At 71.5% G+C, this 108,256-nt stretch carries 114 protein-coding genes, 3 tRNA genes and 1 pseudogene (2 of these 118 cut by a window edge); 59 read left to right on the forward strand and 59 right to left on the reverse strand.

The features are described 5' to 3' along the window. A protein-coding gene (locus EXE50_RS03500; protein WP_137704383.1) for an MATE family efflux transporter crosses the window boundary here: on the forward strand, window positions 1-1,469 show its 3' portion. 157 nt of this gene lie to the left of the window's left edge; 1,469 of the gene's 1,626 nt are visible here — the last part of the coding sequence; its start codon lies off the left edge, out of view; the stop codon is at window positions 1,467-1,469. Between the two features lie 28 nt (window positions 1,470-1,497). Here the strand turns inward: EXE50_RS03500 and EXE50_RS03505 are convergent, their stop codons facing one another. The 5 genes from EXE50_RS03505 to EXE50_RS03525 form a co-directional block, all read right to left on the reverse strand. Beyond that, window positions 1,498-1,725, reverse strand: coding sequence for a hypothetical protein (locus EXE50_RS03505; RefSeq protein WP_053772616.1), 228 nt, complete (start codon window positions 1,723-1,725; stop codon window positions 1,498-1,500). A gap of 98 nt (window positions 1,726-1,823) precedes the next feature. Next, window positions 1,824-3,026 carry a DUF418 domain-containing protein gene (locus EXE50_RS03510; protein WP_053772617.1) on the reverse strand — a complete coding sequence of 401 codons (1,203 nt, stop codon included), beginning with the start codon at window positions 3,024-3,026 and terminating at the stop codon, window positions 1,824-1,826. 90 nt (window positions 3,027-3,116) lie between these two features. Beyond that, a complete protein-coding gene (locus EXE50_RS03515; RefSeq protein WP_137704384.1) occupies window positions 3,117-4,181 on the reverse strand; it encodes a Gfo/Idh/MocA family protein in 1,065 nt (354 codons plus the stop codon). Window positions 4,182-4,291: 110 nt separating this feature from the next. Then, the gene (locus tag EXE50_RS03520; protein ID WP_137704385.1) at window positions 4,292-4,825 is read right to left on the reverse strand and encodes a hypothetical protein; all 534 of its coding nucleotides are present in this window, start codon (window positions 4,823-4,825) and stop codon (window positions 4,292-4,294) included. Window positions 4,826-4,897: 72 nt separating this feature from the next. Further along, a complete protein-coding gene (locus tag EXE50_RS03525) occupies window positions 4,898-6,628 on the reverse strand; it encodes a thiamine pyrophosphate-binding protein (protein ID WP_137704386.1) in 1,731 nt (576 codons plus the stop codon). A 160-nt stretch (window positions 6,629-6,788) separates the two neighbouring features. On the opposite strand from EXE50_RS03525, the gene EXE50_RS03530 reads away from it, so the two are divergent. After that, entirely contained in the window at window positions 6,789-7,073 is a 285-nt protein-coding gene (locus tag EXE50_RS03530; protein WP_053772621.1) for a DUF5789 family protein, read from the forward strand. Beyond that, on the forward strand, window positions 7,073-7,627 hold the full coding sequence (locus EXE50_RS03535; protein WP_121600632.1) for an adenylate kinase: 555 nt from the start codon (window positions 7,073-7,075) through the stop codon (window positions 7,625-7,627). The genes EXE50_RS03530 and EXE50_RS03535 overlap by 1 nt, the downstream gene beginning before the upstream one ends. Window positions 7,628-7,679: 52 nt before the next feature. Here EXE50_RS03535 and EXE50_RS03540 read toward each other — a convergent pair whose 3' ends face one another. Next, the gene (locus EXE50_RS03540; RefSeq protein WP_137704387.1) at window positions 7,680-9,566 is read right to left on the reverse strand and encodes a DEAD/DEAH box helicase; all 1,887 of its coding nucleotides are present in this window, start codon (window positions 9,564-9,566) and stop codon (window positions 7,680-7,682) included. Window positions 9,567-9,680: 114 nt separating this feature from the next. Between EXE50_RS03540 and EXE50_RS17305 the strand changes: the two genes are divergently transcribed. Continuing rightward, the gene (locus tag EXE50_RS17305; protein WP_167551923.1) at window positions 9,681-9,824 is read left to right on the forward strand and encodes a hypothetical protein; all 144 of its coding nucleotides are present in this window, start codon (window positions 9,681-9,683) and stop codon (window positions 9,822-9,824) included. A gap of 294 nt (window positions 9,825-10,118) precedes the next feature. Here the strand turns inward: EXE50_RS17305 and EXE50_RS03545 are convergent, their stop codons facing one another. Both EXE50_RS03545 and EXE50_RS03550 read right to left on the reverse strand, forming a co-directional pair. Next, window positions 10,119-10,868, reverse strand: a complete 750-nt coding sequence (locus EXE50_RS03545) for a hypothetical protein (protein ID WP_053772624.1) — start codon at window positions 10,866-10,868, stop codon at window positions 10,119-10,121. A 33-nt stretch (window positions 10,869-10,901) separates the two neighbouring features. Beyond that, window positions 10,902-11,606 carry a thermonuclease family protein gene (locus EXE50_RS03550; protein ID WP_137704388.1) on the reverse strand — a complete coding sequence of 235 codons (705 nt, stop codon included), beginning with the start codon at window positions 11,604-11,606 and terminating at the stop codon, window positions 10,902-10,904. 713 nt (window positions 11,607-12,319) lie between these two features. Between EXE50_RS03550 and EXE50_RS03560 the strand changes: the two genes are divergently transcribed. Beyond that, window positions 12,320-12,886 (forward strand): MarR family transcriptional regulator, encoded by a 567-nt coding sequence (locus EXE50_RS03560; RefSeq protein WP_137704390.1) that lies wholly within the window; start codon window positions 12,320-12,322, stop codon window positions 12,884-12,886. A gap of 8 nt (window positions 12,887-12,894) precedes the next feature. On the opposite strand, the gene EXE50_RS03565 is transcribed toward EXE50_RS03560, so the two are convergent. Together EXE50_RS03565 and EXE50_RS03570 are read right to left on the reverse strand one after the other, a co-directional pair. Next, on the reverse strand, window positions 12,895-13,089 hold the full coding sequence (locus EXE50_RS03565) for a hypothetical protein (protein ID WP_137704391.1): 195 nt from the start codon (window positions 13,087-13,089) through the stop codon (window positions 12,895-12,897). 214 nt (window positions 13,090-13,303) lie between these two features. Next, a tRNA-Tyr gene (locus tag EXE50_RS03570) sits at window positions 13,304-13,377 on the reverse strand. A 162-nt stretch (window positions 13,378-13,539) separates the two neighbouring features. Between EXE50_RS03570 and EXE50_RS03575 the strand changes: the two genes are divergently transcribed. After that, a complete protein-coding gene (locus EXE50_RS03575) occupies window positions 13,540-14,430 on the forward strand; it encodes a hypothetical protein (protein ID WP_121600637.1) in 891 nt (296 codons plus the stop codon). A gap of 111 nt (window positions 14,431-14,541) precedes the next feature. Then, window positions 14,542-15,132 carry an NAD(P)/FAD-dependent oxidoreductase gene (locus tag EXE50_RS03580; protein ID WP_121600638.1) on the forward strand — a complete coding sequence of 197 codons (591 nt, stop codon included), beginning with the start codon at window positions 14,542-14,544 and terminating at the stop codon, window positions 15,130-15,132. 48 nt (window positions 15,133-15,180) lie between these two features. On the opposite strand, the gene EXE50_RS03585 is transcribed toward EXE50_RS03580, so the two are convergent. Both EXE50_RS03585 and EXE50_RS03590 read right to left on the reverse strand, forming a co-directional pair. Then, window positions 15,181-16,806: a succinic semialdehyde dehydrogenase gene (locus tag EXE50_RS03585; protein WP_137704392.1), complete on the reverse strand. Its 1,626-nt coding sequence runs from the start codon at window positions 16,804-16,806 to the stop codon at window positions 15,181-15,183. Between the two features lie 74 nt (window positions 16,807-16,880). Then, window positions 16,881-17,939: an AI-2E family transporter gene (locus EXE50_RS03590; RefSeq protein WP_137704393.1), complete on the reverse strand. Its 1,059-nt coding sequence runs from the start codon at window positions 17,937-17,939 to the stop codon at window positions 16,881-16,883. Window positions 17,940-18,053: 114 nt separating this feature from the next. On the opposite strand from EXE50_RS03590, the gene EXE50_RS03595 reads away from it, so the two are divergent. Further along, complete coding sequence (locus EXE50_RS03595) at window positions 18,054-19,208, forward strand: aminotransferase class I/II-fold pyridoxal phosphate-dependent enzyme (protein WP_137704394.1); 1,155 nt, start codon at window positions 18,054-18,056, stop codon at window positions 19,206-19,208. Beyond that, complete coding sequence (locus EXE50_RS03600; RefSeq protein WP_137704395.1) at window positions 19,208-19,492, forward strand: hypothetical protein; 285 nt, start codon at window positions 19,208-19,210, stop codon at window positions 19,490-19,492. Before EXE50_RS03595 ends, EXE50_RS03600 begins: the two co-directional genes overlap by 1 nt. Before the next feature lie 95 nt (window positions 19,493-19,587). Here EXE50_RS03600 and EXE50_RS03605 read toward each other — a convergent pair whose 3' ends face one another. Further along, window positions 19,588-20,244 carry a hypothetical protein gene (locus EXE50_RS03605; RefSeq protein ID WP_241982621.1) on the reverse strand — a complete coding sequence of 219 codons (657 nt, stop codon included), beginning with the start codon at window positions 20,242-20,244 and terminating at the stop codon, window positions 19,588-19,590. A 158-nt stretch (window positions 20,245-20,402) separates the two neighbouring features. Between EXE50_RS03605 and EXE50_RS03610 the strand changes: the two genes are divergently transcribed. Together EXE50_RS03610 and speB are read left to right on the forward strand one after the other, a co-directional pair. Further along, complete coding sequence (locus EXE50_RS03610) at window positions 20,403-20,780, forward strand: translation initiation factor IF-5A (protein WP_017344606.1); 378 nt, start codon at window positions 20,403-20,405, stop codon at window positions 20,778-20,780. A gap of 5 nt (window positions 20,781-20,785) precedes the next feature. After that, window positions 20,786-21,628, forward strand: coding sequence for an agmatinase (gene speB, locus EXE50_RS03615; RefSeq protein WP_137704396.1), 843 nt, complete (start codon window positions 20,786-20,788; stop codon window positions 21,626-21,628). Between the two features lie 12 nt (window positions 21,629-21,640). Here the strand turns inward: speB and EXE50_RS03620 are convergent, their stop codons facing one another. Next, window positions 21,641-21,892 (reverse strand): hypothetical protein, encoded by a 252-nt coding sequence (locus EXE50_RS03620; RefSeq protein WP_053772633.1) that lies wholly within the window; start codon window positions 21,890-21,892, stop codon window positions 21,641-21,643. 97 nt (window positions 21,893-21,989) lie between these two features. Continuing rightward, the gene (locus tag EXE50_RS03625) at window positions 21,990-23,636 is read right to left on the reverse strand and encodes an amidohydrolase (protein ID WP_137704397.1); all 1,647 of its coding nucleotides are present in this window, start codon (window positions 23,634-23,636) and stop codon (window positions 21,990-21,992) included. Between the two features lie 131 nt (window positions 23,637-23,767). On the opposite strand from EXE50_RS03625, the gene EXE50_RS03630 reads away from it, so the two are divergent. Further along, entirely contained in the window at window positions 23,768-24,217 is a 450-nt protein-coding gene (locus tag EXE50_RS03630) for a universal stress protein (RefSeq protein WP_053772635.1), read from the forward strand. A 51-nt stretch (window positions 24,218-24,268) separates the two neighbouring features. On the opposite strand, the gene EXE50_RS03635 is transcribed toward EXE50_RS03630, so the two are convergent. Beyond that, window positions 24,269-25,222: an alpha/beta hydrolase gene (locus tag EXE50_RS03635; RefSeq protein ID WP_053772636.1), complete on the reverse strand. Its 954-nt coding sequence runs from the start codon at window positions 25,220-25,222 to the stop codon at window positions 24,269-24,271. Between the two features lie 49 nt (window positions 25,223-25,271). Between EXE50_RS03635 and EXE50_RS03640 the strand changes: the two genes are divergently transcribed. Beyond that, the gene (locus tag EXE50_RS03640; protein ID WP_137704398.1) at window positions 25,272-26,654 is read left to right on the forward strand and encodes a DEAD/DEAH box helicase family protein; all 1,383 of its coding nucleotides are present in this window, start codon (window positions 25,272-25,274) and stop codon (window positions 26,652-26,654) included. A gap of 360 nt (window positions 26,655-27,014) precedes the next feature. On the opposite strand, the gene udk is transcribed toward EXE50_RS03640, so the two are convergent. Then, complete coding sequence (gene udk, locus EXE50_RS03645) at window positions 27,015-27,713, reverse strand: uridine kinase (protein WP_053772638.1); 699 nt, start codon at window positions 27,711-27,713, stop codon at window positions 27,015-27,017. 200 nt (window positions 27,714-27,913) lie between these two features. Here udk and EXE50_RS03650 point away from each other — a divergent pair, with 200 nt between their 5' ends. The 4 genes from EXE50_RS03650 (at window position 27,914) to EXE50_RS03665 (ending at window position 29,689) form a co-directional block, all read left to right on the forward strand. Then, window positions 27,914-28,636, forward strand: coding sequence for a cyclic nucleotide-binding/CBS domain-containing protein (locus tag EXE50_RS03650; RefSeq protein WP_137704399.1), 723 nt, complete (start codon window positions 27,914-27,916; stop codon window positions 28,634-28,636). Between the two features lie 66 nt (window positions 28,637-28,702). Continuing rightward, window positions 28,703-29,290: a GNAT family N-acetyltransferase gene (locus tag EXE50_RS03655; protein WP_053772640.1), complete on the forward strand. Its 588-nt coding sequence runs from the start codon at window positions 28,703-28,705 to the stop codon at window positions 29,288-29,290. 61 nt (window positions 29,291-29,351) lie between these two features. Beyond that, window positions 29,352-29,425, forward strand: a tRNA-Thr gene (locus EXE50_RS03660). A gap of 60 nt (window positions 29,426-29,485) precedes the next feature. Next, entirely contained in the window at window positions 29,486-29,689 is a 204-nt protein-coding gene (locus EXE50_RS03665; RefSeq protein ID WP_053772641.1) for a hypothetical protein, read from the forward strand. A 40-nt stretch (window positions 29,690-29,729) separates the two neighbouring features. Here the strand turns inward: EXE50_RS03665 and EXE50_RS03670 are convergent, their stop codons facing one another. Beyond that, the gene (locus tag EXE50_RS03670) at window positions 29,730-30,149 is read right to left on the reverse strand and encodes a universal stress protein (protein WP_053772642.1); all 420 of its coding nucleotides are present in this window, start codon (window positions 30,147-30,149) and stop codon (window positions 29,730-29,732) included. A 72-nt stretch (window positions 30,150-30,221) separates the two neighbouring features. Then, window positions 30,222-30,734: a CinA family protein gene (locus EXE50_RS03675; protein ID WP_121600650.1), complete on the reverse strand. Its 513-nt coding sequence runs from the start codon at window positions 30,732-30,734 to the stop codon at window positions 30,222-30,224. Window positions 30,735-30,794: 60 nt separating this feature from the next. Between EXE50_RS03675 and EXE50_RS03680 the strand changes: the two genes are divergently transcribed. The 4 genes from EXE50_RS03680 (at window position 30,795) to EXE50_RS03695 (ending at window position 33,731) form a co-directional block, all read left to right on the forward strand. Further along, window positions 30,795-31,496, forward strand: a complete 702-nt coding sequence (locus EXE50_RS03680) for a bifunctional 2-polyprenyl-6-hydroxyphenol methylase/3-demethylubiquinol 3-O-methyltransferase UbiG (protein ID WP_053772644.1) — start codon at window positions 30,795-30,797, stop codon at window positions 31,494-31,496. Next, the gene (locus EXE50_RS03685) at window positions 31,493-32,128 is read left to right on the forward strand and encodes a hypothetical protein (protein ID WP_053772645.1); all 636 of its coding nucleotides are present in this window, start codon (window positions 31,493-31,495) and stop codon (window positions 32,126-32,128) included. Before EXE50_RS03680 ends, EXE50_RS03685 begins: the two co-directional genes overlap by 4 nt. A 68-nt stretch (window positions 32,129-32,196) precedes the next feature. Next, complete coding sequence (locus EXE50_RS03690) at window positions 32,197-32,478, forward strand: hypothetical protein (RefSeq protein WP_053772646.1); 282 nt, start codon at window positions 32,197-32,199, stop codon at window positions 32,476-32,478. A 71-nt stretch (window positions 32,479-32,549) separates the two neighbouring features. Further along, window positions 32,550-33,731, forward strand: coding sequence for a PAS domain S-box protein (locus tag EXE50_RS03695; protein WP_053772647.1), 1,182 nt, complete (start codon window positions 32,550-32,552; stop codon window positions 33,729-33,731). Window positions 33,732-33,773: 42 nt separating this feature from the next. On the opposite strand, the gene EXE50_RS03700 is transcribed toward EXE50_RS03695, so the two are convergent. The 4 genes from EXE50_RS03700 to EXE50_RS03720 form a co-directional block, all read right to left on the reverse strand. Further along, window positions 33,774-34,415 (reverse strand): thymidine kinase, encoded by a 642-nt coding sequence (locus tag EXE50_RS03700; RefSeq protein ID WP_053772648.1) that lies wholly within the window; start codon window positions 34,413-34,415, stop codon window positions 33,774-33,776. A 90-nt stretch (window positions 34,416-34,505) separates the two neighbouring features. Beyond that, window positions 34,506-34,961 carry a hypothetical protein gene (locus EXE50_RS03705; RefSeq protein ID WP_053772649.1) on the reverse strand — a complete coding sequence of 152 codons (456 nt, stop codon included), beginning with the start codon at window positions 34,959-34,961 and terminating at the stop codon, window positions 34,506-34,508. A gap of 116 nt (window positions 34,962-35,077) precedes the next feature. Continuing rightward, complete coding sequence (locus tag EXE50_RS03710; protein ID WP_053772650.1) at window positions 35,078-36,142, reverse strand: amidohydrolase family protein; 1,065 nt, start codon at window positions 36,140-36,142, stop codon at window positions 35,078-35,080. A 175-nt stretch (window positions 36,143-36,317) separates the two neighbouring features. After that, complete coding sequence (locus EXE50_RS03720; protein ID WP_053772651.1) at window positions 36,318-37,580, reverse strand: HD domain-containing protein; 1,263 nt, start codon at window positions 37,578-37,580, stop codon at window positions 36,318-36,320. 131 nt (window positions 37,581-37,711) lie between these two features. Here EXE50_RS03720 and EXE50_RS03725 point away from each other — a divergent pair, with 131 nt between their 5' ends. After that, complete coding sequence (locus EXE50_RS03725; protein ID WP_137704400.1) at window positions 37,712-38,116, forward strand: universal stress protein; 405 nt, start codon at window positions 37,712-37,714, stop codon at window positions 38,114-38,116. 52 nt (window positions 38,117-38,168) lie between these two features. On the opposite strand, the gene EXE50_RS03730 is transcribed toward EXE50_RS03725, so the two are convergent. The 3 genes and pseudogenes from EXE50_RS03730 to EXE50_RS17625 form a co-directional block, all read right to left on the reverse strand. Next, window positions 38,169-39,371, reverse strand: a complete 1,203-nt coding sequence (locus EXE50_RS03730; protein WP_053772653.1) for an HD domain-containing protein — start codon at window positions 39,369-39,371, stop codon at window positions 38,169-38,171. Window positions 39,372-39,435: 64 nt separating this feature from the next. Next, window positions 39,436-39,990, reverse strand: coding sequence for a transcriptional regulator (locus tag EXE50_RS03735; protein WP_053772654.1), 555 nt, complete (start codon window positions 39,988-39,990; stop codon window positions 39,436-39,438). Window positions 39,991-40,125: 135 nt separating this feature from the next. After that, a pseudogene (locus EXE50_RS17625) lies at window positions 40,126-40,239 on the reverse strand (phosphoribosylamine-glycine ligase); the annotation flags it as partial. A 159-nt stretch (window positions 40,240-40,398) separates the two neighbouring features. Here EXE50_RS17625 and EXE50_RS03745 point away from each other — a divergent pair. The 9 genes from EXE50_RS03745 to EXE50_RS03785 all read left to right on the forward strand — a co-directional run bounded on the left by EXE50_RS03745 (window position 40,399) and on the right by EXE50_RS03785 (window position 50,445). After that, window positions 40,399-41,205, forward strand: a complete 807-nt coding sequence (locus EXE50_RS03745) for an alpha/beta fold hydrolase (protein WP_241982622.1) — start codon at window positions 40,399-40,401, stop codon at window positions 41,203-41,205. A 1-nt stretch (window position 41,206) separates the two neighbouring features. Beyond that, window positions 41,207-42,805, forward strand: coding sequence for an AMP-binding protein (locus EXE50_RS03750; RefSeq protein ID WP_121600658.1), 1,599 nt, complete (start codon window positions 41,207-41,209; stop codon window positions 42,803-42,805). Between the two features lie 108 nt (window positions 42,806-42,913). Further along, the gene (locus EXE50_RS03755; RefSeq protein WP_137704401.1) at window positions 42,914-43,615 is read left to right on the forward strand and encodes a helix-turn-helix domain-containing protein; all 702 of its coding nucleotides are present in this window, start codon (window positions 42,914-42,916) and stop codon (window positions 43,613-43,615) included. Between the two features lie 166 nt (window positions 43,616-43,781). Continuing rightward, the gene (locus tag EXE50_RS03760) at window positions 43,782-45,215 is read left to right on the forward strand and encodes an ABC transporter substrate-binding protein (protein ID WP_137704402.1); all 1,434 of its coding nucleotides are present in this window, start codon (window positions 43,782-43,784) and stop codon (window positions 45,213-45,215) included. Next, complete coding sequence (locus tag EXE50_RS03765; RefSeq protein ID WP_137704403.1) at window positions 45,215-46,135, forward strand: ABC transporter ATP-binding protein; 921 nt, start codon at window positions 45,215-45,217, stop codon at window positions 46,133-46,135. Before EXE50_RS03760 ends, EXE50_RS03765 begins: the two co-directional genes overlap by 1 nt. After that, window positions 46,132-46,830, forward strand: coding sequence for an ABC transporter ATP-binding protein (locus EXE50_RS03770; RefSeq protein ID WP_053772659.1), 699 nt, complete (start codon window positions 46,132-46,134; stop codon window positions 46,828-46,830). Before EXE50_RS03765 ends, EXE50_RS03770 begins: the two co-directional genes overlap by 4 nt. Continuing rightward, on the forward strand, window positions 46,827-47,879 hold the full coding sequence (locus EXE50_RS03775) for a branched-chain amino acid ABC transporter permease (protein ID WP_053772660.1): 1,053 nt from the start codon (window positions 46,827-46,829) through the stop codon (window positions 47,877-47,879). The genes EXE50_RS03770 and EXE50_RS03775 overlap by 4 nt, the downstream gene beginning before the upstream one ends. Before the next feature lie 154 nt (window positions 47,880-48,033). Further along, window positions 48,034-49,218 carry a branched-chain amino acid ABC transporter permease gene (locus EXE50_RS03780; protein WP_137704404.1) on the forward strand — a complete coding sequence of 395 codons (1,185 nt, stop codon included), beginning with the start codon at window positions 48,034-48,036 and terminating at the stop codon, window positions 49,216-49,218. Between the two features lie 165 nt (window positions 49,219-49,383). Then, the gene (locus EXE50_RS03785) at window positions 49,384-50,445 is read left to right on the forward strand and encodes a 3-oxoacyl-ACP synthase (protein ID WP_053772662.1); all 1,062 of its coding nucleotides are present in this window, start codon (window positions 49,384-49,386) and stop codon (window positions 50,443-50,445) included. 24 nt (window positions 50,446-50,469) lie between these two features. Here EXE50_RS03785 and EXE50_RS03790 read toward each other — a convergent pair whose 3' ends face one another. From EXE50_RS03790 to EXE50_RS17630, 5 genes are all read right to left on the reverse strand, one after another. After that, window positions 50,470-50,877, reverse strand: a complete 408-nt coding sequence (locus EXE50_RS03790; RefSeq protein ID WP_053772663.1) for a MaoC family dehydratase — start codon at window positions 50,875-50,877, stop codon at window positions 50,470-50,472. Window positions 50,878-50,981: 104 nt separating this feature from the next. Beyond that, a complete protein-coding gene (locus EXE50_RS03795) occupies window positions 50,982-52,214 on the reverse strand; it encodes an FAD-dependent oxidoreductase (protein WP_137704405.1) in 1,233 nt (410 codons plus the stop codon). Window positions 52,215-52,392: 178 nt separating this feature from the next. Continuing rightward, the gene (locus EXE50_RS03800) at window positions 52,393-52,626 is read right to left on the reverse strand and encodes a DUF2892 domain-containing protein (protein WP_053772665.1); all 234 of its coding nucleotides are present in this window, start codon (window positions 52,624-52,626) and stop codon (window positions 52,393-52,395) included. A 75-nt stretch (window positions 52,627-52,701) separates the two neighbouring features. Continuing rightward, entirely contained in the window at window positions 52,702-54,309 is a 1,608-nt protein-coding gene (locus EXE50_RS03805; protein WP_137704406.1) for a cryptochrome/deoxyribodipyrimidine photo-lyase family protein, read from the reverse strand. Window positions 54,310-54,392: 83 nt separating this feature from the next. Further along, window positions 54,393-54,554 carry a hypothetical protein gene (locus EXE50_RS17630; RefSeq protein ID WP_240471177.1) on the reverse strand — a complete coding sequence of 54 codons (162 nt, stop codon included), beginning with the start codon at window positions 54,552-54,554 and terminating at the stop codon, window positions 54,393-54,395. A 63-nt stretch (window positions 54,555-54,617) separates the two neighbouring features. Here EXE50_RS17630 and EXE50_RS17635 point away from each other — a divergent pair, with 63 nt between their 5' ends. From EXE50_RS17635 to EXE50_RS03820, 3 genes are all read left to right on the forward strand, one after another. Then, a complete protein-coding gene (locus EXE50_RS17635; protein WP_233561732.1) occupies window positions 54,618-54,764 on the forward strand; it encodes a hypothetical protein in 147 nt (48 codons plus the stop codon). An 83-nt stretch (window positions 54,765-54,847) separates the two neighbouring features. After that, complete coding sequence (locus EXE50_RS03815) at window positions 54,848-56,746, forward strand: prolyl oligopeptidase family serine peptidase (protein ID WP_137704407.1); 1,899 nt, start codon at window positions 54,848-54,850, stop codon at window positions 56,744-56,746. A gap of 95 nt (window positions 56,747-56,841) precedes the next feature. Next, window positions 56,842-58,047, forward strand: coding sequence for an inorganic phosphate transporter (locus tag EXE50_RS03820; protein ID WP_137704537.1), 1,206 nt, complete (start codon window positions 56,842-56,844; stop codon window positions 58,045-58,047). Window positions 58,048-58,053: 6 nt separating this feature from the next. On the opposite strand, the gene EXE50_RS03825 is transcribed toward EXE50_RS03820, so the two are convergent. The 7 genes from EXE50_RS03825 to EXE50_RS03855 all read right to left on the reverse strand — a co-directional run bounded on the left by EXE50_RS03825 (window position 58,054) and on the right by EXE50_RS03855 (window position 64,851). After that, entirely contained in the window at window positions 58,054-58,485 is a 432-nt protein-coding gene (locus EXE50_RS03825; RefSeq protein WP_053772668.1) for a universal stress protein, read from the reverse strand. A gap of 76 nt (window positions 58,486-58,561) precedes the next feature. Next, window positions 58,562-59,434, reverse strand: coding sequence for a sulfurtransferase (locus tag EXE50_RS03830; protein WP_137704408.1), 873 nt, complete (start codon window positions 59,432-59,434; stop codon window positions 58,562-58,564). 138 nt (window positions 59,435-59,572) lie between these two features. Beyond that, complete coding sequence (locus EXE50_RS03835; RefSeq protein ID WP_053772670.1) at window positions 59,573-59,995, reverse strand: universal stress protein; 423 nt, start codon at window positions 59,993-59,995, stop codon at window positions 59,573-59,575. A gap of 69 nt (window positions 59,996-60,064) precedes the next feature. Then, a complete protein-coding gene (locus EXE50_RS03840) occupies window positions 60,065-61,054 on the reverse strand; it encodes a Gfo/Idh/MocA family protein (protein ID WP_137704409.1) in 990 nt (329 codons plus the stop codon). 80 nt (window positions 61,055-61,134) lie between these two features. Next, the gene (locus tag EXE50_RS03845) at window positions 61,135-61,665 is read right to left on the reverse strand and encodes a GNAT family N-acetyltransferase (protein ID WP_053772672.1); all 531 of its coding nucleotides are present in this window, start codon (window positions 61,663-61,665) and stop codon (window positions 61,135-61,137) included. Continuing rightward, window positions 61,662-62,915 carry a TIGR00300 family protein gene (locus EXE50_RS03850; RefSeq protein WP_053772673.1) on the reverse strand — a complete coding sequence of 418 codons (1,254 nt, stop codon included), beginning with the start codon at window positions 62,913-62,915 and terminating at the stop codon, window positions 61,662-61,664. The genes EXE50_RS03845 and EXE50_RS03850 overlap by 4 nt, the downstream gene beginning before the upstream one ends. A 37-nt stretch (window positions 62,916-62,952) precedes the next feature. Next, the gene (locus EXE50_RS03855; RefSeq protein ID WP_137704410.1) at window positions 62,953-64,851 is read right to left on the reverse strand and encodes a site-2 protease family protein; all 1,899 of its coding nucleotides are present in this window, start codon (window positions 64,849-64,851) and stop codon (window positions 62,953-62,955) included. Window positions 64,852-64,945: 94 nt separating this feature from the next. Between EXE50_RS03855 and EXE50_RS03860 the strand changes: the two genes are divergently transcribed. Together EXE50_RS03860 and EXE50_RS03865 are read left to right on the forward strand one after the other, a co-directional pair. Continuing rightward, window positions 64,946-65,407 (forward strand): DoxX family membrane protein, encoded by a 462-nt coding sequence (locus EXE50_RS03860; protein ID WP_053772675.1) that lies wholly within the window; start codon window positions 64,946-64,948, stop codon window positions 65,405-65,407. A 64-nt stretch (window positions 65,408-65,471) separates the two neighbouring features. Next, a complete protein-coding gene (locus EXE50_RS03865) occupies window positions 65,472-65,711 on the forward strand; it encodes a hypothetical protein (RefSeq protein WP_053772676.1) in 240 nt (79 codons plus the stop codon). Between the two features lie 34 nt (window positions 65,712-65,745). On the opposite strand, the gene EXE50_RS03870 is transcribed toward EXE50_RS03865, so the two are convergent. From EXE50_RS03870 to EXE50_RS03880, 3 genes are all read right to left on the reverse strand, one after another. Further along, on the reverse strand, window positions 65,746-67,401 hold the full coding sequence (locus EXE50_RS03870) for a methyl-accepting chemotaxis protein (protein ID WP_137704538.1): 1,656 nt from the start codon (window positions 67,399-67,401) through the stop codon (window positions 65,746-65,748). A gap of 240 nt (window positions 67,402-67,641) precedes the next feature. Beyond that, window positions 67,642-68,625: a 5,10-methylenetetrahydromethanopterin reductase gene (locus tag EXE50_RS03875; protein ID WP_053772677.1), complete on the reverse strand. Its 984-nt coding sequence runs from the start codon at window positions 68,623-68,625 to the stop codon at window positions 67,642-67,644. A 2-nt stretch (window positions 68,626-68,627) separates the two neighbouring features. Next, a complete protein-coding gene (locus EXE50_RS03880; RefSeq protein ID WP_053772678.1) occupies window positions 68,628-69,383 on the reverse strand; it encodes a coenzyme F420-0:L-glutamate ligase in 756 nt (251 codons plus the stop codon). A gap of 471 nt (window positions 69,384-69,854) precedes the next feature. Here EXE50_RS03880 and EXE50_RS03885 point away from each other — a divergent pair, with 471 nt between their 5' ends. Continuing rightward, entirely contained in the window at window positions 69,855-70,358 is a 504-nt protein-coding gene (locus tag EXE50_RS03885; protein ID WP_053772679.1) for a DUF367 family protein, read from the forward strand. A gap of 91 nt (window positions 70,359-70,449) precedes the next feature. Next, a complete protein-coding gene (locus EXE50_RS03890; protein WP_137704411.1) occupies window positions 70,450-70,923 on the forward strand; it encodes a redoxin domain-containing protein in 474 nt (157 codons plus the stop codon). A 393-nt stretch (window positions 70,924-71,316) separates the two neighbouring features. Here the strand turns inward: EXE50_RS03890 and EXE50_RS03895 are convergent, their stop codons facing one another. Next, window positions 71,317-71,679 (reverse strand): DUF5518 domain-containing protein, encoded by a 363-nt coding sequence (locus EXE50_RS03895; RefSeq protein ID WP_053772681.1) that lies wholly within the window; start codon window positions 71,677-71,679, stop codon window positions 71,317-71,319. A 138-nt stretch (window positions 71,680-71,817) separates the two neighbouring features. On the opposite strand from EXE50_RS03895, the gene EXE50_RS03900 reads away from it, so the two are divergent. The 4 genes from EXE50_RS03900 (at window position 71,818) to EXE50_RS17310 (ending at window position 75,992) form a co-directional block, all read left to right on the forward strand. Further along, complete coding sequence (locus EXE50_RS03900; protein WP_137704412.1) at window positions 71,818-74,241, forward strand: cation-translocating P-type ATPase; 2,424 nt, start codon at window positions 71,818-71,820, stop codon at window positions 74,239-74,241. Window positions 74,242-74,320: 79 nt separating this feature from the next. After that, window positions 74,321-75,325, forward strand: a complete 1,005-nt coding sequence (locus tag EXE50_RS03905) for a hypothetical protein (protein ID WP_137704413.1) — start codon at window positions 74,321-74,323, stop codon at window positions 75,323-75,325. 69 nt (window positions 75,326-75,394) lie between these two features. After that, window positions 75,395-75,694: a hypothetical protein gene (locus tag EXE50_RS03910; protein WP_053772684.1), complete on the forward strand. Its 300-nt coding sequence runs from the start codon at window positions 75,395-75,397 to the stop codon at window positions 75,692-75,694. A 121-nt stretch (window positions 75,695-75,815) separates the two neighbouring features. Continuing rightward, a complete protein-coding gene (locus tag EXE50_RS17310) occupies window positions 75,816-75,992 on the forward strand; it encodes a hypothetical protein (protein ID WP_006112147.1) in 177 nt (58 codons plus the stop codon). A gap of 47 nt (window positions 75,993-76,039) precedes the next feature. On the opposite strand, the gene EXE50_RS03915 is transcribed toward EXE50_RS17310, so the two are convergent. Continuing rightward, entirely contained in the window at window positions 76,040-77,107 is a 1,068-nt protein-coding gene (locus EXE50_RS03915; protein ID WP_137704414.1) for a type II glyceraldehyde-3-phosphate dehydrogenase, read from the reverse strand. A 184-nt stretch (window positions 77,108-77,291) separates the two neighbouring features. On the opposite strand from EXE50_RS03915, the gene EXE50_RS03920 reads away from it, so the two are divergent. Further along, on the forward strand, window positions 77,292-78,242 hold the full coding sequence (locus tag EXE50_RS03920; RefSeq protein WP_137704539.1) for an aminopeptidase: 951 nt from the start codon (window positions 77,292-77,294) through the stop codon (window positions 78,240-78,242). 353 nt (window positions 78,243-78,595) lie between these two features. Here the strand turns inward: EXE50_RS03920 and EXE50_RS03925 are convergent, their stop codons facing one another. Continuing rightward, entirely contained in the window at window positions 78,596-79,507 is a 912-nt protein-coding gene (locus EXE50_RS03925) for a hypothetical protein (protein WP_137704415.1), read from the reverse strand. Between the two features lie 187 nt (window positions 79,508-79,694). Between EXE50_RS03925 and EXE50_RS03930 the strand changes: the two genes are divergently transcribed. From EXE50_RS03930 to EXE50_RS03935, 3 genes are all read left to right on the forward strand, one after another. Next, the gene (locus tag EXE50_RS03930) at window positions 79,695-80,678 is read left to right on the forward strand and encodes a nucleoside recognition protein (protein WP_053772690.1); all 984 of its coding nucleotides are present in this window, start codon (window positions 79,695-79,697) and stop codon (window positions 80,676-80,678) included. 121 nt (window positions 80,679-80,799) lie between these two features. Then, window positions 80,800-80,964 carry a hypothetical protein gene (locus EXE50_RS17315; RefSeq protein ID WP_167551924.1) on the forward strand — a complete coding sequence of 55 codons (165 nt, stop codon included), beginning with the start codon at window positions 80,800-80,802 and terminating at the stop codon, window positions 80,962-80,964. Between the two features lie 111 nt (window positions 80,965-81,075). Continuing rightward, the gene (locus tag EXE50_RS03935; RefSeq protein ID WP_137704416.1) at window positions 81,076-82,335 is read left to right on the forward strand and encodes a CaiB/BaiF CoA-transferase family protein; all 1,260 of its coding nucleotides are present in this window, start codon (window positions 81,076-81,078) and stop codon (window positions 82,333-82,335) included. 18 nt (window positions 82,336-82,353) lie between these two features. On the opposite strand, the gene EXE50_RS03940 is transcribed toward EXE50_RS03935, so the two are convergent. The 4 genes from EXE50_RS03940 to EXE50_RS03955 are packed head-to-tail and all read right to left on the reverse strand — an operon-like array spanning window position 82,354 to window position 84,920. Next, window positions 82,354-83,274: a CoA ester lyase gene (locus EXE50_RS03940; protein ID WP_053772692.1), complete on the reverse strand. Its 921-nt coding sequence runs from the start codon at window positions 83,272-83,274 to the stop codon at window positions 82,354-82,356. Continuing rightward, window positions 83,274-84,314 carry an isocitrate lyase gene (aceA, locus tag EXE50_RS03945; protein ID WP_137704417.1) on the reverse strand — a complete coding sequence of 347 codons (1,041 nt, stop codon included), beginning with the start codon at window positions 84,312-84,314 and terminating at the stop codon, window positions 83,274-83,276. Before aceA ends, EXE50_RS03940 begins: the two co-directional genes overlap by 1 nt. Before the next feature lie 4 nt (window positions 84,315-84,318). Further along, the gene (locus EXE50_RS03950) at window positions 84,319-84,582 is read right to left on the reverse strand and encodes a hypothetical protein (protein WP_199241371.1); all 264 of its coding nucleotides are present in this window, start codon (window positions 84,580-84,582) and stop codon (window positions 84,319-84,321) included. Beyond that, entirely contained in the window at window positions 84,579-84,920 is a 342-nt protein-coding gene (locus tag EXE50_RS03955) for a hypothetical protein (RefSeq protein ID WP_053772694.1), read from the reverse strand. Before EXE50_RS03955 ends, EXE50_RS03950 begins: the two co-directional genes overlap by 4 nt. A gap of 305 nt (window positions 84,921-85,225) precedes the next feature. Here EXE50_RS03955 and thiL point away from each other — a divergent pair, with 305 nt between their 5' ends. Beyond that, window positions 85,226-86,134 (forward strand): thiamine-phosphate kinase, encoded by a 909-nt coding sequence (gene thiL / locus EXE50_RS03960; protein WP_137704418.1) that lies wholly within the window; start codon window positions 85,226-85,228, stop codon window positions 86,132-86,134. 288 nt (window positions 86,135-86,422) lie between these two features. Here the strand turns inward: thiL and EXE50_RS03965 are convergent, their stop codons facing one another. Then, a complete protein-coding gene (locus EXE50_RS03965; RefSeq protein WP_053772696.1) occupies window positions 86,423-87,565 on the reverse strand; it encodes a thiolase family protein in 1,143 nt (380 codons plus the stop codon). Window positions 87,566-87,628: 63 nt separating this feature from the next. Then, on the reverse strand, window positions 87,629-89,152 hold the full coding sequence (gene gpmI, locus EXE50_RS03970; RefSeq protein ID WP_137704419.1) for a 2,3-bisphosphoglycerate-independent phosphoglycerate mutase: 1,524 nt from the start codon (window positions 89,150-89,152) through the stop codon (window positions 87,629-87,631). Between the two features lie 149 nt (window positions 89,153-89,301). On the opposite strand from gpmI, the gene EXE50_RS03975 reads away from it, so the two are divergent. The 5 genes from EXE50_RS03975 to EXE50_RS03995 all read left to right on the forward strand — a co-directional run bounded on the left by EXE50_RS03975 (window position 89,302) and on the right by EXE50_RS03995 (window position 93,435). Then, window positions 89,302-89,961 (forward strand): ArsR family transcriptional regulator, encoded by a 660-nt coding sequence (locus EXE50_RS03975; protein WP_053772698.1) that lies wholly within the window; start codon window positions 89,302-89,304, stop codon window positions 89,959-89,961. A gap of 166 nt (window positions 89,962-90,127) precedes the next feature. Continuing rightward, window positions 90,128-91,048: a DMT family transporter gene (locus EXE50_RS03980; protein ID WP_053772699.1), complete on the forward strand. Its 921-nt coding sequence runs from the start codon at window positions 90,128-90,130 to the stop codon at window positions 91,046-91,048. 73 nt (window positions 91,049-91,121) lie between these two features. Then, the gene (locus EXE50_RS03985; RefSeq protein WP_137704420.1) at window positions 91,122-92,054 is read left to right on the forward strand and encodes an alpha/beta hydrolase; all 933 of its coding nucleotides are present in this window, start codon (window positions 91,122-91,124) and stop codon (window positions 92,052-92,054) included. Between the two features lie 71 nt (window positions 92,055-92,125). Further along, a complete protein-coding gene (locus EXE50_RS03990) occupies window positions 92,126-92,719 on the forward strand; it encodes a GNAT family N-acetyltransferase (protein WP_053772701.1) in 594 nt (197 codons plus the stop codon). Window positions 92,720-92,829: 110 nt separating this feature from the next. After that, a complete protein-coding gene (locus tag EXE50_RS03995; protein WP_053772702.1) occupies window positions 92,830-93,435 on the forward strand; it encodes a hypothetical protein in 606 nt (201 codons plus the stop codon). A gap of 21 nt (window positions 93,436-93,456) precedes the next feature. Here EXE50_RS03995 and EXE50_RS04000 read toward each other — a convergent pair whose 3' ends face one another. After that, window positions 93,457-93,909, reverse strand: a complete 453-nt coding sequence (locus EXE50_RS04000; RefSeq protein ID WP_053772703.1) for an RNA-binding domain-containing protein — start codon at window positions 93,907-93,909, stop codon at window positions 93,457-93,459. Beyond that, window positions 93,906-94,520, reverse strand: a complete 615-nt coding sequence (locus tag EXE50_RS04005) for an AAA family ATPase (protein ID WP_053772704.1) — start codon at window positions 94,518-94,520, stop codon at window positions 93,906-93,908. The genes EXE50_RS04000 and EXE50_RS04005 overlap by 4 nt, the downstream gene beginning before the upstream one ends. Window positions 94,521-94,806: 286 nt before the next feature. Here EXE50_RS04005 and EXE50_RS04010 point away from each other — a divergent pair, with 286 nt between their 5' ends. From EXE50_RS04010 to EXE50_RS04025, 5 genes are all read left to right on the forward strand, one after another. Next, the gene (locus tag EXE50_RS04010; protein ID WP_241982623.1) at window positions 94,807-95,799 is read left to right on the forward strand and encodes a DUF1102 domain-containing protein; all 993 of its coding nucleotides are present in this window, start codon (window positions 94,807-94,809) and stop codon (window positions 95,797-95,799) included. Continuing rightward, the gene (locus tag EXE50_RS17640; RefSeq protein WP_241982624.1) at window positions 95,799-96,101 is read left to right on the forward strand and encodes a hypothetical protein; all 303 of its coding nucleotides are present in this window, start codon (window positions 95,799-95,801) and stop codon (window positions 96,099-96,101) included. The genes EXE50_RS04010 and EXE50_RS17640 overlap by 1 nt, the downstream gene beginning before the upstream one ends. Further along, window positions 96,098-98,923, forward strand: coding sequence for a DUF4350 domain-containing protein (locus EXE50_RS04015; RefSeq protein WP_199241370.1), 2,826 nt, complete (start codon window positions 96,098-96,100; stop codon window positions 98,921-98,923). Before EXE50_RS17640 ends, EXE50_RS04015 begins: the two co-directional genes overlap by 4 nt. Window positions 98,924-98,997: 74 nt before the next feature. Then, window positions 98,998-99,072: transfer RNA gene (locus EXE50_RS04020), tRNA-Arg, on the forward strand. 98 nt (window positions 99,073-99,170) lie between these two features. Further along, on the forward strand, window positions 99,171-99,563 hold the full coding sequence (locus EXE50_RS04025) for a DUF1648 domain-containing protein (RefSeq protein ID WP_053772706.1): 393 nt from the start codon (window positions 99,171-99,173) through the stop codon (window positions 99,561-99,563). A gap of 45 nt (window positions 99,564-99,608) precedes the next feature. On the opposite strand, the gene moaA is transcribed toward EXE50_RS04025, so the two are convergent. From moaA to EXE50_RS04060, 7 genes are all read right to left on the reverse strand, one after another. Continuing rightward, complete coding sequence (gene moaA, locus EXE50_RS04030) at window positions 99,609-100,613, reverse strand: GTP 3',8-cyclase MoaA (protein ID WP_053772707.1); 1,005 nt, start codon at window positions 100,611-100,613, stop codon at window positions 99,609-99,611. A 115-nt stretch (window positions 100,614-100,728) separates the two neighbouring features. Continuing rightward, a complete protein-coding gene (locus EXE50_RS04035; protein WP_137704421.1) occupies window positions 100,729-101,496 on the reverse strand; it encodes an MBL fold metallo-hydrolase in 768 nt (255 codons plus the stop codon). An 81-nt stretch (window positions 101,497-101,577) separates the two neighbouring features. Further along, window positions 101,578-102,003 (reverse strand): universal stress protein, encoded by a 426-nt coding sequence (locus EXE50_RS04040; protein ID WP_121563996.1) that lies wholly within the window; start codon window positions 102,001-102,003, stop codon window positions 101,578-101,580. 86 nt (window positions 102,004-102,089) lie between these two features. After that, window positions 102,090-102,647 (reverse strand): diadenylate cyclase, encoded by a 558-nt coding sequence (locus EXE50_RS04045; RefSeq protein ID WP_053772710.1) that lies wholly within the window; start codon window positions 102,645-102,647, stop codon window positions 102,090-102,092. 140 nt (window positions 102,648-102,787) lie between these two features. Beyond that, window positions 102,788-103,678 carry a bisanhydrobacterioruberin hydratase gene (gene cruF, locus EXE50_RS04050; RefSeq protein ID WP_053772711.1) on the reverse strand — a complete coding sequence of 297 codons (891 nt, stop codon included), beginning with the start codon at window positions 103,676-103,678 and terminating at the stop codon, window positions 102,788-102,790. Continuing rightward, complete coding sequence (locus EXE50_RS04055) at window positions 103,675-104,616, reverse strand: prenyltransferase (protein ID WP_121599619.1); 942 nt, start codon at window positions 104,614-104,616, stop codon at window positions 103,675-103,677. The genes cruF and EXE50_RS04055 overlap by 4 nt, the downstream gene beginning before the upstream one ends. Continuing rightward, window positions 104,613-106,115 (reverse strand): NAD(P)/FAD-dependent oxidoreductase, encoded by a 1,503-nt coding sequence (locus EXE50_RS04060; RefSeq protein WP_053772713.1) that lies wholly within the window; start codon window positions 106,113-106,115, stop codon window positions 104,613-104,615. The genes EXE50_RS04055 and EXE50_RS04060 overlap by 4 nt, the downstream gene beginning before the upstream one ends. Window positions 106,116-106,250: 135 nt before the next feature. Between EXE50_RS04060 and EXE50_RS04065 the strand changes: the two genes are divergently transcribed. Together EXE50_RS04065 and EXE50_RS04070 are read left to right on the forward strand one after the other, a co-directional pair. Further along, a complete protein-coding gene (locus tag EXE50_RS04065; RefSeq protein ID WP_137704422.1) occupies window positions 106,251-107,000 on the forward strand; it encodes an SDR family oxidoreductase in 750 nt (249 codons plus the stop codon). A gap of 433 nt (window positions 107,001-107,433) precedes the next feature. Continuing rightward, window positions 107,434-108,256 carry the 5' portion of an NAD(P)-dependent oxidoreductase gene (locus EXE50_RS04070; RefSeq protein WP_053772715.1) on the forward strand. 29 nt of this gene lie beyond the right edge of the window, so the window shows 823 of its 852 coding nt (coding positions 1-823); its start codon is at window positions 107,434-107,436; its stop codon lies off the right edge, out of view.

Raw genomic sequence — 108,256 nt, forward strand, 5'->3', positions numbered from 1 at the left:
TCCTCCGCCCGCTGTTCCGACTGGCGTGGCCGATCGTCGTCATCCAGCTGCTACAGGTCACGTACAACATCGTCGACACCCTCTACCTCGGCCGGCTCTCCGCGGAGGCCGTCGGCGCGATCAGCCTCGCGTTCCCGCTCATCTTCCTGCTGATCGCGGTCGCCGGCGGCTTCACGACCGCGGGCGCGATCCTCGTCGCGCAGTACACTGGCGCCGACGGCGACGGGTCCGCCGGCCTCGTGGCCGGACAGACCATCTTCACCGTCTCGGTGCTGTCCGTGCTCATCGGCATCGGCGGGTACTTCTACACCCGACCGGCCCTGGAGATCCTCCCGAGCGACGCCGACACGGCCGCCACCGTGATCCCGCTCGCGGCCGACTACATGGAGGTGATATTCGCCGGGATTCCCCTGATGTTCGGGTTCTTCGTCTTCTCGGCGCTGATGCGCGGCTACGGCGACACGCGGACGCCGATGGCGGTCATGTTCGCCTCCGTCCTGTTGAACGTCCTGCTGGACCCGTTCTTCATCTTCGGGTTCGACGGGAATCCGCTGTTCCAGTGGCTGGCCGCGGTGCCGGGCGTCGCCGCCCTCGACCCGGTCGCGCTCGAGGCGAGCCTGCTCTCGGCGACCGGGATCACCGGGTTCGGGATCCAGGGCGCCGCCCTCGCGACCATCCTCTCGCGGGGCGTCGCGACCGCCATCGGAATGTGGATCCTGTTCGGGACCGGCTACGGCCCGAACGTGACCGTCAGCCACCTCGCGCCCGACCTCGACTTCATCCGGGACATCTTCCGGCTCGGCCTCCCGTCCAGCGTCGAGCAGACGACGAGCGCCCTCGCGATGATCACGCTGACCGCGATGATCGTCACGTTCTCGCCGCCGGTGGTCGCCGCCTACGGTCTCGGCAACCGCCTCATCTCGCTCGTCTTCCTGCCCGCGATGGGGCTCGGGCGCGCCATCGACACGATGGTCGGGCAGAACCTCGGCGCGGACCGCGCCGACCGCGCCGGCAGGGCGGTGAAGTTCGCCGCCACGACGGGCGCGGGCGTGATGTTCCTCGTCGCCGTCGTCGCCGTGGCGTTCACCGAACCGATCGTCGGGGCGTTCCTCGGCGACGTGCCGGACGCGCCGGCGACCATCGGCCACGCGGTCGACTACGTTCGGATCCGGTCGGTCGAGTTCGCCTTCATCGGCGTCTCGCAGGTAATCTTAGGCGCGTTCCGCGGCGCGGGCAACACGAAGACCGCGATGGTCATCTCCATCGTCACCCTCTGGGTCGGCCGGGTCGCGAGCGTGGCGTACCTCGTGTTCGTGGCCGACTGGGGCGAGACCGGCGTGTGGGTCGGGATGGCGCTCGGGAACGTTCTCGGCGCGGCGGTCGGCGTCGCGTGGTTCTCGCGGGGGACGTGGACCGACCGCTACATCGACGATCCGGACCCCGGCGTCGACCCCGTCGGCGACGACTGACCACGCCGGGACCCGATCCCCCGTGCGCTCAGTGCCTGAACAGGTAGACGGCGTCGTCGTCGCGGAGCAGACAGAACCGCGCGCCGTCGTTCTCGGGGAACGTGGTCCCCGCCTGCCGCGTGACGAAGAGCCGCGAGAAGACGTCGTCGCACACGGGACACGCCATCGCTTCCCTGTTCTCCCAGAGGCTCGTCCGGCCTGAGTCGCGGAGCTGTTTCAGTTCGTGGCGGTGGTCGTGGACGTCGAAGCCGGTCATGGAGGGAGGTTCGGCGGGCGGGTGTTCAACGTGTCCTCGCGAGTCTCAGTTCGGAGAACGCGCGCTTGGCTAGGGGCGCCGAGGGGGCGCGGCGCCGGTCAGCCTTCGAGGCGCATCGGCTGCGCTTCTCCGTAAGTGAGCGTCCGCCACACCCACTCGACCGGGCCGAACCGGAAGTGGCGCAGCCAGAGCACCGAGAGCGGCACCTGAACCGCCCAGATGGCGACGACGATCCCCATCGCCTCGACGCGGCTGACAGAGCCGAACAGCCCGAGGCCGTGGCCGTAGAATATCGTCGTCGCGATCACCGTCTGGAGCAGGTAGTTCGTGAACGCGGTCCGGCCGACCGCGGCGAGCGCGCGGGTCACGAGCCCCTCGCCGCGCCGCCGGACGAACAGCGTGACGAGGCCGACGTAGCCGCCGGCGACGAGGAGGCTCCCGACGTAGTTGAACTGCCGCCAGTACAGCGCGGCGCCCGCGCTCCAGTCGTTCGCCTCGACGTAGGCGACGCCCGCGACGACGATCGCGACGCCGACGACGCCGCCCGCGACGAGCCGCCGGTAGAACGCGGTCGAGCGCTCGGCGGTCAGCACGCCCCGCTTGTACAGCGCCATCCCGAGCAGCATCACGCCACCGACCCGCCAGAAGCTCGACCCGATGAACCCGCTCGTCTGTCGCTGGAGCGAGGAGTCGACGCGGTGGCTCATCTGGTCGATCCACCCGCCGCGGTAGGCGGCCACCTGCTGCCGTATCGCGGCCTCCGAGGGCATCCACTGGCCGGCGATCGCCTCCCCGCCGATCGACACCGCCGCGAACAGTTCGATCGCGGGGACGAAGAGAAGGAAGATCCCCGCGAGGCCGGCGAGCCGGCGCGCGTCGAGGTCGCGGACGAAGAGGAGGAAGATCCCGGTCAGCCCGTACGTGACGAGGATGTCGCCGTACCAGAGCAGGTACGCGTGGAGGAGTCCGATCGCGATCAGCACCGCGGTCCGGCGGAGGTGGAGGCGGACGGCGTCTTGGCCCTTCTCCGCTTTGCTCTCGATGAACAGGAGGACGCCGGCGCCGAACAGCGCCGAGAAGACCGTGATGAACTTCGACTGCGCGAACACGTGGCCGACGAACCACGCCCAGTAGTCGATCCCGGTGAAGTCGCCGTACACGTTGGGGTTCAGCAGGGTCTGCTCCGGCATCGAGAACACGCGGATGTTGATGACGAGGATGCCGAGCAGCGCGAACCCCCTGAGGGCGTCGAGGCTGGTGATCCGTTCGGAGGGCGGCGTCGGGCCGGGGTCGCTGGTCACGAGTTGTCGCCGGGAACGGTCCCCAACACCGAATAGGTTCCCATCGCGGATGCCGTCGCCCGCCGGCCGACCGGTTCGGGCGGGGCGCGGTCAGTCCAGTCGGACCGCCGCGCCGGCCTCCGAGGACCGGTAGATGGCGTCGATGACGCGCTGGACGCGGAGCCCCTCCTCGACGGTGTTGATCGCGGGCGCCTCGCCCGCCGCGACCGCTTCGAGGAACGTCGCCTGCTCGGCCGCGTGAGCGTCCCCCTCGCGCGTCTCCACGCTCGCGTCCGTGAGGTGGTGGCCGCCGCCGACGCCCGCCTCGTGGACGGTGAGGTCGTCGCTGCCGCGGTCGAACGTCGCTCCCGCCTCGGTGCCCCGGACGACGAACTCGTCGGTCGCCGGGCGGTTCGTCGCCCACGCGACCTCCAGCGACACCGTGGAGCCGTCGGCCGCGCGGATGAACGCCGAGGCCGAGTCGTCGACGTCGAACCCCTCCGGCCCGGCGTCGTCGCCCCACATGTGGACGTACGCGTAGTCGTCGCGGCCGCCGAACTCCGAGCGCGTCTCGCCCGACACCTCGACGACCTCGGGGTGATCGAGGAAGTAGAGCGCGAGGTCGACCGCGTGGACGCCGATGTCGATGAGCGCGCCGCCGCCGGCGACGTCGGCGGAGGTGAACCACGACCCGCGCCCGGGGACGCCGCGCCGCCGCACGTAGTTCGCCTCGACGTGCGTGGTCTCCCCGAACCGCCCCTCGTCCTGGTAGTGTTTGATCACCCGGACCGGCTCCGCGAACCGGTTGTTGAACCCGACCATACAGAACCCCTCGGCGTCGCGGGCGGCGTCGGCGATGCGCTCGGCGCTCGCTACCGTGTGCGCCAGCGGCTTCTCCAAGAGCACGTCGAGGCCGGCTCCCAGCGCCGAGGTGGCGTACTCCTCGTGGAAGCGGTTCGGCGTGGTGACCAACACGGCGTCGCACTCCTCGTAGAGGGCCGCCTCGTCCTCGTACGCGGGGCGGCCGAACTCCTCGTGGAACCGCGCGCGGGCGTCGCCGTCGATGTCCATGCCGCCGACCAGATTCGCGCCGCGCTCGACCAGCTTCGTCGCGTGGTGGGATCCGATGCCGCCGAGGCCGACGATGCCGACGGCGATGTCGTTCGGATGCGTCATGGGCGGAATTCACGACGGGTGTTGTTAAGACTCACGTCCGGGTGAACGCGGTGGGACTCGGGGAGTCGGTCGATCGAGTCCCGGTCACAGGGGGTCCGCGAGAGCCGCGGTCACGCCGTCGGGACCGCGACGAGAGCGGTCACCGCGGCGTCGACGAGCGCCGTCGCGGCGTCGGTCACCGATGGCGTGATTCCGAGTGCGGTCGTCACGGCGTCGACCGCCGCGGGCGACATCGAGTCGACGACGTCGAAGAGGCCGCCGAGCGAATCGGCGCTCTCGACCAGACCGTCGCGCGCGTCGAGCAGGGCCCGGAACTGCTCCGGTTCGCGGGCGATCACGAACCGGCCGACGACCGCGGTGGTCCCGAGGAACCCGAGGAGCGCGAGCGCCCGCGAGACCGCGAGCAACTTCAACAGGACCGGGAGCGCCAGCCCGAGGGCGAGCGCGGCGACGACACCCGTGACGAGTTCGCCCAGCGAGCCGCCGTCCGCGAGGTCGACGACGCCGGCCCCGGAGAGGAGGACGAACCCGCCGACGAGGAGGGCCAGCGACCCCCACACGAGCAGCGCCAGCAGGCGGACGGGACCGTCGTATCCGCCGCCAGCGTCGTCCGGCACGTCGTCGTGGACCCACGGGTTACGCATACGCGCAGTCGGGAGCAGACCCAGATATAGTTCGCTTCAGATCTCGGAAACGCTCGCCGTGAAACGGAGCGGCTACTCGCCGGGGCGAGGGCCGGTCATCCACTCGCTCGCCTGCGGTTCGCCCGGGTCGGTGACGACCTCCACGAACGCCGGTCCCTCCCGGATCCGGGCGCGCTTGACGGCGTCGCCGACCGCGTCGCGCTCGCGGACGCGCTCCGCGGGCAGCCCCATCCCGGACGCGACCGCGACGAGGTCGAGGCCGGTCTCCGCCCAGCCGTAGCTCCCGGCCGAGAAGTCGTACGAGCGCTCCGCCTCCTCGCTGATGATCGCGTAGTCGTCGTTGTTGAGCGCGACGACGGTGACGTCGATCCCCTCGCTCGCCAGCGTGTGGAGCTCGTGGACGCACATCATGAGCCCGCCGTCGCCGGTGAGCGCGACGACGTCGCGCTCCGGGTTCGCCAGCTTGGCCCCCATCGCCGAGGGGAGCCCGGTCCCCATCGTCGCCCACGAGCCGGGGTTGACGTACGACCGCGGCCCCGCGGCGGGGAACGAGACGAGCGTCCACAGCCGGAACCCGCCCGCGTCGGCCGTGACGACGGCGTCCTCGGGGACCGCGTCGCGCACCGCGGAGAGCACCTCGACGGAGCGGAGCGGATCGTCGGAACCGCGGTCCTCCGAGAGCGCGGCGAACCGATCGCGGTCGGCCGCGCGGACGGCCTCGGCGCGCGCGGCGCCGGCGCGCTCGCGGCTCGCCGGGGGCTCTCCGTCGAGCGCGCCGTCGAGGTCGCGCAGGAAGCGGTCGGCGTCGGCGACGACGCCGAGGTCGGCGTCGTAGCCGAACCCCACGTCGTCGCCGTCGAGCGTGACGTGGATCAGCGTCTCCGGCATCGAGACGGACCACGAGGCGGTCGCGACCGCGTCGAGGTCGGAGCCGACGACGAGGCCGACGTCCGCGCCCGCGAGCAGGTCGCGGAGGTCCGCGCTCGCGCCGCCACAGAGGACGCCGGCCGACAGCGGGTGGGTCTCGGGCAGCGTCCCCTTCCCTTTGTACGTCGTCACCACGGGAGCGTCCAGGGTCTCGGCGACCGACCGGAGCGCCTCGCTCGCGCCCGATCGCCTGACGCCGCCGCCCACGAGGACGACCGGCGTCGCCGCGTCGGCCAAGCGGTCCGCGGCGTCTCGCACCGCGTCCGGGGGCGCGGTCGGCGGCGGCGAGGGGTCGCGGTCGCCGACGGCCGGCTGCGGCGTGCGGCTCGCGAGCACGTCCTTCGGGATCCCGACGCGGACCGGCCCCTGCGGGTGTTCGCGCGCGGTGCGGATCGCCTCGACGACCGCGGGGACCGCGCCCGCCGGCGAGTCGACGAGGACGTTCTCCTTGACGACTGTGTCGTACGTCTCCGGCGGCGTCTCGTGGATGCCGTCGCCGCCGCGGACCGACCGCTCGGTCTCCACGGCGAGGTGGAGCAGCGGGACGCAGTCGTTGAGGGCGTTCTTCAGCCCGTTCATCGCGTTGGTGTCTCCCGGACCGGGGACGACGCAGGTGGCCGCCATCGCGCCCGGCTCGCTCGTCTCGGCGTACCCCCACGCCTGATGCGGGACGGCCGTCTCGTGGCGGGCGACGACGAACCGCGCGTCGCGGTCGGCGAGCGCCCGGTTCAGCGGGAGCGTCTGCTTGCCGGGGATACCGAAGACGGTGTCGACGCCGCGGTCGAGCATGGCGTCGACGACCGCCTCGGCGACGGTCGGGGGCGGGTCGTCGGGCGCGGTCGGATCCGCCGCGGGCGAGGGCTCGTCAGCGTCCATGTCGCGAAGTCGCCGGAGTGCGTGTTGAAATCTTCGCCCGGCGACGGTATGTGGTCGGGTCCGGGGCGTCGGCGATGACGCGAAGGGAACCCCCGAGGGACGCGACGACGCCCCGCGGTACATACACACTTATCCTCACGTGCGTTGTCATATGGTATGAATGCGCTTACCAGAGACGCGGGACCTGTTCGCGAGGAAGTTAGAGTTTCCGGCGCCCCGGAGTGAGGTACTGGAGACGGTCGGTGACACGACGCTGTCGCCGCCGGACGGGGAGTCAACGACGATCCGGGCGGTCGTCGACCGATCGGACGTCGAGACGTTCGACTCGGCGGACGACCTCTACGACACGCTGATGATGCTCGTCGGCGCCCAGTTCATCGGCCGTCGGTACTACGACGACCGCGGCGGGATGCCGGGCGACGAGGAGAACGAGGTGAGCTTCTGATGTCCGTCACGCTCGTGTCGGGAGTCAACGGCGTCGGCCTCTCCAGCGTCTGTCAGGCGGTTCGACGCGGACTCGGCGACGGGTACAAGCTGATCAACTTCGGCGACGTGATGCTCGAACAGGCGGCGGCAATGGGCATCACGACCGAGCGGGCCCAGCTCGGCACGCTCTCGCAGACGGAGACGCGTCGCCTCCAGCGTCGCGCCGGCGAGTTCGTCGCCGAGGAGGCGGCGACGACGAACGTGATCCTCTCGACGCACCTCGCGGTCGAAACGCAGACCGGCTACGTCCAGGGGCTCCCGGTCGAAGTGCTCGAAGACGTCTCGCCGGACGCGTTCGTCCTCGTGGAGGCGGAGCCGTCGACGATCCTCGAACGGCGGCGGGAGAGCGACCGCGACCTCGACGGGGTCACCGAACGGCAGATCGACTTCGAGCAGGACCTCAACCGCTCCGCGGCGCTCCAGTACGCGAGGGACCAGAACGCGCCCGTGCGGTTCGTCGAGAACGAGGGAGCGATCGGAGCGGCGGCCGAGAGCCTGGCGGACTCGCTCTGACGGGCCGACTCGGGTCTCCCCGGACCCCCGGCGAAAGGGACCGCGCCTCCGGTCACTCCGCGACGTTCGTCTCGCGGACGCGGACGCCCTTCCGGCCGAGGTGGCGCATCTGCCGCTGGGCGAACTCCTCCTCGCTCGACCCGCGCGTCGCGAGGACGTAGACGAGCGCGGAGCCGGTGGGGCGCATCGTCCGGCCGGCGCGCTGCGAGCCCTGTCGCCGGGAGCCACCGAGCCCGCTCGCGACGACCGCGAGTTCCGCGTTCGGGAGGTCGATCCCCTCGTCACCGACGCGGGAGACGGCGAGCACGTCGAGGTCGCCGTCGGCGTCCTCGTCGGTGTCGTCCGTCGCGCGGAACCGGCGGAACAGCTCCGCGCGCTCGCGGTGCGGCGTTTCGCCGCTGACGAACGGGACGCCGAGCGCGTCGGCGATCGCCTCCCCGTGGTCGAGGTACTCGACGAAGACGAGCGCCTTCTTGTCGCGGTGCGCGGCGAGCAGGTAGCGGATCTCCTCGACCTTGGCGGGGTTCTCGGCCGCGAGCCGTCTGCGCTCCCGCCCGTCCGCGGCCGCGTACTCGTTGCGGGCCATCTCCTCGCGCCACGGGACGTACCGGATCTCGACCTCGGGCTCTTGGACGAAGCCGGCCTCGAACAGCGCGTCCCAGTCCGCGCCGATGGGCTGACCGATCAGGGTGTATATCTCCTCCTCGCTGCCGGTCTCGCTGACGGGCGTCGCCGAGAGCCCGAGCCGGTGCTTGCTCTGGAGCTCGGCGGTCCGGGAGTAGACGGGGGCGCTGACGTGGTGTGCCTCGTCGAAGCAGATCAGCCCCCACTCGCGGGAGTCGAAGAGGCTCCGGTGGCGGTCCATCCCCGCGATCTGGTAGGTCGCGATCGTGACGGGGCTGATGTCCTTCGTCCCGCCGTGATACAGCCCGATGTCCGCCTGGTCGACCGTCGAGTGGTCGAGCAGCTCCTCGCGCCACTGCTCGGCGAGTTCGCGGGAGGGGACCAAGATGAGCGTCTCGCCCCCGACCGCGGCGATCGTCGCGATCGCGGCGACGGTCTTGCCGGAGCCCGGCGGGCCGACGTACACCCCGGACTTGCGGTCGAGGAACGTCTCCACCCACGTGGCCTGGTAGTCGCGGAGGTCGGTCGTGAGTTCGATCTCGACGGGGTCGCCCGTCTCTAAGTCGCGGTCGTCCTCGACGGGGTAGCCGGCGTCGTAGAGCGCGCGCTTGACCGCCGCGACCGCCGCCTCGTTGACCCACGCCTCCGTGTCCGAGATGGGCGCGCGGAGGTGGTCGTCGTCGAGGTGCTGGTCGGCGACGTTCCCCATCAGGTTCTCCGAGGCGGCTTCGAGGACGACGTAATCGTCCTCGTGGGTGTACAGCCGGAACCGGTGCGCGCGCCGCCACTGGTCGCGCACCCAGTCTTCGAGGTGGTCGTACCGGCGGGGCAGCACCGAGCGGAGCGCGCCGACGAGCCCGTCGTCGTCGTCGAACGGCGCGGCCCACACGTCCTCCTGCCGGATCCGATAGAGGTAACCGCGGGTCCCCGGCTCGGTGCCGGTGGTGTCGACGAGGTTCGCGAACTGCGAGAGCCGCGCGCGGGTGTACTGGGTAGGTCGGTCGACGACGATCTCGCGGCGCTTCGGGAAGACCACGACGCGCTCGCGGCTCGCCAACGCCCCCCAGTCGCGGGGGTAGAACACCACGGGGTCGGCCTCGACGTCGAGCCGGTCCACGTCGCCGCGGTCGACGAGCGCGGCGAGCGCGTCTCGGGCCGCGGCCTGCGAGGTTCCGAGTCTGCGCGCGACCTCGCTCGCGGTCGTGACCGGCCGCTCCTCGGCTTCGAGCGCCTCGTGAAAGCGGTCGAGTGAGATGTCGTCGTCGGATTCGGCGGCATCGTCGCCGGCGGGGCCGTCGCCGGTGTCGTCGGTCATCACCGTCGCTTCGACCGCGAGGCGGAAAGGGGTAGCGTCACCGGGCAGGCGGTCCGAGCGGCGACGGCGCTCGACACAAGGCATATACGAGAGCTTCGAAAAACGCTCGACCGCATGTTAGACGCCGAATTCCAGGTGTGTACCGAGTGCGGTAACCTCCACATGGAAGGCGGTGCGGCCCCGGACTACGTGGAGGAGTGCGCGGCGTGCGGCGGCCATGTGACCGACGTCGAACTCGACGACTTCATCGGATTATAACCGACGCCAGAGAGTCGTCCGAGCCGATTCCGCGTCCGAGACGGCGATCCGGTCGGCTAGTTATCAATAGCTGCTACCGTCGACACGCACACCGCCGAAGCCCCGGTCGCGAGGCGGGGGCACGCTCGTTGCGGTCCTCAGTCGCTCGCTTCGCTCGCTCCTTGCGGTCCTTATCTCGCCTATCCCCGCCTCGCGACTGCCCCTTCGAGTCCCGCCACCGCACCGCAGATTCACGGCCGAGCGGTATTCGTCGCTCGACAGTTGTGTATAAATGGATACGTCGGAGCTCGACCGCTACCGTCCGGGCGACCGCTGTCGACACCGCCGCGACGTGATCCCCTCCTTCGAGCGGAACCGGCAGCCGCACTCCGTACAGCGCACGAACGGCTCGCCGGGCTCGGTTTCGAGTCGATGCTCGCCCACCTCGAACGGGCGGGTAACCGTTCGGGGGCGGATCCGGTCGGGAATCGGCGTCGCGGCCGACTCGCTCAGCGCGGCCCGCACGGCGATGGTGTCGACGTCGACGCCGTCCCACCGCGGGGCCTCTAACGCCGCCTCGCGGTCCGCGACCTCGGTCCAGCCGGTGACGACGACCGGAGAGTCCGTCTCGGTGTCGCTCACGACCACGACGAAGCGGACGCCCCCCTCGACGAGGGCGAACCGCCAGCCGTCGGTGCTGTTCCACCGCAACTGACCCTCCCGGATCGCGTCGCTCACGGTGCGTGTCGACACGTACCGACCGGGCTGTTCGAGCCGCTCGCGGAAGTGGTCGGTCAGCGCGTACAGAGAGGGGTCCCGGACCGGCGGATCCTCCGGCGTCCGGGCGGCGGCCTCCCCGCCGTGCGGCGGGTCGACCGACCGATAGTCCGCGGACCGATCGGTTCGTCCGGCCCGAGCGCGGCGGCACGCCGGCGACTCCGGCGGGGACCGGTGTCGCGCGTCTGCCTGCCGGCTCGCTGCGGCGGTCGTGGAGGCGGTCCGACGCTCCGTCGATCCGGGCCCGAGGGGCTCCGCGTCCCCCGACCCGCCCTGTCGGGATGCCACTACGACACCCTACCGAGCGCGCTCTTAAGTGTGTTACGCCGACACAGAGGCCGCGGTCCCCGCGGCTTCGAGCCGGGAGGGCGGCCGGAGGTCCGCGCCGTCGACCTCGCCCGTCTCGGCGGAGGACTCGGCCTCGTCGAACGCCCAGAGGCCGGCGCCGCGTTCCCTCGCGTCCGCCTCGGCGGCCGCGTACGCGTCGCGTTTCGCGAACTCGGTGTCGTACAGCCGGGCGTACCCCTCGGTCAGCAGGCGCTCGTTGAAGTCCTCGCCGTCGACGTACAGCACCGCGAGCAGGCGCCCGTAGCCGCCTCGGCGGTCGCCCCCGGTCACGACCGTGACCTCCTCGCCGGCGAGTTTCGACTCCGCGAACGCCGACGCCTCGCCGCCCCACGTCGCGAGGTGCGTGCGTCCGGCATCCGTCTCCGGGATGCCCTCGAACTCGGCGGGGGAGGTCGACTCCGCGCTCGTCTCGGGCGTGTCGACGCCGAGGAGCCTGACGGTGTCGACCTCGCCGTTCGGGAACTCGACCTCCATCGTGTCGCCGTCGACGACGCGGACGACGGTGCCCGTCCACGCCGTGTCGGCCGTGTCGTCGGGGTCGACGCCGTCCGGATCGGCGGGCGGCGAGTCGAGGGCGGTGGGCTGCGAGCCGGAGCCCGTGTCCGGGACCGGCGCGCCGGCGCAGCCGGCCAGTAGGACGAGGGTGACGAGGGCGATCGGCCGCCAGCGAACGCTCATAGCGACTTGTAGCCGGGAGCCGTGAAAAGTCGGGTGGTGGCGGCCCTGCCGTCACGCTCGGCCGCGATCGAGCGGTTTCGCTGACCGATACACGCGGGAGTTTCCGTCCCGGTGATCCTGAAGCGTGGGAGGAAGGGATCGAGGAGACCGACGATATGAGCGAGCTAATGACGACCGGCGAGGCGCTACACGCGGCGGTGGTTGACCGAGAGGGCGTCGACGAGGTCGTTAGCGAGCACACCGAGGAGCGGACGCTGGCGTTTGTCTGATCTACTATTCAAAAATTGATTCTTCTCTTTAGTCTAATCCGAGGATTCCCGCAACGATGGTTGCGAGCAAGAGCAACGCAATCACCGCGGCGGAACCGCCGGTAAACGCGGGAGTGGAAGCTAATGCCGACTGAATGTCGACAATACCGGCCACCAGAGGCCCCGCGATAATTATGAGGACAAAACACCCTACTATTAGCCGAGGATCAATCTGACCTCGATCTGTTCCCTGCTGGCTGTTATTTTCTCCACTCAACCCAAGTTCAATTGTCGATCTTTCTTGTCTATCTGACATCGACATATCGAAAAAGGGCACACGGGCCTAAAAATAGAGAACATCTTTTACAGGCCCTCAAACCCCGGTTTATGGCGATAAATGGGGGTGTGGATGGTCATACACACCTGTGTCAATCATTTTTATTCCACGTTTGCTTATACTAGAGTATGCGGAGGCTTCCGGAGGAATTTCACGAAGAGTTTGGTCAGAAGGGAGATACCTTCTTTGAAATAGCAGAATTGCTATACTATCACCCTGACCGTCAGTACACCCAGCCTGAACTTGCCGAGATGATAGGCTGTTCGACCACAGCAATCAGTGGCCATATCAGAGATATGGAAAAGTCTGATTGGCTCTTTCGTCGAGAAAATCAGACAACATTTAGCTGGAATACCGACGTCCGCAATCCTGCTGAAACCGAAGGAACAACAGCGATTAGAAGCTTCTACAGGGATACCTGGGTGTTATTGAAAAAGCACTCTAAAACGGTTCCTGGAGCCTTTGCGTTAATCGGATTCACTATGCTTCTCGGTGGCTTGGTTGTCTTCGCTTTCTACGTCGGGTTTTCATTGAGCATCACACAAGACTCCGGAGTACCACCCGTAATTTACGCTACAATTGCGTTAGGCTCGTTTCTAACGGGGCTTATCGTATCATTCCTGTCGCCTATACAGGCTGTAATTAATAGCTTCGTGTGGCGCTACCTTCCATCCAGCTGGTTTCGAGATGATTAGTTGTCACATCACATTTCGATCCTCAATATAACTGGATAGATAACTCGCTTCCATACTTGATCCAGCGGCGTTGAATATGACGTCATATGCTCGATCACGTCGTCGAGCGCGACCAGTAGGCCGATGAACGCGAAGCCCGCGCCCGTCGCCGGGTAGTACGGCCAGATCGACGCGAAACCGAACAGCGACAGCGCCACGCCCACGTAGCGGTGGTGCGACCCAACACGGCCGAATTAATCTCGCGCCGAGAATATAGGCGTCAACCACTCGCTGTCGCTCACGAGTGTTGAGGTTCAATCCCCCCTCGCCGAGACAGTCCGGGCGTGCGGCTCGCTTCGCTCGCCGTTCCGGGCTGTGACTCGTCTGCTCAATTCGGTCCGTGAGACTTCTGACTGCTCACGTTGTTCGCAACAGAAGTCCGCCCTCCCCGAATTGAACGGGGGACAAGTCGATCTACAGTCGACTGCTCTACCAGGCTGAGCTAAGGGCGGTTACCGAAACATAGCCGCCGGATTCGACTTAAGGGTTCCCTTTCAGAACAGGTGTGATCCGCCGTACCGCAGCGCGGATCGACCGACTCGACGGCCGCCTCGCGCCGCGTTCCCGTCGCGCCGCCGCGCGGCAGTTAAGTCGCTCGCGGCGGGAGCGAGGGCATGGCCGACGGCGACGACAGACAGGCGACGTTCGGGTCGGACGGGAGCCTCGAAACCGAGACGACGCCGGACGCGACGGGCGAGAACGACTTCGGCGAGGAGAAGGAGCCGAACGAGACGGACGGCGGGTACAGCCGGTACGTCGTCTCCAGCCTCCTCCAGAAGGCGGTCCGGCGCTCCGACGAGGAGGTCGCGGCGTGGGCGGCCTGGGAGCTGGCCCGCTCCGGGTACGCCTGGAACCTCTGGGACCGCCTCAACCTCTACGTCGTCGAGGACCTCCGCGCGGGCGACGAGGTCGCGCTCCTGATCGACCGCTACGAGGAGCTCGCCACCGAGCGCTGGGAGCCGGACGCGTGGAAGGGCCGCCTCTGTGCGATTCACGCCGCGCTCGCGGCCGCCCGCGCCCGCTCAACCCGGGAGGCGTCGAACGCGGACGCCTACTTCTCCGCCGTCGCAGAGGTCCGCGCCGAGGCCCGCGAGCGCGGCGAGGAGCCGGCGCACGACTTCCCGGTCGGTGATCTCGAACCGGAGGGCGAGTTCGACGCGGTCTTCGACGGCCACACCGGCGAGGGCTCGAAGCGCGGGCGCGGCACCCGCTTCTTCAAGACCCACGGCGCCCGGGTCGGGCCCGAGGGCGAGGACGACCAGAGCGCGCGCTGGCAGCGCCTCGCGATGATCCTCGACGAGGACACCGAGTACGAGGCCGACGAGCTCGACCGCGCCGTCGAACCGGTCGACCCGAACGACCCGTGGGGTGAGCCCGGCGATGAGAGCGGGGGAGGAGACGGCGACGGGGAAGGCGACAGGAACGACGGCCAGGAGGGTGATCGGAACGTCGGTCAGGAGGGCGACGACGCTCCCGACGGCTCGCTCGACGATTTCGGGGCGTAAATCGCCGGGTCCGTCGTCGGCGCGTCGTCGCCGCAGCCGACTCGTCTCGGCCCGTCCCGTCGATCCCCGCTTCCGTCAACGCTTATGTCCGGGCGCGGTGATATGGCGGCCATGTCAGACGTCGCAATCGTCGGCGGTGGACCGGCCGGACTGAGCGCGGGACTGTTCGCGAGCAAGAACGGCCTCGACACCGTCCTCTTCGACACGGACGGGACGTGGATGCACAAGGCGCACCTGTTCAACTACCTCGGCGTCGGCTCCGTCGGCGGCAGCGAGTTCATGGCGACCGCGCGCCAGCAGGTCGACGACTTCGGCGTCGACCGCCATCAGGGCGAGGAGGTCACCGGCGTCGAGTCGACCGACGACGGCTTCGCCGTGACGACCGAGGAGGACGAGTACGACGCCGACTACGTCGTCCTCGCGACGGGCGCGAACCGCGACCTCGCGGAGGAGCTGGGCTGCGCGTTCGACGACGACGACACCGTCAGCGTCGGCGTCTCGATGGAGACCAGCGTTGAGGGCGCCTACGCGACGGGTGCGATGGCCCGCGCCGAGGAGTGGCAGGCTGTCATCTCCGCGGGCGACGGCGCGGCCGCCGCGCTCAACATCCTCTCGAACGAGAAGGGCGAGCACTACCACGACTTCGACGTTCCGGACACCGCGGCCTCCGTGTTCGGCGACCTGATCGACGACGGGGAGTGAGGCGGCGTCCGGCGCCTCGGTCGCGGGTCGTCGGCTCGACGCGCTCCCTCAGCGGCGCGAGAAGCGCCGTCTGACCGCGCCGACCGCGCGGCTCGCTCGCCGCCCGACCCCCATCGCCGCGAACGCGCCGCGGACGAACCAGTCGGTCGGGATCCGGTCCGGGAACGTCAGCGGGCCGACCCGCGAGACGCCCACCGTCCGCGTCTCCGTGTAGCGCCGGATCCCCTCCGGCCCGTGTCGCCGACCGAGCCCGGAGTCGCCGAACCCCCCCATCGGCGCGTCGTTCGCGCCCCACGTGGCGAGGAACGCGTCGTTGACGTTCACCGTGCCGCAGTCGATCTCGCGGGCGATCTCGGCGCCGCGCTCGCGGTCCGCGGTCCAGACGCTCGCGTTGAGCCCGTAGGGAGAGTCGTTCGCGGCCGCTATCGCCGCGTCGGCGTCCGGGACCGGCGTCACGGCGGCCACGGGCCCGAACGTCTCCTCGCAGGCGACCGTCGCGTCGGGCTCGACGCCGGTCAGTATGGTGGGCTCGTAGCAGGAGGGTCCCACGTCGGGCCGCGCGCGGCCGCCGGTCTCGACGGTCGCGCCGCGCTCGCGGGCGTCCTCGACGTGCGACTCGACCCGGGCCAGCTGGTCGGCGTCGACGAGCGACCCGAGGTCGGCGTCGTAGTCGTACCCCGTGCCGAGCGTCACCGCCTCCGTCTCGCGAACGAACGCGTCGAGGAAGGCGTCGTACGCGGACTCGACGACGTAGATCCGCTCGGCGGAGAGGCAGAGCTGGCCCGCGTTCGAGAAGCAGGCCTGGACCGCGCCGCGGGCGGCCTCCTCGACGTCGGCGTCGCCGAGGACGACGAGCGGGTTGTTGCCGCCGAGCTCCAGCGAACAGCCGATCAGGTTCCGCCCCGCGCGCTCCGCGATCGTCCGCCCGGTCGCCGTGCTGCCGGTGAACGCGACGTAGTCGACCGCGTCGATCAGCGGCGGCCCGACCCGCGGCCCCTCGCCGGTGACCACCTGGAACAGGTCCGCCGGGAGGCCGGCGACCTCCAGCAGTTCGGAGAGCAGGAGGGCCCCGAACGGCGTCTTCTCGTCGGGCTTGAGCACGACCGCGTTGCCGGCGGCCAAGGCGGGGATCGCGTCCGCCATCGAGAGGGTGAGCGGGTAGTTCCACGGCGAGATGACTCCGACGACGCCGACCGGCTCGCGGGTGACCGTCGCGGTCGTGATCCCGGGCGCGACCCCCCGGCGGCGCTCCTCGGCCAGCGCGTCCGGCGCCTCGCTCGCGACGTACGCGCAGCCGGTCGGCACGTCGAACAGCTCCTCGACGGCGGTGCGCCGGGACTTGCCCGTCTCCAACTGCAGGAGGTCGAGCAGCGTCTCGCGACGGTCCGCGACGAGGTCGCCGAACCGGTCGACGACCCGGGCGCGCTCCGCCGCGGGCGTCTCGGCCCACTCGGCCTGCGCGTCTCGCGCGCGCTCGACGGCGGCCGCCACGTCGTCCGCGTCGCAGGCCGGCACGCGTCCGATCCGCTCGCCGGTCGCCGGGGCGAACACGTCGATGGCGTCGTCGCCGTCCGCCGGCCGCGAGCGGGCCACGCGCTCGGGGAGGTCGTCGAGGCGTCGCGAAGCGAGCGTCGGGGCGTCGCCGACCGCGGTGGGGAGATCCGTCGGGGGCATCGGATACCGTGACGACGGTCGGCGGAGGGAAAGCGGTACCGGCGGCGGAGAGGGGGAGGTGGATCGGGCGCCGGTCAGTCCGACGAGTCCTCGCGCCCCTCGACGGGGCCGGCCTCCTGCGCGACGGAGCGGGGTTCGTGCGCGACGGACCCCGTGGCGCCGTGTTCGGTGAGCATGTCGATCACCTCGAGCAGCAGCGAGACGACGAGGGGGCCGACGATGACCCCGACCGCGCCGAGCGTGAGGATGCCGCCGACGAAGCCGACGAAGTACAGCCCCGGGGATATCTTCCCGGTCCAGCCGGCGAGCCGGGTCCGGATCACCGCGTCGGGGACGAAGGCGACGACGACGAGGCCGATCACCAGCACGGCGATCGCTCGCCCGGGCTGACCGACGAGTACGTCGCCGGCGCCGAGAGCGACGATGAGGATGCTCGGGCCGACCACGGGGATGAACTGGAGGACGCCGGCGATCACGGCCAGCAGGACCGGCGAGCCGTAGCCGAGGACGCGGAACACCACGAGCGCGAGGAGGAACGTCGCCGCCGCCGTCGCCGCCTGAAGCACGTAGATCGAGTACAGCGTCCGTCGCGTCCGCTCGTGGAGCCGAGCGGGGACGTCGTGGTATTCCGGCGGCAGGACGCCGAAGACGGCGGCGCCGACCGCTCCCGGCCGGTAGAGGATGCCGTACACGAGGAAGGTGAACACGACGAGCTCCAAGACGAGGACGGGCGCCGCGCCCGCCAGCGCGAGCGCGACGTCGCGGACGAAGGCCTCGGCGGCCGCGACGTACGGCGCGACCTCGATCGCCGTCTCGAAGTCGCCGACGCTGATCGGGACGACGTCTGGAATCCCTTCGAGGATGGCGATCAGCTCCGCCCGGCGCCGGTACAGCGCGTACAGGAGCGGCGCCACGAGGAGCGTGGCGCCGAGGAAGGCGACCGCGGTGGCGACGCCGCAGGCGATCCGGCGTGGGAGTCCCCGGCCGACGAGCCGCTGCCGGAGGGGGTACAGGACGTACGCGACGGTGACCGCGAAGACGACCGTCCGCAGCACCTCCGCCAGCACGGCCGCCGCGAGCGTCGCCAGGGCGACGAACAGGGCGGCCAACAGCCGCTGCCGGTTGAGAACCATGTCACCCCGTCGCGATCGGCGAGGAAAGTCGTTGTGGTGGTCGCGGCCCGCCTCGAACCCGTACCGGGCGCCCGAGACCACAGCACCTAACCTCGCGCCTCCCCGAGGACGCCCATGCGCATCGACCCGTTCGGCCTCGAACGCTGGTTCGCGGAGCACGAACACGAGGCCGACATCATGCTGGCCGAGAGCGGCGTCCGGTCGCTCGACGCGAGTCGGTTCGACCTCGACCCGGGGAAGCTCGGCTACGTCATCCCGACGAACGGCGACCCCGAGTTCCGGGCGTCCGTCGGCGACCGCTACGACCGGTCCGCCGACGAGGTCCTCTTCACGTGCGGCACCCAGGAGGCGAACTTCCTGACGTTCCTCTCGCTGCTCGGCGACGAGACCGCCGTCGACGGGGAGGGCGGGGAGACCGGCGTCGGCTCCGGCACCCACGCCGTCGTCGTCACGCCCACGTACCAGGCGCTCCACGCCGTGCCGGACGCCTTCGGGGACGTGACCCGCGTCGAGTTGGAGCCGCCCGAGTGGGAGCTGGACCCCGGCGCGGTCGCCGACGCGGCCCGCGACGACACCGCCGTGATCGTCGTCAACAACCCGAACAACCCCACCGGACAGTACCACGACGAGGCGGCGATGCGAGCGGTGTACGACGTCGCGGTCGAGCGCGACGCCTACCTGCTCTGCGACGAGGTGTACCGCCTGCTCGCCGACGAGCCGCAGCCGCCGGTCGCGAGCTACGGCGCGCACGGGATCTCGACCACGAGCCTGACGAAAGCGTACGGGCTCGCCGGGCTGCGGTTCGGCTGGATCGCCGGCCCGGAGCCCGTCGTCGAGCGCGCGTGGCAGTGGAAGGACTACACGACCATCTCGCCGAGCCTGTTCGGCCAACACGTCGCGAAGCAGGCGCTCGGCGCGCGCGAGGACCGCATCTTGACCGAGAACCGCGAGCTGGCGGCGGACCACCGCGATCGGGTCGCGGACTGGGTCGACGAGCACGGCCTCGACTGGCTCGACCCGGTCGGCGTCAACGCGTTCGTTACGGTCCCCGACGGGTTCGACGACGCGGAGGCGTTCTGCCGGACGGTCGTCGACGAGGCGAGCGTCGTCCTCGCGCCCGGGAACCTGTTCGGCTTCCCGGGCCGGTTCCGGATCGGGTTCGGGCTCCCCACTGAGGAGTTAGCAGACGGGCTCGACCGCGTGAGCCGCGTGATCGAGGAGCGTGCGGCGGCGTCCGACGCGGCCGCGACGAGCGGAGGTGACGCCTGATGGGCCTGCTCGGCGACCTCAAGGACGACGTGGTCGGGCTCGTCCGCGACCCGACCGACGAGCAGAAGATCCTGGTGACCGCGGCCGTCGCCATCGCGATCGCCGACCGCGCGCTCTACTTCGTCGAATTCCCGTTCGTCGTGCGGACGACGGCCGCGGTCGGCGTCGGCTTCATCGTCATGTTCCTCGTCAGCTACCTGTACACGGGACAGTTCGTCCCGCCGGACGGGAACGTCGACGACGACGAGGAGCCGGAGGAGTACGTCGACGAGCTCGACCCGTAGACCGCTTTTTTCCGCGATCGGGGCGCCCTACGTCGCCGCGGCCGACGCCGCCGCCGCGCCGCCGGCCCCGGCCGACCCGCTTCCGCTCGCGTAGTTCACCGCGTCGCCCCAGTCGACCGGGGGACGCCGGGGTCGCCGTCGTCGCCGGCCTCGACGTCGCTCCGGAGGTCGCGGTGATCGTAGTCCGGGTCGCGGAGCCGCTCCGCGAGGCCGGGCGTCACGGCGACGCGTTTCACCGTCCGGCCGACGTCGCCGATCGACCCGTCGTCGAGGCCGAACTCCACGTCGTAGCCGCGCACGTGGGCGTCGCCGAACTCGTCGTGCAGCGCCGCGGCGGCGCGGGCGGCGTGGCGGTAGACGCCGTCCGTCCCGGGGTCGGCCGTCGCGAGCGGGACCCGGACCACGGGGACGTACACCGGGTCGCCGTCGTCGTGTTCGGCGACCTCGTGAAGGCCGGTGGACGACGGCGCGTCGGCCCCCTCGCGGAGCGGCGCGTCGGTGGGCGCGGGCAGGTCGCCGCCGAGCGCGTCGGCGACGCGGTCGACCCGGTCGTCGGACGAGCGGAGGACGTACGCGACGACGCCGGCGAGGAGCGCGACTCCGGCCGAGATCACCGCGCCGGCGAGCACGAGCCCGTCGCCGCTCAGGGGGATCGCGGCCGGGTCGGCGGAGGCGACGCTCGGGGTCGCGGCGTCGCCGATAGCGGCGGTCGAGGTCGGTGCGTCCGACGAGAGGGGAGCGAACGGGGACACGCCCGGCGATCTAACTCGGCTCCTGTTGAGTGTTTCCCCTCCGCGGGAGCAGCCGGATCGTCCGGTCCGGGCCCTCGGAACGGCCTCGGCCGCCGGACCGATTCCGGCAGCGCCGCGGTTCCAAACCGTTTATACCCGCCCCGCGGGAAATGGCGTTCATGCCGCGAGAGCAGAAGCAGGTTCGCGAACTCCAGGAGGGCAGCTACGTGATGATGGACGACGCGCCCTGTAAGATCAACCACTACAGCACCGCCAAACCCGGAAAACACGGCAGCGCGAAGGCACGCGTCGAGGGGAAGGGCGTCTTCGACGACAAGAAGCGCTCGCTCTCGCAGCCGGTCGACGCGAAGGTGTGGGTCCCGATCATCGAGCGCAAGCAGGGACAGGTCGTCAACGTCAGCGGTGACGAGGTCCAGGTGATGGACTTAGACACCTACGACACGTTCACGATGCGTATCCCCGAGGGCGAGGACTTCACCTCGGACGACAACATCGAGTACCTCGACTACGAGGGCCAACGGAAGATCATCGGGTAGTCGGCATGTTCCCCGGGGCGACGACCGACCGCGAAGCTGCTTCCCACGTGGTCGTCGGCGCTCCGCTCGACGCCACGACCACTTTTCAGCCGGGCGCCCGGTTCGGACCGGACCGGGTCCGGCGATTCGCCGAGACGTACGACGACTACGACCGCCGCACGGACAGCCGCTTCTCCGCGCTGGGCGTCCACGACGCCGGCGACGTGCGTCCCTGGGACGACGTGCCGGCGTACCTCGACCACCTCGCCGCCGAACTGCGGAGCGTCGTCTACGACGGCGCCGTCCCCCTCCTCCTCGGCGGCGAGCACACGGTCACCTACGCCGGCGTCGACGCGGTGGAACCCGACGCCCTCGTCGTCGTCGACGCGCACCTCGACCTCCGCGAGGCGTACGACGGGACCCCGTGGAACCACGCCTGCGTCACGCGCCGCTGTCTCGACGACCTGGGCGTCGACCGCGCGGTGATCGTCGGCGCCCGGACCGGCTCCGAGGCGGAGTGGGACCGCGCGGCCGAGGCCGACGTGGAGGCCGTCGCGCCCGAGGACGCTCGCGACTGGCTCGACGCCCTCGACGGCGACGCCTTCGCGGACGAGTCGGTCTACTGCTCCGTCGACGTCGACGGGCTCGACCCGGGGTACGCCCCCGGAACCGGAACGATGGAGCCGTTCGGACTCGAACCGCGCGAGGTCCGGGACCTCGTGCGCGCCGTCGCGCCCCGGGCCGACGGGTTCGACGTCGTCGAGGTGAACGACCGCGACGACGGGCAGGCGGCGGCGGTCGCGGGCAAACTGCTGCGGGATTTCGTGTTCGCGCGCGCGGCGGCCCGCGAGGACGAGTCGGGCGAGTGACGGACGGGAGCGTTACGAGACCTCCGAGAGGCGTTTCCGCGCGGCCGTCACCGCCTCCATCGCATCGATCCACTCGCGGGGGTCGGTACACCAGATACGGTCGCCTTCGACGCTGACACAGAAGACGGACTCTCCGGAGGGAGCGAGCGTGACGCGGTCGACGTCGGGGCGGTCGCCGAGGTACGCGTCGATGAGCCGTCGGGCGGTCTCCGCCTCCGACCGGAGGCGGTTCCCCTCGGCGTACTCGATGGCTATCTCTGCCATAGTGGCGCGTTAGAACTACACGATTAATAACTACTGTTTTCTGGCAGCGATTGCGGGTTTCCCGGTTCGACGGCCGCCGACCTCCCCTGCCGCCGGCTCACCGGTCGTCGAACACGACCTCGCCGTCGACGACCGTCAGGGCGACGTCGATGTCGTCGATGGCGTCGGACGCCTCCCACGGCGAGTCGTCGAGCGCGACGAGGTCGGCCCGCTTCCCGGGTTCGATCGTCCCGAGTCGGTCCTCTTCGAAGCCGGCGTAGGCGGCGCCGCTCGTGTACGCGCGCAGCGCCTCGGTGACCGTGAGCCGCTGGGGCTCTGCCGGGGCGGTGACCGCGTGGTGGACGCCGACGAGCGGGTCCATCGGCATCCCGTCGGAGCCGAAGGCGAGCTCGACCCCCGCGTCGAGCATGTCGCGGTAGCGGTTCGTCTCGGCGGTGCGCTCGGGTCCCAGTCGCTCCTCGTAGAGGCCACCCTCGCCCGCCCACTTCAGGAAGTTCGGCTGGACGCTCGCGACGACGCCGGTCTCCGCGAGCCGCGCTATCGCGTCGTCGTCGGCCAGTTCGACGTGTTCGATCCGGTGGCGCGCCTCGCCCGCGTCAGTCTCCGAGGCGTCCTCGTAGGCGTCCAGCACGGCGTCGACCGCCTCGTCGCCGATGGCGTGGGCGGTGAACTGGAAGCCCGCCTCGGTCGCGGCCGCGACCGCCTCGTCCAGCTCCTCGGGGTCGACGACCCACTGCCCGGTCTCGTCGGGGGCGTCCGCGTACGGCGCCGAGAGGCGGGCCGTCCGACCGCCGAGGCTCCCGTCCGTGTAGGACTTGATCGCGCCGGTCTCGACGAACTCGCTCCCCGCGTTCGTGGCGAGGCCGACCTCCCGCACCGCGTCGAGGTGGTCGCTCCAGTAGTTGATCCGGACGCGGGCGGTGAGTTCGCCGGCCGCGTCGAGGTCGCGGTAGACCCGCGGGGCGTGCGAGTCGCGGACCATGTCGTGGAAGCCGGTGATCCCGCGCTCGGCGCACTGGTCGAGCGCGGCCTCGACGACGGCGCGCGTCTCCTCGCGGTCCGGCTCGACCGCACGGTAGATCGGATCGATGGCGGCCTCGAGGAGGACCCCGGTCGGCTCGCCGTCCTCGGTCGGCACCGTCCCGTCAGGCGCGTCGGCGAGCACCTCCGCGAAGCGGTCGAGCGCGACGCCGTTGACCGCCGCGACGTGCATGTCCTCGCGGAACGCCGCGACCGGACGCTCGGCCGAGACGCGGTCGAGGTCCGCGCGGGTCAGGTAGCGCGACTCGTCCCAGGTCGACTCGTCGTAGCCGTAGCCCAACACCCACTCGCCGGTCCCGCCGCCGTCGCTCGCCTCGTCGCCCCCGCCGGCCGCCTCGTCGCCCCCGCCGGCCGCCTCGCCGCCGCTCTCCTCCCGTTCCACTTCCGCCGCGCGCTCCGCGAGCAGGTCGACGGCCGCTCCGGGGGAGTCGGCCGCGGAGAGGTCCGCGTGGACGAGGTACCGCCCCACGGTCGTCAGGTGGGTGTGCGCGTCGACGAACCCGGGGAGGAGCACGCGCCCGCCGAGGTCGACCACGTCGGTGTCGACGCCCGCGAGCAGCTCCACGTCGTGGGTCCGCCCGGTCCTGACGACCGCACCGTCGCGCACGGCGACGGCCTCCGCGACCTCGTCGCCGCCGTCGTCCGGGTCCGCGAGCGTGTGTACCTCTCCGTTCACGAAGATCCGGTCCGCGGCCTCTGTCATGGGACTTCGGCGGGCGCACAGCGTGTTAACCGTTCGGGAACCGGTCGGACGGCGGCGCCGGCGGCCGCCGACTGAACCGGCCGCCGGGAACGGGCGACCGATTTATTCGCTCGCCCGTCGAACCGTCGCGTATGTACGACAACGTGCTCCTCCCGACCGACGGCAGCGTCGGCGTCGACCGCGCGACCGACCACGCGATAGACGCCGCCGACCGCTACGACGCGACGCTTCACGTTCTCTACGTGGTCGACAGCGACGTGGTGAACGCCTACTCCGGCGACGAGTTCGTCGACGGCGCCGAGGGCGCCGAGGAGACACTCGAAGAGAGCGGCCGCGAGGCGCTCGACGCGGTCGCGTCCCGCGCGAACGAGGCCGACGTCGAGACCGTCACCGCGCTGCGGTACGGCGTCCCCCACGAGGAGATCCTCCGGTACGTCGACGAGGCGGACGTGGACCTCACGGTGATGGGGTCGAAGACGCGCTCCGGCGGCTACCGACGGATGCTCGGCTCCGTCACCGAGCGCGTCTCCCGGCAGTCGACCGCGCCCGTGAGCATCGTGAAGACGACCGTGGACGCCTGACCGGAGTCGGCGCCCGGGGCTCGGGAGCGGAACCCAGGCCCCGCGGCCGCCTCACAACCGTTCTCGCACGTCCTCGGCGACCGCGGACAGCGCCGCCTCCGCGGTCGGCACGCGGTCGGCGAGGCTACAGAACCCGTGCGCCATCGCCGGGTAGTGACGGTGCTCGACCGCGGTCCCCTCGCGCCCGAACCGCTCCGCGAGCGCGGCGCCGTCGTCGCGCAGGGGGTCGAACCCGGCGGTGACGACCGTCGCGGGGGGCAGGTCGCCGAGGTGGGCCGCCCGGAGCGGCACCGCGTAGGGGTTCGCGGCGTCGACCGGGCTCCGGAGGTACTGCTCGTAGAACCACCGCATGTCCGCGCGGGTGAGGAGGGGGCCGTCGGCGTTCTCCCGGTAGGAGTCCGTCTCGAAGTCGTGGCCGGCGATCGGATAGAGCAGGAACTGGCCGGTGGGGGTCGGCGGCTCGTCGAACTCCCGGGCGCGAAGCGACGCGGCGACCGCGAGCGCGCCGCCCGCGCTGGTGCCAGAGACGCCGAGCCGAGCGGGGTCGACGCCGAGCGCGTCGGCGGCCTCCGCGACCCACCCGACCGCCGCGGCCGCCTCGTCGACCGCGACCGGGAAGGGATGTTCCGGGGCGAGGCGGTAGTCGACGGAGACGACGACGGCGCCGGCGCGGACGGCGAGCTCGCGGCAGATCCCGTCGACCGAGTCGAGCGTCCCGAGCGTCCACCCGCCCCCGTGGAAGTGGACGAGGGCGCGGCCCGGCTCGCCGTCGGCCGCGTCGAGCGCGGTCCCCGGCCGGTACGCCCGCACCGGCACCTCCCCGTGCGGGCCGTCGAACGCCAGGTCGCGGACCTCGGCCACCGGCGGCTCGGGCGGCCCGGAGAACAGGTCGTCCTCGAGGTCGCGGGCGGCCGCGACGGAGAGGTCGCTCCACGCGGGCAGGCCCAGCGACTCGATCTCGTCGATCGCCGCGGCGAGGTCCGGGTCGAGTTCGTCCGCGCGCATACCGGGGCGAGGCGGTGGGCCTTTGTAAGTCGGTCGGCAATTCCGGGCGATGGACGTCCGGCTGACCTACGAGGACGGCACGGTCCGGATCGACGCGGACGCCGACCTCGCGCCCGACGCGCTCCCGCCGCTCCCGGGGGTCGAGACCGACCCCCGGACCGGGACGGGTCGGGCGCCCGCGCACCGCTACGCCGAACTCCGGCGGGCGCTTCAGGTGGCCGGCGTCTCGGTCGACGACCGCGTCCTCGACGCGAGCGACCGCGCGGCGAGCGAGGCGGGGCTGCCGGACGCGCTCGCGACGGACTACGACCTCCGCGAGTACCAGCGCGAGGCGTTGGACGCGTGGCGCGAGGCGGACGACCGCGGCGTGATCGAACTCCCGACCGGGGCGGGCAAGACCGTGATCGCGGTCCGCGCGATGGTCGACCTGGGCGTCCCGACGCTCGTGGTCGTCCCCACCGTCGACCTCCTCGACCAGTGGCAGCGCGAACTCGAACGCGAGTTCGACGCCCCGATCGGTCGGTTCGGCGGCGGCGAGCAGCGCCGGGAGGCGGTCACGGTGTCGACGTACGACTCGGCGTACCTGAAGGCCGACGGCGTCGGCGACGCCTTCGAGTTCGTCGTCTTCGACGAGGTCCACCACTTGGGCGGCGAGGGGTACCGCGACGCCGCCCGCCTCCTCGCCGCGCCCGCGCGGCTCGGCCTCACCGCCACCTTCGAGCGCCCGGACGGGGCTCACGAGGTCGTCGCCGACCTGGTCGGCGAGCGCGTCTACGCGCTCGACGTGGACGACCTGGCGGGCGACCACCTCGCGCCCTACGACATCCGGCGGATCGAGGTGGAGCTGACGGCGGAAGAGCGCGAGCGATACGACGAGAGGCAGGGCACCTTCGTCGAGTACGTGCGCGACGCCGGCATCACGTTCTCGAGCGGCAGCGACTACCAGGAGCTCGTCAAGCGCTCGGGCAACGACCCCGCGGCCCGCGAGGCCCTGCTCGCGAAGCAGGACGCCCGCGAGATCATGATGAACGCCGACCGCAAGGTCGAGCGGCTCGCCGAGATATTGGAGCGCCACCGCGACGACCGCGTCATCGTGTTCACGGCCCACACCGACCTCGTCTACCGCCTCTCCGAGCGCTTCCTCCTGCCCGCGATCACCGCCGAGACGGGCGCCAAGGAGCGCCGCGAGATCTTGGAGCGCTTCCGCGACGGCACCTACAGCCGGGTCGTCGCCGCCAACGTCCTCGACGAGGGAGTCGACGTGCCCGACGCGAACGTGGCGGTCCTGCTCTCCGGCTCGGGCAGCGAGCGCGAGTTCACCCAGCGGCTCGGCCGCGTGCTTCGCCCGAAGGAGGATGGCGGGCGGGCGACGCTGTACGAGCTCGTCAGCGCCGAGACCGCCGAGGAGCGGGTGGCGAGCCGGCGGCGATAAGCCGGAACGGTCGGGAGGGGATATTTAAATTCCTGTGAGCGGCTGGTACAATTTTTATGAAAGACGATGCGGCGGCGCGTGCCGACGAGCGCCCGATAGGGCGCGAGGAGCACGCGCGAGGGACGCGGCGACCGGAGCGAAGCGAAGGGAGCCGCGAGGCTGGGGAGGCGTGAGGTGCGGTTCGGGGGGACTCAAAGGGGCAGTCGCGAGGGCGGCGCAGGCGACGTAAGGACCGCAAGGAGGGAGCGGAGCGACCGACTGAGGACCGCAGCGAGCGTGCGCCGCCCTCGCGACTGGGGCTTTGGAGGTGGTCACCACGACTGCGCCGTCGGGTCCGTAACCTGAGAGAACCGCCCGCGATTAATCGTCGCCGTCGACGTCCAGCGAGCGCTTCTCGCCGAGCTCCTGTTCGAGGCTGCCGCGCTCCCAGCTCCGGACGGCGTCGCCCTCGACCTCGGCGCGGAGCTTCTCCTCTAAGAGGTTCACGGCGACGCTGTTGGCGCCCTCCGGAATGATCACGTCGGCGTGCTTCTTCGAGGGCTCGATGAACTGCTCGTGCATCGGCTTCACCGTCGAGAGGTACTGGTCGATGACGCCCTCTAGGTCGCGGCCGCGCTCGATCACGTCTCGCCGAATCCGACGGAGAATCCGCACGTCGGCGTCGGTCTCGACGAACAGCCGGAGGTCCATCATGTCGTTTATCTCCTCGTCGTACAGCGCTAAGATTCCCTCCAAGACGATCACGTCGGTCGGCTCGACGGTGACGCGCTCGTCTTTGCGGTTGTGGACCTCGAAGTCGTACTGGGGCATCTCGACGGACTGGCCCTCCAAGAGCGCCTCCAAGTGCTCCCTGAGCAGCTCCCACTCGAACGCCGAGGGGTGGTCGTAGTTGACCTCCTGACGCTCCTCGAACTCGAGGTGCGAGAGGTCCTCGTAGTAGTTGTCCAGCGGGATCCGGGTGACGCTGTCGCCGAGGTCGCGGGTGACGAGCCGGGAGACCGTCGTCTTCCCGGCGCCCGTCCCGCCCGCGATCCCGATCACGAACGAGGGAATGGCCATATCGCCGTTCGAACGCCGGAGGGTTTGAACGCTCCCTTTCCTCGCCGCGTGCGGTCCCCGTCACCGCTGCGCACGCACCGGGGGCCGCCGCGCGTCGCACGTCCGGCGACCTGCGTGTGAACCGATCGCAACTGTACGACCGGCGCGGATAAAACGCTACCGGGGGCACCTTTTAGCCGGTCGGAGCGGATCCGGGTCGTATGCGAACAGACACCACGGTTCGTGACGTGATGCACCGCGAGTTCCTCGGCGTCAGCGAGTCGGACTCGCTCCCGGACGCGGCCGCGCTGCTGGTCGACGAGGAGACGAACTGTCTGGTCGTCGTGCGCGGCGGCGAGCCGGTCGGACGCCTGGAGTCCCGCGACGCGCTCGACGCGCTGCTGGACGCGACGACCGCCGGATCGGACGACGGTCCGGCCCCTGCCGACCTCACCGTCGCCGACGTGATGGGCCCGCCGCTGCCGGCGGTGGCGCCCGACGACTCGCTGGCGGCGGTCGAGGAGCGCCTCGTCGCGGAGGGGGCGGACCGCGTCGTCGCGGTGGCGGACGGGGAGGCCGTCGGCGTCGTCACGGACGGCGACGCGCTCGCCGCGGGCGCGCCGCGGACGGGCACCGGCACCGAGGCCTTCGGCGAGGAGCCCGCGGCGGGCGAGCCCGGGCCCGACGGAGCGGTGCTGTCGACCGCGGCCGCCGCGGACACCGACGCGGAGCGGCGCGCCGAGGCGACGATGGACTCCGAGGCGGCGGAGCGTGCGGCGGTCGCGACGCGGGACGAGACCGCCGACACCGACGGCGGCGCCGACGCGACCGGCGGCGCGGACGGGGGATCGACCCAGGGCGTCTGCGAGAACTGCGGCGCGCTCGTCCCCGACCTCGTCACCGCGAACGGGCAGGCCGTCTGCCCGAACTGCCGCGAGATCTGAGCCCGCACCGAGGCGAGCGATCCGCCGGCCGGCAGCCTCAACACGCCGCGAGCCGAAGGCGTGCGCATGGGCGAGTCGGACGCGCGGGTCGAGCCGGCGACCGCCGACGACGTCGACGCCGTCACCGACATGTGGGTCTCGCTCGCGGCCGGCCAGCGGGAGCACGGCGCCACGCTCCGCGCCGAGGCGAACCGCGCGACCGTCCGCGAGTGGGTCGCACAGTCGGTCGTCACGGGCGAGCTGTTCGTCGCTCGCGCTCCGCCTCCCGGGGCGGAGACGGAGGGGGGAGGAGACGGAACATCCGATCCGGTCGGCTTCGTCGGCTTCTCGCTCGAACGCGGCGACTACGAGCGCGACGCCGTCCGCGGGACCGTCAGCAACCTCTACGTGGTCCCGGAGCGCCGCGGGGAGGGGATCGGCGCGGCGCTGCTCGACGCGGCGGAGCGCGAACTCGCCGAGGCGGGCGCCGAACACGTGGCACTGGAGGCGCTCGCCGACAACGACCGCGCCCGGGCGTTCTACGCGGCGCGGGGCTACGACCTCCACCGGGTCGAACTGACGAAGTCGCTGGGCGACGCCGAGGCCGAGTTGCCCGACTCCGAGGCCGAGTCGCATGACGGTGAGGGCGCGGATCCGACCGACGAAAGCGGCTGACCCCGGCCGGGTTCGCGGAAAGCGACACGCACTCATAGGAGGACCGAGTACGACCGCACGCGCCAGGGGAGCATGGGTGGTTCATGCACTCGACTTGTAATCGAGACTTCCGGGGTTCAAATCCCTGCCCTGGCTTCGACCCCGTCACGACCATCCGCGGGCATTTCTTAAGTAGCCCCGACGCACACGTCGGGTATGGACTCGTCGGATCGCGCGCTGCTCGGCGTGGCCGGGATCGTCGGCGCGCTCGTGGTCGCGATCGCGTTCGCGGGCGGCGTCCTCTTCGGCTTCGGGGAGTCGGCCGCGCGCCCGATCCGACTTCTCGCGGTCGAGCCCCTCACGTGGATCGTGATCGCCGCGCTGGTCGTCGCGGTCGTCGGGAACGCGTACATCGACTGACCGCGGGCGGGCGCACGGATCGCGACCGAAGTCCGCTGACTCACCGCACGACCGTGACCGGCACCGGCGACCGCTGGAACACCGTCTTCGCCACGTTGCCGACGAACAGGCGGTCGGCCAGCGACCCGCTGTGGGTGCCCAAGACGACCACGTCGAACTCCTCGGCCCGGTCGATTATCTGACGCGCGGGGCGGCCCGTCTCCACGGCCGTCTCGACGGTCGCGTCGTACTCGGCCGCGATCTCCCGCGCCCGTTCGAACACCGGCGCGGCGGCCTCGCGGACCCCGTCTTCGCCGTCGTCCGACAGCGCGATCCCCGCGGCCTGTCCCATCATCGGCGACGCGCCGCCGACCACTGTCAGCACGGTTATCTCGGCGTCGGGGTGTCCGTCGAGCGCGTACCGGAGCGCGCGCTCGGAGAGGTCTGAGCCGTCCATCGCCACGAGTACGCGCTCGATCATGCCGGCGGTACGCGCCGTCTCCTGATAAACCCAAGTGGTGATACGGGTCGGGCGGGCCGACCGGTCGCATCCTCACCCGTCGACGTCCTCGATGACCCGGACGAGGGCGTCGAGCGCCCGCTCTGCGGCGCCCCGCTTCACCGCGTCGCGGTCGCCGTCGAGGACGGCCCGCTCGGTTCGCACGAACGACTCCCCGGTGCCCCACGGCGCGGCGTGCGCGACGCCGAAGTAAACGAGCCCGACCGGTTTCTCGTCGGTCCCGCCCGTCGGTCCGGCGATGCCGGTCGTCGCGACCGCCCAGTCCGCGTCCGCCCGGTCGCGGGCGCCCGCCGCCATCTCGCGGACCACCGGCTCGCTCACGGCGCCGTGCGCGTCGAGCGACTCGCGTGAGACGCCGAGCAGCTCGCGCTTGGCGTCGTAGGTGTACGTCACGAAGCCGCGGTCGAAGTAGGCGCTCGCGCCCGGGGCGTCCGTCACTCGCGAGCCGACGAGGCCGCCCGTGAGCGACTCCGCGGTCGCGAGCGTCTCGTCGCGGTCGGCGAGGAGCGCGTTCAGGCGCTCGGCGGGGTCCGTCGCGTCGTCCATACGGGCCACTCCGAGCGAGGCGCCCCTGAGGTTTACGCCCCGGCGCGTCGAACGGCGACCGTGACCGACACCGACTGGGACGAGCGCTTCGCGTCGGGGGAGTACCCCCGGGCGCCGGAGCCGTCTCCCGTGCTTCGCGCATACGAGCCGTCGCTGCCCGGCGGTCGCGCGCTCGACGTCGCCGCCGGCACCGGCCGGAACGCGGTGTTCCTCGCGGACCGCGGCTACGACGTCGACGCGCTCGACGCCTCGGCGGCGGGGCTCCGGATCGTCCGCGAGCGCGCCGCCGAACGCGGCGTCGCCGACCGGATCGAGACGATAGCGGCGGACGCGACGACGCACGAACTCCCGGCGGAGGCGTACGACCTCGTCACGATGAGCTACTTCCACACCCTCGACCGCTTCGCCGACCTCGTCGCGTCGCTCTCGCCCGGCGGGTACCTCTTCGTCGAGGGCCACCTCCGCTCGGCGGAGCCGTCGCCGTCGGGGCCGAGCGACGACCGCTACCGCTTCGCGGCGAACGAACTGCTCCGCGCCGGACTCGGGCTGAGCGTGCGCTACTACGACGAGACGACGACGGAGCGCCCCGGCGACCGCCGCCGCGCGACGGCGCGGCTCTTGGCGCGGAAGTCGACCGGCGGCCGGCAGTCGTATCCGCCGCGACCCGACGCGCCCGCCCGATGGCCGGGGGACGAGCGCGACTCGGCGGGCGCAGACGACGCCGCGGGCGACTCCGCGGCCGCGGGCGAGAAGGGCCCGTGAGCGACGGCGACCCCGCGTCGCCCGCGGCCGCCCTCCGGTCGCTCGTGGCGCGCGCCGTCGACGTCGACCCCGAGCGCCTCGACGAGCGAGTCGACACCCTCGAACGCGGACGCGCATCTGCGGACGACGAGGCGACCGAGAGCGGACCGGCCGGCGAGGGCGCGGTCAGCGGCGACATCGGGACCCCCGCCGGGCGACTGGCCGCCCTCGTCGGCGAGTCCGAGAGCGTCGTCGCCGTCGTCCCGCGGTTCGAGGCCGACCTCGCCCGTCGGCTGAACGCGGCGCTGGCGGCGGGAGACGACGGGGGCGACGGCGCGACCGACACCGAACCCGACGCGGTCGCGCCGCGAGAGGCCCGCGTCGTGTTCACCGGCGCCGCGGCCGACCGACTCGCCGGAGCGACGGGGCCGGTAGTCCGGCGCGCGCTCGCCGACCGCGGCGTCGACGCGTACCGACACGACGGCGACTCGCCGGTCGCGGTGGCGCTCGGCGACGACCGCGCCGTCGTCGGACTGGTCGACGACGCGGGGGTCGCCGCGCTACTGTGGACGGACGACCCCGCGGTCCGCGAGTGGGCGGCCGCGACCTGCCGTCGCTACCTCGACGCGGCCGAACGGGTGACCGACGACTGAGCGGTCGGATCACACCGGACGGGTCGGTCCCCCGGTCCGCTTTTCAGGACCGGCGTCGAAGCACCGGCATGAAAGCGCTACTGCTGTTGGTGGCCGGAATCGGCGGACTGCTCGAAGCCGTCGCCCCGCGGCGCGCCGTCGCGCTGTGGACGCGCGCGCTCTACCGGAACGCCGGCGAGGCGGAGCCGCGCGAGTGGGTGTACGCGGCCGCGAAGGTCGAGGGAACGCTGGTGGCGGCCGGCGCGCTCGTGGGGCTGTTCCGCCTCGCGACCGCGGAGGACGACGGTGCGGACGGTGGCGACGACGTGACGGGCGGTGACGCGAACGGCAGCGACGCGGACGAAGCGTGAGCCGGTAGCCCGCCGGCGGCGCGGGTCGGGCTACCCGAACGTATATTTGACCGGTCGCGGTATGAGTTGTCATGTCGAGGCCAGCTTCGGACGCCCGGTCGGCGGACGCGTCGAGCCTCCGCGTGCTCCACGTCGACGACGACCCGGCCTACCTCGACCTGACCGCGACCTACCTCGAACGGATCGACGAGGCGTTCGCGGTGACCTCCGAGACCGACGTGGACGACGCCTTAGCGACGCTCGACCACGAGGCGATCGACTGCGTCGTCTCCGACTACGACATGCCGCAGGCCGACGGCCTGGAGCTCCTCCAGCGGGTCCGAGACCGCGGGATCGAGATCCCCTTCGTGCTGTTCACCGGGAAGGGGAGCGAGGAGATAGCGAGCGAGGCCATCTCGGCCGGCGCGACGGACTACATCCAGAAGCGCGGCGGGAACGACCAGTACGAGGTGCTGGCCAACCGGGTCCGCAACGCGGTCGACCAGCACCGGTCGCGGGTCGCGCTCGCCGAGAGCGAAGAGCGGCTCTCGCGGTTCATCGACCAGTCGCCGCTGGGGACGATCGAGTACGACGCCGACTTCCGGATCGTCCGGGCGAACCCCGCCGCGGAGGAGATCCTCGGCTACGACGAGTCGGAGCTCCTCGGCGGGACGTGGCTCCCGTTCGTCCCCGCGTCCGAGCGCCGACACGTCGCCGCGCTCGAACGCGACCTCCTCTCGGACAAGGGCGGGTACCAGAGCGTCAACGAGAACGTTCGCGGCGACGGCCAGCGGATCCGCTGCGCGTGGCACAACCAGGTGGTGACCGACGCCGACGGGGCGGTGATAGGCGTGTTCTCCCAGTTCGAGGACGTGACCGAGGAGACGGCGCGCAAACGCGAGATCGAACGGACGAACGCCGTGCTGTCGACCGCCCTCGACGCGCTCCCCGTGGGGATGCTCGTCGAGGACGCCGACAGGCGGGTGATACGCGTGAATCAGCGGCTCTTCGACCTGTTCGGCCTCGACGGCGACCCGGAGGACGCCACCGGGCTCGACTGCCGGGAGCTCGCCGCCGACCTGAGCGGGGAGTTCGCCGACCCGGGGGAGTTCGTCGCGCGGATCGAGCGCGTCGTCGACGCCGGGGTCCCGGTGAACGACGAGCGGCTGGCGCTCGCCGACGGGACGGCGCTGATCCGGACGTACCGACCGATCGACCTGCCGGGCGGCGACGGCCACCTCTGGGCCTACCGGCGGGCGAAACGGCCGGAGTGAGACGGCGGGCGGCGTCGGTCGACGCCAGCGTCCGGGCCGGGCTCAGTCGTTCGTGGAGTCGGCCTCGGCGCTCTCGAACGGCCGCTCCTCCTCGGGCCGGTCGCCGGTCAGCAGCACGTGGCAGTCGCGACACCGCGCCTCGTAGGACTCCTCCGCGCCGACGAGGATCGTCGGGTCGTCGGCGTGGGCGGGCTCGCCCTCGATGAGCCGCTGGTTCCGGGAGGCGGGCTCGCCGCAGACCGAGCAGATGGCCTGGAGCTTGTCGACGTACTCGGCGGTCGCCATGAGCTGCGGAACCGGGTCGAACGGCTCGCCGCGGAACGTCTGGTCGGTGCCGGAGACGATCACGCGGCTGCCGCGGTCCGCGAGCGCGTTACAGACCTCGACGAGCGCGTCCGAGAAGAAGTTCGCCTCGTCGATCGCGACGACCTCGGCCGGGTCGTCGTCGAGGATGTCGAGGGGGCCGTCGCCCTCGTTGTCGACGACCGTCGCCTCCCACTGGCGGCCCGTGTGGCTGCCGATCGTCGCCTCGCCGTAGCGGTCGTCAACCGCGGGCGTGTAGACGGCGACCGACTGCCCGGCGATCTCGGAGCGCCGGAGCCGGCGGAGCAGCTCCTCGGTCTTGCCCGAGAACATCGACCCGGAGATGACCTCGATCCAGCCGGATCGAGTGATGGCGTGCATACCGGATCGGGCCGGAGCCAGCGACAAAACCGTTTCTCTCCGGGCGCGCTTTACTCGCGGAGCCGGAGCTGGCCCGCCGTCGACGCGGCGTCAGACCGCGGTCGCGACGCCGACGGCGACGGCGGCGACGAGGACGTACGCCGCCGCGGAAGCGGCCCAGTCGCGCCGGATCGGGCCGAGCCGCTGGCGCGGGAGCCCCGGGGCGCGGGGGAGCGGGACGAGCGCGAAGAAGCCGACCATGAGGGCGAACTGCGCGACGCCGGCGACCGCGAGCGCGACGCCGACTCCGAGGCCGAGCGCCGCCTGAATCGCCGAGACGAGGCCGACGAACAGCAGCCCCGAACCGGCCCCGGCGACGTAGTGGACCCACGTCGCCAAGCGCTCGGGCGCGTCGTCGACGGGCGTGTCGGTGAGCACGCCCGCGGCGACCTTCGGCGCCGTCGTCCCCTCGGGCAGCCGCGCCATCACCGGGTCCATCGCGAGCGTCGCGGCGAGTCCGACTACCGGCCCGAGCGCGAGGCCGGCGAGCAGCGAGAGCGTCGTCATAGGATGGATCACGGGCGGGAACGGTTTCACTCCGTCGGCGAGGGAAGGCGGCGGGGGAAAGCGGCGGTGGAAGGAGGCGGGGAAAGCGGCGGGCGGACGGCGTTCGGGCGGGCGACTCAGTCCCCGCGCGGGACGACCGTCTCGCCGCCGATCACGACCCGCGAGACGTCGGCCTGTCCCGCGCGCCTGACGACGGCGCGGGCGAGGTCGCGCGCGCCGGCGAGGTTGTCCGAGTCGCCGTCGAGAACGAGGAGGTCGGCGTCGGCGCCGGGCTCGACCACGCCGCGGTTCAGCCCGGCTATCTCGGCGCCGTTGACCGTCGCCATCCGCAGCACTTCGCGGGCGGGGAGGTCGGCGAGCTTCGCCGCGAACTCCATCTCGCGGAACATCGACGGCGAGTCGGTCATCACGTTGTCGGTGCCGAGCGCGACGGTGGTGCGCTCCGCCAGCTCGCGGATCGGCGGCACGCCGACGTTCGTCACGAGGTTCGAGCGCGGGCAGACGACGACCGGGGTCCCGCGGTCGGCGAGGCGTTCGAGGTGGATCGGCTCGGCGTGGACCATGTGGACGAGGAAGTCGGGGTCGAGGTCCATCGCGGGGTTGACGTCTGCGGCGTCGCGCTCGCCGGCGTGGATCCCGAAGGGCTTGCCGGCGTCGCGCGCCGCCGCCCGGACCGCGTCGAAGTCGGCGTCGCGGGCGCCCGAGGCGCCGTACCCGTCGGCGACCGAGAGCACGTCGGGGTCGTCGCGGCCGAAGACGACGGCGTCGATCGCGCGGCCGCCGAACGAGACCCCCTCGCCGGCGAGCGCGTCCCGCAGGGCGCGCACGCCCTCGACGCCCCCTTCACGGAACTCCAGGAACGTGCCGGTGCCGGTCGACTCCATGTACCGGAGGGTGCGCGCCATCGCGGCGACCTTCTCCCCGCGGTCGGCCGCGCGGAGGAGCCGGTGTTTCAGCCCGTCCGGCGGCGCGACCAGTTCGTCGAGCGAGAGCCCCTCGCCCGCCTCCTTGGCGATCGAGTCGCCGATGTGGGTGTGGGCGTTGACGAACGCCGGGAGGATCACCGCGTCGCTCTCGACCGACGCCTCCTCGACCCGGACGATCTCGCCGTCGGCGACGACCACTCGGCCCTCTACCGGCTCGAAGTGGGGCCCGACCAGCGCCGTTCCCTCCAAGTGCATACCGGGGGTCGCCAGCCCGGGCATAAAACGTCACGGGTGCGGGTTCAGGGGCGGGTCGGTGTCGGTCTCGGCGTTCAGCAGCGCCTGAAACGGGTCGATCCACTCGTTCCGGGGCCGGCGGTTTTCCCGGTGCGCGTCGGTCACGGCGACACGTCGCCCGGCGGGCGGATACCCCTCACTCGAACTCGTCGAGCGTCGTCGGCATCGCGCCGCGCACCTCGGTCACGAGCCCGTCGGGGTCGAGGGCGAGGACATCAGCGGCCGCGCGACCGACGCGGTCGGTCGCCGGCTCGGGGGCGTACACGCCGAGGCGCCACTGGTTGCGCTGCGCGGTCCGGAGCGCGGAGACGAGCGGCGACTGGCGTTCGAGGCGTCGGATCTCCCCGTTGACGGTGACGCGCGCGGTGGACTCGCGCATCGTCGGCTCCGGGGGCACGTCGAGGATCACGTGGTCGCGGGCGACGCCCGCCTCCGCGGCGATCTCGCGTTCGAGGGCGGTCTCCGCGGCGTGGTCCGCCTCGTGGACGCGGTCGGGGACGTCGTCGTACTCGGCCCACACCGCCAGCTTGTAGAGGTCGCGCTCGTCGTACCGACGCGACAGCTCGGCGGTCGCGCGGCAGTCGCGGATCGCCGCGAGGAAGTCGTGGTCGTCCATCCGACGGAGCTCGGCGGCCGTCGTCGCGGTCGCGTCGAGGAGCTCGCTCGCGGCGCGGCGCAGCATCGCCTTCGAGATGCGCGCGACGTGGTGGGTGTAGACGACCGGGTTCATCAGCGCCCGGGCCAAAAGCAGGCTCTCGGCGGTCTGGACGTTCCCCTCGTCTAAGACGAGCTCCGGCCCGTCGCGGTCGGCCCCGCCCTCGTCGGCGATCTCGTCGCGCTCGACGAACGTCAGCTCGCGGACGAACCGCTCGGTGTCGATGGTGCCGTAGGGGACGCCGGTGTGGTAGGCGTCGCGCACGAGGTAGTCCATCCGGTCCACGTCGAGCTCCCCGGAGACGAGCCCGGCGTACGGCCCCTCGCCGGCGACGATCCCGGCGATCCGGTCCGGGTCGAGATCGTGGTCGCGCAGCACGTCGCCGACCGCGCCGGTCGCGAGCAGCTCGTCGACGTCGTCGTGGTACTTCCCGGTCCGGCGGTGCGTGAGCGATTCGAGGTTGTGGCTGAACGGCCCGTGCCCCACGTCGTGGAGCATCGCCGCTGCCTCGATGCGGTCGGCGCGGGTCCCCTCGATCCCGAGGTGGTCGAGCGCGCGGCTCGCGAGGTGGTAGACGCCGAGGCTGTGCTCGAACCGCGTGTGGTTCGCGGAGGGGTAGACGAGCTGGACCGTCCCGAGCTGTTTGACGTGCCGGAGCCGCTGGACTGCGGGCGTGTCGACGAGGTCCGCGGCGACACCGTCGATCTCGATGTGGTCGTGGACGGTGTCCTTGACCGTGATCATGCGTTCGCCTTCGACGGCCTCCGATAAAAGGCTGTGAGTCTCCGCGACGCCGTCGCGCCCTCGCCGGACCCGGTTTCGGTGGCCGCGAATCCGTGGCGCGATTTATTACCCGACCGCGTGAACCGTCGCGTATGTACGACGTGTTAGTCGCGGTCGGACTCGACGACGAGCAGCGGACGCGCGCACAGGCCGAGGCCATCGTCGGGCTTCCGGGCGCCCCCGACGATGTGACCGCACACCTCTGTCACGTCTTCCAGGACAACCCGGAGGGCGCCTCGGTCCACCAGCTCGGGACCGTGCGACGCGCCCGAGAGACCCTCGAAGCCGCCGGCGTCAACTGCGTCCACTACGAGGCCAGCGGCGACCCGAGCGAGGAGCTCCTCGCGGCCGCGGACGACGTCGACGCCGACCTCATCTGCGTGTCGGGCCGGAAGCGGAGCCCGGCCGGGAAGGCCGTCTTCGGCAGCACGACGCAGGCGCTGGTGTTGAACGCGGACCGGCCGGTGTTGGCGGTCCCGGGCCCGGACGGGGAGTGAGGCCGCGGCGGGCGCCGTCGGGAGGGCGTTCCGGCCGTGGCACGCCCGGCGGTCAGGCGGAGGGCCGTCCAGCGGCCCGGAGCCCGAGCACGTCCCGCGCCGCGTCGGCGACCGGCTCAACGCGCTCGGCCGGGCAGTAGACGCCGAGCGTCCAGCGGCGGCGCTCGGCGGCGCGGAGCCCGGCGACGAGTTCGGAGGCGTCCTCCAGCCGCTGCGGGACGCCGTCGACGACGACGGCGGAGCCGGACTCCTTGAGGGCCGGCCGGGAGGGGATGTCGACTATCACCGCGTCGCGGTCGATCCCGACGGCGTCGGCGATCTCGCGCTCGGCCGCCCGCTCCTCGGCGCGGCCGGCGTCGACCGTCCCCGCGGGCACCTCGTCGATCCCCGCCCAGACAGCGCGCTTGTAGAGGTCGCGGCGCTCGATGCGCTCGCCGAGCGCCGGCACCCGGTCGCGGAGCTCGACGAGGAGGTCGTGGTCCGCCATCCGGCGGAACGCCCCCAACTCGGTACCCGTGCGGTCGAGGTACCGCTCGCAGGCGCGCTCCAGCATCGCGCCGGCGACCCGGGAGACGTGGTGGCGGTAGACGACGGCGTTCATCAGCGACCGCGCGACGAGCAGGCTCTCGGCGGTGGCAACGTTCCCCTCGGCCAAGACGAGGTCGGCGGACTCGCCGGGGCCGTCGCCGCCGATCAGCCGGAGCTCGGTGACGAGCCGCCCGGTGTCGACGGTGCCGTACGGGACCCCTGTGTGGTGGGCGTCGCGCACGAGGTAGTCCATCCGGTCCACGTCGAGCTCCCCGGAAACGAGGGGGCCGAGCGCGCCCTCGCCGTCGATCAGCGCGGCGACGCGCTCGGGGTCGAGCCCGTTCCGTTCGAGGACCCGGCAGACCTCGCGGTCCGCGTCGGTGAGCAGCCACGCGACGTCGTCGTGGTCGCGGCCGGTCGCGCGCCGAATGATGCCCTCGGTCTGGTGGCCGTACGGCCCGTGCCCCACGTCGTGGAGCAGCGCCGCCGCGCGGACGTGCGCCGCGGTGTCGGCGTCGAGGTCGAACCCCTCGACCGCGCGGCGCGCGAGGTGGTAGACGCCGAGGCTGTGCTCGAACCGCGTGTGGTTCGCGGAGGGGTAGACGAGCCGGACCGTGGACAGCTGTTTGATGTGTCGCAGCCGCTGGAACGCCGGCGTGTCCACGAGGTCGGTCGCGAGGTCGCCGAGCCTGACGTGGCCGTGAACGCTGTCCTTGATGGCCTTCATGCCCGTCGCCTCGCGTCCCGCGCGGTCCGCGAGCTCGACCCGGCGCCGGGGGAGACGGCGCGGGTCACTCGTCGACGACGTCGATCCCGAACCGCTCTTCGAGCGCCCGCACGACCGACCCGCCCACGTTGGCGGTCGCGGCGCGCCCGTCCTCGACCGCGAGCAGGTCGTCCTCGTCGACCTCCAGCTCGGCGGCGACCTCCTCGACGGTCAGCCCGGCGTCCTGCCGCGCCTCGGTGACCACGTCGCCGTAGCCGGAGACGAGGTACGGGAGGCGGTCGGACTCGTAGCTCGTCCCCTCCTCCTCCCAGCGCTTCGAGTCGCCGGCGGCGGAGTCGTACATCTTCGCCTGCTTGCGGGCGAGCTCCTTCTTCCGGCTCTCGGTCGCGCCCGAGCCGGAGCCGCCGCCGGCGCCCCCGGGGCTGCCGCCGGCGCTCCCGCCGCGCGACCCGCCGCTGGGCGCGTTCCCGGCGTCGTCGTGGGGGCGGCAGTTCGAACACACGAGCAGCTTCGCGCCGGCGACAGTCGCCTTCCGGAGGTCCGCGGTCTCGCGGCCGCAGAGCTCGCACGCGTCGCCGTCGTCGCCGCCGCCGCCGCCGCCCGTCGAATACTTCGGCATACCCGGTGTAGTGGTCCGGACCGTTAAAAAGTCGTGGAGGGCGAGGGCCGCCGCCGGGCCGTCGGACCGGCGATCGGCGCCAGCGAGTCCGGCGCCGTTCGAGGCTCACGACCCGAGGTACCCCCACGCCTGGAGGCGGTCGCTCTCGGTTTCGACGTAGTACTTCACGCCGTGGCCCTCGGGGTGAACCTGCCGGGGCAGGTCGGTTATGAGCGCCGCGTCGGCCGAGACGAAGAGGAAGTTGGCGGTACCCGTGCGGGGCGGTCGTCCCCGACCGAATTGAGTGTGTGCCCGCGAGCGTTCGGGAGTCCCGAGGCGGCGGCGAGCCGGCGGGAACCGCCCGCTTCGGCGGGGGTGGTTGAAACGTTAACGCCCGGATTGATGGGGGACCGCGTGGTGGTTCCTGCTATGCCAAGCGTGACACGGGACAGCGTGGCGATCGACTACGCCGTCGACGGGGACCCAGACGGACCGACCGTGCTGCTGTTGGAAGGCCTCGGGTACGGCCGGTGGATGTGGCGGTGGCTCGCCGAGGCGTTGGCGGACGACTACGAGGTGCTCCGTCCGGACAACCGCGGCACCGGGGACTCCGACGTGCCCGAGGGACCGTACACGGTCGCCGAGATGGCGGCCGACGCGGCCGCGGTCCTCGACGACCGCGGCGTCGACGCGGCCCACGTCTGCGGCGCGTCGATGGGCGGGATGATCGCGCAGGAGCTGGCGCTCGCCGACGACCGGGTCGCGTCGCTGACGCTGCTGTGCACGTCGCCCGGCGGCGACGAGGCGACGCCGACGCCGCCGGCGGTCCAAGAGCACATCTTCTCGGTGGCCGAGGACGCCGACCCCCGCGAGCGGATTCGCTACCTGATGGAGCCGGCCGTCTCGGACGGATTCTACGATCGCGAGCCCGAGCTCGTCGACCGGATCGTCGACTGGCGGCTCGCGGGCGACGCGACGCCGACGGGCCGGGAGGCGCAGGCGGCCGCGGTGGCGGCGTTCGACGCGAGCGACCGGCTCGGCGACCTGTCCGTGCCGACGCTCGTCCTCCACGGGACCGCGGACCGGGTCCTCCCGGTCGAGAACGCCGACCTCCTGGCGGAGCTGCTCCCGCACGCCGAGGTCGAGCGGTTCGAGGGCGGGCCGCACCTCTTCTTCGTCGAGGAGCGCGAGCGCGTCAACGAGCGAGTCCGGTCGTTCCTCGGTGAGGTCGCCTGAGATGGCGACCGGAGACGACCCGCGGGGCGAGGACCGCGCGGAGGGGACCGGCGCCGACCCGCGACCGCACCCGCACGGCGACCGGGCGTACGAGTGGGTCGGCTCGCTGTCGGCGCGGCGCGCGCGGCTCTCGCCGGACCGCGTCGCCGTCACCGACACGGCCGCGAACGCCGAGTACACGTACGCCGAGCTGGACGAGCGCGCCAACCGCACCGCGCGGTTCCTCCGCGGGGTCGGCGTCGAGGCGGGCGACCGCGTCGCCGTCGTCTCGCGGAACCGCGTCGAGCTGGTCGACCTGTTCTTCGCGACTGGCAAGACCGGCGCCGTCCTCGCGCCGCTCTCGCACCGGCTCGCGGAGCGCGACCTCTCGGCGGTGTTGGGGACGGTCGACCCCGAACTCCTCCTCGTGGAGACGCCGTTCGAGGGCGACGTCATCGACGCCTTGGAGCGCGCCGACGTCGAGCCGACCGTCCGCTCGATACCGACCGACGGCGACGACGCGTGGCGGTCGTACACGCGGGACCTGCCCGTCGACGGCTCTCCCGTCGAGACTGCCGACGTCTCACTCGCGGATCCCCACCTCTTCTTACACACCGGCGGCTCGACCGGGACGCCGAAGGAGACGGTGATCAGCCACGGCGCGATGCGCTGGAACGCGTTCAACACGATCACGGCGTGGGGGCTCCGCGAGGACGACGTTACGCCGATGGTGTTCCCGATGTTCCACACCGGCGGCTGGAACGTGCTCACGGTCCCCTTCTTCCAGATGGGCGGGCGGATCCTGCTGAGTCCGGAGGTCGACCCCGGGCGCGTGCTGCGGGACGTGGAGCGCGAGTCGGCGACGACGCTGGTCGCGGTGCCGGCCGTGTTGCGGATGATGGCCCGCCACGACGAGTTCGGAGACACCGACCTCTCCTCGCTCCGCTTCGTGAAGAGCGGCGGCGGCCCCTGTCGGGAGAGCGTCATCGCGGCGTGGCGCGACCGCGGCGTCGAGATATCGCAGGGGTACGGGCTCACCGAGTGCGGGCCGAACAACTTCGCGATGCCAGACGGGTTCCCGCAGGAGAAGACCGCCAGCGTGGGCGTGCCGGCGCTCGCGGTCGACGCGCGCGTCGTCGACGAGGACGGACCCGTCCCCGACGGGACGGTCGGGGAACTCGAACTGGCCGGTCCGGCCGCGGCCGACCGCTACTGGAACGAGCCCGCGGAGACGGCCGAGACGTTCGGCGACTGGGTGTCGACCGGCGACCTCGCGCGCGTCGACGAGGACGGCTACTACCACATCGAGGGGCGCAAGAAGAACATGTTCGTCTCCGGCGGCGAGAACGTCTATCCGCCCCGCGTTGAGGACGCGCTCACCGACCACCCGGGGATCGAGGAGGCGGTCGTGATCGGCGTCCCGAGCGAGCGGTGGGGGACGGTCGGGAAGGCGATTCTCGTCGGCGACGAGTCGCTCACGCTCGGCGACGTGGAGTCGCACCTCGCCTCGCGCGTCGCCCGGTACGCGGTGCCGAAGGAGCTGGCCTTCGTCGACGAGATGCCGACATCGGGGCCGTCGAAGATCGACCGCGCGGCGCTGAAAGAGCGGTTCGGCGAGTAGGCGAGGCAGAGAGATCGGGTCGGCGCGCAGCTATCGGACGGAGACACCTCCGATCGCCGCGCAACTCACAGGAACAACCATTATATACGCGGGGAATAAGGACGGGGCATGCTCGACGTCACGATGGATATGGAGCAGTTCGACTGCCCGTTCATCGACACCTCCGCCGACCACGACGTCTCCTTCTCGGCCATGCACTGGCAGTTGGACACGGCGGCGGAGCAGTTGGAGACGCGGCTGCTCGTCGAGTCGCCGGACCGCTACGAGCTCGGCGAGGGGCTCTCGGCGCTCCGCGACCACGAGAACATGGCCGAGTACCGCCTGTTCTCGAAGGAGGACGGAACCGCGATCATCCGGACCGTCATCGAGGAGACGAACGCGATGTCGACGATAACGGACCACGGCGGCTACATCACCGGCCCGTTCCTCATCGAGGACGGCTCCGAGCAGTGGCAGGTCGGCTTCGACGACGAGGCGACGACCGAGGCGGCGCTCCACGACTTGGAGAAGGGCAACGAGTTCGTCGTGGAGGACCGCACGGAGCTCTCGATGGAGGCGCTGTTCGACACGATGCGGAACGCGAACGCGGCCTCGACGATGCTGGAGGCGTGTCGGGACCTGACCGACGTCGAGCGCGAGACCATCGAGTCGGCCGCCGACGCCGGCTACTTCGAGTCGCCCCGCGAGGCGACGCTGTCGACGCTCGCCGACGAGTTCGACGTCTCGACCGCGGCCGTCTCGAAGAACATGCGCCGCGGCGAGAAGAAGCTGCTCCGCAGCGTCGTCGCCGCGCTCGACCGACTGGAGTAGCGACCGTAGCGACCCGTCGAGGCGAGCGGTCGGCGGGGGCGACCGTCCGGTCTCCGTTCAAAAACCTCCGTTTCAGTCCGGTTTCCCGGCGTTGCCCGTCGAATCCGAGAGGACTGTTAACATCTTAACTCGGCCCTTGATAATGGTGGTCGTCCTCGGGTAGTGTATGCGAGACGAACACACACGGCGATCGTACCTGCGAGGAACCGGCGCCGCGGTCGGCGCGGCGGGACTGACCGGCCTGGCCGGCTGTTCCGGGGGCGGAGACGGCGGGGACGGGTCGGACGGCGAGGACGGGTCGGACGGCGGGGACGGCTCCGGCGGCAGCGGCGGGGACGGCGCCGGCGGCGGGGACCTCTCCGGCGAGACGGTCCGGATCGGCGCGCTCCAGCCGACCTCCGGCGACCTCCAGTACTACGGGCAGATCAGCCTCCGCGGGTTCTACTCCGGGCTGGCGTACAAGCACGACCTCGACCCGATCCAGGAGGCGACGCCGGGGACGTACACCGTCGATCCCGACGGTGGCCCCACCTACGAGATAATCGTCGAGGACACCGGGTTCAGCCCGGACACGGCCCAGAGCGTCGCGACCGACCTCGTCTTGGACGAAGAGGTCGACATCCTGTTCGGGGGCACCTCCTCCGACAGCGCGCGTCGGCTCATCGACACCGTCGTCGACGAGACGGACGTGCCCTACCTGATCGGGCCCGCGGCCGACGCCGGCATCACCGTGAGCGACGAGTTCTGTCACCCGCTCGCGTTCCGCGCGAGCGAGCACACCGCGATGGACGCGCGGGCCGGGGGGACGTACGTGGCGGAGAACTTCGACATCGACACGGTCGCCGTGTTCGCGTCCGACAACGCGTTTGGGCAGAGCGTCGCGAGCAACTACACGCAGGTCTTGGAGAGCCAAGGGGTCGACGTGCTGGAGCCGCGGTTCGTCGAGGTCGGCTACTCCGAGTTCGACGGCCTCTTCGAGCAGGCGGTCTCGGACGGCGCGTCGGGCGTCGTCGGCGGCTTCACGGCGTCGACGCTGCCGCAGTTCCTCACCTCGGCCATCTCCTACGACGTCCAGGTGTTCGGCGGGTTCGCGGCCCTGCTGACGACGCAACTCATCGGCGGTACCATCGAGTCGGCGCTGGGCGAGGACTTCACCGCGCAGGACGTCAAAGACGCCGGGCTCGGACCGTTCACCAGCCGGTACCACTGGAACCAGTACGACAACTCGATCAACGAGCAGTTCCGGCAGATGCACGTCGACGCGTACGGCATCGTTCCCGACCTGTTCAGCTCCGGCACTTTCACCGCGGCCTCGGCGCTCTCGCAGGCCGTCTCGGAGGCCGGCTCCACCGACGGCGCCGACATCGCCGACGCGCTGCGCGGGATGACCGTCACGGACACGCCGAAGGGCGAGAACGGGTACACGTTCCAGGAGCACAACAACCAGGCGGCCTCGCAGATGACGGTCGCGTGGCCGGTCCCGACCAGCGACGAGTACGCCGGCACCTGGGACGCGCCCATCATGCCGGGCGAGCCGCTCGAACGCCTCGACGCCGAGGACGTGATGGTCCCCGAATCGGACGCCAGCTGCTCGCTGTAATGCTGCTGGAGACCGAGGGGCTCACGAAGCGCTTCGGCGGCATCACCGCCGTCGACGGCGTCGACTTCGCGCTGGAGGCCGGCGAGCTCTGCTCGATCATCGGCCCGAACGGCGCGGGGAAGACGACGTTCTTCAATCTGCTCACGGGCGTGTTGGAGCCCTCCGACGGACGCATCCGCTTCGACCCGCCGGGCGGCGCCGCGGGGACGGACGGAAGCGGTTCGGCGCTCGACATCACCGCGGCCTCGCCGGACGAGACGGCGCTCGCGGGGATCCACCGGTCGTACCAGATCACGAACCTGTTCCCGACGCTGACGGTGTTGGAGAACGTCCGCGTCGCCGCGCAGGCGAGCCGCGGAAACGACTCCTGGAAGCTGTGGCGCAACGTGGCCGACTTCGAGGAACACTACGCCGAGGCGACCGCGATCCTCGAACGGATCGGGCTGGCGGCCGAGGCGGAGACCGTCACGGAGAACCTGAGCCACGGCGAGAAGCGCAGCCTGGAAATCGGCGTCGCGCTCGCCGGCGACCCCGACCTCCTGCTGCTCGACGAGCCGACCGCCGGCGTGTCGAGCGAGGGCGTCGACGAGGTCGTCGGGCTGATCGAGGACGTGGCGGAGGACCACTCGGTGATGCTCATCGAACACAACATGGAGGTGGTGATGGACATCTCCGACCGGATCGCCGTCCTCCACCGCGGCGAGCTCATCGCCGACGGTCCACCCGAAGACGTGCGCGGTGACCCGGCCGTTCAGGAGGCGTACCTCGGCGGGTACGGCCGCGAGGGGGCCGGAGACGACTCGGCGGCCGGCGAGGGGACCGGCGACGACACCGAGGAGAGCGACGGCACCGCCGACCGCGACGGCGACGCCGCGGCCGACGGCGGTCGCCGCGCGAGCGCCGGGGGTGAGCCGCGGTGACGACCCTCGAACTCGACGGCGTCCACACGTACTACGGCGAGAGCCACATCCTCCAGGGGCTCTCGCTGTCGGTCGAGGAGGGCGAGATCGTCGCGCTGGTCGGGCGCAACGGCGTCGGGAAGACGACGACGCTCCGCACCGCGCTCGGGCTGACGCCGCCCCGCGAGGGGACGGTCCGGTTCGACGGAACGGACGTGACGGGGATGGAGCCCCACGAGATCGCCGCCCGGGGAATGGGCTGGGTCCCGGAGGAGCGGCGCGTGTTCTCGCATCTCACTGTCGAGGAGAACCTCCGCGTCGCCGCGCACTCGGCGGCCGACCCGGGCGCTCGGATCGCGGAGGCCTACGAGCTGTTCCCGGCGCTCGACCGCTTCGCCGACAAGGAGGCGGGCGACCTCAGCGGCGGGCAACAGCAGATGCTCGCCATCGCCCGCGGCATGGTCGGCGACAACGATCTGCTGCTCGTCGACGAGCCGAGCGAGGGGCTCGCGCCCCAGATCGTCGAGGACGTCGTCGAGGCGCTCCGCGCGGCTTCCGCCGACACGACGATGGTGCTCGTCGAACAGAACTTCCGGCTGGCGATGGACCTGGCCGACCGGTTCTACCTCGTCGACCACGGCGTCGTCGTCGAGGAGGGCGAGACCGCCGGCGTCACGAGCGACGACGAGCGAATCCGGAGGTACCTCACCGCATGACCCCCGGAACGCTCGCGGCGGCGCTCTCGCAGTTCGCGCCGCTGCTCGACCCGGGCGCGCTGCTCGCGACGGGCGGCGCGGTCGACGGCCTCCAGACGGCCGCCCGCGTGCTCGCCGAGGGGATCGGCAAGGGCGCGGTGTACTTCACCATCGCGGTCGGGCTGACCCTGGTCTTCGGGCTGATGGGCGTCCTCAACTTCGCGCACGGCGCGGTCGCGATGGTCGGCGCGTACCTCGGCGGCCTCGTGCTCGTGCTCGTCGTCGGCGCGAACACCGGGACGCTCGCGACGATACTCGTCTTCTTCGTCGCGCTGGCGCTGGTGTTCGCGGTCACGACCGCCGCCGGCAGCGCGATGGAGGTCGCGCTGATCCGACCGATCTACGACCGCACGCCCACCTACCAGATCCTGTTGACCTTCGGCGTCTCGCTCATCATCGAGGAGCTGGCCCGGATCGTCTTAACGCTCCGCGGGATCCAGCCGGACCCGCAGTGGCAGGCGCCGATGGCCACCGCCCCGGACGTGCTCTTGGGCCGGACCCAGCTGTTCGGCGTCGGCGTCAGGCGGCTGTACCTCTTCGAGATCGCGATCGGCGCGGTCGTCGCGGTCGCGGTGTGGGCGTTCCTGACGAAGACGCTGTACGGGCTCTACATCCGCGCCGGCAGCGAGGACACCGAGATGGTCCAGGCGCTCGGCATCGACGTGCGGCAGGCGTTCACCGTCGTGTTCGGCGTCGGCACCGGGCTCGCCGCGGTCGGCGGCGTGCTGCTGATGTGGGACCCGATCTGGGGCCCCAGCGTCCTCCTGAGCATCGACGTGCTGCTGTACGCGTTCGTCGTCGTCATCATCGGCGGGCTGGGGAGCTTCACGGGGACGCTCGTCGCCGCGGGCATCGTCGGCGTCGCCGACTCGGTGACGACGTGGCTGTTCACCACCGGGATCGTGACCTTCCCCGGCCTCTCCGAGGTGACCATCTTCCTCCTGCTCGTGGTGATGCTCATTATCCGCCCGCAGGGGCTCTACGGCGTCGAGGAGGTGGGGGGCCATTAGCGACCCCGACCCCTCCGCCGACGCGGACGCGCCCGTCGACGCGGACGCACCGACAGAATCGGACGCGCCCGTCGACGAGACGGACCCGATTCCGCCGTCGACCGCGACCGGCGGCCTTCGCGCGTACCTGCGCGACCACGTCGTCCACGCGGCCGTGATCGTCGGGTTCCTGCTGTACCCGCTGGCCTACGAGGCGCTGCTCGCGACGCCGGCGGCCCCGTTCGCCGAGGCGTTCCTCCCCGCGATCACGTTCATGGTCGTGGTGCTGTACATGGGCCTGTTCGCGATGAGCTTCGACTTCGTCAGCGGCTACACCGGTTACCTCTCGTTCGGCCACGCGGCCTTCTACGGCACGGGCGCGTACTTCGTCGTCCTCGCCGCGAACGGACAGGTCCCGGGCGTTCCCGAGGGTACCCCGTTCATGATCACGCTCCTCTTGGGCGCCGCGCTGGCCGGCCTGCTCGCGCTCGTCATCGGGTCGGTGTCGTTCCGGCTCACGGGCGTCTACTTCGCGATGATCACGCTCGGGTTCGCGCAGGTGATCTACGAGCTGATCCGCTCGTGGGGATACGTCTCGACGAACCCGACCGAGGGCGCGACGGTGAGCGGCGACGCGCTCGCGATCGGCGTCCCGTTCGTCGACGCGCTGAGCCTCGACGTGGGGCGGCTCACGGGCGAGAGCTTCGAGAACCTGCTCGGGCTCGGGCTCGACCTCTCGGCGACGGTGGTCTCGTACTACGCGCTCGGGATCGTCGTCGTCGTCTGCTACTTCGCGATGCAGCGGATCCTCCACTCGCCGTTCGGGCGCGTAATGATCGCGATCCGCGAGAACGAGGAGCGGGCCCGCGCCGTCGGCTACGCGACCTATCGGTTCAAGCTGGCCGCGTTCGCCGTCAGCGGCTTCTTCGGGGCTATCGCGGGCGGGATCTTCGCCGCCTACTCGCGGTCGGTCGCGCCCGACGGGACGTTCTACTTCCTCGTCACCGCCGACGCGCTGATCACGACGATCGTCGGCGGGTTCGGCACCCTCGCCGGCCCGGTGTACGGGACCCTGTTCAACCAGGGGTTAGAGGACGTCCTCTCGACCGAGAGCGGCGGGATCGCGACGCTGCTCCGCGAGGGGCTCCCGGAGAGCGTCCTCCAGGCCGACCTCTTCGGGATCAGCCTGGAGCTGTTCGTCAACACCGCGGTCGACGGGCGCGCCCCGCTGTACCTCGGGATCGTCTTCGTGCTGTTCGTGCTGTTCGTCCCGAACGGCATCCTCGGCACCCTGCGCGACCGGCTCGGCGGCACCGTCGGGAAGCGGCTCCCGGACCACCTGCGGCGCTACCTCCGGTAGCGTCGCGGGCCCGCGGCTCCGCGGACGCCGCGGCACGCGCCGACGCGCGCGCTCGCCGCGACCGGCCGCGACTCTCACACGACACATGATCGAACCCACGCGACACGACGGAACGGACCGGACGGAGCGCGACGAGACGGACCGAACGCGGCACGGAGGAGACGCATGACGGTCGGGATCACCGGACTCGGGACCTACGTCCCCGACGAGACCGTTACCGGCGAAGCGATCGCCGCCGAGAGCGGCATCCCGGAGGAGGTCGTCGTCGAGAAGATGGGCGTCCGCGAGAAGCGCGTCTGTCCGCCCGACGGCGACCACGCGACCGACATGTCGGTGAAGGCGGCCGAGGCCGCGCTGGCGGACGCGGGCGTGGACCCGACCGACCTCGACGTCGTCGTCTACCACGGCTCGGAGTACAAGGACCACGTCGTCTGGTCGGCGGCGGCGTCGATCACCGACCGGATCGGGGCGACGAACGCGTACGCGACCGAGAGCTACACGCTGTGTGCGGGCGCACCGATCGCGCTCCGACAGGTGACCGCGCAGCTGGAGGCGGAACCGATCGACGCGGCGCTGCTCGTCGCCGCCAGCCGCGAGGAGGACCTCGTCGACTACGGCAACGAGGACAGCTCCTTCATGTTCAACTTCGGCAGCGGCGCGAGCGCGCTCGTCGTCGAGGCGGGCGACGACGGCGACGGATCCGACGCGGCGACCGACGACGACCCGTTCGGCGGTCGCGCCCGGGCGACCGTCCGCGCCAGCGCGGCCGAGACCGACGGCTCGTTCGCCGACGACGTGGTGATGCCGGCGGGCGGGTCGAAGCGCCCGCCGAGCGAGGAGACCGTCCGCGAGGGGCTCCACGCTCTCGACGTGCCCGACCCCGAGGGCATGAAAGAGCGGCTCGGTCCGGTGTCGCTGCCGGCGTACCTCTCCGTCGCCGACACGGCCCTGGAGCGGTCGGGGTTCGAGCGCGGCGACCTCGATTACGTCGCGCTGACGCACATGAAGCGGTCGTTCCACGAGCGCGTCCTCGACGAGCTCGGGCTCGACCCCGCGAGCGACGGCTACTACCTCGACGAGTACGGCCACGTCCAGAGCGTCGATCAGGCGCTCGCGCTGGAGGCCGGCGTCGAGACGGGCCGGCTCGAACCGGGCGACCTCGTCTGCCTGCTCGCGGCCGGCACCGGCTACACCTGGTCGGCGACCGTGCTCCGGTGGCAGGGGTAACCGACCGGCCGCCGCGGCGGCTCGCTACTCGTCGCTGTGCGGCACCGACAGCACTACCGCCTCCCCGGAGAGGACGCGCTCGTCGCGCTCGGGGACGGTCGCGGTCGTCTCGACCGCGAGGCGGTCGCCGCCGAGGTCGTCGATGACGCTGACGCTCGCCGCGACCGTGTCGCCGGGGAACACCGGCTTCTCGAACGACAGCTCCTGCGAGAGGTAGACGATGTCGCCGGAGAGCCCCGCGAGCGCGCCGGAGACGACTGCGGCCGAGATAATTCCGTGCGCGACGCGGCCGCCGAACATCGTCTCGGCGGCGTACTCGTCGTCGAGGTGGATCGGATTCTCGTCGCCCGAGAGCTCCGCGAACGCCTCGATCGTCTCCTCGGTCACCGTTACCTCGTTGGTCGCCGTCTCGCCGACCGTCGCGACTGGCATACCGATCGGTCTCGCCGGCGGGGCCTCAATCCCGTGGTTCAGCCTCGAACCCCGCGTCGGGCCGGGGACGCGTGGACGTGTCCGCGGTGGATCCCTAGTCCGGCTCAGTCGTCCGTCGGCGCGCCGACCACGTCGGCGTCGGTCGGGTTCGCGCCGCCGTACTCGGCGACCAGCTCGTCCAGCCGCTCGGGGTCGTCGGCGTGCGCGAGCGGCTCGCTGGCGGTCTCGCAGGTTGCGTCGACCCCGAGGCGCTCGCAGACGCGGTCGGCGGTCGTCTCGGCCATCTGCCGGTAGGTGGTCAGCTTGCCTCCGACGACGCTGTAGAGGCCGGCGGCGCCGTCGCGCTCGTGGTCGAGCAGCGTGAACCCGCGGGAGATCCCGCGGCGGTCAGAGCCCGTCTCGTCGGGCGCGTAGAGGGGGCGGACGCCCCACCAGGTCCGAACGGTCGGCGCGTCGGCGACCGCGGGGAGCATCGCGGCGCACTCCTCGACGGAGCGCTCGATTTCCCACTCGGCGGTCTCGTAGTCGTCCGGGTCGGAGACGGGGACGCTCGTCGTCCCCAGCACGACCTCGCCGTCGTGGGGCACGACGATGTCGCCGTCGTCGGGGTCCCGACACCGGTTCAATACGGGATCGAGCCCGTCGTACTCCACGGAAACCATCACGCCGCGGCTCGGCGCCATCCCGACCTCGACGCCGGCCATCTCCGCGATCGAGTCCGCCCACGCGCCGGTGGCGTTGACGACGACCTCGGGCGAGAGCGTCGCGTCGACCGCGCCGCCGACGCGGACCGACTCGACCGCGCCGTCGCTGACCGTCACGTCCTCGACGGGCGCGTTCGGGCGGACGGTCGCCCCGTGCCGCTCGGCGTCGGCGGCGTTGGCGGCAACCAGTCGCGACGGGTAGATGACGCCGTCGGGGACGCGGAACGCCTCCTCGACCGCCCCCGCGAGGCCCGGAACCGCCTCGCGGGCGGCGTCGCCGTCCAGCCGCTCGGTCTCGATACCGATCTCCTCGCAGGCGGCGATTTTCTCTTCCAGATAGTCCGAGTCGTCGCCGGCGAGGCGGACGAACAGGCCGCCGGTGTCGCGGACGCAGGCCCCGGCGATCGACCGGAGCGTCCGGTTCTCCTCGATGCACTCGCGGGCGCCCTCGGCGTCGGCCTCGGCGTACCGGGCCCCGCTGTGGAGGAGGCCGTGCGAGCGCCCGGAGGTGCCGCCGCCGAGCCCGCCGCGGTCGACGAGCGCGGCGTCGACGCCGCGCCCCGCGAGGTCGCGGGCGATCCCCGTCCCCGTCGCGCCGCCGCCGATCACGAGGACCGTCGGATCGTCGCTCACGCGGCGCTCACCCCGTTCGGATCCGCGCCACGGTCCGCCGCGAGACGCCCTCGGCTCGGATGGCTGTCGATCACGATATCGATACGGCTCGCGGCCACTTGAGGCCTCCGCCGAAACGGCGTGATACCGTGCCTACGGGGCCATGCCGCCGAAAAACAGAACGTCGGTCCGCCGCCGCTCAGCGGGAGGCCCGCCCGTCCGCGGGACAGGTGCTGACGCCGAGCAGGGCGTAGAGCCCGCAGGTGCCGGTCGCCGCCGTCGCGAGCATCGCGAGCGCGACGACGCCGAGCACCGGCGCGGCGAGGGCCGGAAGCGGCCCGACGCCCGCGAGCGTCGCTATCGAGGCGGCACCGACGACCGCGCCGACGGCCGTCCTGACGAGCTTGTCCGTCGAACCGACGTTTTGTTCCATACAGCACAATACGACACACGACCGTATCAACCTTTCCACCGTGTCGCGAGCGCGGCCGAGCAGGGGCGCGACCGCTCACTCGAACTCGTCGAGGGCCGCCTGGGCGGAGCCGGTCCCGGGGTCCGCGTCCGGTTCCCCGTGGTCGGCCGCGATGGACTCCGCGGCGTCGATCCCGCCGGAGAGCGACGCTCGCCGGGCTATCGCCTCCTCGCCGAGCCGCTCCGCCGCGGCGGGGTACGCGGCCCCGTAGCGCTCGCGGAACTCGCTGCGGGCCGCCTCGTAGGCGACCACCGGGTACGGGTACGTCTCGCCGATCCTGACGCCGACCTCGCGCTGGACCGCAAGCGGCGTCTTCTCGGGGGCGTCGAGGTGGGCGACCGGGAGCGGTGCGAGCTCCGGGACCCACCGCGAGACGAACTCCCCGTCGGGGTCTTGGTCTCGGATCTGCTTGCGCGGATCGTACAATCGCAGTCCGGGACGGCCGACCAGTCCGCACTGCGACTGCCACTGGGTGTAGTTGATCGCGGGGTCGCCGTCGATCAGGTGCTCGTAGAAGTGGTCGGCGCCGATCCGCCACGGCTGCTGGAGGATGTGGAAGTAGACGGAGGCGCAGAGCGCCCGCATCCGGAAGTTGAGCCACCCGGTCTCGCGCAGGCAGCGCATGCTCGCGTCGACCATCGGGAACCCCGTCTCGCCGTCCTTCCACGCCGCGACGAGGTCGGGGTCGTGTCGGTCGCGGTTGAACTCCTCGTACACGGGGTTGACGGCGCGGTCGAGCCACCCCGGCCAGTCGAGCAGCTTCTGCGTGTAGTGGCGGTTCCAGTACAGCCGAGAGACGAACATCGACTTGCCGCGGCCGTCCGGCGCGCGCTCGTCGACGTGGCGGTGGACCTCGCGGACGGAGAGGCAGCCGAACCGCAGGTAGGGGGAGAGGCCGCTCGTCCCGTCGCGGGCGTCGACCGGCGAGGAGATGGAGCCGGGGTACTCCGCGATCTCCTCCGTGAACGCGTGGAGACGCTCGCGGCCGGCCTCGCGTCCCCCGGTCGGCACGCGCGTCTTCGTCAGCTCGACCCCGTAGGCGTCGGCGACTCGCTCGGGGGTGATCCCCGTCTCGACGCGCTCGACCGCGACGGACCGGGGGTCCCAGTCGAACGGCTCCGCCGCGAGCCACGCCTCGACGCGGTCGCTCCAGTCCGCTCGCGGGCGGTCGGCGTCCCGGACGAGTCCGTCGCCGTCGACGAACTCGACGCCGAGGCGCTCGCGGGCGCGCTCGTCGCGTCGACGTCCGTACCGGCCGGTCGCCGTCGCGCTCGCGACGGCATCCCAGCCGGCGTCGACGAACCGCGAGAGGACCTCGATCGGGTCGCCGTGCGCGTACGTCAGCCCGGCGCCGTCGACGTCGCGGTACTGGCGGTCGAGGTCGCGCAGGCAGTCGTGGAGGAACGCGATCCGCGCGTCGCAGGCCGCGCCGCGCGCGTCGTGGAACCCGGGGTCGAAGACGAACAGCGGGAGGATTCGGTCGGACTCGTCGGCGGCCGCCGCGACCGCCGGATGGTCCGCGATCCGCAGGTCGCTGCGGTGCCAGACGACGGTTCCGGGGTCGGCGTCGTCCGGCCGCGAGAGGGAGCGGACCGCCTCGGCGTCCGGAGCCACGGGAAGCGGAGCGTCCGCGAACGAGCCCATTTCACACGGAGTTCGGCGCGTCCGGACAAGGGTCTGTCGGCGGGTCGTCACCGGTAACCCAACAGAATACATTTAGGAAACACCTACAATAAACGACCGTGAACCGAGCCCTCCGCTACGGTGTCGCCCTGGTCGTCGGACTGGCCGTCGCCGGTCTCGTCGCGCGTTTCTTCCCCGGAGACCCGTTTGTAACCGCGGCGATATTTCCCCTCTACGCGGCGACGACGTCGCTCGTCGTCGCCCATCGGAAGACATGGCGACGAACATCGCGGGGTGACCCGGGTCGATTGGCGCGGTTTCGGGGAGCCATGGGCGGCGGGATCGGAGCGTTCACCGCGAGCGTGATTGCGGAGATCTCCCTTCCGGCCGGCGTCGCGGCGGTCGGCCTCATGGTGTTCGGGATGGCGCTCGGCATCGCCGAGTTAGAGCGCGTCACCGAGTCGGCGCCCGCCTGACGATCCACCGATACCGCCGCGCTGCGCGCGCCCACCGATACCCGGGAAACGTTCAAGACGTTTCCGCCGCCGGTATGATCCGGATGTCAGACTCAGACGAGACCGACGTACTGCGCGAACTCGCCTCGCTGCCAACGATCGCGAGTCCGCGCGTGTCCCCGGACGGAGAGACCGTCGCCCTCTACTACGACGTGACCGGCCGCAACGAGCTTCACCTCTGTGACCCGACAGACGGGTCCTTAGAGCAGCTCAGCGACGGCGACGTGCCCCGGTCCGTCCGCGCCGGCTTCGAGTGGGACCCCAGCGGCGACCGCCTCTTCTACCACCGCGACGAGGCGGGCGACGAGCAGCACGACGTCTGGGCGATGTCGCTCGACGGCGACAGCGAGCCAGTCGTCGAGATGGACGGCCAGATCCGCCTCCACGACGTGGGCGAGGACGGCGAGACCCTCCTGCTCGGCTCCAGCCGCGACGGGCAGATGAACCTCTACCGCCACGACGTGCCGAGCGGCGAGACGGAGAAGGTCACCGACTACGAGCGCGCCGTCGGAGGCGGCGAGCTCTCTCCCGAGGGCGACCGGATCGCTTTCACGACGAACGAGACGGACACCTACGAGAACCTCGACACGTACGTGGCGGCCGCCGACGGGTCGGACGCGCGCAAGCTCGACGTCGGCGAGGTGGGCGCCGAGGCCGCGCCCACCGACTGGGGACCGGACGGCGATCGCCTCCTCATTAGCGACAACAGCGAAGACCTCGGCCGGGCCGGGATCGTCGACCTCTCGGACGGCGTCGACGACGCGGACGTGACCTGGTTCGGCGACGGCGAGTTCGAGGAGTCGCCGAGCCGCTTCCTCGAGGGCGGCGACCGGTTCGTCGCGGGCCGGACGCGCGGCGCCGTGACGGTCCCGGTCGTCTACGACGTCGAGAGCGGCGAGGGCCGCGAGCTAGACTTCCCGGCGGGCGTCGCGAGCGTGGCCGAGGGCCGGCTCGCGGACGACCGCCTGCTCGCGTACCGGACCACGTCGAGCAAGCGGCCGGAACTGGTCGCCTACGACCTCGACGCGGACGCGACGGAGACGCTGTTCGACGCGGAGTACGGCCCGTTCGACCCGGACGACTTCGTCGAGCCGGAGACGGTGACGTTCGCCTCCGACGGCGTCCCCGAGACGCCGGCGCGCGCGGTCGACCACGACCCCTACGAGGAGTTCGAGATCGAGGGGCTGCTGTTCGACTCCGGCCGACGCCCCTCGCCGCTGATCGTCAACCCCCACGGCGGGCCGCGACACCACGACATGCGGCGGTTCAGCTACCGCGTCCAGTTCCTGCTGTCGCGCGGCTACTCGGTCCTCCAGGTGAACTACCGCGGCTCCACGGGACGCGGGCGCGAGTTCGTCCAGGAGCTGTACGGCGACTGGGGCGGCGCCGAGCAGGGCGACGTGGCGACCGGCGCCGAGTACGTCCTCGACGAGTACGACTGGCTCGACGAGGACCGCGTCGCCGTCTACGGCGGCTCCTACGGCGGCTACTCCGCCAACTGGCAGATGGTCCAGTACCCGGACCTGTACGCGGCCGGGATCACGTGGGTCGGCGTCAGCGACCTGTTCGACATGTACGAGAACACCATGCCCCACTTCCGGACGGAGCTCATGGTGAAGAACCTCGGCGAGCCGGACGAGAACGAGGCGATATACCGCGAGCGCAGCCCGGTGAACTACGTCGAGAACGTCGACGCGCCGCTGCTGATCGTCCACGGCGTCAACGACCCGCGGGTGCCGGTCTCGCAGGCGCGCATCCTCCGGGACGCGCTCGACGAGGCCGGCTTCGCGGAGGGCGACGACTACGAGTACGAGGAGCTCGGCGAGGAGGGCCACGGCTCGGGCGACATCGACCAGAAGATCCGCTCGCTGGAGCTGCTCGACGACTTCCTCGACCGCCGGATCGGTGCGGAGCGGACCGCGGTCGCGTCGCTCGACGACTGACGCGGCCGACGCCCGTCCGACGGGGATTATTTAGCCGACGCCGCCGTCGGACCGAGTGACATGGATCGATCCCGCGCGGAGGGAGGCGCGTGAGCGTGGTCGGCGTCGGCTTCTGGGTCCTCGTCGCCCTCGCGACGCTAACCAGCCTCGCTACCGCGTGGGCCCTCGGCGCGAACAGCAACTCGCCGCCGTTCGCCCCGGCGATCGGCGCCAACGCCATCTCGACGATGCGGGCGGCCTTCCTCATCGGGATCCTCGCCGCCCTCGGGGCGCTCACGCAGGGCGGGGCCATCTCCGAGACCGTCGGCGCGGGACTGATCGACGGCGTCCAGATCACCTCGCTGGCGGCGACGGCGGGACTGCTCACCGCCACCGGGTTCATGGCCTTCGGCGTCTACACCGGCTACCCGGTCCCGGCGGCGTTCGCGACGACGGGCGCGATGGTCGGCGTCGGGCTCTCGCTCGGGGGCGACCCCGCCCTCGAAACCTACCGACGCATCGGGCTCTTCTGGGCGCTCGTGCCGCCCGTCTCCGGCGGGCTCGCCTACCTCACCGCAACCCTCCTCCGGCGCGATGACATCCCGGAGACGGTCGGGGTCCCGCTGCTCGCGGCCGTCGTCGGCGGGATCGTCGCCAACGTCCGGCTGGGCGTCATCCCCTCGCCCCCGGAGGCGGCCCAGAGCTCCGTCGCGGGGTTCGTCGCGCGCCAAGTCGGCGCGCCGACGCTCCTCGGCGTCGACCCCGTGGCGGCGCTCGTGACGCTGCTCGCGGCCGCGGGGTGGTTCGTCGCCGTCCGCCGGCGAACGCAGGCGTCGGTCGAGGACGGCATCCGGACGTTCCTCCTCGTCCTCGGGAGCGTCGTCGCCTTCTCCAGCGGCGGCAGTCAGGTCGGCCTGGCGACCGGTCCGCTCGAGAACCTCTACGGCGTCGAGCTCGGACTGCCGGGTATCGTGCTGCTCTCGCTCGGGGCCGCCGGTATCCTCGCGGGGGCGTGGATGGGCGCGCCGAAGCTGCTCCAGGCGACCTCGCGCGAGTACGCGCAGCTCGGCGCTCGGCGGTCGATCGCCGCGCTGGTCCCCGGGTTCATCATCGCGCAGCTGGCCATCGGGCTCGGGATCCCCATCTCGTTCAACAACATCATCATCTCCGGGGTCATCGGCGGCGGGCTCGCCGGGGGGTCAGCGGGCGTCTCACGGCGGAAGATCGGCGTCACGCTCCTCTTCTGGGGAATCACGCTCGTGGCGTCGATCGCGATCGGGTACGGCCTGTACGCGGCCTTCGCCGCGGTGCTGGGCGGGTAAGCGGCTTCAGCGCACGACCGTCACGGTCACGGGGGCCTCGCCGACCACGCTCGTCGCGACGGTGCCGAGCAGCCGCCTCGCGACGCGGCCGCGCTCGCCGCCGTGGCCGCCCATGACGATCCGGTCGACGTCGTGGGCGTCGACGTACTCCAGGATCGCCGCCGCCGGGTCGCCCGTCCGGACCGCCGTCTCGACGCGGCGGTCGCTCTCGGCGGCGCGGTCCGTCGCTCGGTCGACGATGCGGTCGGCCCGGTCGCGCGCGCTCTCGCGGCGGTCCTCGTCGGCGCCGAGGATCCCGCCCTCGCTCATCGGCGCGTCGAGCGGGGTCACCACGTTCAGGACGGTCACTCGACAGTCGAAGAGTTCGAGCGCGTCGTCGAGCGCGTCGGCGGCGAGCGGCGACCCGTCGAGCGGGACGAGGACGTGAGACGGTGCCATGCGACGCCTTACGCCCCCGGACACATATCGCCGGTGATCGGTCGCGCGGGACGGCGCGGGGGACCGACGGCGTCGGTTACTCGCCGGTCTCGATCGGCGCGCCGACGAGGTTGCCCCACTCGGTCCACGAGCCGTCGTAGTTGCGGACGTCGTCGTAGCCGAGCAGCTCGTGGAGGAGGAACCACTCGATCGACGAGCGCTCGCCGACGCGGCAGTAGGTGATCGTCGACTCGTCGCCGTCGACGCCGGCGTCGCTGTACAGCTCGCGGAGCTCGTCCGCGCTCTTGAACGTGCCGTCCTCGTTCAGCGTGGTGCCGATCGGGACGTTGCTCGCGCCGGGGATGTGGCCGCCGCGCTGGGCGGTCTCGTCGAGGCCCTCCGGGGCGATGACCGCGCCGGAGAACTCCTCGGGGGAGCGCACGTCGACCATCGGGATCCCCTCCTCGATCGCCTTGTCGATGTCGTCCTTGTAGGCGCGGACGCTCTCGAAGGGACCGCGGGCCTCGTACTCGCGAGGCGTGAAGTCGGGCGCCTCGGTCGAGAGCGGGTAGTCGTTGTCGACCCAGTAGCCCTTCCCGCCGTCGATCACGCGGATGTCGTCGTGACCGTAGTACTTGTAGATCCAGTAGCCGAACAGCGCGAACCAGTTCGGGACGCGGCCGCCCCCGTACACGACGACCGTCGTGTCGGCATCGATGCCGCCCTCGCCGTTCCGGGCCGCGAAGTCCTCCTTCGAGACGATGTCGCGCTCCGTCTCGTCGGTGAAGACCTCGTCCCACTCGAAGTTCAGCGCCCCGGGGATGTGCCCCTCCTCGTAGGGCGTGTACTCCGACTCGTCGGTGACGGTCGGGTTGTTGATCTCGACGAGCCGCAGGTCCGAGTCGTCGCTCTGGAAGTCGTCCAGGTGCTCTTCCACCCAGTCCGCCGTGACGAGTACGTCGTCTGCCATCACCCCTAGTAAGGCGGAAGGCCGTTTTGAACGTCCGATAATGGCGGTTCTTTCCGGCGCCTGTGACGGCCGGCAGTCGATCGAAACGCCGGATTTCGGACGGTTCGCGGGCCCCTGTTCGTTTCTCTCGGTCGACAGCTACCGGATCACCGTCACGGGCACGTCGGCCTTGTCGACGATGCTCTTCGCGACGCTGCCGACGACCTGTTCGCGCTCCTCCGAGAGCCCGCGGTGGCCGACGTAGATCGCGTCGACCGGCTCCTCGGCCGCGTACTCGGTGATCGCGTCCGCCGGACGGCCCGTGAGGAGCTGCGTCTCCACGGTGATCGGCTCGTCGGCCGCCTCCTCGGCGATGCTCCGGGCGCTCTCTAAGACGCCCTGCCCGGCCTCGACGGCGGCCTCCTCGCCCGGGAGGACGATCGTGCCGTCGACCAGCTCCGAGTCCGGCGTCAGGACGTGGGCGATCTCGAGCGTCTCGTAGAACGCGACCGCCTGCCGCGCCGCGTACCGGACGGCTTCGTCGCTCTCCGTCGACCCGTCGGTCGCAACGAGGTAGCTCATACGTACGGATCGGCCCGAGGGACACATAATTCCTGTCGGGCGTTCCCGGGCCGCGACTCCGCGGGCGACCTACGGCGCGTCGCCGCCCGTCCCCGGGCGAACGCGGTCGCCGTCCGACGCGTGGACCGCGTCGAGGACCTCCTGAACGCGCGTCGCCTCGGCGAACGAGACGAGGTCGCCGCCGTCGCCGTCGACGGCGCCCGCGAACTCCGTCAGGAGCGCGCGCACGGTGTCGCCCCGTTCGTCGACGAGCGTCTCCTCGCCCTCGCGCCCGCGGTCTCGGACGAGCCGATACCACTCCGTCAGCGACAGCGACGCCCCGTCGCCGACGACCGTGACGCTGTTCTCCTCCTCGCCGTCGTGGTCGCAGAGGAGGTCGATCGTCCCCCGAACGCCGTCGGCCCGGAAGGTCCCGACCACGTCGTCCTCGTAGGCGTCCGGGCCCGAGTAGCCCACGTCGGCTGAGACGGTCTCGATCGGGCCGAACAGCTCCTGGACGCCGAACAGGAAGTGGGTCCCGACCTCGCGCAGCGGGCCGCCCTGCTCGCGCGACTTCAGCCAGGCGACGTCCTGCCACTCGCGGGGCCACCGCGGGAACCGGAACCGGAGTTCGACGCGGCGGGGGTCGCCGACCTCGCCCGCGGCGACCGCCTCCCGCAGGCGGACGAAGCCGGGCGTGTAGCGGAACGGGAGGTTCACGGCCGTGACGCGGTCGGTCTCCGCGGCGAGCGAGACGAGTTCGCGCCCCGTCTCCGCGTCGGCCGCGATGGGCTTCTCGCAGATCACGTGCCTACCGGCCGCGAGCGCGTCGGCGACCACCTCGCGGTGCGCGAGCGGCGGCACGCCGACGTACACCGCGTCGAGGCCGTCGGTCTCGACGAGCGCGGCGTGGTCGGTCGTCGTCGCGGTGCGGTCGGTGCCGTGGTCGGCCGCGAGCGACGCCGCGCGGTCGGGGTCGAGGTCGCAGGCGGCCGCCAGTTCGTACCGGTCGTGGTCGTCTATCGCGGCCGCGAGGCGGTTCCCGATCACGCCGCAGCCGACGATCCCGATCTGTATCACGGGCGTCGAAAACGGGCGGGCGCGCTTGTAGCTTCGGGAGTCGGACGGGACGCGGCGGCGGATCCGAACCGGGCCGACCTTCAGGCGTCGTCCAGCGGTCTCGCGACCATCTCCCCCCACGGCTCGAAGCCGCGGCGGTCGTAGAACCCCTTCGCGCGCTCGTTCGCGGGGTCGACGTCGAGGACCAGCCGGTCGAGCGGGAGGTCCTGATCGGCGGCGACCGCGAGCGCGGCGTCCAGCAGGTCGTCGGCGACGCCGGTCCCGCGGTGCTCGGGGGCGACGAACAGCTCGTTCAGCACCGCGGCGTCCCAGACCATCGACAGTCGCTCGGGGAGCACGAAGGCGTAGCCGACGAGGGCGGCGTCGCCCGCCGTCCCGCTCTCGCCCTCCCCCTCGACCGCGACGGTCACGCACCGGTCGTCGTCCGCGACGCAGCGGTCGACCCAGTCGAGCCAGCGCTCGCGGTAGGCGTCCGTGAGTTTCCCCTCGTAGGCGGCCGCCTTCCCGTCGCCGCCGGTGTTCTCGCCCAGGCCGCGCTCGAAGGCGGCCTTCAGTTCGTACAGGCCGTCGGCGTCGCGCTCGTGGTCGTAGGGTCGGATCTCGGTGGTCACGCGTCGTCCCCCTCCAGCACGAACTCCGCGAGCGTCGGGACGAACGTGCCGATGTCGGTGACCATCCCGATCGCCTGCGCCGAGCCGCGGTCGAGCAGTTGGGTGACGGTGGCGGGGTCGATGTCGACGCAGACGGTCTTCGTCGTCGAGGGGAGGCAGTTGCCGACCGCGACGGAGTGGAGCAGCGTGGCGAGCATGATCACGAGGTCGGCCTCGTGGGCCTGCTCGCGGATCGCGTCCTGCGCCTCGACCGCGTCGGTGATTGTATCTGGGAGCGGGCCGTCGTCGCGGACCGACCCCGCGAGGACGGTGTCGACGTCGTTCTCGACGCACTCGTACATCACCCCCTCCGTGACGATTCCCTCCGCCACGGCGGCCTCGATGCCGCCCACCCGGATTATCTCGGAGATGGTCCAGATGTGGTGTTTGTGGCCCTTCCGCGGGTGTTCGAGCGTCTCGACGTTCATCCCGAGCGAGGTGCCGTAGATGGACCGCTCCAGGTCGTGGGTGGCGAACCCGTTGCCGGCCGAGAGCGCGTCCACGTAGCCCGCGGCGACGAGGTCGGCGAGCGCGTCGCCCGCGCCGGAGTGGATCACGGCCGGCCCCGCGACGACCATCACGTCGCCGCCCTCGTCTTTCACCGCGCGCAGTTCCTCGGCGACCTCGCGGATCGTCGACTCCGAGGGGCGCTCCGCGGAGACGCCGCCCTGCATGAACCCGAACGCGCCGCCGCCCCTCCGGGGGCGTTCGGGCGGGTTCACCCGGATCCCGGACTGGTCGGTCGCGACGAGGTCCCCCTCCTTGACGGCGTTGAGGGTCTTGGTGTAGGCGCGCGCGCCCTCGCCGGCGTCCGCCCCCGGCTCGGGGTCGACCACCAGGGCGCAGTCCATCTCGATCCGCTCGACGTCGATCCACTCGCCGTCGTACAGCACCTCCGTCGGGTGGTTCGTCGTCGAGTAGAAGTTCGGCGGGACGACCCTGTCCGCGGGCGCCGCGACGAGCTCCACCTCGGAGGGGTCTTCGAGCACCGCGCCGTTCTGGTGGAGCTCGTGGAGGATGTCCCGCAGCGTCTCGGGGTCGTCCGCGGAGACTGTCAGCCGGCAGTGCGACTCCTCGGTCTCGTGTTTCCCGACGTCGAACCGCTCGACGTCGAAGGAGCCGCCGAGGTCCATCACCGCGCCGAAGCAGCGCTGCATCGTCCCGCTGTCGATGATGTGACCTTCGAGTTCGACGGTCCGCGAGTGGGTCATACGGAGGCGTCGCGCCCGGCGGGGAAACCGGTTTCCCTCAGATCAAGCCGAGCGCGGTGAGGATCTGGTTGCCGAAGATCATCGCGATCAGGCCGCCGAGCATGACGAGCCCGGACGAGACCGTGATCGTCCGCACCGCGGCGTGCCGGTCGCTGATCGGGACCCGGCTGATCACGGCCTCGGCGACCATCCGGAGGATGCGACCGCCGTCGAGCGGGAACGCGGGCAGGCAGTTGAAAAGCGCCAGCTGGATGTTGATCCACCCCGACCAGAAGAGGAGGTTCGCGAGCAGGAAGGTCCCGCCGCCGAGCGCCGCGAGCGGCCCCTCGACGACGAAGAAGTTGGTCAGGTCGCCGGTGAACCCCGCGAAGTTGAACGGGAGCCCGAAGAGGCTGCCGAGCGGGAGGATGAGCGCGACGAACACGAGGCCGAGCGGGGACTGGGTGACCCCGCCGAGCGGGACCCCGTCGGCGGCCTCGCCGCCGTCGCCGCCGAGCAGTTCGAGGTAGGCGCCGGCGGGGTACTCGGTGACGCCCACGTCGTCGAGCGCGAGCCCGCTCGTCCCGGGGAAGACGCTGACGCCGATGAAGCCGCCGTCGCGGCTCGGATGGGGGTCGAGCTCCACGTCGTACGTCGCCTGCTCGCCGTCCGCGTCGTAGACGGTGACCGGGACGGTCTCGCCCGGGTCGCGCTCGCCGAGGACGGCCGAGAGCGCCCCGTTGTCGACGACGCGCTCGCCGTCCACCGAGACGATCGTCAGCGGCTCGCCGAGCGCCGCGCCCGCGTCGTGGATCGGGCCGTCCTCCTGGACGCCGACGACGTACGCGCCGATCGGCACGTCGGGGACGGTGACGGCCCCCTCGCCGTCCGCGGTCTCGACGCCGGAGGCGTTCTCGGCGCCCGGCGCGTCGCGGACCTGGTCGAGGACGCTCGCGTTGCCGGTCACGGTGAGCGTCGCACGCTCGTCGCCGCCGACCGCGTCGTAGAACGCCGACTCGGTCGCGACGGACTCGCCGTTGACGGCTGCGATCGTGACGGGCGATCCCTCGATCATGACGCCCAATGGGTTGCCGCCGGCGGAGCCGACCACCTGTAGCTCGCGGTCGACTGTCACTGTCTCGCGGGCGTCGCCGTCGTCGACGGTGAGCGCGACGGACTCGCCGGCGTCGGCGATCGCGGCCTCGAACTCGGCGCTCGTCTCGACCGGCGCGCCCGCCACCTCGACGATCCGGTCGCCCTGCGAGAGGTCGGCGGCGGCCGCCGGCGAGCCGGGGTTCACCTCGCCGACCGCGTAGCCGGGCGCGGGCGAGATGGCGCCGACGACGGGCCCGAACAGGAGCGCGAAGACGACGATCGTCAGGACCGTGTTCGCGGTGACGCCGGCCGCGAACATCCGGGCGCGGGCGCCGCGGGAGGCCTCCTGCGTCGCCTCCTCGTCCGGCTCGACGAACGCGCCGACCGGGAGCAGCGCGAAGAAGACCAGTCCCATCGACTCGATGTCGATGTCCTCGACCCGGCAGAGGAGCCCGTGCGCGCCCTCGTGGACGACCATCGCGCCGGCGAGCCCGGCGACGATCTCGGGCGCGACGGAGAGGGGGAGGAAGTCGTTGACCCCGGGGATGATGAGGAAGTTCTGCGGCTGCTGGATCGCCGAGGGCTGCGCGTTGGTGAACGCCGACCGAGCCGACGAGAGGATGAGCGCGAACGACGCCACCATCGCCACCAGGGCGCCCCCGAGCCCGAGGTTGGCGACCGCGCGCCAGAACCGCTTCGGCGCGGCCAGTCGGCCGAGGAAGGCGCGCCCGCGGAGCGTCCGGAGGGTCAACACCGGACCGGAGACCCTGAACGCGTCCGGGAGGACACCCTCGTTCCGCAGCCACATCGCGACCGCGGAGTAGGCGAGGACCCCGGTGAGCACCCAGAACAGCGTGTTCATTACGACCCGGTACGGTTCGCCCGTTCGTAAGGGGTTCGGTTCCAGGAACCCCCGGCGGCGAGGACTGATACGCCTCCCGCTCGTGTGTCGCGGTATGACCGACGCAGACCGAACGCGCGCCGAGACCGAACCGGACGCCCCCGTCGAAGCCGAGCGGTCGCTCGCGCCGCTGATGGGCGCGACGTACGTCGTCGCCGGGATCGCGCACTTCCTGATCCCGGAGCGCTTCGCCGAGGCGGTCCCGCCGTCGTTCCCGCGGCCGGTCGGGCTGGTCTACCTCTCCGGGGTCGTCGAGATACTCCTCGGGATCGGCGTCGCGATCCCGCGGACGCGACGCGTCTCGGCGTGGGGGATCGTCGCCCTCCTCGTCGCGGTGTTCCCCGCGAACGTCCACCTCGCCCGGAGCGAGACGCTGAACGACCTCGTCCCGGAGCCGCTCGTCGCGCCGGCCCGGCTCGCGGCGTTGGTCCGGCTGCCGTTTCAGGGCGTGCTGATCGGGTGGGCGCTGCGCTACGCGCGCGCCGACGAGGCCGAGTTGACGGCGGCGGAGGCGTGAGGCGCGCGCGAGAGGCGCCGCCGCGAACTCAACACCCAAGTACCCCCCGGTCCAACCGTGGTCCATGATCGCGCTCATCGACTTCGTCTCGCGGCTGGTCGGCGACGTCGGCCGGTTCGTCGACATCTTCCTGAACGACCTGATCCTCGGCGCGGGCGACCCGTTGTCAGCGCTCCTCGTCCTCGTCGGACAGGTGCTGATCGTCGCCTCCGTCGGCGCGCTCGGATACGCGGCGGCCGGCGCGCTGCTCGGCGAGATCGGCGTCGACCTGCCCTCGCTCGGCGGTCGCGGCCGCTCGGAATAGAAACGAACACACGGTCGGCCCGGCCGGGAATCCGTCAGTCGTCGTCGCCCGGCGCCGACCGAGTCGCGGCGGCGTCCGCCGGAGTCCCGGTCGCGATCCCGCCCTCCCCCGCGCCGTCCGGCACCTCGAACTCGTTCAGCCGCGCGAGCAGCTCGTCGGACTGCTCCGAGAGCGTGTGGACCCGCTCCGTCACCTCCGAAACGGTCGCGGTCTGCTCCTCGGCCGCGGCAGCGACAGTCTCGGCCTCGGTCGCGGTCTGCCGGCTCACGGACGCGACCCCGTCGACCATATCGACGACCTCCTGGGTCGTGCGCGCCTGGTCGTCGGTCGCGTCGCTGATCTCCTGGACCGTCTCGTCGACGGTCGTCACGTCCTCGACGACCCCCTCGAACTCCCGCAGCGTCGACTCGATGGTCTCGACGCCCTCGGCGACCTGCGCCTCCATCGCCTCGGCGTCGGCCGCGGTCTCGGCGGACGCCTCCTGGACCGCCTCGATGCGCCCGGAGATCTCCGCGGCGGACTCCCGGGTCTCCTCGGCGAGCGACTTCACCTCGTCGGCGACGACCGCGAACCCGTCGCCGGAGCCGTCGGCGCGGGCCGCCTCGATCGAGGCGTTCAGCGCGAGCAGGTTGGTTTCCTCCGCGATCTCGTCAATCACGGCCGCGATCTCGTCGATCTCACCGACCCGCTCCGCGAGGTCGGTGACGGCGGCCGCGGTCTCGCCGATCCGGCTCTCCAGGGTCTCGAGCTCGGCGATCGCCTCGGCCGCCTCCTCGCGCCCGGAGCGACCGCGGTCGGCCGCGTCGCGGGCCGTCTCGGCGGCGTCGTCAGCCGAGGCGGCGATCTCCTCGACGGTCGCCGACAGCGTGTTCATCTCGCCCGCGATCGCCTCCAGCTCGTCGGTCTGCTCGGCCGCGCCGTCGGAGATCTCTCCGACCGATCCGGCGACGTCGCCGCTCGCGTCTTCGACCTCGTCCATGCTCGCGCGCACGTCGTCCGCGGTGCCGGCCACGTCCGCGGTGAACGCGCCCACGTCGCCGACCGTCTCGCCGAGCGTCGCGACGAGCCGGTTGTAGTTGTCGACGAGCTCCGCGTACCGGTCCTCGTCGGTCGCCAGCGCGTCCTCGTCGATGGTCGCCGTCAGGTCGCCGTTCTGCGCGCGCTCGGCGGCGTCGGCGAAGGCGTCGACGAGCGCCTCCAGCTCGGTCGTGTAGGCGGCGAGGTTCTCGGCCATCTCGTCGAGCGAGTCGCCGAACGACCCGGGCACGTCCTCGTCGAGCGCCGGGTCGTCGAACTCCTGCGCGGCGAGCGCCTCGGCCTGCGCCGAGACGGTCGCGAGGTAGCCGTGGACCTCGCCGAACGCGGCCACGAGGCTCCCGACCTCGTCGGGCTGGCTCGGGTCGAGGGCGTCCGCGCCGTCCCGGTCGACGCGCTCGACCTCGCCCGCGGCGATCGCCTCGGCCTGACGCTCTAAGCCCCGAATCGGAGCGACGAGGTCCCGGCGGACGATGAGCAGCGTGTTGTAGATGGCGACGACGGACCCGAGGAACAGCGCTCCGGAGACGACGTACGCGACGGTGCCGGAGAGGACGAACTGCGCGAGAAAGATACCGACGGTGACGAGGAACTGGATGCCGACGGCCGCGACCATCTTGCGCTCTATCGATTCCGAGACGCCGAGCCCGTCCATCGTCCGCCAGAGGAGGGCGTCGTACCGCCCGCGTATCCCGGGGCGGCGCTGCCGTGTCGTGGACATGTCCGGACCTCGACGGGACCGGGTTATCAACCTCCCGCCGGCGTTATCACGTTCGATTCTCGATTATCACGGGCCGAGAATCCGCGGACCGGGCGGGCGCCGGTCGAACGGCGGACGGTCGAACGGCGAGCGGGCGCGCCGTCGCGGGGCCTCGGAACAGCCCGTCGCGAGGTCTCAAAAGAGGCCGTCGACCGCCTCGGCCGCGAGGTCGACGGCGGCCTCCAGGTCGGGGCCGAGCGGCGACCCGACGACGAGGCCGTCGGCGTGCTCGGCGACCGCGGCGGCGCGCTCGCGGACGGTCGCGGGCGTGCCCGCCATACAGAACGCGTCGACCATCTCGGGCGTCACGCGCTCGAAGGCGGCCGAGAACTCGCCGGCTGAGACGCGCTCGCCGATCTCGCTCGCCGCGTCCGGGTCGATCCCGTGGCGCTTCAGGACGGGCGGCGCCGCGCCCGCGGCGATGAACGCGACCGGGGGGCGGGCGGCCTCGCGGGCGGCCGCCTCCTCGTCGGCGACCGACACCGCTGCGTACGCGATCAGGTCGAACTCGCCGCGGTGGTCCGGCCTGTCGTCGAGGCCGTCGTCGACCTGGTCGCGAGCCCACGCAAGGTCCTTCGGGTGCGACCCGTTGTACAGCAGTCCGTCGGCGTGTTTCGCGGCCATCCTGCACATGTGCGGCCCCTCGCCGCCGACGTGGACGGGGATGTCAGCGCCCTGCGGCGGCTCGTAGTTGAGGCCCGCGTCCGCGGCGTCGAAGGCGCCCTCGTGGTCGACGCGCTCGCCGGCCCACAGCTTCTGGGCGGTCTTGAACGCCTCCAGGACGGGCCGGAGTCCCCGCTCGTCTTCGAGACCGAGGTTCGAGAGCGTCGAGGGGTCGCCCGGCCCGAGGCCGAAGACGGCGCGGCCCGCGGCGACCTCGTCGAGGGTGGCGACCTTCGAGGCGAGCGTCACAGGGTGGGTCTCGTAGGGGTTGGCGACGCCGGGGCCGAGCCGGACGGACTCGGTGGCGGCCGCGAGCCGCGAGAGGAACGCCCACGGGTCGCGGTTGTTGTAGTGACACGTCGAGTAGACGGCGTCGTAGCCGGCCTCCTCGGCGCGGACGCCGAGGTCGACGAGGCGGGACATCTCGTGTTCGGGGGTGAGTTCGATGCCGAGCATGGTTACTCCTGAAACGTCCACTCCCGCAGGGCCTGGCGGACGAAGTCGCCCTCGACCTCGCGGAAGTGATTGTCCGAGCCGTCGTGGTCGCCGAACTCCCAGTCGCGGACGACGACCACGGGGGTCCCGCCCGCGCCTTCGCCGGCGACGAGGTTGGCGGCCGCGGCGAGCTCGTCGACCACGTTCTGGACGGTGACGCCCATCTCGCGGCCGTCGCGGTCGCACTCGCCGCGCCAGTCGCGGCTGGCGGGCATCCCGGCCCACCCAATCGCGACCCCGCGCTGCCCGTGGCGGAACGGGCGCCCGCAGGTGTCGCTGACGACGACGCGGTCGGCCGCGAGCCTCCGGCGGATCCGCGCCGCGCTCTCGGAGGGGCGCTCCGGGAGAAGCAGCAGGTCGCCGTCGGGGACGTTCGACCGGTCGATGCCGGCGTTGACGCCGACGTGGCCGAAGCGCGTCGCGGTGAGGAGGAACGGCGCCTCCATCACGAGCTCCGTCGACTCCTCGATGACGGCCTGCGCGAACCGCGGGTCCTTCTCCTCGCCGGTGATCTCGGCGAGCCTGTCGGCCACCTCCCTCGCGCGCGGGCTCGCCGGGAAGTCGTCGAGCTCGAAGACGCGGCCCTCCGCCTTGGAGACGACCGTGCTGGCGACGACGACCACGTCGTCCTCGCGGAGGTCGACGCGCTCGCCGACCATGGCCGCCAGGTCGTCCCCCTCCCGGATCTCCGGGAGGTCCGGAACCGCGAACAGCTCCATGTGATCACCTTCGCGGCGACGTGGAAAAACCCCGCCGGTACCGGGCCGGTTTGACGGTATCCGCGGCGTGGTGTGTGAGGATCCCCGGTCACCAATGTCGACGTTCAGACAGAGAAGCAGGCGCTAATGACACGGTACCGCACGTAACGTGGTTTTGTTAAACGTATATTAGGTGATGACAGCGATAACGAGTCATTCAGCCGAACGGTTTTGTACCGTGACTGACGACCCTCGGCCGCGATGTGCGAATCAGCGACTGAAGCCGATCCGGCACCGATCGGTACGCGAACGCGTGTCCCGGCCGACAGCGACGACGACGACCCGTTCGTGACGCGGACCCGCGCCCCGTGAGAGGCGGCGGGCCACGGTCTCGCTGACTTTTCGCCGCAGCCGTTCGCACCCGTCCGCACCTGTCCACACTCGTCCGCCCCCGTCCGCACGGCTTATACGCGACTCCGCCGAACCCGGGGTGTGGACCTCCACGTCCGGTACGAGGGCGACGACGACCCCGACAAGTGTACGGCCCGGAAGCTCTCGCGGTTCGACCTCGCCGAGCTCCACCGTTCGGACCGGGCCACGCCGTACGGGGTCGTGCTCAACCCCCACGCGGAGCGCGCGCTCTCGCCCGCGGACGCCGAGCGGGCCGCAGAGAGCGCGCTCGTCGCGCTCGACTGCTCGTGGGAGTCGGCCGGCGAGAAGATGTTCACCCTCCCCGGCGAGCACCGCGCGCTCCCGTACCTCGTCGCCGCGAACCCCGTGAACTTCGGGCGGCCGATGCGGCTCACGACGGTCGAGGCGTTCGCGGCCGCGCTCGCGATCCTCGGCGAGCGCGACCACGCGGAGCGCGTCCTCGCGAAGTTCACCTGGGGCGAGACGTTCCTCGAACTCAACGCCGAGCCGCTCCGGCGGTACGCCGACTGCGAGGACTCGGCCGCGGTCGTCGCGGTCCAGCAGGAGTACCTCGACCGGGGGTAGCGACCGCTCGCCTCGGAGCCGGCGGTTCCGATACCGGCACCGAACGGGGTCGCGACAAGCCTTTTGCGTGATTCGACCGTACCGATGAGCGATGGTTTCCACGGGCGACGACGCACCGACGTTCACCGCGACGGTCGGCACGAGCGACCACGAGCCGTTCGACCTCGACGAGCGGATCGGCGACGGGCCGGTCGTGCTCGCGTTCTTCCCCGGCGCGTTCACGCCGCCGTGTACGAACGAGATGATCGCGTTCCAGGAGCGCGCCGACGCCTTCGACGACGCGGGCGCGACCCTGTTCGGGATCAGCGCCGACTCGCCGTTCTCGCAGGACGCGTTCCGCGAGGAGCACGGGATCGAGTTCGACCTCGTGAGCGACATGGCCGGCGACGCGATCCGAGCGTACGGGCTGGAGATCGACATCGAGGAGCTGGGTCTCCACGGTATCGCCAACCGCGCGGTGTTCGTGATCGACGACGAGGGGCAGATCGTCTACGACTGGGTCGCCGACGACCCGACGAACGAGCCCGACTACGAGGCGGTCCTCGACGCCGTCGAGAGCGGTTAATAAACGCTCCGTCGCGGAGCAGTCGATTCCGCTACCGTTCCCGCCTTCTATTTATCCGATGTCGAGGCACCCGCAGTGGTGCGTTCTTTTGAATCCACAGCCGCTTATTTTTAAATAGCCACTGCTGAACCGACGGGGAACATCCCCTAAGCCCCAGCCGCGAGGACGTCCCACACCGCAACCGCACCTCACGCCTCCCCAGCCTCGTCGGTCACCGTCGCTTCGCTCGGCGACCGACTCCAGCGAGAATCGGAGATTCTCTGGCAGCCGGCGCTACGCGCTGGCGACCTCGCGCACGCTCCTCGCGCCCTATCGGGCGCTCGGAGGCGCGCGCCGATGAGGTAACTTCCCTTTCCGATCCCATCAAAGCCGAACGGTTTCGAAGAACGCCGATCAGTCGCCGACCACGCCGCCGATGGCGCCCGCGAGCGCCGAGTCGACGGCGAACAGGAACGTGAGGAACAGGCCGACGACCAGCACGCCGGCGCCACCGAGCAGGCTTCCGACCGGGCCGCCCACGAGGCCGACGAGGCCGCCGAACAGGGCGAGCAGCAGCGTGACCGCGACCCCGCTCACCGACCCCGCCAGCAGCCCGTGCCAGAAGCCGGAGAGCAGGCCGCCGCCGGCCAAGTACCCCGCGACGAAGCCGCCGACGAGGCCGGCGGCCGCGTGTCCCACCACGGGGGCGAACGTCGCGAGCAGCCCGGCGATCAGCATCACGACGAACCCGTAGCCCACGGCGCGCCAGTCGGTCATGCGACGGCGTAGCCTACCCGCAGGTAAATACTTCCTCGTCAAATTGCTACTTCCACACGTTTATTTAATAACTCTTGGTAACGGACTCGGTTAGAATGCTAGCTGGATTAATAACCCTGTGAGCGGTAGCGGTCGGTAATGAGCGACTCGCGCGAAGCGGACGGTCCCGACGACGAGCCGGCCGACCGCCCCGCCGGTGCGGCGACGGACGAGCCCGACGAGGCGCGGCTCCGGCTCACGGTGCCGGACATGGACTGCTCATCGTGCGCCGGGAAGGTCGAGGGCGCGCTCGACCGCGAGGGCGTGCTCTCGGTCGACACCCGTCCGACCACGGGCGTCGTCGTCCTCGCGTACGACCCCGACCTGACGGACGTCGAGGCGCTGACGGCCGCGGTCGAGGGCGCCGGCTACGCCGTCGCGGACGCGGAGTCGGACGGCGTCGCCGACGACCTGTTCACGAGCCCCCGAGCGATCGCGACCGCGGTCGGCGGAGCGTTCCTCGCGGTCGGCCTCGTCTTGGAGTGGCTGCTCCCCGGGCTCGACCCGACGTTCGCGACGGTCGGCGGCGTGGGGTTCCTCGGGCCGTGGGCGGTCACCGGCGCGTCCGTCGCGTACCTGCTGGCGGTCGCGGTCGCCGGCCCGCCGATCCTGCGGAACGGATTCTACTCGCTGCGCGGCCTGAGCCTCGACATCGACCTCCTGATGAGCGTCGGGGTCGTCGCCGCGCTGCTCGTCGACCTCCCGTTCGAGGCGGCGACGCTCGCGGTGCTGTTCTCGGTCGCCGAGCTGCTCGAACGCTACTCGATCGACCGGGCGCGCACCTCCCTCCGCGAGCTGATGGAGCTGTCGCCGGACGAGGCGGTCGTGATCCGCGACGGCGACGAGGAGACGGTCCCCGCCGAGCGCGTCGCGACGGGCGAGCGGCTCGCGGTGCGGCCGGGCGAGCGCGTCCCGCTCGACGGCGTCGTCCGCGAGGGCTCCGGCGCGGTCGACGAGTCGCCGATCACCGGCGAGTCCGTGCCCGCGGAGAAGGCGCCCGGCGACGAGGTGTACGCCGGCTCGATCAACGAGGCCGGCTACCTCGAGGTCGAGGCGACGGCGCCCGCGAGCGAGTCGACCATCGCGCGGGTCGTCGAGCTCGTGGAGGCCGCCAACGGCGAGGAGACGCGCGCCGAGCGGTTCGTCGACCGCTTCGCGGCCGTCTACACGCCGATCGTCGTGACCTTCGCGGTCGCGACTGCGGCGCTCGGTCCGGTCCTATTCGGCGGCGGCGCGGAGACGTGGTTCGTCCGCGGGCTCACCCTGCTCGTGGTCGCGTGCCCGTGCGCGTTCGTCATCTCGACGCCCGTCAGCGTCGTCTCCGGCGTGACCGCGGCCGCGCGCAACGGCGTCCTGATCAAGGGCGGCGAGCACCTGGAGGCCGCCGGCGACGTGGACGCCGTCGCGCTCGACAAGACCGGGACGCTCACGCGCGGGGAGCTGTCGGTGACCGACGTGGTGCCCCTCGGCGACCGCGGGGCCGACGACGTGCTGGCGTGCGCGACCGCCGTCGAGCGCCGGAGCGAACACCCGGTCGCGGCGGCGATCGTCGCGCGCGGCGAGGAGGCGGGCGCCGCGCCCGACGGCGAGGACGCGACCGCGGTCACCGGCTTCGAGGCGCTGACCGGCGAGGGCGTGCGCGCCGACCTCGACGGCGAGACCCACTACGCCGGCAAGCCCTCCCTGTTCGAGGAGCTCGGCTTCGACCTGAGCCACGCGCACGTCCGGCCCGACGGCGGAGTCGTCCGCGGACGCGACGCGGACGGCGACGCCCCCGACGGCGCGAGCGCGAGCGTCACCGAGCCCGAGTCCTGCGACCACGGCCAGTACCTCGACCTGGCGAGCGAGACGATCCCCCGGCTCCAGGCGGAGGGGAAGACCGTCGTCCTCGTCGGGACGGAGACGGAGCTGGAGGGGGTCATCGCGGTCGCCGACACCGTCCGCCCGGAGGCGGCGTGGGTCGTCGACCGGCTCCACGAGCTCGGGGTCGACCGCGTCGCGATGCTCACCGGCGACAACGACCGGACCGCGCGTGCCATCGGCGAGCGCGTCGGCGTCGACGAGGTCCGCGCGGAGCTGCTCCCGGACGAGAAGGTCGACGCGGTCCGCGAGCTCGCGGCCGATGCGGAGGGCGGCGCCGCGATGGTCGGCGACGGGATCAACGACGCGCCGGCGCTGGCGGCCGCGGACGTGGGGATCGCGATGGGCGCCGCCGGCACCGACACCGCCATCGAGACCGCCGACGTGGCGCTGATGGCCGACGACCTGACGCGGCTGCCGTACGTCGTCGACCTCTCCTCGCGCGCGAGCTCGACGATCCGGACGAACATCGGCGCCTCCCTCGTCGTGAAGGCGCTCCTGGCGGCCGGCGCCCCGCTGGGCTACGTGAGCGTCGCGATGGCGGTGGTCGTCGGCGACATGGGGATGAGCCTCGGCGTCACCGGCAACGCGCTCCGCCTCGGCAACGTCGAGCCCGCGGAGCCGCCGGCGGCGGACGCGCCCGCCGACGAGTCCGGCGCGTAGCGGAGCGCGCGCCGCCGGTCGGCGGGAGCCGGCGAGATCGGCCTCACGATTTTTATCGGCTCGACGGCAATGCGAGCGCATGCCCTCCGAGAGCGGACCCGCGACCGCGGCCGACGCGGTCGACGCCGTCGAGCCCTCCGAGTCCGTCGGGGACGCCGAGCGCGACGAGGCCGCCGGCCGCGACGACTCGGCCGCGACCGACGGCGCCGACGCGACCGGGGGTCTCGGGCGCGAGGCGATCGAGTGGGGACCGGTCCGGTACGACCGGCTGAGGTCGCTCGCGGCCGGCGCAACGGGCGGGATCGCCGGCGCCGTCCTCGTCGGGATCGGGGCCGTCGTCGCCGCCGTGCTCACCGGGATCGGCGAGTTCGCGCTGCCGAGCGTCGGCCTCGCCGAGGCCGCCGTCGGCGTCGGGTTCCTGTTCGCGCTCGTGGTCGCCACCGTCCCCTCGCTGTACGTCTGGTACCGCGAGACCGCGGTCAGCGAGCTGACCGTCTCCCGGCTGCGCGAGGCCGCGGGCGCGCTGCGGCCCGGCTGGACGCTCGCCGGGCTCGGCGCGGTCGCCGCGGCGGCGGTGGCGCTCCCGTCTGACCTCCTTCCGGCCTTCTGGCCGCTGTTCTGGCTCGTCTGGTTCGTGCCGGCCGTCGTCCAGTCGTCGGGCAAGACCGTCCGACTCGACCCGGCGGCGGCGACGGTCGAGCGGACGTACCCCAGCTACGACCGGACCCGGAGCGACGACCTCGGCTCGGTCGTGCGGACGCGGCGGGTCGACCTCCGGTCGACGACGCTGTTCCTGCTCGCGTACCGCGGGAACGCGTGGTTCCGGTCGACGCCGTGGCTGTTCGTCCCGACCCACCGCGCCGACGAGGTCGAGGCGGCGCTCGACGCGGTGCTGGCGGAGAGCGACGGCCCGGACCGCGCGAGCGTCCCGGAGCGGCTCACCCTCGCGGTCCTGGGATCGTTCTCGCTCGTCGTCGGGCTCCTGATGGCCGTCGCGGCCGGCGAGGGCGCGGGCGGCGTGGCGCTGGCGCTGCTCACGGCCCCGTTCTCCCTGCTGTTTCTCGCGCTGGCCGCGCGCCTGTGAGACGCTCCCGACACCGGACGTGACACCCCCTACCACGCGACTCATATACTCGCGGACCGTAGCACGGACATGGACAGACAGCGTCTGGAACGCGCGCTCGAAGACGAGTTCGGGGGGACCGAGGCGGAGCGGCGCGCCGTCTCGCGGGCGGCCCGCGACCTCGTCGACTCCGGGCGGCCCTCCGAGGACCGCGGTCACGGGCTGACCGTGCCGGGGGTGGTCGGGCACATGGAGGACGCCCCGGACGGCTCCTCGCTCGTCGAGCGCTGGAACTGGTGGATGGGCGCGCTCGACGCCGCATACGGCGGCTACGACTACTTCACGGTGCGGTTCGTCGAGGACGACGAGGCGACCGGCCTCCGTCGGTAGGGGGAGGCGGACCCCGGAGCCGCCGTGCCCGAATCGCCCGCTAGCAGTTCGGAGCTGTCCACTTTCACTTTCACTCCGGGGATGGCTCGGTTATAGGGGCGTTCCGGCCCGAGGGAGAGGTATGAGCGCAGTAACCGCCGACCGACCGCGGTACGCGACGCCGACGCGCGTGGACGTCACCGACTGTCGAACCGACCGGCTCCCGGACCGCGTCCGGGCGAACCGCGTCGACGGCAGCGAGGTCCACCTCGAACGCCGGGGCGGGCGGACGTTCCTCGTCACGCGGCCGACCGAGTGACAGTCGCTTTCGGGCGGCAGTGAAGAAGAACTCAGCGCCCGCTCCCGTCAGTCGTCGGCGGGGAGTTCCGTGCGGGGCAGTTCGCCGTCCCCGTGCCGGCCGTCGAGACCGACGCCGAGCGTCTCGTTCGTCCGCGCGACCGACTCGGCCGCGTCGACGTCGGTCGCGAGCGCGCGGACCGCGTCCACGTTCTCGGGGACCACGTCGGCCTCCTGGTGGACGTTCTGGAACAGGTAGAGGTCCCGGCCGGTGACGCTTATCGACTCCTCCCAGACGCAGTTCTCCCAGAGGTCGCCGCGGGGCCGGCCCGCGTCGGCGGCGTAGTCCTTCAGCGCTCCGGCCCCGTCGATGCCGGCGGCCTCGGGGATGAGGAAGATCCGGCTCTCGCCGGCGAGCAGGTCGCGGACGGCCGCCGGGTCCGGCTCGGTCGCCAGCGTGACGTTGACGCTGTGGGTGTGCATCGCGGTGACCGGCGCCTTCAGCGCCGCGGTGTCGACGGCCACGTCGGGGAGGATCTCGTTCACGTCGGGGCCGTGGTGGGAGGGGACCGTCGCCGGGTCGGGGACGATGTCGTTTATCGGGCCGCGGTCGGTCTCGTTCGGGTCGCCGCCGCGGCGCACGAGCGTGACGCGCGCCTTCTCGACGCCGAAGGTCTCGTCAAGCGGCGCGAGCAGCCGCGAGAGCGCGGTCGTGTTACAGGAGACGACACGGACGGAGTCGGCCCCGCGGGCGGCCTCGAAGCGGCCGCGGGCGTTGAACGAGGCGTCGGCGACGGCCGCGTCCTCGCCGCCCTGAAAGACCGCCGGCGTGTCGTGGGCCTCGTAGACCGGCGCGTTGCGCTCGCCGACGCCGGAGGGGGCGCAGTCGACGATCACGTCGACGGCGTCGAGCAGGTCGCCGAGGGTCCCCGCCAGGTCGACGCCGGCGGCCGCGAACCGGTCGGTGCGGTCCTCGACCGCCGCGTAGAGGTCGTATCCGCGGCGGGACGCGGTCTCGACGCCGTAGTCCGGCGACGCCTTGGTCACGCCGATCAGCTCCATGTCGGCCTGGGCCGCGACGGCGTCCGCGACCCGCTTGCCGATCGTGCCGTAGCCGTTGACGCCCACGCGTATCATGTGCGTCCCTCGCTCGGGGACCGGTATAATCTTTTCGAGGTTCGAAAATTGAAATTAACTACCCCACGAGTAATCGATCGGTTAATTCGACGCCGATCGGCACCGGACGTAAATAATTCAATTACGGAATAGAGTAAAATCGCCGATGACAAGGCCTAACGCCCGGGCGGACGGAGACGCGGGCATGGCTGCCGACCTCTCCGACGCCGCGGCGACCGCGGTCGAACAGTGTCTGAACGTCGCCTCCGACGAGTCCGTCGTCGTCGTCACCGACGACGAGCGCGAGCCGATCGGCGAGGCGCTCTACGCGGCCGCGAGCGCCGTCACCGACGACGCGACGGTCCTCCGGTACCCGCCCGCGGACCAGCACGGGACGGAGCCGCCGGCGCCGGTCGCGGCCGCGATGCGGGAGGCCGACGTCTTCCTCGCACCGACGACAAAGAGCCTGAGTCACACCCGCGCCCGCGGCGCCGCCTGCGACGCCGGCGCGCGCGGCGCGACGCTCCCGGGGATCACCGAAGACGTGTTCACGACCGGGCTCAACGCCGACTACGCCGCCATCGACGCCGCCTGCGACGACGTGCTCGACCAGGTGGCCGACGCCGACGAGGTCCGCGTCACCGCGCCCGCCGGCACGGACATCACGTTCGGGATCGGCGGCCGCGAGTGGCTCGCCGACACGGGCATGGTCCGCGAGCCGGGCGACTTCTCGAACCTCCCCGCCGGCGAGGTGTTCGTCGCGCCCGAGACAGCGACCGGCACGTTCGTCGTCGACGGGACGATGATGCCCCACGGCCTGCTCGACGAGGGGCAGACGCTCGCGTTCGAGGTCGAGGACGGGTTCGTCACCGACATCGACGACGACGCGATCCGCGCCGACGTGGAGTCGGCGGCCGAGGACGTCGGCGACGCGGCGTACAACCTCGCGGAGCTGGGGATCGGCACGAACGGCGGCGTCGAGGCGCTCGTCGGCTCGGTCCTCTTAGACGAGAAGGCGGGCGGCACCGTCCACATCGCGATCGGTGACAACGCCGGGATCGGCGGCGAGATCGACGCGCCGCTCCACCTCGACGGGATCATCCGGGACCCGACCGTCTACGCCGACGGCGAGCCGATCGACCTGCCGAGCACGTAAAACGGCCTCAGGCGGGAATCTAACTAGTTGGTTATAAATAACCGAGGCGGTGGCGCGTGCCGACGAGCGCCCGCAGGGCGCTGGTCGCACGCGCGAGGGAGTTCGGTGGTTCGGAGCGAAGCGGAGAACCGCCGACGAGGCTGGGGAGGGGTGAGGTGCGGGGCTGTGTGGGCGGGACTCGAAGGGGCGGTCGCGAGGCGGGCGCAGGCGACGGAAGCACCGCAGCGAGCGAACGGAGTGAGCAAGCGAGGAGCGCACCGAGCGTGCGCCCGCCTCGCGACCGGGGCTTCGGCGGTCTTCATCGCGCCAGCGGCAGCGGAGGAGCAACCGAACGGTTCCGCATATCGCTCGTCTTATTCCACGACCGCGAGCGCCACGCCTTCCACGTCCCGAACGCCGACCACCTGGTGCCGCCAGCCGTCGCCGGCGTCGACGCAGAGCGTGCCCGCCGCCGTGACCGCGACCGAGAGGCCGGGGCCGTAGCCGAGCGCGACGACCGCCTCGTCCACCGGGAGCTCGGCGGTCTCCCACGCCTCGTCGCCCCACTCGCCGCCCGCGTCGGCGTGAACCAGCAGGTCGCCGTCGACGACCGCCGTGGCGTGGCCGTCGCCGTCGGCCGCGACCGCGTCCGCAGACCCCTCCCGCACCGTCATCCAGCCGTTGCCGAGCCAGTACAGTCCCGCGCCGGTCGCGGCGAGCGGCATCCCGGCGCCGGCCACGTCGCGGGCGTCGTCGAGTCCGACGTCGGTGAGCCCGCCGTCGGCGACGCGGAACACCCCCTCCGCGCCCGCGACGAGCGCCCCGTCGACGGCGCGCGGCGCCGAGACGGTTCCGAGCCGCGCCGTCGCGGCGACCGCCGTCCCGCCCGCCTCGAACGCGACGCGCTCGACCGCGCCGCTCTCGCGGGCGACGAGGAGCGCGCCGTCGCGCGCTCCCGTCGCGTCGCCGCGCCCGCTCGCCGCGCCGACCGCGACCGCCGCGTCGTCGTCGACCGATTCGAACTCCGGATCGTCGTCGACCGCCGCGACCGAGAGCCCGTCGGGCGTCGCCGCGGCGACGAGGTCGGCGGCGCCGTCGCCGCGCGCGAGGACGGCCACGTCGCGGGCCGGGTCGCGCGCGACCATGTCGAACGCGCCGACCTTGTCGGCCGACAGCGAGACGCGGACGATCCCGGACCCCGTCGCGACGTAGGCGTCGGTGCGGCCGGCGCTGCCCGCGTACACGCGCTTTTCGTCGATCGAGATGTCGTCCTCGGCGGGAGCCATCGGCCCCCCGTTCTCCGCGGCGGGACATAAGCCCCGCGCGCCGCTGCTCTTGCTCCGCGCGCCGCCGCTCTTGCTCCGCGCGCCGCCGCTCTCGCTCCCCGCGTCGACGCCGGGTCGCCGTTCCGACGCGGCGGGAACGAGCGCGCGTTCCGACGCCCATTTGAGCGCCCCTCGCGTACGTCGGTCCGTGCAGTCAGTCGCCGCCGACCTCTCGGTCCTGCTCGCGGAGGTGGTCCCACGGCTGGCGCGGATCACGGCGTTCATCGCGGGCGGCGTCTTCGCCGCCAACGTCGCCGTCGCGTTCGGGCTGGTCCGGTACGTCGCCGGGGTCGCGGGGTGGCTCACCCGGCCCGCGAACCTCCCGGACGAGGTCGGCACGGCGATCCTCACGACCGCCGCGTCGACGACCGCGGGCTACGCGACGCTCGCGGAGTACCGCGAGGCGGGCCTGCTCGACGACCGGGCGACGCTCGTCGCCGTGGTGATGAACACGTTCTTCGGGTTCGTCCAGCACGTGTTCACCTACTACGTGCCGGTGTTGATCCCGATCCTGGGCGTCACCACGGGGGCCGTCTACGTCGGCGCGCGCGCCGGCATCGCGCTGCTGATCTCGGTCACGGGCGTCGTCGCGGGCGGGCTCCTCCTCTCGGAGTCGAACGTCGACCGGTCCGCGCTCGGCGAGGTCGACGCGACCGGCCCCGAGGCGGACGACCGGGACGGCCGCGAGCGCGTCCGCGACGCCGCCGAGAAGTCGTGGGGGACGCTCCGCCGGATCGTCCCGCGGCTCGCGGTCGTCTACACGCTCGTCATCTGGATCGTCACCACCTACGACGTACGGGCGCTGACGAGCGTCGCCGAGCCGATCACGGGCGTGCTGGGGCTGCCGGGCGCCGCGGTCCCGGTCATCGCGGTGTTCACGCTCGACACGACCGCGGGCGCGGCGACGCTCGCCGGGACCGAGGCCGGCGTCTTCACCACCCGCACCGCGGTCGCGTCGCTGCTCATCGGGAGCATCCTCTCGTTCGCCGTCTCGACCTTCCGGCGCTCGATCCCCTTCCAGTACGGGATCTGGGGCCCCTCGTTCGGCACGAAGGTGATCGTCGTCAACACCGCCCTCAAGCTCGTCTTCATCTCGGCGACGGTCGCGCTGCTGCTCGCGCCGGTGTGGTGAGGGCGCGGTGAGAGCGTCGTCGCGGGCGGACTCGACGAGGTGCGGACCGCGGCGACCGACCGCGCGCGACGGCGGCGGTCGGATCAGTAGGTTCAACACCGGCCCGGATCGATCGGCGCACATGGCGCTCGAAAAGGACGTGGACTGTCCCGCGTGCGGCGAGACTCGCTCGTTCTACCGGACCGCGGCGATGACGCTCCACCTCGGCGAGAAGACGAAGTGGCGGTGTCCCGACTGCGGCTACGGCTACGTCGAGATCGACGGTATCGACACGCTCGCGGCCTGAGGCGACGCTCGTTTTCCGTCGGCCGCGGCGACGCCGCAACACTCAGTACCCCGGCGGCTGTGCCGGATCGCATGAACCGGACACGGCGGCGGTCGACGGAGGCGAGACCGCGTGGTCGGTGAGGCGCGAGAGCCCGAGGGCGACGCGGGGCCGCTCGACGGGCTCACCGTGTTGGACCTCTCGCGCGTCCTCGTCGGCCCGTTCTGTACGATGCAGCTCGGCGACCTCGGCGCGGAGGTCATCAAGGTCGAGCGGCCGGGCCCGGGCGACCAGACCCGGACGTGGGTCCCCCCGGCGTTCAGCGAGGGGGACGGCGAGAGCGACGAGGGCGCGGAGAGCGCCTACTACGTCAGCGTCAACCGAAACAAGCGGTCGATCCAGCTGGACCTGACGACCGAGGCGGGCCGGGCGGTCGTCCGCGACCTCGCGCGCGAGGCCGACGTGCTCGTCGAGAACTTCCGCGTCGGCAAGACCGCCGAGTGGGGCCTCGACTACGGCGACCTCGTCGAGGAGAACCCGGGGCTCGTCTACTGCGGCATCTCCGGGTACGGCGAGTGGGGGCCGGACCGCGACAAGCCCGCCTACGACATCATGATGCAGGCGCGGGGCGGGTTCATGTCGTTCACTGGCGTCGAGGGCGGCCCGCCGGTCCGGATCGGGGTCGCGCTCGCCGACGTGGGCGCCGGGATGTACGCGACGCAGGCGATCCTCGCTGCGCTGCTCGAACGCGAGCTCGGCGACGGCCGCGGACAGAAGATCGACGTGAGCCTGCTCGACGGGCAGGCCGCCTGGACCAGCTACATGGCGACGAACTACTTCGCCAGCGGCGATCCGCCGGGACGCATGGGGAGCAAGCACCCGAACATCGTCCCCTACCGGGCGTACGAGACGGCGGACGGCTACGTCGTCGTCGCCTGCTCGTCGGACCGGTTCTGGCCGCCGCTGTGCGAGGCGATCGACCGCCCCGACCTGCTCGCCGACGAGCGCTACGAGGAGAACGAGGGGCGCGTCCGGAACCGCGACGAGCTGGAACGCGAGTTAGAGGAGACGTTCGCGGCGATGACGACCGACGAAGCGGTCGAGCGGCTGGAAGCGCACGACGTGCCCGCGAGCCGCGTCCGCGACGTGGGCGAGGTGTTCGACGACCCGCAGATCGAGGCGCGCGGGATGCTCGCCGAGGCGGAGCACCCGACCGCGGGCTTGGTGCGGTTCCCCGGGTCGCCGATGCACTTCTCGCGGACGCCGACGACGGTCCGCCGCCACCCGCCGGCGCTCGGAGAACACACGGAGTCGGTGCTGCGCGAGTACGGCTACGGCGAGGGCGACATCGACGAGCTCCGAGATCTCGGCGCGATCGCGGACGAGGAGTGAGCGGCGCGCGCCGGGGGCTCAGAGGATCCCGGCCTGCTCGGCGCGCGCGACGATACCGCGGGCCATCTTGTCGGTCGCCTCGTCGACCATCTCGCCGTCGACCGAGACGGCGCCTTTCCCCTGTTCCTTCGCCTCGGCGTAGGCGTCGACGATCCGGCGCGCTTTCTCGGCTTCCTCGGGAGAGGGCGCGAACGTCTCGTTCGCGGGCTCGATCTGGCTCGGGTGGATCGCCCACTTGCCGTCACAGCCCAGCTGGCTCGCCCAGCGGCAGGAGTCGCGGAACCCCTCCGCGTCCTCGATCTCGGCGTACGGCCCGTCGATCACCTGGAGCCCCTGCGCCTTCGCCGCGTGGGCGATGCGCGCGAGCTGGTAGTGCCAGTAGTGGCCGGGGTAGCCGCCGCCGGAGCCGATCGTGAGGCCGGCGGCGCCGACGTTGGCGGTGTAGTCGCCGGGACCGAACACGAGCGACTCCAGGCGGTCGCTGGCGCGGGCGATGTCCGCGACCTTCGTCATCGCCTCCGGGGACTCGATCTGCGCCTGGAGCCCGATCTCGCCGACGGGGAGGTCGTTGTTCGCCTCGACCTGCGTCAGGAGGTTGTCGACGGTGGCGACCGTCTCCGGGTTGTTCGCCATCGGCACCATGATCGTGTCGAGGTACTCGCCGGCCCGGCCGACGACCTCGATCACGTCGTCGTAGAACCAGCGGGTGTCGACGCCGTTCATCCGGTAACAGGGCCGGGTGTCGGACCAGTCGTACTCGATCAGGCCCTCGATGACGTTCTCGCGGGCGTCGACCTTCGCCGCGGGCGCGACGGAGTCCTCCAGGTCGAGGAACGCCTCGTCGGCGCCGGAGTCGGGCGCCCGCTCGATCATCTTCGGGTCGGAGCCGGGGGTGGCGAGCTGGCTCCGCCGGAGCGTCACGTCGTCCGGTCCGCCCATCAGTCGTCGCCCTCCGAGGCCGTGATCGGGTCGCTCTCCTCTTCGGTGAAGCCGGCCGACTCCTCCTGGCGCCGCCGGGCCTCGGGGTCGAACTCGGCCTCGACCTCCTGGTACCGCGGGACGAAGGAGAGCTCGTGGTGGCTCTCCGTCTCGTGGCCGATATACCGCTCTTCGAGGTCGAACTGCGCCGCCTCGTCGTTCTCGGCGATGTTCGCGAAGTCCTCGTATGCGGCGTGCGCACCGGAGTGGAGTCCGTACAGCGTGATGAAGATGTACTGGTAGCCCAGGTCGCCCAGCTCCTCGAAGGTGAGCGGATCCTCCTGGGCGCCCCACTCGAACGACGAGGAGTAGTTGAAGGCGAGATCGAGGTCCGGGTGGGTCTCGTGGATCGTCTCGGCGTACTCGACCGCGTCCTCGCGGGACGGGTCGGGCATCTCGGGCCAGATGAGGTCGACGCCGGCGTCGGCGTAGATCCGGCCGCGTTCGAGGTGCTCCTCCCAGTCGCCGTTGGCGGAGCCGTACGCGTCGGTGCGGGCGATGATGACGGTGTCCTCGCTCTGCTTGGCGTCGACCGCGGCCTCGAAGCGCGAACGGGCCTGCTCGCGGGAGACGATCTGCTTGCCGGCGATGTGGCCGCAGCGCTTCGGCGAGGTCTGGTCCTCGATGTGGACGGCGGCGACGCCGGCCTTCTCGTACTCGCGGACCGCGCGGCGGACGTTGTGGACGCCGCCGTAGCCGGTGTCGCAGTCGGCGATGACGGGGAGGTTCGTCGCCTCGACCATGCGCTTTGCGTTCTCGACCATCTCGCTCATCGTGACCATCTCCAGGTCGGGGAAGCCGAACTGGCCGAGGACGGTCGAGTAGCCGCTCATGTAGGCCGCGTCGAGCCCGGCCATCTCCGCGAGGCGGGCGTCGAGGGCGTGGTAGATCCCGGGCGCGAACGTGTACTCCTGCTCGTCGAACAGCTCGCGGAGTCGGCGGCCGGCCGGGTTGTCGATATCTCTGGTGAAGACGTCGTCGTCGAGTTCGTTGGGATTCATCGGGTTACTGCGTGGAGTCGTCGGCTGCGGTGCGGTTCGTCGTCGCCCGTCGCTCGCCGGCGCGGCGGCCGTCGGTCGGGCGTCGGTCGGCGGCGGCGCGTCGGTCGCCGCGGCCCTCGCCGTCGCGGCGAGCGCTCGGCGCGAACGTCGTGGGATCGGGTCGGGGGCCGTCGCCGGTCCCGGTCATCGGGACGGCGCGGCGGAACGAGCCCTCGGCGGGCGATCCGGTCGAGGGGTCGCGGGAGCGACGCGCGGCGTTCGCCGTCATCGCGACCCCCCGTCCGTCCGCGTCCGCGAGGCGGGACGCAGGTCGGGAACGAGCGGCGCGTCGCGCTCGTCGTCGGTCGGCGGGCGGGTCGGCCGGCGGGCCTCGGTCGCCGGGGGCGAGCCGGGAGACCGCGTCTCGGTGGCTCGTCGGGTCGTGATCGTCGGGACCAGCGGCGCGCCGGCCTCCTCGGTGAGCGGGGTGCGACCGGGGATCGTCCGGGGAGAAGGTGTCGTCGTACTCGACTCCGTCCGGCGGTCGGTACGGGTCGTCGAGTCCGCGTCGGTCGTGCTGTCGGTGCGTCGGGTCGTGTCGTCGGGCGTGTCGTTAGGCGTCGTCATCGGGTCGTGTGGGCGGTTGGGGCGGTCGTCTGGTGATCGACTCGGTGCGTCGGGTCGCTGCGTGTCCGCGTACGGATACTGCCATTGCGACTGGAACGACTCGACAGGGCATAATAAACATAATGATTAGTAATGATAATATTCGTTATGTTGTTTTACCCGATTAAATGTTCCATGACAACACGGACCACAGACGCGGCGAACGGCCCGACCGCACGCCCCCCCGGCGTCGGTGCCGAGCGGCGGTCGGCGGTCCCGCCGCCCGGACCGATCGCTTATTGCCCTCGCCGCGCCGAGCGTCGGTAGTGAACGAACGCGACGCCCTCCGGGCCCTCGCGGCCGACCTCCCGCACGCGGGCGACGACGCCGCCGTCGTCGACGGAACGGTCATCACGACGGACATGCTCCACGAGCGGACCGACTTCCCGCCCGGGACGACGCGGTACACCGCCGGCTGGCGCGCCGTCGGCGCGTCGCTGTCGGACGTGGCCGCGACCGGCGCGGCCGCGCGCGCGGCTGTCGCCGTCTACGCCGACGAGGCGTTCGACCGGGACGAGCTCAATTCGTTCGTCGCCGGCGCGGTCGACGTCTGCGAGGCGGTCGACGCCGAGTACGTCGGCGGCGACCTCGACGAGCACACCGAGTTCACGACGGCGACCACCGCGGTCGGCGACGTGACCGAGGCCGGCCCCGTCACCAGGTCGGGGGCGCTGCCGGGCGACGCGCTCTGCGTCACCGGCGAGTGGGGACGGTCCGCGGCCGCGCTGCGCCTGTTCGAAGAGGGGGACGACGCGGCGGTCGAGCGCGCGAACGAGCTGTTCCGGTTCACGCCGCGGGTCGCTGACGGGCTCGCGCTCGCGGGCACCGCGACCGCGATGATGGACTCCTCGGACGGGCTGGCCCGCTCGTGTCACCAGCTCGCGGAGGCGAGCGAGGTCGGGATCGAGATCGAGCGGGACGCGGTGCCGGTCCATCCCGCCGTCGAAGAGGTGGCCGGGGGGTCGGCGGAGCGGTTCGAACTCGCCGCGCACTTCGGCGAGGACTTCGAACTGCTGTGTGCGGTGCCGGACGAGGATTTCGAGATGGCCGCGGAGGCGTGTCCGGCCGGCCTGACGCGGATCGGACGTGTGGTCGAAGAGCCCGAGGAGGCGCCGCGGGTCACGGTCGACGGCGATCCGCTACCCGACCGCGGCTTCACGCACGCCGAGGAGTAAGACACCGAGGTGCCGGCTGCTTTCCTATAAGAAACCGGCTGCCGACTGACGGCGAACGTCTTCGAAGCTCCGTCCGCGTGCCGCGCCTTCGATTCCCGCCGCGCACCGCACCGCGACCACACCTCACGCCTCCCCAGCCTCGTCGCTCGCTGCTCGCGGTTCCACCGCTCGCAATCGAGGTGCTCGCTTCGCTCGCACCGCTCGCGACACCCTCGCGGGCTGGCTCGCGGCCGCCGGGGGCGGCCGCTCGCAGGCGCGCCGCGGCGGAAAATCCGTCTCGCGGGTCGTCTACCGGATGAACTCGATCGCGGCGCCCTGCCCGAAGCCGACGCAGAGCGTCGCGAGGCCGCGCTCGGCGTCGCGCTTCTGCATCTCGTGGAGCAGCGTGACGGGGAGGCGCGCGCCCGAGGCGCCGAGCGGGTGGCCGATGGCGATGGCGCCGCCGTTGACGTTGTACTTGTCCTTGTCGACGCCGAGCTCGCGCCGCGAGTACTCGCACTGCGAGGCGAACGCCTCGTTGAGTTCGACCAGGTCGTAGTCGTCGATGTCCGTGCCGGCGCGTTCGAGCAGGCCGCGGGTGGCGGGGACCGGGCCGATCCCCATCACCGTAGGGTCGACGCCGGCGACCGCGTTGGTGCCGACCTCGGCGAGCACGTCGAGCCCGTGCTCCTCGGCGAAGGCCCTGCTCGTGACGACCGTGAGCGACGCGCCGTCGGAGATCTGCGAGGAGTTCCCGGCGGTGACGCTGCCGTCGCCGGTGAACGCGGGCGGCAGGTCGGCGAGCTTCTCGGCGGTGGTGTCCGGGCGGATCCCCTCGTCCTCCTCGACGAGCCCGTCCTCGGTCTCGACGGGGACGATCTCGTCGTCGAAGCGGCCGGACTCGGTCGCCTCGGCGGCGCGCTGGTGGCTGCGGGCCGCGTACTCGTCTTGCGCCTCGCGGCTCACGTCGTACTCCTCGGCGACCTTCTCGGCGGTCATCCCCATCTGGAGCTGGAAGAGGTTGTACCGCTCCGAGAGCTCGGGGTGGAGGTGCTGGTAGGAATCGCCGTCCATCGGGACGCGGCTCATGTTCTCGACGCCGCCGGCGATGATGCAGTCGCGGTTGCCCGCGGCGATCGCGTCCGACGCCGAGATGACCGCCTGCATCGAGGAGGCGCACCAGCGGTTGATCGTGGTGGCGGGCACCGACTCGCCCAGCTCCGAGAGGAGGGCGATGACGCGCGCGACGTTGTTGTCCTGCTCGGTCCGCTGCTGCGCGACGCCCCACATCAGGTCGTCGACGTGGTCGCTGGTCAGCCCGGTCTCGTCGAGCGCGTGGTCGATCAGCGTCGTCGAGAGGTCCTCGCTGCGGACGTCCTCGTAGACGCCGCCGTCTTTCCCCTGCGGCGTTCGGTAGGCGGCCGCGATCACCGGCGTGGTCTCGTCTGTCATGAAAGATAGCAGGACAGACGCCGTATTAAAACGCCGTGGAACGGGCGGGAATCGCTCCGAAGTTTATCGTTTATTCGCGAGCAGGCTCTCGCCGGTCATCTCCGCGGGTTGGTCGCGGTCCATCAGGTCGAGGAGCGTCGGCGCGATGTCGCAGAGCGAGCCGTCCTCGCGGACTCTGCGTCCCCCGTCGTCGCCGTCGGGCGTCAGGTAGACGAACGGGACCGGGTTGTACGTGTGCGCGGTGTGCGGGTCGTCGGCCGTGCCCATGTCGTCGGCGTTGCCGTGGTCGGCGGTGACGACCGCGTGCGCGCCGGCGTCGTCGACGGCGTCGAGCAGCCGGTCGAGCTGTTCGTCGACGGCCTCGACGGCCTCGACCGCCGCGTCGAAGTCGCCGGTGTGGCCCACCATGTCCGGGTTCGCGTAGTTGAGGACGAGCAGGTCGGGGTCCTCCGAGGCGATGGTCTCGACGGCCTCGTCGGTCACCTCGGGGGCGGACATCTCGGGCTGACGGTCGTAGGTGGGCACGTCCGGGCTCTCGACGATGGTGCGGATCTCGCCGGGGAACTCCACCTCGCGGCCGCCGTTGAGGAAGTAGGTGACGTGGGGATACTTCTCCGACTCCGCGATGCGCAGCTGGGTGCCGCCCGCGTCGGCGACGACCTCGCCGATGGTGTTCTCTGGGATCTGCGGCGGGAACGCGACCGGGAACTCGAACGTCTCGTCGTACTCGGTCATCGTCGTCATGCGGACGTCGGGCTGATCGAGGTCGAACTCCCACGCCGGCCGGGTGCCGGTGAGCATCCGGACCAGCTGCCGCGCGCGGTCCGCGCGGAAATTGAAGAAGATCACTGCGTCCCCGTCTTCGAGGGCGGGCTCGCCGGCGACCAGCGTCGGCTCGACGAACTCGTCCGTCTCGCCGCGGGCGTGGGCCTCCTTCGCGGCCGCGACGGCGCTCTCGGCCTCGTGGGGCGCCGCGCGGGAGACGATGGCGTCGTACGCCTTCCTCGTGCGCTCCCAGTTCTCGTCGCGGTCCATCGCGTGGTACCGCCCCGTCACGGTCGCGACGTGGCCGGTCCCGCGCTCGTCCGCCTTCGCGGTCACGTCGGCGAGGAACCCGTCGGCGATCTCCGGGGCCGTGTCGCGCCCGTCGGTGAACGCGTGGCTCGTCGCCGGCACGCCCGCGTCGGCGGCGGCGTCGATCAGCGCGAGCAGGTGCTCCACGTCGGAGTGGACGCCGCCGTCGGAGACCAGTCCCATGAAGTGGACCCGGCCGCCGGTCGAGTCGGCGTGATCGAGCGCGTCCGCGATCGCGTCGTTGTCCGAGAGCGACCCCTCGGCGAGCGCGTCCGTGATCCGCGTGTACGCCTGCTTCACCACTCGCCCGGCGCCGATGTTGAGGTGGCCCACTTCCGAGTTGCCCATCTGTCCCTCGGGGAGCCCCACGCGGCGCCCGTGGACGACGAGGCGGCCGTCCGCCCCGCGCTCCGTCGCCGCGTCGAACGTCGGCGTGTCGGCCGCCTTCACCGCGTCGCGGCGGTCGTGGTCGCCGAGCCCCCAGCCGTCGAGGATAACGAGTGCCGTCTCCATACTCCCGCGTGCCGCCCGCGGGGTAACTACCCTTCGGTGGGCGGCGTCTCGCCGCGCTCCCGGCGGGGCCGCTCCCTCGGTCGATCCGCGCCCGGCGCGCCCGTCACCGGAAGTCAACCTTTTATCCGCCCGACGCTAACCACACGTTAATGGACTCCGCGGTACTGCTCGATCTCCTCGGTAACGAGAACCGCCGGCGCATCCTCCGGCTTCTCGCCACCAAGCCCTGCTACGTCACGGAGATCTCGGAGTACTTGGACGTGAGCCCGAAGGCGGTGATCGACCACCTGCGGAAGCTGGAGGAGGCCGGCGTCGTCGAGTCGACCACGGACGACCAGCGGCGGAAGTACTTCCGGATCGCGCGCAGCCTCCGCCTGGAGGTGAGCGTCTCGCCGTACGGCTTCGGCGCGAAGAGCGCGTACCCGGCGAAGAACAGCCTCGACATGTCCGGGCGCTGTCCCCACCTCTCGATCGAGGCGCCGGACGGGTCCGGCTCGACCAGCGACCTCGCGGAGCTCGCGGAGGAGTTCGCGCGCCTCCAGGACCTCGACCGCGAGCTCTCGCTCGCCCAGCGGTGGGTCCAGGGACGCGTGGAGGACGCCCTCGCCGAGATCGACGAGCGGCTCGGCGGGCAGGCCGACAGCCGCTTCTTCGCGGCCGTCATCGCCGCGGTCGTCGAGACCGACGGCACCCCCGCGGCGGTGGCCGACGAGGTCGGCGCACGGGAGTCGACGGTCGAGAGCGCCCTCCGACGGCTCTCCGACGTGGGGGTCATCGCCCGCGACGCAGACGGGTACCGAGTGCGCTGACGGTCGGCCGTCCCCCGAACCTCGGCTGCCGCCGCGTCGTGCTCGCCATTTGTCGTCCGAGCCATCGCGTCGCGCTGGCCATTTGTCGTCCGAGCCATTGGTCGTCCGAGCCAGCGAACCGGACCGCTTCCGGAAGCTTTTGGCCCGGTCCGGGAAGAGGGCCGACGTGAGCCGTCTCAGAAACCTCTCGCTGTTCCTCGTCCTCGCCGCCGTTTGGGGCTCGGCGTTCGTCGCGATCAAGGCGGGGTTAGCGTACTTCCCGCCGGTGCTGTTCGCGGCGTTCCGGTACGACGTGGCGGGCGTCGTGATGCTCGCGTACGCCGCGTACGCGGTCGACGACCCCGTCCCACGCGGCCGCGACGCGTGGCTGGAAGTGGTCTCCGGCGCCGTGTTCATCATCGCCGCCTACCACTCCTTCCTGTTCGTCGGCGAGACGGACCCGGCGGTGACGAGCGCCGTCGCGGCCGTCATCGTCAGCCTCTCGCCGCTTTTGACCACCGTCTTCGCCCGCGCCGTCCTGCCCGCGGAGCGGCTGACCGCCGTCGGGGCGCTCGGCCTCGCGATCGGACTCGTCGGCGCGGTCGTCCTCGCGAACCCCGACCCCGCGAACCTGACGAGCGGCGGCACGGTCGCGAAACTGCTCGTCCTGCTCGCGGCCGCCTCCTTCGCGCTCGGCTCGGTGCTCTCCCGGGCCTCCGAGGCCGACATCGCCATCGAGACGATGGAGGCGTGGTCGATGCTGCTCGGCGCGGGACTCACCCACCTCGTCTCGGTCGCGCTCGGCGAGTCGGTCGCCGACGCGGTCTGGACGACGGAGTCGCTGCTCGCGCTCGCGTACCTCTCGGTCGTCGCCAGCGGTATCGGCTTCCTCATCTACTTCCACCTGCTCGACCGGCTCGGGCCGATCGAGATCAACCTCGTCTCCTACGTCGCGCCGGTGTTCGCGGCCCTCGTCGGGTGGCTCGTCCTCGACGAGGGGATCACCGCCACGACGGTCGCCGGCTTCCTCGTCATCTGCGTCGGCTTCGCGCTGGTGAAACGCGACGCGCTCCGCGAGGAGCTGCGGGCCGCCGGCGTGATCGGGTAGGCGGGTCGACGCCCCTGGGATCCCGCCGCCCCCGCCGCAACCGTCTTGTCGACGGCCCGACGACTCCCGCGTCGTGAGCGCCGACCAGATCGATCCCCAGGCGAAGCGCGCGGCGACGCGACAGTCGCGGATCCCCCTCCCGCACGGAGGCTACAAGCTGAAACTGCTCCGGCTCCTGACGGACCCCCTGTCGCGGCTTCAGAACCTGAATCCGCCGAGCGTCGGCGCGACGGAGTCGGTGGCTATCCCCGGCCCCGCCGGCGACCTCGACGCGCGGCTCTACCGCCCGGCGGGCGACCCGCCCTATCCGACCGTCGTCTTCTTCCACGGCGGCGGGTTCGTGCTGGGGAGCGTCGAGACCCACGACTGGCTTTGCCGCCACCTGACACGGGAGAGCGAATGCGCGGTGCTGTCAGTCGAGTACCGGCTCGCGCCCGGGCACCCGTTCCCGGCCGCCGTCGAGGACTCGTACGCGGCCGTCGAGTGGGCCGCCGAGTCGACCGCGGCCCTCGGCGGCACCGGCGACATCGCGGTCGCGGGCGACTCGGCCGGCGGCAACCTGGCCGCCGTGACGGCGCTCATGGCCGCCGAGCGGGACGGGCCCGCGATCGAACGCCAGGTCCTCCTGTACCCCGGGATCGGCGTCGACCCGGAACAGGAGTCGGTCAGCGAACACGCCGGCGTCGTCCTCTCTCGCGAGGACATCGAGTGGTTCTCCGCCGCGTACTACCGGAGCGAGATTCACCGCCGGAACCCGTACGCCGACCCGATCAACGCGGGGGACCTCTCCGGCGTCGCGCCCGCGACCGTCGTCACCGCGGGCTTCGACCCGCTCCGCGACGGCGGGAGGGCGTACGCGGAGCGGCTGGTCGCGGACGGCGTCGCGACGCGGTACGAGAACTACCCGGCGATGGTCCACGGGTTCATGACGATGCGAGACGTCGACCGGGCCCGCGACGCGATCGCGGACGTCGGCGCCGACCTCGCCGACGCGCTCGACGCCTGACGACGGCCGACCGTGACAACCGGTCGCAGGCCGCCGGTGGAGTTTATCCGTTCGCCGCCGTCGGCGTCGGTATGTTCCCCGAGACCATCGAAACCGACCGGCTTCGCTTGGAGGCGCGGCGTCCCGAGGCGGTCGACCTCGACGAGTGCTACCGGATCTGTTCGTCGGACCCCGGCATCGACGAGGTGACCGAGTACGTCACGTGGGACCCCCACGAGACGAAGCGGGAGACGCTGGAGTTCCTCGAACGCGGCCGCGAACGGTTCGAGGACGGCGAGGCCGCGACCTACGTCATCCGCCCGCGCGAGGGCGAAGACGGCGCCGGAGCGATCGCCGGCTTCGGCGGCTTCGACGTCGACTGGGAGAAGCGGACCGCGAACCTCGGCACGTGGCTTCGCAAGCGCTTCTGGGGCCGCGGCTACTCGGGCGAGCGCGCCGCCGCGCTCGTCGAAGTGGCGTTCGACGACCTCGATCTCGACGTGGTCGCTGTCGGCCACCTCCCCGAGAACGAGCAGTCGCAGCGGGCGATCGAGAGGTACGTCGACCGCCTCGGCGGGCGGCGCGAGGGGCTGTTACGCAACCACATCACCTTCGCCGACGGCAGCGTCCACGACGAGGTCCGGTACACGATCTCGCAGGCGGAGTGGCGTGAGGCGACCGCGTGATTCGACCTGAGATTTCGGCGTAAATAACACACAGAACGCGTGAAACGCCGTTTTTCTTCTATCAGCCCGACCCAACAAACACTTACCGCGCCCGAAACGATACCGGGCGCATGTCTTCGGCATCCACCGGCGGAACGAGCGCGACGGGCGGAGAACAGAGCCTCGCACGCGGGGCGGTCTTCGGAGCGGTCGCGGGCGCTGCGGCCTACGTCCTCGGCTACCTGGTCACGTACGTGACGCAGAGCGGGCGGGTCGAGGAAGGACTCTCCGGGATCAACTTCTTCGCCGACCTGTTCGGCGGCGAAACCATCTCCGTCTGGCGCGGCGTCGGCTGGGTGTTCTACAACGCGCACTTCGTCGACGTGGAGGTGCCGTCGCTGATCGGCGCCGCGCAGTCGGTGAACTTCATCGCCGAGAGCGACGGCGGGTTCACGTACCTGTACGTCGTCCCGCCGCTGCTGCTGCTCGTCTCGGGCGTCGCGATTGCGCGCGCCGCGGGCGCGGCGACGCCCGTCGGCGGCGCGCGGTTCGGCGCGCTCGCGACCGCCGGCTACCTCCCGCTGGCGCTGATCGGCGCGTTCCTGTTCCGATACGCCGTCGGCGACGGCGGGAGCGTCGCCCCGACGCTCGTCACGGCGGTGCTGCTCGCGGGGATCGTGTACCCGGCCCTCTTCGGCGCGGTGGGCGGCGCGGCGGCCGGGGCGACGGCCGAGTGAGCCCGGCCCGGAGCCGACCGCTCAGTACGCCTCGTCCTCAGGGTCGAAGCGGTCGCCGTACTCGCGGACGGGGTCGACGGGCTGTCCCTCGTCGGTCTCGGGCGCGACGTAGTCGATGAACGACTCCACGTCCGGCTCGCGGACGCGGACCTCCACGTCGATCTCGCCCAGCTCGTCCGGCTCGCCGACCGCGAAGTTGACGACGCCCTCGAGCGCCGCCTGCTTCTTCAGCGAGAAGGCGAACCCCTCGTCTGTGCGGTTCTGCCGGAAGACGCGGCGGGCCGTGTCGAGGATCTCCTGCTCGTGGAGCACGTCGGAGAACGCGTCGAGGCTGTGCGTCTCGGCGACGAGCCGCCCGTCCTCGTGGGCCGGCTCGGCGTCCGGGAAGACGTTCGCGACCGCGTCCGCGACCCGGTCGGTCACCTCGGTGTCGTGGACCGGCGCCTCGATCCGGACGTCGACGCTGTAGATCACGCGCCGTCACCTCCGGCCTCGGCCGCCTCGGCGCCGCCGTCGGAGCGATCCGACCCCCCGCCGTCGAGGCCCAGCACCTCGCGGACGCGCTCGCGGAACGCCGCGAGGCTGTCGGTGTTGTCGATCTCCACGTCGGCGCGTTCGAGCGTCTCGCCGAGCCCGAGGTCGATCTCGCGGGCGTCGCGCTCGCGCAACGCCGAGAGGTCGGCGTCGGAGTCGTCGCGACCGCGCTCGCCCAGCCGCTCGGCGCGGAGCTCAAACGGCGCTCGGATCGCGACGAGCGTGAAGTCGTCGCCGAACGCCTCGCGGAAGCGGTCGAGTTCGACGGTGGAGCGGAGTCCGTCGACCAGGACCGTCTCGTCGCGGTCACTCTCGGTCGCCGCCTCCCGGATCCGCGGGAGCGTCCGCGCGGCGATCGCGTCGTCGCCCTCCTCCTCGCGGAGCGCCTGCGCGATCCGCCCGTGGTGCTGCGCCGGGTCGAGGTCGCGGCGGCGGCACTCGGCGCGGATCACGTCGCCCATGACGACGACGGGGATGCCGGCCGCCTCGGCCACGTTCGCCGCCTCCCCCTTCCCGCTACCGGGGAGGCCGACGGTTCCGATGACGTTCATTACCGGCGGCTACTCCGCTCGCGGACTTAGGTCTGCTGTTGAGCGACGCCGCCCGAAGAGGGCGCTCCGGAGCGCTCCGGAGCGTCCGGTAGCCTCGGGGATAGTTCCGTTCGAATAGTATAAGATTATTTAAATTAGGCGTCTGAGAGTGCGTTCGTGGCTGACGTGTGACGGTACATTTCGTACTCCCCTTCGCGCTCGCCCTCCGCACTCGGGAATCTCGCGTCTCGCGGGTCCGTTCGGACGGTGGAGAGTCGCGACGGCGCGCGCCGGCCGCGGACGATTCATGCGACGACGCACACTCATCACGGGAGCGGCAGCCGGCGGTATCGGCGGGATAACACTCATCGGGACGGGGGCGTTCGACACGGCGAGCGCCGAGCGGGCGGCGACGGTGAACTTCGCGGACGACGAGGACGCGTACCTCGGCCTGGTCTCGAAGAGCGCGTACGCGACGACGGACGGCGACGGCGAACTCGCGCTCGCGTTCGGCGACGTATCGGGCGCGGGCGACGGGATCGGCCGCAACTCGCAGTTCTTCTTCGACGAGGTGTTCGCGATCGCCAATCAGGGGACCGAGACGGTCTCGATCACCGCGACCAGCGACACCGACGCGTTCGACGGCGAGTTCCGGCTCTACCCCACCGGCGACCGCGACGGGGTCCTGGACGACCCCGACAACGCGGTGGCCTTGGAGACCGGCGAGGAGCAGTCCGTCGGGACATACGTTGAGACGGGCGACGTCGACGTCACCGAGAACCTCGACATCGACATCACCATCGAGGCGGCCTTCGAGGATGGGAACGACGAGCCGGACGACCCCCAACCGGAGCCGCCCGAGACGATCGACGTGACGGAGTTCTTCTCGACGTCGAGCCTCATCGACGCGGACGGCGACGTGCTCGACGACGACTCGGTCGTCGCCGTGCGTGCGGAACCGACCGCCCAGAACGAGAACCCCGAGGGCGACGACGAGTTCGTCTCATATCCCGACGACGTCGAGATCCCGCTGGCGGCGGTCGACGGGACCGTCGTCGGGTTCGGGTCGGGCTCGGTCCGAACGCCAGCGACGTCGACGAAAACCGGACGTTCGTCGCGAACGCGTGGCAGACCACGCTCGACGGGACCGGGACGGTGCTGTACGACGAGACGCACGGGCAGAACCGGACGCTCGCGAGCAACTTCTCCGATCTCGAATCCCTGGCGGAAGGCCGAGGATTCGACGTCCAGGCGCTCGCGAGCGACTTCGCCGGGTCGCTCAGCGACGCCGACGCGGTGATGATCGCCACTACCGACGGCGACGTGGCGGACGCCGGCGGGTTCTCCGGGACGGAGCTGTCGGCGCTCGCCGACTTCGTGGACGACGGCGGCGCGGTGTTCCTCCACGGCACCGCCTCGTTCGAGGGAACCTCGAACGGCGCGTTGAACGCGGTGCTCGACGAACTCGGTGCGGCGTTCAGGTTCAACGTCGATCAGGTGACCGACGAGGAGAACAACGGCTTCGCGCCGTACGTGCCACGGACGAGCAACTTCAACGACGACGAGTTCCCCGATCTCTTTCTCGCGGAGGGGGAACTATGAAGCGCCGCAGCGTCATCGTCGGGCTCGGCGCGACCGCGGCCGGCGGGGGCGCGATCGCGACGGGCGCGTTCGACACGGCGACGGCGGAGCGGGACGCGACGGTGGCGCTCGCGGACGACGCGAGTTCGCTGCTGTCGCTGACGCCGCTCGAGGAGGAGTTCGCGTCCGTCGACGACGCGGGCGAGCTCGCCCTGATCTTCGACGAAGTCGAAGGGGGCGGCACCGGATTCGGCTCGAACACCGTCTACGAGATTGGCGAGGTGTTTCAGGTCAGTAACCAGGGCACAGAGGACCTCGGACTGTTCGCGACGGTCGACGACGGGGCGATCGGCGACGCCGAGTTCGCGCTGACCGTCGACGACGAGGCGCTGGGCCCCGAACCGACGGTCGAGCTCGGCGTCGGCGAGGCGGTCGCGGTCGGCGTCGAGGTCGACGCCGGCGACGACCCGACGAGCGGTGAGGTGACGTTCACCATCGGCGTCGGCGACGGGCCGATCGAGGACCCGGGCGAGGAGCCGGGTGAGGGCCCGACCCAGTTCGTCGACCAGTTGGTGTTCGACTCGACCGCGAGCCTCCTCGCCGAGGACGACGGCTACCTGCCGAGCGAGGCGATCGCGGCCGCCGCGGAGCCGACCGCGCAGTCCGTCGACGAGGACGGCAACGACGACGCCACGACCTACCCGGACGACGAGCCGCTACCGCTGATGGCGGTCGACCAAGACCTCCCCGTGGTCGCGTTCGGCTTCCCGTTCGCGCAGAACGACGTCACGTTCGGCGAGTACGGGAACGAGGAGGTGCTGTTGAACGTCCTCGACGAGTACGCCGACTCGGAGACGGTGCTGTGGGACGAGGGGCACGGGCAGTTCTACGACCTCGCGAGCCACTCCAGCTTTGAGGGGTACGCGGAGGACAACGGCTACGACGTGGCGGCGACGACCGACCTCGAGAGCGACCTGCTCGGGCCCGCCTCGGCGATCGTGATCACGTCGCCGTCGGACTCCTTCAGCGGGAGCGAGATCGACGCGCTCGCCGACTTCGCCGACCAAGGCGGGCTCGTCGTGCTGATGGACCAGTCGGACTTCAACAACTTCGACGCGACGGACAACCTCAACGCGCTGGCGACCGGGATCGACACGCAGATCCGATTCAACGACAACCAGGTGATCGACCCCGAGAACAACGCCGGCGCCCAGTTCGCCCCGGTGACGAGCGACCTCGACACCGGGAACTACCCCGAGCTGTTCGCCGACCGCGAGGGGCTCGGACTCGAACTCGACCCGACCGAGGAGTACGAGGTCGAGGTCGTCAGCGTCGCCGACGGGGACACGGCCGACGTGGCGTTCGACTCCGGGATCGAGGACACGGTGCGGATCCTCGGCATCGACACGCCGGAGACCGGCAGCACGGAGGAGCGTCTTCAGGAGTACGAGGGGATCGACGACGGCTCCGCGCTGCGGGACAAGGCCGACGAGGCGACGAGCTACGCCGAATCCCAGCTCGAAGTCGGCAGCACGGTCACCCTGTCGTTCGACGAGAACGAGGGGCTTCGGGGGAACTTCGGTCGCCTGCTCGGCTTCCTCGAACTCCCGGACGGAAGCGTCTACAACGCGAAGGCGATCGAGGACGGCTGGGCCCGGGTGTACGACTCAGGGTTCGCGGACCACGACGCCTACTGGGACCTCGAACGCGCCGCCCGCGACGCCGGCGACGGGATCTGGGAGATCTCCGACGTGGAGTCGACCCCGGTCGTCGGCGACGAGCCGGTCGACGAGCTGTTCGTCCCGTTCGCCTCCGCGGTCGCGACCGCGGACGGCGCCATCGCGGGCGACCGCGTGCCCGTCGCCGCCGAGGGGGGCGACCCCCTCGTCGGCGTCGACGAGGCGAACAACGTCGCGCTGCTGGGCGGGCCGCTCCCCGCCGAGAGCTTCGAGAGCGACGAGGACGGTCCCGGCACCGAGCCGTACGGGAACTACGTCTTCCTCGCGAACCTGATCGACTCGCTCGCCGCCGACGGCCGCGAGGGAAGCGTCGTCATCGACGGCGGGCACGGCCAGTTCGCGGCCGACTACGCGCTCTCCGCGGAGGACGCCGCCTACTTCCAGCGCTACCTCGAAGGGTTCGCGATCGAGTTCGACGGGAAGAACGACTTCGACGACGACCTCGGGCGCGACCTCGCCGAGGCCCGCGCGGTGATCGTCACCGCGCCCGACGACGAACTCGGGAGCGACGAGGTCGCCGCCATCGAAGACTTTCGCGACGACGGCGGCGCCGTGATCCTCGCGAGCGCCGGCGCCGGCACGGACGACGCGGCCGGCGCGCGCGACAACCTCGACTCGCTCGCCGCCGACCTCGGGTCCGACCTGCGAACCGGCGGCGCGGTGACCGACGGGGAGAACAACCTCGGCGGGCCGGCGAACCCGACGACGACGAACTTCGACACGGACTTCGACCTGTTCGGCGCCTACGGCGACGGAGGGGACGGTGGCGACGGTGGATCGCTGGAGGTCGTCGAGGTCGTCGAAGATGCGTCAGGCGACGATCTCGAGGATCCGCAGGAGAACGTCGTCTTCGAGAACGTCGGCGACGACGCCATCGACCTCACCGGCTACGCCGTCTCGGACGAGACGACGAAGGAGTACTCGTTCCCGGACGGGTTCACGCTCTTGTCGGGAGAAGAGGTAACCCTGTACTCCGGAGAGGGAACGGGTACCGACACGGAACTGTACTGGGGCCGGACCGGAAGCGCCGTCTGGAACAACGGCGGCGACACCGTGTTCGTCACGGATCCGGACGAGAACACCGTCGTCAAGTACAGCTACTGAACGCGGTCGATTCGGGGCAGTTCCCGACGCGAACCGCGGGCGTTTTTTAGACTCGGGGGATCAGCAACAAACGAGGGCACGTAGCTCAGCCAGGATAGAGCGTCGGACTTCTAATCCGATGGTCGTGGGTTCGAATCCCACCGTGCTCGTGACATCGCTGAACGGAATCAAGCGCGCCGAGTGACGGAAGGCGGCGTTCGTTTCGCGCGAATAACGTATTTATTCGGTGCGGTCGTCACCTGTTCACATGAACCCTCCAGCCAGGTTCCTCGCCCGTCAGAAGACTGTCGCCGGCCTCGTCGTCGCCGCGCTGTTGGCGCTCGGGATCGCGCTGTACGGCGCGCTCCCGGACCAGATGGCGATCCACTGGAACGCGGCCGGCAACGCTGACAGCGTCGTCGGGAAGCCGATCGCGATCCTGACGATGCCCGCGGTCGTCGTGTTCATGAGCCTGCTGTTCGAGATCACCGACGCCGACGTCGGGGAGCGGATCGTCGGCTCGCTGGCGATGCTGCTGTTGCTCGCGGTTCAGGTGATGGCGTTCGGCGTGAACCTGGGGTACAACGTCCCGATCGTTCCGATCACCCTCGCGCTCGCCGGCGGGATGGTGGCGGTGGCCGTCTGGTTTGAAATGCGATAGGCCGAAGGACGTGACCGGCCACCGGGCGGAGCGCGGGCTTTCGTCTCAGTCCGCCGCGGGCGGCGTTCCGAGGTACTTCTCGTTCAGCTCGTACTCGCCGTCGTCGCCCTCGATCAGGTACTCACCGTAGTACGGAACCCGATTGGCCACCACCTCCTCGAACGTCTCGGCGATCTCCGCGCGGGTCATCTCGCCCATCGACCGGAGGTCGTCGTTGCGGTTGAGACACCCCTTCAGGTACCCCTCGTGGGTGACGCGGACGCGGCCGCAGTTGGCGCAGAACTCCTCGTTCTCGACGGGGTCGACGATCTCGACCATCCCGCCCGTCGCGTCGTCGCTCGCCTCGCCGACGAAGTAGCGCTTCCGGTCGTGCATCTCGCGGTGCTCGACGCGGTCCGCCTTCCCGGCGAGCCAGTCGTGGACGCGCCCGATGTCGACGTTCCACTCGGGCTTGCCGGTCAGTTCCGGCATGTACTGGATGAGCTGGAGCTGGAGCCCCTCGTTGTCGGCGACGTGCTCGACCATCTCCTCGACGTAGCCCGCGGTGTGCGTGAACACGACCATGTTGAGCTTCACGGGGTCGAGCCCGGCGTCGACGGCGGCCTTGACGCCCTCCAAGACTTTCTCGTAGGCGCCCGACTTCGTCACCTCCGCGAAGTCGTCGGGGTCGAGCGCGTCCTGCGAGACGTTGACGCGGTCGAGCCCGGCGGCCTTCAGGTCCGCCGCGCGCCCGGGGAGGAAGGTGCCGTTCGTCGTCATCGAGACCTCCATCGAGTCGGGCGTTCGCTCGATGATCTCTTCGAGGTCTTGGCGGAGCATCGGCTCGCCGCCGGTGAACTTCACGGCGTCGACGCCGTACCCCTCGACGACCTCCAGGAAGCGGACCACGTCGTCGGCGCTCATCTCCGACTCGCTCGGCTCCATCGGCCCGCGCGTGTCGCCTAACCCCTCGTTGTGACAGTAGACGCAGTCGAAGTTACACCGGTCGGTGAGCGAGATACGGACCCCCGTCACCTCCCGTCCGAAGTCGTCCGCGAGTGGGCCGGCCATGAGGGACGGGAGCCACTACGCGCGCTTAAATATCCGGGTCGAACGTGCGGGTGCGTAACACTCCGCGGTTACGTCGCGCCCGCGACGCCGCCGATCGCCGGTTACGATTCCGGCCTCAAAGCGACACGCGTAGGCCGTCCGCCGCGACCCGCACCTCGCCGTCGAAGCCCGCGTCGCGGACGCCCTCCGCCATCTCGCGCTCGCGGCCGCCGGCGTGCGGGTAGAGGTGCGAGAGGAGGAGCGTCCCGACCGTCGCGCCCGCGAGGGACTCGCCGAGGCTCGTCGGCGTCGGGTGGTTCGACACGTCCACGTCGTCCGGGAACGAGCAGTCGTGGACGAGGCAGTCGGCGCCGTCCGCGAACCGCGCCATCCCCGCGAACGCCTCGGTGTCGCCGGAGAGCGCGAGGGGGCCGTCGCCGGGCGCGGCGTCCGAACTCGGCGGCGAGATGCGGTAGGCGAACCCGTCCATGGAGTGGCGCGTCTCGCGGGCGGTCACGTCGAACCCGCCGGCGGTGAACGACCGCGCCGCGGACACCTCGCGGACGGCGAGGTCGATCCGCCCGTCGAGGTAGTCGTGGACGTCGAGCAGGTCGTCGACGAGCGACTTCGTGCCCGCGGGGCCGACGACTTCGAGGTGCTCCTCGCCGGCGAGCCAGCGCGCCTTCACGAGCGGGAGGAGGTCCGCGACGTGGTCGAGGTGGTGGTGCGTGAGGAGGACCGTCGAGGCGCCCTCGTAACCGGTGTCGGTGCCGGCGAGGCGCCCGAGGACGCCGCTGCCGCAGTCGACGAGCAGCGAGCGGTCGCCGTCGTCGAGGAGGTACCCGGCCTGCGCGCGGTCGGGGACCGGCATCGCGCTGCCGGACCCGAGCACGGTGAGTTCCATGCCGACGGGTCGCGGCGCCACCCACCTAACTGGCTCGGACGGGCGCCGACCGGCCCCGGCCGGTCGCGGTCGGTCGAGGGGTCACTTGATCAGGAACACCGGCACCGACGCGTCGTCGGCCACGCGGTCGGAGACGCTGCCGAGGGACTGGATCCGCTCGCGGGGGGACTTCCCCTCCGGGCTCATCACGATCACGTCGATCCCGGCCTCGTCGGCGTAGTCGACGATCTCCGTGTCCGGCGTCCCGTACGCGACGTGGGTCTCGGCGTCGAGGCCGGCCTCCGCGGCCGCCTCGGCGACCGCGTCGACCGCGGCCTCGCCCTGCGATTCGAGGTCCTCGACCACGTCGTCGTGGAGGTCGCCGGAGTTGGCGGCCGCGATCCGCTGGTCGACGACGTACAGCGCGTGGAGCGTCGCGCCGTGGTCGGTGGCGAGTCGGATCGCGTGGTCGAGCGCGCGGTCGACGGCGTCGCTCCCGTCGGTCGGCACGAGAATGTCGTCGTACATGCGTCGCCGTTCGCCCGGCCGGGGCTTAACGGTGGGGCCTCGGTGTCGCCGTCCGGGATCGCTCCGCGGTCGGGGGCCGGGTCGCGCTACTCGCCGCGCCAGCGGCCGCCGATCTCCTCGCGCCGCATGCTGTTCGCCTCGCCGTCGCGGAACACGCTGACGCGGCCGGTCTCCTCGCTCAGCGTCACGGTCGCGACGACCTCCGGGCGCACGGAGGTCTCGATGGCGCTCATGTGGCGCGACCCCATCCACGGCTCGTAGCTCACGTCGTCGACGAGGTCGGCCTCCTCGTCGCGGGTGCCGAGGTCGCGGAACCGGACCATCTGACTCTCGATGCCGCCGTCGACCGCGACCACCACGCCGCCGTCCTGCGCGACGCTCACCGACTCGGCCGCGGACGTGAGTGCGTCCTCCTCGAAGACGGACGGACAGGTGTCCCGCGGCCAGCGGTTGTCGCCCATCGGGTCCGCGTACGCCCCGTAGTCGCTGTCGCCGATGACGGCGAAGTAGAGCCCCGGCCCCTTCACGTGGGGTTCGTCCCACCCGTCGAAGGCGACGCCGACGTGCTCGGCGCAGTAGGTGAGTCGGTCGACGACCTCGCACACCCGCCCGTGGTCGCCGTAGTCGATGGCGAGGTCGTTCATCGCGTTCGCGCCCCTCGGTTCCGTCGTCCGCCGCTGTTGCCGCCGTCGATCACGCTCGACCAGATGGGACACCGGTATTTAAGCGCAACAGAGTCGGCCCGGGGCGGCTCGCGACCCTGACCCGCGGCGACGCCGGCCGTTCACGACCCGCGCCACTGGGTGAACAGCCGCGTGTCGAACCGGTCGGCGCGGAGGAGGCCGACGCCGAATGCGGCCGCGACCGCCGCCGGCAGGAGGTTCCCGAACCAGAGGTTGATCCCGCCCCAGAGGATCACGAAGCTCACCATGTCGTCGAGCATGAACTCGCAGTCGCGGAGCCGCTCGCGGACGCCGACCGCCGCGAAGGCGCGGTCGAGCGTGACGACGGCGACGACCGCCGACAGCACCCAGCCGGCGTAGTTCGAGAGCGGGACGCCGTAGAACGCGCCGCCGCCGAAGTCCCAGAAGCCGAGCGACACCGCGCCGGGGTCCAAGACCACGTCCATCGCGACGACGACGGGGATCACGGTCGCCAACCGGACCCACACGCTGTCGGCGCGCGGGCCGAGCAGGAGCAGGCAGAGCAGGTAGGCGTTCATCACGAGCGGGATGAAGAAGACGGGGAGCGCGACCGGGACGCCGGCGAGCATCGGCCCGAGGTCGACCGTGTACGCGAACTCCCCGTACGGCCACCCGGTCGCGACGCCGACCGACTCGATGAGGTACGTGTACGCGGTCAGGACGCCGATCCAGCCGAGCGCGCGGCGGTCGACCGTCGGCAGCACGCCGACGACCAGCGGCGAGCGCATCACGATCACGCCGAACAGCACGAACCACGGGTGGAACGCGAACGGCTCTGGCACCCAGCCCTCGGCGCTGCCGACGAGCGCTACCGCCCCCACGAGCGGGAAGACGACCGCGATGGTGAACCGGTTCTCGCGGACGAGACGGTCGAGCAGCGCCTCGGCCTCGCGGCGCGTGTCCGGCGCGCGCTCGCGGAGCGCGTCGAGTCCGGCGGCGGTCGAGGTCCCGCCGGGCGAGCCGTCGGTCACGGCAGCGCCTCCCAGAGCGGGTACACCCGCCAGAGGCCGCCCATCGACAGCAGCGTGCCGACGACGGTGTTCAGCGCCGGGAACCACCAGTAGGCGCGGTCGACGGAGACCGACGAGCGCGCGACCCACGCGACGAAGACGGGGTACACGCCGAGCAGGGCGCCGAGCCTGGCGTCGACGGCCCAGAACCCGGCGGCCGCCGCGGTCCACGCCGCGAAGCAGTAGGCGTACGTGCGCCCCTCGCCGAGCAGCGTCGCGGTCGTGTCGATCCCCGCCGCGCGGTCCGGTTCGATGTCGGGGATGGCGGAGAACGTGTGCATCCCCATCGTCCAGAGCCACGCGCCGGCGAGCGCCGCGAGCGGCGGGTGCGCCCCCGCGACCGTCGCGTACGCCGCCGCGCCCGGGAGCGCGTACAGGCCGTTCGACAGCGAGTCGAGGAACGGCGTCGTCTTGAAGCGGACGGGCGGCGCGCTGTACCCGACGGCCAAGACGAGGAAGCCGAGCAGGTACGGCCACGCGACCCGCGGCGTGACCGCGAGCGTCGCGAGCCCCAGCGCGCCGGACGCGGCGACCGCGGCGACCACGGGCCGACTCCCCTGCCAGCGCGCCTCGCGGCCCTCCTTCTTGGGGTTCAGCTCGTCGATGTCGGCATCGAACACGTCGTTGACGCCGTAGAGGAACACGTTCGCGGGAACGAGGAAGTAGAGGGCGAGCGCGACGGTGACGGGTGTGAACAGCCCGCTCACGGCGTCGATGCCGTAGGTGACGCCGACCGCGACCGGCCCGGCGAGGTACAGCCAGAAGCGCGGCCGGGACAGCACCAGCAGGTAGCGGAGCCCCTCGCCGCCGCCCCCGGCGGCCCGGGACTGCTCGTCCTCGACGGACCGGGGCTGGCCCTCTCCGGCGGATCGGTTCTGGTCGCTCACGGCGGGGATCACACGTCGTCGTCGGCCATCGCTTCCGCGGTCAGCCCCCCGCTGATGAGGCACATCGGGACGCCGATGCCGGGCGTCGTCGTCGACCCCGTGAAGTAGAGCCCGTCGACCGCGTCCGAGACGTGCGACGGGCGCAGCAGCGAGGTCTGCGTGAGGGTGTGCGCCAGGCCGAGCGCGCTGCCCGCGTAGCTGTTGTACCGGTCCGCGAAGTCGTCGACGGAGAACGTCTCCTCGACGACGACGCGCCCGCGCAGGTCCGTGCCGGTGTTCTCCGCGATGTCGTCGATGACGAGGTCGCGGTAGCGGTTGCGGATCTCCGGGGTGTCGGCCAGCCCGGGCGCGATCGGCACGAGCGCGAAGAGGTTGCTGTGCCCCTCGGGCGCGACGGTGTCGTCCGTCTTGGAGGGGACACAGAGGTAGTAGGCGGGGTCGTCGGGCCACTCGGGGTCGTCGAATATCTGCGCGAAGTGCTCGTCCCAGTCGGTCGGCAGGACGAGCGTGTGGTGTTCGAGGTCCGGCACGTCGCCCTCGACGCCGAGGTACAGCAGGAACGCGGAGGGGGCGTACGTCCGCGACTCCCAGTACTCCTCGGTGTACTGCCGCTTGTGCTCCGGGAGCAGCTCCTGCTCGGTGTGCGCGTAGTCGGCGTCGGAGACGACGCGGTCGGCGAGGTAGCGCTCGCCGCCCTCGGTGTCGACCGCGAACGCGCCGTACCGCCCCTCGATCCCCGTCACCTCGGCGTCGGTGACGAACTCGACGCCGAGGTCGTCGGCGAGCTCGACGATGCCGTCGACGACGGCGCCGATCCCGCCGTCGGGGTAATAGACGCCCATGTTGTAGTCGACGTGGCTCATCAGGTTGTACAGCGCCGGCGTGTTCGTCGGCGAGCCGCCGAGGAACACGAGCGTGTACTGCATCAGCTGCTGGAGCTTCGGGTGGTCGAAGTAGTCCTCGACGTGGCCCTGCATCTTGCCCAGCAGCGAGAGTCCCCACGAGTAGCGCATCACGTCCGTGTCCACGTAGTCGCGCAGCCGCGGGCGGTCCTCGTACACGAAGTGCTCCATCCCGATCTCGTAGGTCCGCTCGGACTCGGCCAGGTACTCGTCGAACGCCTCGCCCGCGCCCGGCTCGTACGACTCGAATATCTCCTTGTTCTTCTCGCGGTCCGGGAGCACGTCGACCTTGTCTCCGTCCTTCCAGAACACGCGGTAGTGCGGGTCGAGCCGCTCCAGTTCGTAGAACTCGTCGGGCGACCGGCCGAAGTGGCCGAAGAACCGCTCGAAGACGTCCGGCATCAGGTACCACGACGGCCCCATGTCGAACCGGAAGCCGTCGACTTCGAGCCGGCTGGCCCGGCCGCCGAGCTGCTCGTTCTTCTCCAGCAGCGTGACGTCCGCGCCGGCGTCCGCGAGGTAACAGGCCGTCGAGAGGCCGCCGAATCCGCCGCCGATCACGACGACGGACTCGCCGGCCACGCCGTCGATGTCCGGGACCACGTCCATACGCGATCCTAAGAGCGGCGGGGGTATAAATCCGGCCAGACGCGTCGGGGATCGCACCTCGTCGCGTCGAGACGGGGCGGTCGTCTCGCCCCGAGTGGATACCACTAAGTCGCCGACGCGCGTACCTGTGTTTACATGGATCTGACGGTCGCGATCACCGGAGCAACGAGCGGGATCGGACGAGCCGTCGCCGAGGCGTTCGTCGACGAAGGGGCGTTCGTCGCCGTCTCCGGGCGCGACGGCGAGGCCGTCGATCGGACCGTCGGGGCGCTGAACGGCGGGGGCGGCGACGCGGACGAGAGGACCGAAGCCGACGACGGGAGCGACGACGCCGCCGAGCGCGGCGCCGCGTGGGGCGACCGCGTCGACGTGCGCGACGAGTTCGACCTCGAACGCTTCTTCGAGCGGACGGCCCGCGAGGCCGGCCCGATCGACGTGGTGTTCGCGAACGCCGGCGTGTTCCACGGCGCGCCGGGCGAGCGGCCGACGACGGAGGTCACCTACGCCGACTACGACGACACGATGCGGACGAACGCGCGCGGCGTGTTCGCGACGATATCGGAGGCGGTCCCCCACCTGGCCGACGGCGCGCGCGTCGTCGTCCCGTCGGGCGCGGTCGCGGCCGAGTCCAAGCCCGGGATGGGCGCGTACGCGGTGTCGAAGGCGGCCGCCGAGGCGGTCGCGCGCGGCTTCGCCGCCGACCTCGACGCGACCGTCGGCGTCGTCGACCCCGGCCTCGTCGCCACCGACCTCACGGGCAAGGAGCGCGCCCGCGACCCGGAGAGCGTCGCGCCGCTGTTCGTCTGGGCCGCCACCGAAGCGCCCGCCGAGGACCTGAACGGCGGACGGCTGGGGCTGCGGGAGTGGAAGTCCGCGACGCGATAAGAGTGGATTGTGTCCGGATTGGCGGTCGCGAAGGCCCCAACCGCTCGCTGGTAAATAATCGATAACGGCCCGGTGACAACCACCTCCAAAGCCCCAGCCGCGAGGGCTCGGTGCGCTCGCTGCGCTCCTCACTCAGTCGCTTCGCTCCCTCGTTGCGGTGCTTACGTCACGCGCCGTCGCCCTCGGGACTGCCCCTTTGAGTCCCGCCCCGCACCGCACCTCACGCCTCCCCAGCCTCGTCAGACGCGTCTGACGGGCTCCCTCCGGTCGCCCTCGCCGCGCCTGACTCCCTCGCGCGTGCCGCTTCGCGGCCTGTCGGCCGCTCGCAGGCACGCGCCACCGCATCGTTCGTTTATAAGCAATTGTCGCCGCCGCGCGTCGATTCCGCCAATCGACCACCGAGAATTATCCCCCGGCCGGTCGAACGGGCGGTATGCCACTCGCGGACCCCGACCTCTCGGGCTCGACGGCGTTCATCACCGGAACGACTCGCGGCATCGGCAAGCAGATCGCGCTCGCGCTCGCCGACCGCGGCTGTAACGTCGTCTCGACGGGCAAGACGACCGACGACGACGACTCCGAGCTGGAGGGGTCGATCGAGCAGACGGCCCGCGAGGTGCGGGAGCGCGGGCCGGAGGCGCTCCCGATCGAACTGAACCTCCGCGACGAGGGCCGCGTCGAGGCGGTCGTCGAGGAGGCGATCGACCGCTTCGGCGAGGTCGACATCGTGATCAACAACGCCAGCGCGATCCAGCTGGCGAACGTCGCCGACCTGCCCGCCGACCGCTTCGACCTCCTGACGGACGTGAACGTGCGCGGGACTCACGTCGTCGCGCACGCCTTCGCCGACCACCTCGCGGGGCTCGACGAGGCGTGGCTCCTGACGAACGCGCCGCCGGTCACGACCGACCGCTCGCCGGGCAAGGCGCCGTACGCGTGGTCGAAGCTCGGGATGTCGTTCGTCACCCTCTCGCTCGCAGAGGAGCTCGGGAGCGACGACGTGGGCTGTAACACGTTCTGGCCGGTGACGACCATCGACACCCGCGCGACGCGCTACTTCGGGCTCGGGACCGAGGACGACTGGCGCACCCCCGAGGTCGTCTCCGACGCGGTCCTCGAGATCCTCGCCCGCGACCCGGCCGAGTGTACGGGAAACAGCTTCTACGACGAGGGACTGCTCCGCGACGCGGGCGTCACCGACTTCTCGGCGTACAACCTCACAGAGGGCGACCCGGCGCCGATGTCGGCGCGGCTGT

The sequence above is a fragment of the Halorubrum sp. ARQ200 genome (genome assembly GCF_005435115.1).
GTDB lineage: Archaea > Halobacteriota > Halobacteria > Halobacteriales > Haloferacaceae > Halorubrum > Halorubrum tropicale.

What these genes read in the sequence shown, in the direction of transcription:
- EXE50_RS03505 (WP_053772616.1), bottom strand. Translation starts at nt 1,725, where the DNA reads ATGACCGGCTTCGACGTCCACGACCACCGCCACGAACTGAAACAGCTC.
- EXE50_RS03515 (WP_137704384.1), bottom strand. Translation starts at nt 4,181, where the DNA reads ATGACGCATCCGAACGACATCGCCGTCGGCATCGTCGGCCTCGGCGGC.
- EXE50_RS03520 (WP_137704385.1), bottom strand. Translation starts at nt 4,825, where the DNA reads ATGCGTAACCCGTGGGTCCACGACGACGTGCCGGACGACGCTGGCGGC.
- EXE50_RS03525 (WP_137704386.1), bottom strand. Translation starts at nt 6,628, where the DNA reads ATGGACGCTGACGAGCCCTCGCCCGCGGCGGATCCGACCGCGCCCGAC.
- EXE50_RS03530 (WP_053772621.1), top strand. Translation starts at nt 6,789, where the DNA reads ATGCGCTTACCAGAGACGCGGGACCTGTTCGCGAGGAAGTTAGAGTTT.
- EXE50_RS03535 (WP_121600632.1), top strand. Translation starts at nt 7,073, where the DNA reads ATGTCCGTCACGCTCGTGTCGGGAGTCAACGGCGTCGGCCTCTCCAGC.
- EXE50_RS03540 (WP_137704387.1), bottom strand. Translation starts at nt 9,566, where the DNA reads ATGACCGACGACACCGGCGACGGCCCCGCCGGCGACGATGCCGCCGAA.
- EXE50_RS17305 (WP_167551923.1), top strand. Translation starts at nt 9,681, where the DNA reads ATGTTAGACGCCGAATTCCAGGTGTGTACCGAGTGCGGTAACCTCCAC.
- EXE50_RS03550 (WP_137704388.1), bottom strand. Translation starts at nt 11,606, where the DNA reads ATGAGCGTTCGCTGGCGGCCGATCGCCCTCGTCACCCTCGTCCTACTG.
- EXE50_RS03560 (WP_137704390.1), top strand. Translation starts at nt 12,320, where the DNA reads ATGCGGAGGCTTCCGGAGGAATTTCACGAAGAGTTTGGTCAGAAGGGA.
- EXE50_RS03575 (WP_121600637.1), top strand. Translation starts at nt 13,540, where the DNA reads ATGGCCGACGGCGACGACAGACAGGCGACGTTCGGGTCGGACGGGAGC.
- EXE50_RS03580 (WP_121600638.1), top strand. Translation starts at nt 14,542, where the DNA reads ATGTCAGACGTCGCAATCGTCGGCGGTGGACCGGCCGGACTGAGCGCG.
- EXE50_RS03585 (WP_137704392.1), bottom strand. Translation starts at nt 16,806, where the DNA reads ATGCCCCCGACGGATCTCCCCACCGCGGTCGGCGACGCCCCGACGCTC.
- EXE50_RS03590 (WP_137704393.1), bottom strand. Translation starts at nt 17,939, where the DNA reads ATGGTTCTCAACCGGCAGCGGCTGTTGGCCGCCCTGTTCGTCGCCCTG.
- EXE50_RS03595 (WP_137704394.1), top strand. Translation starts at nt 18,054, where the DNA reads ATGCGCATCGACCCGTTCGGCCTCGAACGCTGGTTCGCGGAGCACGAA.
- EXE50_RS03600 (WP_137704395.1), top strand. Translation starts at nt 19,208, where the DNA reads ATGGGCCTGCTCGGCGACCTCAAGGACGACGTGGTCGGGCTCGTCCGC.
- EXE50_RS03610 (WP_017344606.1), top strand. Translation starts at nt 20,403, where the DNA reads ATGCCGCGAGAGCAGAAGCAGGTTCGCGAACTCCAGGAGGGCAGCTAC.
- speB (WP_137704396.1), top strand. Translation starts at nt 20,786, where the DNA reads ATGTTCCCCGGGGCGACGACCGACCGCGAAGCTGCTTCCCACGTGGTC.
- EXE50_RS03620 (WP_053772633.1), bottom strand. Translation starts at nt 21,892, where the DNA reads ATGGCAGAGATAGCCATCGAGTACGCCGAGGGGAACCGCCTCCGGTCG.
- EXE50_RS03625 (WP_137704397.1), bottom strand. Translation starts at nt 23,636, where the DNA reads ATGACAGAGGCCGCGGACCGGATCTTCGTGAACGGAGAGGTACACACG.
- EXE50_RS03630 (WP_053772635.1), top strand. Translation starts at nt 23,768, where the DNA reads ATGTACGACAACGTGCTCCTCCCGACCGACGGCAGCGTCGGCGTCGAC.
- EXE50_RS03635 (WP_053772636.1), bottom strand. Translation starts at nt 25,222, where the DNA reads ATGCGCGCGGACGAACTCGACCCGGACCTCGCCGCGGCGATCGACGAG.
- EXE50_RS03640 (WP_137704398.1), top strand. Translation starts at nt 25,272, where the DNA reads ATGGACGTCCGGCTGACCTACGAGGACGGCACGGTCCGGATCGACGCG.
- udk (WP_053772638.1), bottom strand. Translation starts at nt 27,713, where the DNA reads ATGGCCATTCCCTCGTTCGTGATCGGGATCGCGGGCGGGACGGGCGCC.
- EXE50_RS03650 (WP_137704399.1), top strand. Translation starts at nt 27,914, where the DNA reads ATGCGAACAGACACCACGGTTCGTGACGTGATGCACCGCGAGTTCCTC.
- EXE50_RS03655 (WP_053772640.1), top strand. Translation starts at nt 28,703, where the DNA reads ATGGGCGAGTCGGACGCGCGGGTCGAGCCGGCGACCGCCGACGACGTC.
- EXE50_RS03665 (WP_053772641.1), top strand. Translation starts at nt 29,486, where the DNA reads ATGGACTCGTCGGATCGCGCGCTGCTCGGCGTGGCCGGGATCGTCGGC.
- EXE50_RS03670 (WP_053772642.1), bottom strand. Translation starts at nt 30,149, where the DNA reads ATGATCGAGCGCGTACTCGTGGCGATGGACGGCTCAGACCTCTCCGAG.
- EXE50_RS03675 (WP_121600650.1), bottom strand. Translation starts at nt 30,734, where the DNA reads ATGGACGACGCGACGGACCCCGCCGAGCGCCTGAACGCGCTCCTCGCC.
- EXE50_RS03690 (WP_053772646.1), top strand. Translation starts at nt 32,197, where the DNA reads ATGAAAGCGCTACTGCTGTTGGTGGCCGGAATCGGCGGACTGCTCGAA.
- EXE50_RS03695 (WP_053772647.1), top strand. Translation starts at nt 32,550, where the DNA reads ATGTCGAGGCCAGCTTCGGACGCCCGGTCGGCGGACGCGTCGAGCCTC.
- EXE50_RS03700 (WP_053772648.1), bottom strand. Translation starts at nt 34,415, where the DNA reads ATGCACGCCATCACTCGATCCGGCTGGATCGAGGTCATCTCCGGGTCG.
- EXE50_RS03705 (WP_053772649.1), bottom strand. Translation starts at nt 34,961, where the DNA reads ATGACGACGCTCTCGCTGCTCGCCGGCCTCGCGCTCGGGCCGGTAGTC.
- EXE50_RS03710 (WP_053772650.1), bottom strand. Translation starts at nt 36,142, where the DNA reads ATGCACTTGGAGGGAACGGCGCTGGTCGGGCCCCACTTCGAGCCGGTA.
- EXE50_RS03720 (WP_053772651.1), bottom strand. Translation starts at nt 37,580, where the DNA reads ATGATCACGGTCAAGGACACCGTCCACGACCACATCGAGATCGACGGT.
- EXE50_RS03725 (WP_137704400.1), top strand. Translation starts at nt 37,712, where the DNA reads ATGTACGACGTGTTAGTCGCGGTCGGACTCGACGACGAGCAGCGGACG.
- EXE50_RS03730 (WP_053772653.1), bottom strand. Translation starts at nt 39,371, where the DNA reads ATGAAGGCCATCAAGGACAGCGTTCACGGCCACGTCAGGCTCGGCGAC.
- EXE50_RS03735 (WP_053772654.1), bottom strand. Translation starts at nt 39,990, where the DNA reads ATGCCGAAGTATTCGACGGGCGGCGGCGGCGGCGGCGACGACGGCGAC.
- EXE50_RS03745 (WP_241982622.1), top strand. Translation starts at nt 40,399, where the DNA reads ATGCCAAGCGTGACACGGGACAGCGTGGCGATCGACTACGCCGTCGAC.
- EXE50_RS03750 (WP_121600658.1), top strand. Translation starts at nt 41,207, where the DNA reads ATGGCGACCGGAGACGACCCGCGGGGCGAGGACCGCGCGGAGGGGACC.
- EXE50_RS03755 (WP_137704401.1), top strand. Translation starts at nt 42,914, where the DNA reads ATGCTCGACGTCACGATGGATATGGAGCAGTTCGACTGCCCGTTCATC.
- EXE50_RS03760 (WP_137704402.1), top strand. Translation starts at nt 43,782, where the DNA reads ATGCGAGACGAACACACACGGCGATCGTACCTGCGAGGAACCGGCGCC.
- EXE50_RS03765 (WP_137704403.1), top strand. Translation starts at nt 45,215, where the DNA reads ATGCTGCTGGAGACCGAGGGGCTCACGAAGCGCTTCGGCGGCATCACC.
- EXE50_RS03775 (WP_053772660.1), top strand. Translation starts at nt 46,827, where the DNA reads ATGACCCCCGGAACGCTCGCGGCGGCGCTCTCGCAGTTCGCGCCGCTG.
- EXE50_RS03785 (WP_053772662.1), top strand. Translation starts at nt 49,384, where the DNA reads ATGACGGTCGGGATCACCGGACTCGGGACCTACGTCCCCGACGAGACC.
- EXE50_RS03790 (WP_053772663.1), bottom strand. Translation starts at nt 50,877, where the DNA reads ATGCCAGTCGCGACGGTCGGCGAGACGGCGACCAACGAGGTAACGGTG.
- EXE50_RS03800 (WP_053772665.1), bottom strand. Translation starts at nt 52,626, where the DNA reads ATGGAACAAAACGTCGGTTCGACGGACAAGCTCGTCAGGACGGCCGTC.
- EXE50_RS03805 (WP_137704406.1), bottom strand. Translation starts at nt 54,309, where the DNA reads ATGGGCTCGTTCGCGGACGCTCCGCTTCCCGTGGCTCCGGACGCCGAG.
- EXE50_RS17630 (WP_240471177.1), bottom strand. Translation starts at nt 54,554, where the DNA reads ATGGGCGACGACGAGCGACGTCGTCGCCGCGTAGAGGGGAAATATCGC.
- EXE50_RS17635 (WP_233561732.1), top strand. Translation starts at nt 54,618, where the DNA reads ATGGGCGGCGGGATCGGAGCGTTCACCGCGAGCGTGATTGCGGAGATC.
- EXE50_RS03815 (WP_137704407.1), top strand. Translation starts at nt 54,848, where the DNA reads ATGTCAGACTCAGACGAGACCGACGTACTGCGCGAACTCGCCTCGCTG.
- EXE50_RS03825 (WP_053772668.1), bottom strand. Translation starts at nt 58,485, where the DNA reads ATGGCACCGTCTCACGTCCTCGTCCCGCTCGACGGGTCGCCGCTCGCC.
- EXE50_RS03830 (WP_137704408.1), bottom strand. Translation starts at nt 59,434, where the DNA reads ATGGCAGACGACGTACTCGTCACGGCGGACTGGGTGGAAGAGCACCTG.
- EXE50_RS03835 (WP_053772670.1), bottom strand. Translation starts at nt 59,995, where the DNA reads ATGAGCTACCTCGTTGCGACCGACGGGTCGACGGAGAGCGACGAAGCC.
- EXE50_RS03850 (WP_053772673.1), bottom strand. Translation starts at nt 62,915, where the DNA reads ATGACCCACTCGCGGACCGTCGAACTCGAAGGTCACATCATCGACAGC.
- EXE50_RS03855 (WP_137704410.1), bottom strand. Translation starts at nt 64,851, where the DNA reads ATGAACACGCTGTTCTGGGTGCTCACCGGGGTCCTCGCCTACTCCGCG.
- EXE50_RS03860 (WP_053772675.1), top strand. Translation starts at nt 64,946, where the DNA reads ATGACCGACGCAGACCGAACGCGCGCCGAGACCGAACCGGACGCCCCC.
- EXE50_RS03865 (WP_053772676.1), top strand. Translation starts at nt 65,472, where the DNA reads ATGATCGCGCTCATCGACTTCGTCTCGCGGCTGGTCGGCGACGTCGGC.
- EXE50_RS03870 (WP_137704538.1), bottom strand. Translation starts at nt 67,401, where the DNA reads ATGGACGGGCTCGGCGTCTCGGAATCGATAGAGCGCAAGATGGTCGCG.
- EXE50_RS03875 (WP_053772677.1), bottom strand. Translation starts at nt 68,625, where the DNA reads ATGCTCGGCATCGAACTCACCCCCGAACACGAGATGTCCCGCCTCGTC.
- EXE50_RS03880 (WP_053772678.1), bottom strand. Translation starts at nt 69,383, where the DNA reads ATGGAGCTGTTCGCGGTTCCGGACCTCCCGGAGATCCGGGAGGGGGAC.
- EXE50_RS03890 (WP_137704411.1), top strand. Translation starts at nt 70,450, where the DNA reads ATGGTTTCCACGGGCGACGACGCACCGACGTTCACCGCGACGGTCGGC.
- EXE50_RS03895 (WP_053772681.1), bottom strand. Translation starts at nt 71,679, where the DNA reads ATGACCGACTGGCGCGCCGTGGGCTACGGGTTCGTCGTGATGCTGATC.
- EXE50_RS03900 (WP_137704412.1), top strand. Translation starts at nt 71,818, where the DNA reads ATGAGCGACTCGCGCGAAGCGGACGGTCCCGACGACGAGCCGGCCGAC.
- EXE50_RS03905 (WP_137704413.1), top strand. Translation starts at nt 74,321, where the DNA reads ATGCCCTCCGAGAGCGGACCCGCGACCGCGGCCGACGCGGTCGACGCC.
- EXE50_RS03910 (WP_053772684.1), top strand. Translation starts at nt 75,395, where the DNA reads ATGGACAGACAGCGTCTGGAACGCGCGCTCGAAGACGAGTTCGGGGGG.
- EXE50_RS17310 (WP_006112147.1), top strand. Translation starts at nt 75,816, where the DNA reads ATGAGCGCAGTAACCGCCGACCGACCGCGGTACGCGACGCCGACGCGC.
- EXE50_RS03915 (WP_137704414.1), bottom strand. Translation starts at nt 77,107, where the DNA reads ATGATACGCGTGGGCGTCAACGGCTACGGCACGATCGGCAAGCGGGTC.
- EXE50_RS03920 (WP_137704539.1), top strand. Translation starts at nt 77,292, where the DNA reads ATGGCTGCCGACCTCTCCGACGCCGCGGCGACCGCGGTCGAACAGTGT.
- EXE50_RS03925 (WP_137704415.1), bottom strand. Translation starts at nt 79,507, where the DNA reads ATGGCTCCCGCCGAGGACGACATCTCGATCGACGAAAAGCGCGTGTAC.
- EXE50_RS17315 (WP_167551924.1), top strand. Translation starts at nt 80,800, where the DNA reads ATGGCGCTCGAAAAGGACGTGGACTGTCCCGCGTGCGGCGAGACTCGC.
- EXE50_RS03940 (WP_053772692.1), bottom strand. Translation starts at nt 83,274, where the DNA reads ATGGGCGGACCGGACGACGTGACGCTCCGGCGGAGCCAGCTCGCCACC.
- aceA (WP_137704417.1), bottom strand. Translation starts at nt 84,314, where the DNA reads ATGAATCCCAACGAACTCGACGACGACGTCTTCACCAGAGATATCGAC.
- EXE50_RS03950 (WP_199241371.1), bottom strand. Translation starts at nt 84,582, where the DNA reads ATGACGGCGAACGCCGCGCGTCGCTCCCGCGACCCCTCGACCGGATCG.
- EXE50_RS03955 (WP_053772694.1), bottom strand. Translation starts at nt 84,920, where the DNA reads ATGACGACGCCTAACGACACGCCCGACGACACGACCCGACGCACCGAC.
- EXE50_RS03965 (WP_053772696.1), bottom strand. Translation starts at nt 87,565, where the DNA reads ATGACAGACGAGACCACGCCGGTGATCGCGGCCGCCTACCGAACGCCG.
- gpmI (WP_137704419.1), bottom strand. Translation starts at nt 89,152, where the DNA reads ATGGAGACGGCACTCGTTATCCTCGACGGCTGGGGGCTCGGCGACCAC.
- EXE50_RS03975 (WP_053772698.1), top strand. Translation starts at nt 89,302, where the DNA reads ATGGACTCCGCGGTACTGCTCGATCTCCTCGGTAACGAGAACCGCCGG.
- EXE50_RS03990 (WP_053772701.1), top strand. Translation starts at nt 92,126, where the DNA reads ATGTTCCCCGAGACCATCGAAACCGACCGGCTTCGCTTGGAGGCGCGG.
- EXE50_RS03995 (WP_053772702.1), top strand. Translation starts at nt 92,830, where the DNA reads ATGTCTTCGGCATCCACCGGCGGAACGAGCGCGACGGGCGGAGAACAG.
- EXE50_RS04005 (WP_053772704.1), bottom strand. Translation starts at nt 94,520, where the DNA reads ATGAACGTCATCGGAACCGTCGGCCTCCCCGGTAGCGGGAAGGGGGAG.
- EXE50_RS04010 (WP_241982623.1), top strand. Translation starts at nt 94,807, where the DNA reads ATGCGACGACGCACACTCATCACGGGAGCGGCAGCCGGCGGTATCGGC.
- EXE50_RS17640 (WP_241982624.1), top strand. Translation starts at nt 95,799, where the DNA reads ATGATCGCCACTACCGACGGCGACGTGGCGGACGCCGGCGGGTTCTCC.
- EXE50_RS04015 (WP_199241370.1), top strand. Translation starts at nt 96,098, where the DNA reads ATGAAGCGCCGCAGCGTCATCGTCGGGCTCGGCGCGACCGCGGCCGGC.
- EXE50_RS04025 (WP_053772706.1), top strand. Translation starts at nt 99,171, where the DNA reads ATGAACCCTCCAGCCAGGTTCCTCGCCCGTCAGAAGACTGTCGCCGGC.
- moaA (WP_053772707.1), bottom strand. Translation starts at nt 100,613, where the DNA reads ATGGCCGGCCCACTCGCGGACGACTTCGGACGGGAGGTGACGGGGGTC.
- EXE50_RS04035 (WP_137704421.1), bottom strand. Translation starts at nt 101,496, where the DNA reads ATGGAACTCACCGTGCTCGGGTCCGGCAGCGCGATGCCGGTCCCCGAC.
- EXE50_RS04040 (WP_121563996.1), bottom strand. Translation starts at nt 102,003, where the DNA reads ATGTACGACGACATTCTCGTGCCGACCGACGGGAGCGACGCCGTCGAC.
- EXE50_RS04045 (WP_053772710.1), bottom strand. Translation starts at nt 102,647, where the DNA reads ATGAACGACCTCGCCATCGACTACGGCGACCACGGGCGGGTGTGCGAG.
- EXE50_RS04060 (WP_053772713.1), bottom strand. Translation starts at nt 106,115, where the DNA reads ATGGACGTGGTCCCGGACATCGACGGCGTGGCCGGCGAGTCCGTCGTC.
- EXE50_RS04065 (WP_137704422.1), top strand. Translation starts at nt 106,251, where the DNA reads ATGGATCTGACGGTCGCGATCACCGGAGCAACGAGCGGGATCGGACGA.